General features: G+C 32.3%; 104 protein-coding genes, 4 tRNA genes and 1 pseudogene. 29 read left to right on the top strand and 80 right to left on the bottom strand.

What is annotated here, in order from left to right:
- Positions 1-34: 34 nt before the first annotated feature.
- Together modF and H3S74_RS06590 are read right to left on the bottom strand one after the other, a co-directional pair.
- Complete coding sequence (modF, locus tag H3S74_RS06595; RefSeq protein WP_198220601.1) at positions 35-1495, bottom strand: molybdate ABC transporter ATP-binding protein ModF; 1461 nt, start codon at positions 1493-1495, stop codon at positions 35-37.
- A gap of 15 nt (positions 1496-1510) precedes the next feature.
- Complete coding sequence (locus H3S74_RS06590; protein ID WP_198247525.1) at positions 1511-2326, bottom strand: TOBE domain-containing protein; 816 nt, start codon at positions 2324-2326, stop codon at positions 1511-1513.
- Positions 2327-2483: 157 nt separating this feature from the next.
- Here H3S74_RS06590 and modA point away from each other — a divergent pair, with 157 nt between their 5' ends.
- The 3 genes from modA to modC are packed head-to-tail and all read left to right on the top strand — an operon-like array spanning position 2484 to position 4637.
- Complete coding sequence (gene modA, locus H3S74_RS06585) at positions 2484-3248, top strand: molybdate ABC transporter substrate-binding protein (RefSeq protein ID WP_370527330.1); 765 nt, start codon at positions 2484-2486, stop codon at positions 3246-3248.
- 12 nt (positions 3249-3260) lie between these two features.
- The gene (gene modB / locus H3S74_RS06580) at positions 3261-3950 is read left to right on the top strand and encodes a molybdate ABC transporter permease subunit (RefSeq protein WP_198247524.1); all 690 of its coding nucleotides are present in this window, start codon (positions 3261-3263) and stop codon (positions 3948-3950) included.
- 6 nt (positions 3951-3956) lie between these two features.
- Positions 3957-4637, top strand: a complete 681-nt coding sequence (gene modC, locus H3S74_RS06575; protein ID WP_198247523.1) for a molybdenum ABC transporter ATP-binding protein — start codon at positions 3957-3959, stop codon at positions 4635-4637.
- On the opposite strand, the gene H3S74_RS06570 is transcribed toward modC, so the two are convergent.
- From H3S74_RS06570 to H3S74_RS06555, 4 genes are all read right to left on the bottom strand, one after another.
- On the bottom strand, positions 4616-5368 hold the full coding sequence (locus tag H3S74_RS06570; protein ID WP_086364030.1) for a UDP-2,3-diacylglucosamine diphosphatase: 753 nt from the start codon (positions 5366-5368) through the stop codon (positions 4616-4618). The genes modC and H3S74_RS06570 overlap by 22 nt on opposite strands.
- A complete protein-coding gene (ppiB, locus tag H3S74_RS06565) occupies positions 5361-5852 on the bottom strand; it encodes a peptidylprolyl isomerase B (protein ID WP_110447507.1) in 492 nt (163 codons plus the stop codon). The genes H3S74_RS06570 and ppiB overlap by 8 nt, the downstream gene beginning before the upstream one ends.
- Positions 5853-5921: 69 nt before the next feature.
- Positions 5922-6773 carry a bifunctional methylenetetrahydrofolate dehydrogenase/methenyltetrahydrofolate cyclohydrolase FolD gene (folD, locus tag H3S74_RS06560; RefSeq protein ID WP_198247522.1) on the bottom strand — a complete coding sequence of 284 codons (852 nt, stop codon included), beginning with the start codon at positions 6771-6773 and terminating at the stop codon, positions 5922-5924.
- Positions 6774-6844: 71 nt separating this feature from the next.
- Complete coding sequence (locus H3S74_RS06555) at positions 6845-7537, bottom strand: DUF2884 family protein (RefSeq protein ID WP_198247521.1); 693 nt, start codon at positions 7535-7537, stop codon at positions 6845-6847.
- Between the two features lie 281 nt (positions 7538-7818).
- On the opposite strand from H3S74_RS06555, the gene H3S74_RS06550 reads away from it, so the two are divergent.
- Positions 7819-8085, top strand: a complete 267-nt coding sequence (locus tag H3S74_RS06550) for a GrxA family glutaredoxin (protein ID WP_065579308.1) — start codon at positions 7819-7821, stop codon at positions 8083-8085.
- A gap of 52 nt (positions 8086-8137) precedes the next feature.
- Here the strand turns inward: H3S74_RS06550 and tsaB are convergent, their stop codons facing one another.
- The 4 genes from tsaB to H3S74_RS06530 form a co-directional block, all read right to left on the bottom strand.
- Complete coding sequence (gene tsaB / locus H3S74_RS06545) at positions 8138-8818, bottom strand: tRNA (adenosine(37)-N6)-threonylcarbamoyltransferase complex dimerization subunit type 1 TsaB (RefSeq protein ID WP_198247520.1); 681 nt, start codon at positions 8816-8818, stop codon at positions 8138-8140.
- Positions 8815-10749 (bottom strand): ATP-dependent DNA helicase, encoded by a 1935-nt coding sequence (locus H3S74_RS12695; protein ID WP_198247519.1) that lies wholly within the window; start codon positions 10747-10749, stop codon positions 8815-8817. Before H3S74_RS12695 ends, tsaB begins: the two co-directional genes overlap by 4 nt.
- A gap of 291 nt (positions 10750-11040) precedes the next feature.
- A complete protein-coding gene (locus tag H3S74_RS06535) occupies positions 11041-12027 on the bottom strand; it encodes a glycosyltransferase family 8 protein (RefSeq protein ID WP_110447502.1) in 987 nt (328 codons plus the stop codon).
- A 35-nt stretch (positions 12028-12062) separates the two neighbouring features.
- Positions 12063-13040: a glycosyltransferase family 8 protein gene (locus tag H3S74_RS06530; RefSeq protein WP_181414639.1), complete on the bottom strand. Its 978-nt coding sequence runs from the start codon at positions 13038-13040 to the stop codon at positions 12063-12065.
- Between the two features lie 153 nt (positions 13041-13193).
- Between H3S74_RS06530 and H3S74_RS06525 the strand changes: the two genes are divergently transcribed.
- Both H3S74_RS06525 and H3S74_RS06520 read left to right on the top strand, forming a co-directional pair.
- Positions 13194-14144 (top strand): glycosyltransferase family 8 protein, encoded by a 951-nt coding sequence (locus H3S74_RS06525; protein WP_110447500.1) that lies wholly within the window; start codon positions 13194-13196, stop codon positions 14142-14144.
- Between the two features lie 346 nt (positions 14145-14490).
- Positions 14491-15771, top strand: a complete 1281-nt coding sequence (locus tag H3S74_RS06520; protein WP_110447499.1) for a phosphoethanolamine transferase — start codon at positions 14491-14493, stop codon at positions 15769-15771.
- 105 nt (positions 15772-15876) lie between these two features.
- Here H3S74_RS06520 and msbA (H3S74_RS06515) read toward each other — a convergent pair whose 3' ends face one another.
- The gene (gene msbA / locus H3S74_RS06515; RefSeq protein WP_220000040.1) at positions 15877-17643 is read right to left on the bottom strand and encodes a lipid A ABC transporter ATP-binding protein/permease MsbA; all 1767 of its coding nucleotides are present in this window, start codon (positions 17641-17643) and stop codon (positions 15877-15879) included.
- 13 nt (positions 17644-17656) lie between these two features.
- The gene (msbA, locus tag H3S74_RS06510) at positions 17657-19393 is read right to left on the bottom strand and encodes a lipid A export permease/ATP-binding protein MsbA (RefSeq protein ID WP_198247518.1); all 1737 of its coding nucleotides are present in this window, start codon (positions 19391-19393) and stop codon (positions 17657-17659) included.
- A gap of 249 nt (positions 19394-19642) precedes the next feature.
- Here msbA (H3S74_RS06510) and H3S74_RS06505 point away from each other — a divergent pair, with 249 nt between their 5' ends.
- Positions 19643-20665, top strand: coding sequence for a glycosyltransferase (locus H3S74_RS06505; RefSeq protein ID WP_198247517.1), 1023 nt, complete (start codon positions 19643-19645; stop codon positions 20663-20665).
- A gap of 9 nt (positions 20666-20674) precedes the next feature.
- Here the strand turns inward: H3S74_RS06505 and H3S74_RS06500 are convergent, their stop codons facing one another.
- The 23 genes and pseudogenes from H3S74_RS06500 to H3S74_RS06390 form a co-directional block, all read right to left on the bottom strand.
- A complete protein-coding gene (locus H3S74_RS06500) occupies positions 20675-21682 on the bottom strand; it encodes a hypothetical protein (protein ID WP_110447496.1) in 1008 nt (335 codons plus the stop codon).
- 18 nt (positions 21683-21700) lie between these two features.
- Positions 21701-22558: a dTDP-4-dehydrorhamnose reductase gene (gene rfbD / locus H3S74_RS06495; protein WP_110447495.1), complete on the bottom strand. Its 858-nt coding sequence runs from the start codon at positions 22556-22558 to the stop codon at positions 21701-21703.
- Between the two features lie 4 nt (positions 22559-22562).
- Positions 22563-23096 (bottom strand): dTDP-4-dehydrorhamnose 3,5-epimerase, encoded by a 534-nt coding sequence (gene rfbC, locus H3S74_RS06490; RefSeq protein ID WP_110447494.1) that lies wholly within the window; start codon positions 23094-23096, stop codon positions 22563-22565.
- 2 nt (positions 23097-23098) lie between these two features.
- Positions 23099-23968, bottom strand: coding sequence for a glucose-1-phosphate thymidylyltransferase RfbA (gene rfbA, locus H3S74_RS06485; protein WP_110447493.1), 870 nt, complete (start codon positions 23966-23968; stop codon positions 23099-23101).
- An 8-nt stretch (positions 23969-23976) separates the two neighbouring features.
- Complete coding sequence (gene rfbB / locus H3S74_RS06480) at positions 23977-25044, bottom strand: dTDP-glucose 4,6-dehydratase (RefSeq protein WP_198247516.1); 1068 nt, start codon at positions 25042-25044, stop codon at positions 23977-23979.
- A gap of 40 nt (positions 25045-25084) precedes the next feature.
- The gene (locus H3S74_RS06475; protein WP_110447491.1) at positions 25085-25441 is read right to left on the bottom strand and encodes a holo-ACP synthase; all 357 of its coding nucleotides are present in this window, start codon (positions 25439-25441) and stop codon (positions 25085-25087) included.
- Between the two features lie 4 nt (positions 25442-25445).
- Positions 25446-26420: a glycosyltransferase gene (locus tag H3S74_RS06470; RefSeq protein ID WP_198247515.1), complete on the bottom strand. Its 975-nt coding sequence runs from the start codon at positions 26418-26420 to the stop codon at positions 25446-25448.
- Positions 26407-27495 (bottom strand): DegT/DnrJ/EryC1/StrS aminotransferase family protein, encoded by a 1089-nt coding sequence (locus H3S74_RS06465; protein ID WP_110447489.1) that lies wholly within the window; start codon positions 27493-27495, stop codon positions 26407-26409. Before H3S74_RS06465 ends, H3S74_RS06470 begins: the two co-directional genes overlap by 14 nt.
- Before the next feature lie 11 nt (positions 27496-27506).
- Positions 27507-28922, bottom strand: coding sequence for a glycosyltransferase family 2 protein (locus tag H3S74_RS06460; RefSeq protein ID WP_110447488.1), 1416 nt, complete (start codon positions 28920-28922; stop codon positions 27507-27509).
- Between the two features lie 66 nt (positions 28923-28988).
- Entirely contained in the window at positions 28989-29519 is a 531-nt protein-coding gene (locus H3S74_RS06455; protein ID WP_181414638.1) for a GNAT family N-acetyltransferase, read from the bottom strand.
- Positions 29512-30255 carry an SDR family NAD(P)-dependent oxidoreductase gene (locus H3S74_RS06450; RefSeq protein WP_110447486.1) on the bottom strand — a complete coding sequence of 248 codons (744 nt, stop codon included), beginning with the start codon at positions 30253-30255 and terminating at the stop codon, positions 29512-29514. Before H3S74_RS06450 ends, H3S74_RS06455 begins: the two co-directional genes overlap by 8 nt.
- 3 nt (positions 30256-30258) lie before the next feature.
- Positions 30259-30477, bottom strand: a complete 219-nt coding sequence (locus H3S74_RS06445) for an acyl carrier protein (RefSeq protein ID WP_110447485.1) — start codon at positions 30475-30477, stop codon at positions 30259-30261.
- 5 nt (positions 30478-30482) lie between these two features.
- Positions 30483-31613 carry a 3-oxoacyl-[acyl-carrier-protein] synthase III C-terminal domain-containing protein gene (locus H3S74_RS06440; protein WP_110447484.1) on the bottom strand — a complete coding sequence of 377 codons (1131 nt, stop codon included), beginning with the start codon at positions 31611-31613 and terminating at the stop codon, positions 30483-30485.
- Entirely contained in the window at positions 31606-32682 is a 1077-nt protein-coding gene (locus tag H3S74_RS06435) for a 3-oxoacyl-[acyl-carrier-protein] synthase III C-terminal domain-containing protein (protein ID WP_110447483.1), read from the bottom strand. The genes H3S74_RS06440 and H3S74_RS06435 overlap by 8 nt, the downstream gene beginning before the upstream one ends.
- A 7-nt stretch (positions 32683-32689) precedes the next feature.
- Entirely contained in the window at positions 32690-33112 is a 423-nt protein-coding gene (locus tag H3S74_RS06430; protein ID WP_181414637.1) for a VOC family protein, read from the bottom strand.
- Positions 33105-34706 carry an HAD-IIIC family phosphatase gene (locus H3S74_RS06425; protein ID WP_198247514.1) on the bottom strand — a complete coding sequence of 534 codons (1602 nt, stop codon included), beginning with the start codon at positions 34704-34706 and terminating at the stop codon, positions 33105-33107. The genes H3S74_RS06430 and H3S74_RS06425 overlap by 8 nt, the downstream gene beginning before the upstream one ends.
- Positions 34707-34710: 4 nt before the next feature.
- Positions 34711-34947: an acyl carrier protein gene (locus H3S74_RS06420; RefSeq protein ID WP_110447480.1), complete on the bottom strand. Its 237-nt coding sequence runs from the start codon at positions 34945-34947 to the stop codon at positions 34711-34713.
- Entirely contained in the window at positions 34940-35362 is a 423-nt protein-coding gene (locus H3S74_RS06415) for an FdtA/QdtA family cupin domain-containing protein (protein ID WP_110447479.1), read from the bottom strand. The genes H3S74_RS06420 and H3S74_RS06415 overlap by 8 nt, the downstream gene beginning before the upstream one ends.
- A 200-nt stretch (positions 35363-35562) precedes the next feature.
- Entirely contained in the window at positions 35563-36642 is a 1080-nt protein-coding gene (locus H3S74_RS06410; protein WP_181414636.1) for an acyltransferase, read from the bottom strand.
- A 154-nt stretch (positions 36643-36796) separates the two neighbouring features.
- Positions 36797-37666, bottom strand: a pseudogene (locus tag H3S74_RS06405) (sigma 54-interacting transcriptional regulator); the annotation flags it as partial.
- 352 nt (positions 37667-38018) lie between these two features.
- Positions 38019-39065, bottom strand: a complete 1047-nt coding sequence (nagZ, locus tag H3S74_RS06400; protein WP_198247512.1) for a beta-N-acetylhexosaminidase — start codon at positions 39063-39065, stop codon at positions 38019-38021.
- Positions 39065-39682: a penicillin-binding protein activator LpoB gene (locus H3S74_RS06395; RefSeq protein WP_198247511.1), complete on the bottom strand. Its 618-nt coding sequence runs from the start codon at positions 39680-39682 to the stop codon at positions 39065-39067. The genes nagZ and H3S74_RS06395 overlap by 1 nt, the downstream gene beginning before the upstream one ends.
- 5 nt (positions 39683-39687) lie before the next feature.
- Positions 39688-40035 (bottom strand): HIT domain-containing protein, encoded by a 348-nt coding sequence (locus tag H3S74_RS06390; protein ID WP_198247510.1) that lies wholly within the window; start codon positions 40033-40035, stop codon positions 39688-39690.
- A 332-nt stretch (positions 40036-40367) separates the two neighbouring features.
- Here H3S74_RS06390 and rpsF point away from each other — a divergent pair, with 332 nt between their 5' ends.
- The 4 genes from rpsF to rplI are packed head-to-tail and all read left to right on the top strand — an operon-like array spanning position 40368 to position 41750.
- Positions 40368-40751, top strand: coding sequence for a 30S ribosomal protein S6 (gene rpsF / locus H3S74_RS06385; protein ID WP_065579333.1), 384 nt, complete (start codon positions 40368-40370; stop codon positions 40749-40751).
- Positions 40720-41046 (top strand): primosomal replication protein N, encoded by a 327-nt coding sequence (priB, locus tag H3S74_RS06380; protein WP_367275177.1) that lies wholly within the window; start codon positions 40720-40722, stop codon positions 41044-41046. Before rpsF ends, priB begins: the two co-directional genes overlap by 32 nt.
- A 4-nt stretch (positions 41047-41050) precedes the next feature.
- Entirely contained in the window at positions 41051-41278 is a 228-nt protein-coding gene (gene rpsR / locus H3S74_RS06375) for a 30S ribosomal protein S18 (RefSeq protein ID WP_025314965.1), read from the top strand.
- A gap of 22 nt (positions 41279-41300) precedes the next feature.
- Complete coding sequence (gene rplI / locus H3S74_RS06370; RefSeq protein ID WP_065579335.1) at positions 41301-41750, top strand: 50S ribosomal protein L9; 450 nt, start codon at positions 41301-41303, stop codon at positions 41748-41750.
- Positions 41751-41875: 125 nt separating this feature from the next.
- On the opposite strand, the gene ggt is transcribed toward rplI, so the two are convergent.
- The 13 genes from ggt to H3S74_RS06305 form a co-directional block, all read right to left on the bottom strand.
- The gene (gene ggt / locus H3S74_RS06365) at positions 41876-43579 is read right to left on the bottom strand and encodes a gamma-glutamyltransferase (RefSeq protein WP_198247509.1); all 1704 of its coding nucleotides are present in this window, start codon (positions 43577-43579) and stop codon (positions 41876-41878) included.
- Positions 43580-43830: 251 nt separating this feature from the next.
- Positions 43831-45168 carry a PTS cellobiose transporter subunit IIC gene (gene celB, locus H3S74_RS06360; RefSeq protein ID WP_110447472.1) on the bottom strand — a complete coding sequence of 446 codons (1338 nt, stop codon included), beginning with the start codon at positions 45166-45168 and terminating at the stop codon, positions 43831-43833.
- A gap of 14 nt (positions 45169-45182) precedes the next feature.
- A complete protein-coding gene (locus H3S74_RS06355; RefSeq protein WP_086364132.1) occupies positions 45183-45680 on the bottom strand; it encodes a hypothetical protein in 498 nt (165 codons plus the stop codon).
- Positions 45681-45691: 11 nt separating this feature from the next.
- A complete protein-coding gene (locus H3S74_RS06350) occupies positions 45692-46033 on the bottom strand; it encodes a PTS cellobiose transporter subunit IIA (protein WP_086364133.1) in 342 nt (113 codons plus the stop codon).
- A 2-nt stretch (positions 46034-46035) separates the two neighbouring features.
- Positions 46036-48045, bottom strand: a complete 2010-nt coding sequence (locus H3S74_RS06345) for a transcription antiterminator (protein ID WP_198247508.1) — start codon at positions 48043-48045, stop codon at positions 46036-46038.
- 148 nt (positions 48046-48193) lie between these two features.
- A complete protein-coding gene (locus H3S74_RS06340) occupies positions 48194-48511 on the bottom strand; it encodes a PTS cellobiose transporter subunit IIB (RefSeq protein WP_065613497.1) in 318 nt (105 codons plus the stop codon).
- Between the two features lie 25 nt (positions 48512-48536).
- Positions 48537-49973: a 6-phospho-beta-glucosidase gene (locus tag H3S74_RS06335; protein ID WP_198247507.1), complete on the bottom strand. Its 1437-nt coding sequence runs from the start codon at positions 49971-49973 to the stop codon at positions 48537-48539.
- A 255-nt stretch (positions 49974-50228) separates the two neighbouring features.
- Complete coding sequence (locus tag H3S74_RS06330; RefSeq protein WP_198247506.1) at positions 50229-50558, bottom strand: carboxymuconolactone decarboxylase family protein; 330 nt, start codon at positions 50556-50558, stop codon at positions 50229-50231.
- On the bottom strand, positions 50551-50760 hold the full coding sequence (locus H3S74_RS06325; protein WP_198247505.1) for a hypothetical protein: 210 nt from the start codon (positions 50758-50760) through the stop codon (positions 50551-50553). Before H3S74_RS06325 ends, H3S74_RS06330 begins: the two co-directional genes overlap by 8 nt.
- A gap of 20 nt (positions 50761-50780) precedes the next feature.
- Positions 50781-50972: a sigma factor-like helix-turn-helix DNA-binding protein gene (locus H3S74_RS12690; protein WP_370547565.1), complete on the bottom strand. Its 192-nt coding sequence runs from the start codon at positions 50970-50972 to the stop codon at positions 50781-50783.
- A gap of 102 nt (positions 50973-51074) precedes the next feature.
- Positions 51075-51314 (bottom strand): RNA polymerase sigma factor, encoded by a 240-nt coding sequence (locus tag H3S74_RS06315; RefSeq protein WP_198247503.1) that lies wholly within the window; start codon positions 51312-51314, stop codon positions 51075-51077.
- Positions 51315-51575: 261 nt separating this feature from the next.
- Complete coding sequence (locus H3S74_RS06310; RefSeq protein WP_198247502.1) at positions 51576-51860, bottom strand: YciI family protein; 285 nt, start codon at positions 51858-51860, stop codon at positions 51576-51578.
- Positions 51861-51973: 113 nt separating this feature from the next.
- On the bottom strand, positions 51974-52201 hold the full coding sequence (locus H3S74_RS06305; RefSeq protein WP_110447465.1) for a ChaB family protein: 228 nt from the start codon (positions 52199-52201) through the stop codon (positions 51974-51976).
- Between the two features lie 293 nt (positions 52202-52494).
- Between H3S74_RS06305 and H3S74_RS06300 the strand changes: the two genes are divergently transcribed.
- Entirely contained in the window at positions 52495-53631 is a 1137-nt protein-coding gene (locus tag H3S74_RS06300) for a DUF3829 domain-containing protein (protein WP_198247501.1), read from the top strand.
- Positions 53632-53695: 64 nt separating this feature from the next.
- Here H3S74_RS06300 and H3S74_RS06295 read toward each other — a convergent pair whose 3' ends face one another.
- From H3S74_RS06295 to H3S74_RS06270, 6 genes are all read right to left on the bottom strand, one after another.
- A complete protein-coding gene (locus H3S74_RS06295) occupies positions 53696-54688 on the bottom strand; it encodes an MDR family oxidoreductase (protein WP_198220652.1) in 993 nt (330 codons plus the stop codon).
- A 156-nt stretch (positions 54689-54844) separates the two neighbouring features.
- Entirely contained in the window at positions 54845-56077 is a 1233-nt protein-coding gene (gene sstT / locus H3S74_RS06290; protein WP_110447462.1) for a serine/threonine transporter SstT, read from the bottom strand.
- A 483-nt stretch (positions 56078-56560) separates the two neighbouring features.
- Positions 56561-58309 (bottom strand): biotin carboxylase N-terminal domain-containing protein, encoded by a 1749-nt coding sequence (locus tag H3S74_RS06285; protein ID WP_198247500.1) that lies wholly within the window; start codon positions 58307-58309, stop codon positions 56561-56563.
- Complete coding sequence (locus H3S74_RS06280; protein ID WP_198247499.1) at positions 58302-59909, bottom strand: 5-oxoprolinase/urea amidolyase family protein; 1608 nt, start codon at positions 59907-59909, stop codon at positions 58302-58304. Before H3S74_RS06280 ends, H3S74_RS06285 begins: the two co-directional genes overlap by 8 nt.
- 102 nt (positions 59910-60011) lie before the next feature.
- On the bottom strand, positions 60012-60794 hold the full coding sequence (locus tag H3S74_RS06275) for a LamB/YcsF family protein (protein WP_198247498.1): 783 nt from the start codon (positions 60792-60794) through the stop codon (positions 60012-60014).
- An 8-nt stretch (positions 60795-60802) separates the two neighbouring features.
- Entirely contained in the window at positions 60803-62038 is a 1236-nt protein-coding gene (locus H3S74_RS06270) for an NRAMP family divalent metal transporter (protein ID WP_198247497.1), read from the bottom strand.
- 669 nt (positions 62039-62707) lie between these two features.
- On the opposite strand from H3S74_RS06270, the gene H3S74_RS06265 reads away from it, so the two are divergent.
- On the top strand, positions 62708-63556 hold the full coding sequence (locus H3S74_RS06265; protein WP_198247496.1) for an aldo/keto reductase: 849 nt from the start codon (positions 62708-62710) through the stop codon (positions 63554-63556).
- A 105-nt stretch (positions 63557-63661) separates the two neighbouring features.
- On the opposite strand, the gene H3S74_RS06260 is transcribed toward H3S74_RS06265, so the two are convergent.
- Entirely contained in the window at positions 63662-68761 is a 5100-nt protein-coding gene (locus H3S74_RS06260; protein WP_198247495.1) for an autotransporter outer membrane beta-barrel domain-containing protein, read from the bottom strand.
- Positions 68762-69485: 724 nt separating this feature from the next.
- Here H3S74_RS06260 and H3S74_RS06255 point away from each other — a divergent pair.
- From H3S74_RS06255 to H3S74_RS06245, 3 genes are read left to right on the top strand one after another with little or no spacing between them, the layout of a single operon-like run.
- Positions 69486-70637, top strand: a complete 1152-nt coding sequence (locus H3S74_RS06255) for a hypothetical protein (protein WP_198247494.1) — start codon at positions 69486-69488, stop codon at positions 70635-70637.
- Positions 70637-72007, top strand: a complete 1371-nt coding sequence (locus H3S74_RS06250; RefSeq protein WP_198200485.1) for a DUF6384 family protein — start codon at positions 70637-70639, stop codon at positions 72005-72007. The genes H3S74_RS06255 and H3S74_RS06250 overlap by 1 nt, the downstream gene beginning before the upstream one ends.
- Before the next feature lie 3 nt (positions 72008-72010).
- A complete protein-coding gene (locus tag H3S74_RS06245; protein ID WP_198247493.1) occupies positions 72011-73438 on the top strand; it encodes a hypothetical protein in 1428 nt (475 codons plus the stop codon).
- A 114-nt stretch (positions 73439-73552) separates the two neighbouring features.
- Here H3S74_RS06245 and H3S74_RS06240 read toward each other — a convergent pair whose 3' ends face one another.
- The 3 genes from H3S74_RS06240 to H3S74_RS06230 form a co-directional block, all read right to left on the bottom strand.
- Entirely contained in the window at positions 73553-73834 is a 282-nt protein-coding gene (locus H3S74_RS06240) for a YciI family protein (protein WP_110447454.1), read from the bottom strand.
- Positions 73835-73993: 159 nt separating this feature from the next.
- Complete coding sequence (locus H3S74_RS06235; RefSeq protein ID WP_198220670.1) at positions 73994-74515, bottom strand: DUF2867 domain-containing protein; 522 nt, start codon at positions 74513-74515, stop codon at positions 73994-73996.
- Between the two features lie 189 nt (positions 74516-74704).
- Positions 74705-75451, bottom strand: a complete 747-nt coding sequence (locus tag H3S74_RS06230) for an SDR family NAD(P)-dependent oxidoreductase (protein ID WP_198247492.1) — start codon at positions 75449-75451, stop codon at positions 74705-74707.
- Positions 75452-75562: 111 nt separating this feature from the next.
- Here H3S74_RS06230 and H3S74_RS06225 point away from each other — a divergent pair, with 111 nt between their 5' ends.
- Positions 75563-76492, top strand: a complete 930-nt coding sequence (locus tag H3S74_RS06225; protein WP_198247491.1) for a LysR family transcriptional regulator — start codon at positions 75563-75565, stop codon at positions 76490-76492.
- Positions 76493-77289: 797 nt separating this feature from the next.
- Here the strand turns inward: H3S74_RS06225 and H3S74_RS06220 are convergent.
- The 5 genes from H3S74_RS06220 to H3S74_RS06200 form a co-directional block, all read right to left on the bottom strand.
- On the bottom strand, positions 77290-77565 hold the full coding sequence (locus tag H3S74_RS06220; RefSeq protein WP_110447450.1) for a hypothetical protein: 276 nt from the start codon (positions 77563-77565) through the stop codon (positions 77290-77292).
- A gap of 717 nt (positions 77566-78282) precedes the next feature.
- Positions 78283-78358 (bottom strand) — tRNA-Gly (locus H3S74_RS06215).
- Positions 78359-78429: 71 nt separating this feature from the next.
- A complete protein-coding gene (locus H3S74_RS06210; RefSeq protein WP_086359615.1) occupies positions 78430-78687 on the bottom strand; it encodes a DUF1145 domain-containing protein in 258 nt (85 codons plus the stop codon).
- Positions 78687-79250 (bottom strand): 16S rRNA (guanine(966)-N(2))-methyltransferase RsmD, encoded by a 564-nt coding sequence (gene rsmD / locus H3S74_RS06205; RefSeq protein WP_198220677.1) that lies wholly within the window; start codon positions 79248-79250, stop codon positions 78687-78689. The genes H3S74_RS06210 and rsmD overlap by 1 nt, the downstream gene beginning before the upstream one ends.
- Positions 79251-79263: 13 nt before the next feature.
- Positions 79264-81804: a penicillin-binding protein 1A gene (locus H3S74_RS06200; RefSeq protein WP_220000037.1), complete on the bottom strand. Its 2541-nt coding sequence runs from the start codon at positions 81802-81804 to the stop codon at positions 79264-79266.
- Between the two features lie 434 nt (positions 81805-82238).
- Here H3S74_RS06200 and H3S74_RS06195 point away from each other — a divergent pair, with 434 nt between their 5' ends.
- The gene (locus tag H3S74_RS06195) at positions 82239-82643 is read left to right on the top strand and encodes a protein YgfX (protein ID WP_110447448.1); all 405 of its coding nucleotides are present in this window, start codon (positions 82239-82241) and stop codon (positions 82641-82643) included.
- Positions 82644-82682: 39 nt separating this feature from the next.
- On the opposite strand, the gene tusA is transcribed toward H3S74_RS06195, so the two are convergent.
- The 6 genes from tusA to H3S74_RS06165 all read right to left on the bottom strand — a co-directional run bounded on the left by tusA (position 82683) and on the right by H3S74_RS06165 (position 86966).
- A complete protein-coding gene (gene tusA / locus H3S74_RS06190; RefSeq protein ID WP_110447447.1) occupies positions 82683-82913 on the bottom strand; it encodes a sulfurtransferase TusA in 231 nt (76 codons plus the stop codon).
- A 26-nt stretch (positions 82914-82939) separates the two neighbouring features.
- Positions 82940-83746, bottom strand: coding sequence for a Cof-type HAD-IIB family hydrolase (locus H3S74_RS06185; RefSeq protein ID WP_110447446.1), 807 nt, complete (start codon positions 83744-83746; stop codon positions 82940-82942).
- A 116-nt stretch (positions 83747-83862) separates the two neighbouring features.
- On the bottom strand, positions 83863-85155 hold the full coding sequence (locus tag H3S74_RS06180; protein WP_110447445.1) for a secretin N-terminal domain-containing protein: 1293 nt from the start codon (positions 85153-85155) through the stop codon (positions 83863-83865).
- A 29-nt stretch (positions 85156-85184) separates the two neighbouring features.
- Positions 85185-85556, bottom strand: coding sequence for a hypothetical protein (locus tag H3S74_RS06175; protein ID WP_110447444.1), 372 nt, complete (start codon positions 85554-85556; stop codon positions 85185-85187).
- Positions 85553-86026 (bottom strand): hypothetical protein, encoded by a 474-nt coding sequence (locus tag H3S74_RS06170; RefSeq protein WP_110447443.1) that lies wholly within the window; start codon positions 86024-86026, stop codon positions 85553-85555. The genes H3S74_RS06175 and H3S74_RS06170 overlap by 4 nt, the downstream gene beginning before the upstream one ends.
- Positions 86019-86966 (bottom strand): PilN domain-containing protein, encoded by a 948-nt coding sequence (locus tag H3S74_RS06165; RefSeq protein ID WP_198247490.1) that lies wholly within the window; start codon positions 86964-86966, stop codon positions 86019-86021. Before H3S74_RS06165 ends, H3S74_RS06170 begins: the two co-directional genes overlap by 8 nt.
- Before the next feature lie 200 nt (positions 86967-87166).
- On the opposite strand from H3S74_RS06165, the gene H3S74_RS06160 reads away from it, so the two are divergent.
- The 4 genes from H3S74_RS06160 (at position 87167) to H3S74_RS06145 (ending at position 88844) form a co-directional block, all read left to right on the top strand.
- A tRNA-Val gene (locus tag H3S74_RS06160) sits at positions 87167-87242 on the top strand.
- Between the two features lie 35 nt (positions 87243-87277).
- Positions 87278-87353: transfer RNA gene (locus tag H3S74_RS06155), tRNA-Val, on the top strand.
- Positions 87354-87369: 16 nt separating this feature from the next.
- Positions 87370-87445 (top strand) — tRNA-Lys (locus tag H3S74_RS06150).
- A gap of 781 nt (positions 87446-88226) precedes the next feature.
- Positions 88227-88844 (top strand): tetratricopeptide repeat protein, encoded by a 618-nt coding sequence (locus H3S74_RS06145; protein WP_198247489.1) that lies wholly within the window; start codon positions 88227-88229, stop codon positions 88842-88844.
- Between the two features lie 115 nt (positions 88845-88959).
- Here H3S74_RS06145 and H3S74_RS06140 read toward each other — a convergent pair whose 3' ends face one another.
- Positions 88960-90921, bottom strand: coding sequence for a glycoside hydrolase family 3 protein (locus tag H3S74_RS06140; protein ID WP_110447440.1), 1962 nt, complete (start codon positions 90919-90921; stop codon positions 88960-88962).
- A 395-nt stretch (positions 90922-91316) separates the two neighbouring features.
- On the opposite strand from H3S74_RS06140, the gene H3S74_RS06135 reads away from it, so the two are divergent.
- On the top strand, positions 91317-92273 hold the full coding sequence (locus tag H3S74_RS06135) for a tetratricopeptide repeat protein (RefSeq protein WP_146208311.1): 957 nt from the start codon (positions 91317-91319) through the stop codon (positions 92271-92273).
- Positions 92274-92309: 36 nt separating this feature from the next.
- Here H3S74_RS06135 and H3S74_RS06130 read toward each other — a convergent pair whose 3' ends face one another.
- The 3 genes from H3S74_RS06130 to H3S74_RS06120 form a co-directional block, all read right to left on the bottom strand.
- Positions 92310-92936, bottom strand: coding sequence for a LysE/ArgO family amino acid transporter (locus H3S74_RS06130; RefSeq protein WP_173795321.1), 627 nt, complete (start codon positions 92934-92936; stop codon positions 92310-92312).
- A 688-nt stretch (positions 92937-93624) separates the two neighbouring features.
- Complete coding sequence (locus tag H3S74_RS06125; protein WP_110447438.1) at positions 93625-94971, bottom strand: APC family permease; 1347 nt, start codon at positions 94969-94971, stop codon at positions 93625-93627.
- Positions 94972-95083: 112 nt separating this feature from the next.
- The gene (locus H3S74_RS06120) at positions 95084-95503 is read right to left on the bottom strand and encodes an OsmC family protein (RefSeq protein ID WP_110447437.1); all 420 of its coding nucleotides are present in this window, start codon (positions 95501-95503) and stop codon (positions 95084-95086) included.
- Between the two features lie 276 nt (positions 95504-95779).
- Between H3S74_RS06120 and H3S74_RS06115 the strand changes: the two genes are divergently transcribed.
- Entirely contained in the window at positions 95780-96586 is an 807-nt protein-coding gene (locus H3S74_RS06115) for a sulfite exporter TauE/SafE family protein (RefSeq protein ID WP_198247488.1), read from the top strand.
- 141 nt (positions 96587-96727) lie between these two features.
- Here H3S74_RS06115 and H3S74_RS06110 read toward each other — a convergent pair whose 3' ends face one another.
- From H3S74_RS06110 to H3S74_RS06085, 6 genes are all read right to left on the bottom strand, one after another.
- A complete protein-coding gene (locus H3S74_RS06110; RefSeq protein ID WP_198247487.1) occupies positions 96728-98071 on the bottom strand; it encodes a hypothetical protein in 1344 nt (447 codons plus the stop codon).
- A 694-nt stretch (positions 98072-98765) separates the two neighbouring features.
- Positions 98766-100094, bottom strand: a complete 1329-nt coding sequence (locus H3S74_RS06105) for a hypothetical protein (RefSeq protein WP_198247486.1) — start codon at positions 100092-100094, stop codon at positions 98766-98768.
- Positions 100095-100591: 497 nt separating this feature from the next.
- Positions 100592-101974, bottom strand: a complete 1383-nt coding sequence (locus H3S74_RS06100) for a hypothetical protein (RefSeq protein ID WP_198247485.1) — start codon at positions 101972-101974, stop codon at positions 100592-100594.
- Positions 101975-102581: 607 nt separating this feature from the next.
- The gene (locus H3S74_RS06095; RefSeq protein WP_198247484.1) at positions 102582-103916 is read right to left on the bottom strand and encodes a hypothetical protein; all 1335 of its coding nucleotides are present in this window, start codon (positions 103914-103916) and stop codon (positions 102582-102584) included.
- Between the two features lie 767 nt (positions 103917-104683).
- A complete protein-coding gene (gene mltB, locus H3S74_RS06090; protein WP_198200523.1) occupies positions 104684-105757 on the bottom strand; it encodes a lytic murein transglycosylase B in 1074 nt (357 codons plus the stop codon).
- 55 nt (positions 105758-105812) lie between these two features.
- The gene (locus H3S74_RS06085) at positions 105813-106802 is read right to left on the bottom strand and encodes a 2-hydroxyacid dehydrogenase (RefSeq protein ID WP_110448032.1); all 990 of its coding nucleotides are present in this window, start codon (positions 106800-106802) and stop codon (positions 105813-105815) included.
- A 264-nt stretch (positions 106803-107066) separates the two neighbouring features.
- Between H3S74_RS06085 and H3S74_RS06080 the strand changes: the two genes are divergently transcribed.
- From H3S74_RS06080 to cydC, 5 genes are all read left to right on the top strand, one after another.
- Entirely contained in the window at positions 107067-108329 is a 1263-nt protein-coding gene (locus H3S74_RS06080) for an AmpG family muropeptide MFS transporter (RefSeq protein WP_198247483.1), read from the top strand.
- Between the two features lie 8 nt (positions 108330-108337).
- Positions 108338-108991, top strand: a complete 654-nt coding sequence (locus H3S74_RS06075) for an NAD(P)H-dependent oxidoreductase (protein WP_181414634.1) — start codon at positions 108338-108340, stop codon at positions 108989-108991.
- Positions 108992-109514: 523 nt separating this feature from the next.
- On the top strand, positions 109515-110468 hold the full coding sequence (trxB, locus tag H3S74_RS06070) for a thioredoxin-disulfide reductase (RefSeq protein ID WP_198247482.1): 954 nt from the start codon (positions 109515-109517) through the stop codon (positions 110466-110468).
- 15 nt (positions 110469-110483) lie between these two features.
- A complete protein-coding gene (gene cydD, locus H3S74_RS06065) occupies positions 110484-112223 on the top strand; it encodes a cysteine/glutathione ABC transporter permease/ATP-binding protein CydD (protein ID WP_198200528.1) in 1740 nt (579 codons plus the stop codon).
- On the top strand, positions 112217-113848 hold the full coding sequence (gene cydC, locus H3S74_RS06060; RefSeq protein ID WP_198247481.1) for a cysteine/glutathione ABC transporter ATP-binding protein/permease CydC: 1632 nt from the start codon (positions 112217-112219) through the stop codon (positions 113846-113848). The genes cydD and cydC overlap by 7 nt, the downstream gene beginning before the upstream one ends.
- Positions 113849-114016: 168 nt before the next feature.
- On the opposite strand, the gene H3S74_RS06055 is transcribed toward cydC, so the two are convergent.
- Positions 114017-115261 (bottom strand): hypothetical protein, encoded by a 1245-nt coding sequence (locus H3S74_RS06055; RefSeq protein ID WP_198247480.1) that lies wholly within the window; start codon positions 115259-115261, stop codon positions 114017-114019.
- Positions 115262-115343: the final 82 nt, after the last annotated feature.

The following is a 115343-nucleotide window of genomic DNA, read 5'->3' as shown; positions in this document are numbered from 1 at the left end:
TTAAAACTTAGTTTAATAGTTTTTGCCTAAGAAATTATTTCATACTTTCTATTTTGTATTGATAGCCAACAGGCTCATTAGGCACAAAAGTTAATCGATGAGTGATGCATTTTGGCGCATCTTCTGTATGATGGGAAACAAACAATAATTGTGTATTACCTCTATCAATTAAATTATCAATCCAACTTTTGACCAGTTCACGATTCAAATAATCTAGTCCCTGTAATGGTTCATCTAAAATAAGTAGCGTTGGGTGTTTAACTAAAGCCCTAGCAATTAGGACTAAACGTTGCAAACCCCATGAAAGTGATTGAAATGGTTTCTCTGCTAACTCCGTTAAATCCAATAATTGCAACCACTGTTTAACTAATTTTAATTGTTTATCACTGGGGGCTTGATATAAGCCAATTGAATCAAAATAACCCGATGCCAATACATTTTCTACACTTAAACTAATTCGGTAATCAAGATGAAAACTACTACTTACATAGCCAATATGACGCTTGATATCCCATATGGTTTCACCTGAGCCTCGTTTACGTCCAAATAGTGTTAAGTCATTACTATAACCTTGAGGATGATCACCTGTTATTAAACTGAGTAATGTGGATTTACCTGCTCCATTTGGGCCAATAATTTGCCAATTTTCATTAGCTCTAACTTGCCAACTTAATCCATTAATAATTGCTTTACCATCATATTGAACAAAACCATTATTTAAAATAATCCGATCTAAATCGTTAGGTAATGGCACAGAAATTTCATCTGGATCTGGTAAAGTAAAATTAGATAAATGTTCTAAATTAGCAAGTTGTTTGACGGCTACGTCATCTAATATGGTGTCTTTTGTGCCATATTTCAATAGCTGACAATTAGCCAGTAATCCAATATATTTAACAAATAGCGGAATTTCATTAAAACGATTTAATACCATTACAATAGTAATATTTTGTTTTGATAGTTGGCTAAGTATTTCAGCTAAATTAGCTCGAGAGGCAACATCTAAACCATCAAATGGCTCATCTAAAATTAATAGTTCAGGTTTACTCATTAATGTGCGACAAATTAAGGTTTTACGTGTTTCTCCAGTGGAAAGATATTTAAAACGACGATTTAAAAGATGTGCTATACCAAATTGTAATGCTAAATTTTCACAAAGCGTTTGATCTTGATTATATTCTTGAATAATCTCAGACGTAGTTAATCCAGTATCATCTTCTTTATCACTTAGCATGTCAGTATTATTTCGTTTCCATTCATCATCGATTATTTTTTGTAAGTACTCAAAGGAGATGTGGGCAATTGATTTAAAACGATTAATTACTTTCCCAGATAATATTGTTTGATCACCAGCTAACGCTTTGGCTAATATTGATTTACCCGATCCATTTCGGCCGACAAAAGCAACAATATCGCCAGCATTAATCATCAAAGATTCGATAGTAAAAACGCGGAAATCACTAATTTTATATATTGTATTTTCAATTTGTAACATAAATACCTCAAATGACTAAACTAATGTGGCAATGATAATATGCTGAGGATCGATAGATATGGTTGTTTGCTGACCTTCAATTAACTTTACACGATTAACCTCGCTGGTTAATTTGCTTGCGTAAAGTATCATTCCTGATGGTAATGAAAATGAAATTTCAGATAACTGACCATCAGTGACTATTTTTTCTACTTGAACCGTTAATTGATTTTCATTTAAATCATTCAATTCAATCAAAGGTGATTTGATAAGTAATAGCACAGTTTTATTAATATCTATTTTTAGGCGTTCAACACTTTGCTGAGTAATATAAGCTTTTAGTTCTGTTTGATTATCATTCAATTTAACCTTTACAAATCCGGCAATATTATTGGTTTCAATACTTACAACACTGCCATAAATTTGATTACGAGCACTGGTTTGCAATGATAATTTAGCAGTAATTTTTAAAATATCATCCAACGGAATATTGTCATTATTTAAAATATTAAATGCATTATACTGTAGCTGAGTTAATAGATCATAAAGCTGTATAAATCTAACTGCGTAAGCACTAAGCTTGGTTCCTCCACCATTTTTTCCTCCTGTGGCAGTAATCAAAAAGGGGATTGGTGCTAAACTATTGATTTCATTAACCGCATCCCATGCTGTTTTATAACTTATACCGATTTGTTTGGCTGCTTGACTTAATGAGCCAGTTTGCTCTATCGCTTTTAGTAAGGCTATTCGCCGTGGGTCAGTAAATAGTTGCTGATTTAAATTTAAAGTTAATAAAATTTCTGGTGACAACATTACTTCGTGCCTTATTAGATTAAATGAACCATTATTCATGATAATGTTGTTCTATTGTAGACGTTTTTTTATTTTTCACCAAAAATTGTCCTCATATCGTTTTATGATCAATAAAATTTCGCTAACGAGTAAAGATTAATTGTACATTATAGGTAAAGTTTGATAGCATCGTTATGTATTATATTATATAACGAGTATGAAAAATAACATGGAAAGAATCATTGCATTACTACTATCATTAACAACTTTGCTTGTTAGCTTATCAGCAACAGCCAGTCAAAAAATTACAGTATTTGCTGCAGCCTCATTGACGAATGCAATGCAAGATATCGCAACTAGTTATAAAAAAGAGCATAAAGATACCGAAATCGTATTTTCATTTGCTTCTTCTTCAGTATTAGCTAAACAAATTGAACAAGGTGCTCCTGCAGATATTTTTATGTCAGCAGATCAAAAATGGATGAATTATCTTATTGAACATAAAATTACAACAGAAAAACAAAATTTGTTAAAAAACGGCTTAGTTTTAATAGCGCCAAAACAATCTAAATTAGACAAAGTAGATATCAATGCAGAGACTAACTGGCAAACAATTTTACCCAAAGGCGAAAGATTAGCTGTCGGTGATCCTGACCATGTCCCTGCGGGACTTTATGCTAAAGAGTCTTTAACTAATTTAGGCGTATTTGATAAATTGTTACCACAAATGGCTCCAGCAAGTAATGTTCGTGATGCGTTAATGTTAGTTGAACGCAATGAAGCTACATTAGGGATTGTGTATAGCACTGATGCAAAAGTAAGTGATAAAGTGAAGATCGTTGGTAATTTTCCTGCCGATACATTTAAAGCTATTGAATATCCAATAACATTATTGAAACCTGAAGCAAAAGAGTTTTATCAATATTTAAATTCACAAACAGCACAAAATATTTTCCAAAAATATGGTTTTTTAACTAAATAGTATTTTGAAAAGATGATATTAACTGAATTTGAATGGCAAACATTGCTGCTAAGCTTAAAAATAGCTGGAGCAGCAATAATCTTTAGCCTACCATTAGGGATCTTAACTGCTTGGATTTTAGCAAGATGTCAATTCATAGGTAAATCATTGTTTGATAGTATTGTTCATCTTCCATTAGTTTTACCGCCTGTTGTTTTAGGCTATCTACTACTTTTGACGATGGGACGTCATGGTATTATTGGTGAATGGCTAAATAACTATTTCCATCTCAGTTTCAGTTTTAATTGGCAAGGTGCTGCCTTAGCCTCTGCTGTGGTGGCATTCCCTCTTATGGTCAGATCGATTCGATTAGCGATTGAATCAATTGATTCAAGATTAGAAAAAGTCGCAAGAACCCTTGGCGCTAAACCATTTCGTGTTTTTATAACCATTACTTTACCATTAGCATTTCCGGGTATTTTAATGGGAACCGTACTTGGTTTCGCGCGTTGTCTAGGTGAATTTGGCGCAACAATTACCTTCGTTTCAAATATTCAAGGTGAAACTCGTACAATTCCTTTGGCTATGTATACCTTATTACAGATCCCTGATGGCGAGTCCGGTGCATTACGGCTTTGCATTGTTTCGGTAGTATTATCATTAATTGCCTTATTTTTATCAGAAATGCTTAATCGTTGGCATAAAAAGAAGTTAACAGGATAGTTCGTCATGTTAAATATAAATGTGAGCAAAAAACTCGCCTCGTATGCTTTCCAGTTTAAACATGGAATTCACTGTCATGGCGTGACGGCAATTTTAGGTGTCTCCGGTTCAGGGAAATCAACACTGATTAACCTTATTAATGGTTTGATTAAACCAGATATCGGTTATATTAAACTAAATCAAACTACTTTGGTTGATACTGAAAAAGGAATTTTTACAACCCCAGAAAAAAGACAAATTGGTACTGTCTTTCAAGATGCATTGCTTTTTCCCCATTATAAAGTATTAAAAAACTTAATTTATGGTGCAAAATCATTGAATACAGAAAGATTTGACGAAATAGTTTCGGTACTCAACATTGGTTCACTTCTTAATCGTTATCCAGCAATGTTATCGGGTGGTGAGAAACAACGTGTTGCCATTGGTCGAGCGCTATTAGCTGAACCAAAATTATTACTAATGGATGAACCACTCTCAGCTTTAGATATGCCTCGTAAAAAAGAGCTATTAAGTTATATTGATAAACTAGTAAATGATCTCAATATCCCTATTGTTTATGTAACGCACAATATTAATGAAGTTAAACGCATTGCACAACACGTGGCGGTTTTAGAGCAAGGGAAATTACAAACCTATGGTGATACTGAACAAATTCTACAAAGTGATTATTTGAAAGAGTGGTTATAAAGTTCTAAAGTAGCGCTATTTTTTTCTTGTTTTATATACGAAATGCCATCATGCCAAGCTCCTAACACAATTCTAGTTGCTGGCTCGTCATTAATATAAAGATGATGTGTAGCAGGTTTATGTGTATGTCCATGAACCATAATACTAGCGTTATTGGCAATCATCATATCAATGACAGCTTTTGGATTTACATCCATAATAGTTTCAGATTTGATTTGATTATGCTGGCTGCTCTCTTTGCGTAATTTAGTAGCAATTTTTAAACGTATTTTTAATGGTAGTAATAGAAATAATTTTTGTAGCCATTTTTTATGCATGATTTTGCGAAATTTTTGATATTGAGGATCATCAATGCAAAGCAAATCACCATGCAGAAATACAATATTTTTATTCTGATTAACTAAACAATTAATATCGCTTAATAAATTCATATCACAGCGTTTAGCGTAATGCTTACCAATCAAAAAATCACGGTTCCCATGTACAAAGAATTTTTTAATATGGCGTAAGGTGAGTTCTTTTAAAGCATCAGCAATTTGATTATGTAATATTGACTGTACATCATCACCTACCCAATAATCGAACAAATCACCAAGTATATAAAGCTCACATTGATTAGGTAATTGCTTAAGAAAAGACAAAAAACCTGCTGTTATATCAAAATGATCTACAGCAGGCTGATTGTCTGCAAGATGAATATCAGCAATAAAAAAACGAACCGGATTATTCAACCGTTACACTCTTAATTATGACATCTTCTACAGGAACATCAGAATGCATGCCACTACGACCAGTTTTAACCGCTTTAATCTTATCAACCACATCCATACCATCGACAACTTCAGCGAAAACACAATAACCATAGCCATTGATATCCGATGAGCGATAATTTAAATAATCATTATCAACGACATTGATAAAAAATTGTGCTGTAGCAGAATGAGGATCACTAGTACGAGCCATGGCTAATGTACCACGATTATTTTTTAAACCATTATCAGCTTCATTCTTAATTGGAGCTTTAGTTTTTTTCTGTTTCATACCAGGTTCAAAACCACCACCTTGAATCATAAAATTATTAATGACACGATGGAAAATGGTATTGTTATAAAAACCTTCTTGGCAATATTCAACAAAATTTTTTACCGTTTCTGGAGCTTTATCTTCAAAAGTATTAATCTTAATATCGCCTAATGAAGTATGAAATATAATCATAAAATGTTCCTTAATTTCATTTTATTACGTAAAAATTGTTAAAAAGGTGAGCAATATCTTTTAATATGCTTACTCACTAAATCTTTCACATGCTTCTAATGTATTACTCATTAACATTGCTACCGTCATCGGCCCAACACCGCCAGGAACTGGCGTGATCCAGCCGGCTCGCTGGCTAGCAACATCAAATTCCACATCACCAACTAATTTACCATCAGATAAACGATTAATACCAACATCAATCACAATAGCACCCGGTTTTATCCATTCGCCCTTGACATAATTAGGTATACCGACACCTGCCACAACAATATCAGCATTACCGACATGCTTTGCTACATCCACTGTTCGACTATGGGTGATTGTGGTTGTGCATCCTAAAAGTAATAGCTCTAATGCCATAGGGCGACCAACAATACTCGATGCACCAACAACTGTTGCATTTAAACCCGATAAATTAATACCGGTTGATTCTAACATCTTAACAACCCCATATGGTGTACATGGCCGTAGTATTGGATCACGTTGTAATAAATGGCCAATATTATAAGGATGAAAACCATCGACATCTTTACGAGGATCGATACGCTCTAGCACTTTAGTTTTATCAATATTATCCGGTAAAGGTAATTGAACTAAGATACCGTGAACATCGGAGCGTTGGTTCAATTCATCAATTAATGCTAATAATTCATCAGTGGTTGACGATGGAAAATCATAAGCAAAAGAAGCAAAACCAACATCATCACAAGCTTTTTGTTTATTTTTTACATAAATTTTCGAGGCAGGATCCGAACCAACTTGTATAACAGCCAAGCCGGGAACAGATAAACCTTGTTCAGTACGTTTTTTTACTTTTTGAGCAATTTCATTGCGTATTTGCAATGCTAACGCTTTGCCATCAATTATATTTGCAGTCATAAGCCGATTACTTCTTTTACCTGATGATTGTAGATTAAGATATTCTCGCAAAAGTTTTGATTATTGTCTATTCACTTGTCGGCCGATTGACTAAGTTCTGTTAAAATCTGTTGATATTGTTGGTCCACATCCGTAATAACCGAGCAAATATGTGCATCAAAGGCTTTAAGTTTTGGTTTTTGAGCCTTCCATTCATTTTTCGAAATATCTTTAATAGCGGCGATGTTTTTAAATAAATTAAACTCTAAAATACTGCCGCCGATAACATTATAAAAAATACGTTCACCAATATCGTGCCCATCTTTTTTTAACTTATTAAAATTTTGATAATAAAATTTTGTGCTGCCATTCTCGCTAATAAGGGAACCATGTAATAGTTTCACTAATCTTTTATATAATTTATTTAATTCGCTATGCAGTTCACGATCATCACTCAACTTTTTGGTGATTGCCTGATCAAAAGCAACTTTTACTTCAGACAATAAGCTTAATGATTGCTGCTCTAGTTGAGGTAATTGTGAGCGTAAACCTTTTTGAAACTGATCAAGTTTTTTTCGCAATGATGGATTTAGTGATATTATTTTTTTATTCAATATCACCTGACCATCATTCATAATAGATAAATCATTAGATTTATTATATATATGGATATTGTCTTTATTTATTACAATGTCGTAACTTGGTTTTACAGGGCACTCTTTTTGTGCTGCAAACGTGGTTATCGATAAAGTTAATGACAAAATAAATATTAATTTTTTTAACATACTGACATCCATTTAATGGTTGAAATTAAAATTATAGCGAGTAATATCAAATTAGCACTATTTTTGAGGCTTAAAAAACCCCTTTCCTCAATATTTTTTTGTTATAACAGGTAAAATATTCAATAAAGTATCTAAATGATTAAAACGTATACCTTGCTAACTTTGCAAGCGTAATATCAATAGGTATAATCTATTATATCAACTAGATTTAACTACTTTTTTTTATTTAAAACTGAAGTATAGTTGATCCAACAATTAAATTTAACTATTAGAGGTGAACTATGTATGCTGTAATTTTCGGACGTCAAGGATGTCCATATTGTGTGCGAGCTAAAGAGTTAGCAGAAAAATTATCACAAGAACGAGATGATTTTTCATATCGTTACGTTGATATCAATGCTGAAGGTATTACCAAAGAAGATCTTTCAAAAAGTGTTGGTAAACCAGTTGAAACCGTACCCCAAATTTTTATTGACGAAAAACCAATTGGTGGTTGTACTGATTTTGAAGCATATGCCAAAGCGAATTTGGGATTATTTCAAGAATAAGCAGTAAACCTAATTTCACAGCAGATAACGCATTTCGAGCGCTTATCTGCTGTTATCGACCTGGTAATTTTTGCCATGTAACTTCATTGCGCAAATATGTTGGCTCAACATCTTCAACTTTAACCACTTCCTTTCTTAACCATTTTTGCTGAGCGATAACCACCAAATCTTGTGCTTCAGGTAACAACACTTCACTTGGTTTAATCATTGCTAACATATTAGGATAAGTTTGCCAACCAGTGCCAGCCGAATAATCTTCATTATCAATACTTTTGATTTTAGTTACCACATCTTCAGGTTTAATTACACATTCAGGAGTGATCGCTTGCCATTGTTGATCTTGATAATGGTATTGTCCTAAATAGACTTCTCCCATTCTAGCATCTATTGCTGGAATAACTTTAGTTGCATATTTAGTTCTATAAGCACCTTGTGCTAAAGTTTGCAATGTCGATACAGCTATCATTGGTACATCAATACCGAGAGCTAAGCCTTGAGCTACTCCAATCCCTATTCGCACTCCAGTAAAGCTACCCGGACCTTGAGCAAAAGCAATGGCATCTAATTGTGAAAGACTACACCCAGCTTGATGCAAAATATTATCAACCATAGGCAAGATTTTCTTGGTGTGATCTCGCTCTGAAATAATGAAATCATGAGTGATTTCATTTTGATAAAATAATGCGACTGAACAAGCTTCTGTTGAAGTATCAATGGCTAAAATAGTACTCATTTGTTTTCCAAATTATCGATTATCGATTCACTGTTAGATAATAAAAAATTGATGACCTTATTTATATCTCGCGTTCTTGGCGAAGGTGGTAAGCTATTAATAAATGTTGCGCCATATGGTCGCATGACTAATCGATTATCGCAAATAATAATTGCTCCACGATCATTGTGATGGCGAATTAATCGCCCTACTCCTTGTTTTAAGGTAATAACAGCTTCAGGTAATTGGACCTCATTAAATGCATCACCACCTTGCATTTGGCAATCTTCCATTCGAGCTTTAATTAAAGGCTCATCAGGTGAAGTAAAAGGTAATTTATCAATAATAACACAAGAAAGAATGTCACCTCTAACATCTATTCCTTCCCAAAAACTGCTAGTTGCAATTAATAGAGCGTTACCACTATGAATAAACTGTTCCAATAATTTTACTTTACTGGTATCACCTTGAACTAAAACAGGTAGTTTGGTTAATTCTCGAAACTGTGTCGCTAAGGCATTCATCATAGCATATGAAGTACAGAGGAAAAAACAGCGACCTTTGTTAGCTTCAATAACGGGTAATAAAATATCAACCAGTTTTTCAGCATTACCTTGTTCATTTGGTGATGGAATATAACGCGGCACACACATTATTGTCTGGTTGTTATAGTCGAAAGGACTTTCTAAAATCAATGAGTCAGAATTGGCTAACCCCAAACGTTTGGTGAAATAATCTAATTGATTATCAACGGATAAGGTTGCTGATGTAAAGATCCAGCTCCCTTTGCGCTCGATTAATAACTCTGCAAATTTTTCAGCAACCGACAATGGTGTTAATGCGAATAAAAAAGAACTATATGAGCTTTCATACCAATAACTAAAACCAGATACATGTGTTTCTGTTAGACGCTTTAGCAATAGTTGATACTGGTTAACGCGATCAAAACAATTATCTAAGGTAGTAGAGCGCCCTATTGCTAATAAAAGAACTTCTTTGCAAAAATCAAGAGCATCAAATAAATAAGATAATTCTTGTTTAATTTTAGCTTGATTAAATAAATAACGTAGATTGCCTTTATTATTTTGCTGATTTATTAATAATCGTAAATCTTGGGTACATTTTTGTAGTTTATCAGCACATTGCTGTAACTGAGACATATCTTTGACTTCGGTTCGATAAGCTAAATTTATCTCTTTGGCTAAATCAAAAAGTTGTCGGCTGGTTAACTGTTCCCCAAAATAATGGCATGCTAAGTCTGGAAGTTGATGAGCTTCATCGAATATCATCACATCAGCTTTAGGAATCAATTCACCAAACCCTGTATCTTTTACCACTACATCCGCTAAAAACAGATGATGATTGACCACAACAATATCAGCATTTAACGCTCGCTTACGAGCTTTAACCACATAACAATCATTATAGTGCTCGCATTCACTTCCTAAACAATTATCATTAGTACTAGTTAAAATTGGCCAAATTGGATTATCTTCGGTTACCGTTGTACATTTACTAATATCACCGTCTTTGGTTTTAATTGACCAATTTTTGACACGGACAAGGTCTGTACGTAAATTCTTATCTAAATCACCGGCAGCTGCGTATTGATGATACATACGTTCTAAACAGAGATAGTTGGCTCGACCTTTAAGAAGTGAAATTTTACCGGTATAGTCCAAAGCTTTTTTGATAATCGGCAAATCTTTACTATACAACTGTTCTTGCAAATTTTTTGAGCCAGTTGAAATAATGACTTTCTTTTCACTTCGTAATGCAGGAACTAAATAAGCAAAGGTCTTACCTGTACCGGTTCCCGCTTCAACTACCAGTGATTGTTGCGCTTGTATTGCTTTAGTGACTTTATTTGCCATCTGTCTTTGTGGCGATCTTGCAACAAAACCATCAATAGCTGTCGCAAGTAAACCATTTTCTGCAAAATCATCAATCACTTAAAATACACCTAATCAAAAGATAAGCCCTATTTATATCTTCTAGAAAATTTGTTAAAGAAATAATTAACGTTAGTAAAATATAACGTCCTCTTAAAATAGACATGAAACAATAGTCATGAAATTGGATAATTAACCATCAAGACAACGAGGTATACTATACCAATAACCAAGGCAAAAATATATACATGAACTTTAACTATAAATAAAAAGCTTAATTAGAAATAGATTGAAATTTTTCTAATCTATTAACTAAATAAGCTTGAAAGAAACAAAATTATTAACCTAATATTATTTTTTAAATTTAGTTTTCAAATAAATAATATAATGTTTTATTCCTGCTAGATATTTCTTTTGCCTAAACATTAATTTTGCATAAGCACGGATTGAAGAAGTTTTGTTATCGTTATATAAAGGTAATAACATACTTTTCCAAGGAGAGTTAGTAAAATAATGATTAAATAAATTAGTTTTATAAGGTTGATGCCATGGTTTATTTTTAGTTATATAGTGAATTATTTTAGTATTTTTTTCAACTTTAGCATCTTCATTTCCATTAACAGATAAAGCTGTTAAATTATTAAAATCAGAAGATAATAATAATGTTTTCTCTTTTAAAACAATATTTAAAACATCTTGATCTGCAAATGTATATACATTACCGTCATTAATCAACTTAAATGTTTTTTCTGTTAATTTATTTTTATTCCACAATAATGTATTAAAATATATAACGCCTGCATTAAAATACTCACCATAAGGAATATCATACATTTTACCTTGGCTATCTTGCATATACTCCATATCTGCAACTACTGCTGCTAATTTATTATTTAAATCTTTATTGAAAAGCTCTTCTAAATTACCCACACATAAGGTATCACAATCTAAATATAAAACTTTGCTTGTTATTTTTTCTAAAACTTCAGGAACAATAAATCTTAAACATGTTGCAATTGATATTCCTAAAACTAATGTATCGGAATTTACTGAGAAATTACTATCAATTTCATAACAAGTTATGGTGCAATTAAGTTGTTTCGCTAATGTTTCAAATTTAGATAAATTTTGTTTAGAAAGATTATTAGTAAATAAATGAAAATTAATGGCAATATTCGGATTATTTTCAATAACAGACATCAAAGATAAACCAGCAGGCATTGCATAATTATCATCGAAACAATAAGCAATATGATATCCTTCAGTAATCTGTGCTTTTTTATTTAAAACTAATGTATTTTTTAAAAATTTATCACTATAGTGCATATTATTTTCCATACAACTAAAACCATTATTCTATTTGTTATAATAAATTACTTTTTAAATACTTTGTGTTTTAAATATAAAAAATAATATTTAAAAGCTTTGAAATATTGATGCTTGCTAGCTAACAACTTTGCATAACGTCTAGTAGTTGAGGGCGCATTCTCGTTAGCTAATAATAATTTTCGGTTAGCCCATGGTGAAGCAGCAATATAGCGTTGATAAAGGGGGGTTAAATATAATTGGTACCATGGTTTATTGCCAGTTACGTAATGAATTATAACCGTATCATCACTTAAAACGCTATCTTCCTTTCCACCAACTGTAAGCGATGTAAGTTGATTAAATATCTTAGGTAGAAACTGAGTTTTACCTTGCATTAATATATTCAGAACATCCTGATCGGCAAATTTGTAAACTTTACCACTATTTATCATTGCAAAAGCTTTTTCGGTAAGATTATTATCTACCCACATATCAGTATTGATATAAATCATACCCGCATTAAAATATTCGCCATATGGAATATCACAGGCTGAACATTGTTTTTCTTGAGTTTTCTCTACATCAGGCACTACAGCGGCATATTTATCGGATAAGTCGGTATTGATTAAATGATTCAGATTGTTAGTACAAAGAATATCACAATCTAAATATAACACTCTGGATGTTATTTTATTTAACATTTGTGGCACTACAAAACGTAAGCACGTTGACGCAGAAACATGTAACACTAAAGTATCTGGATTTATAGAAAACTCATCGCTAACTTCATAACAGATTATTGTGGTGTTTTTTTCACTTAATTGATGAAATTTTTGTATTTTCTCATCAGATACGCTGTTGGCAAATAAATGAAAAACCAAATTTTTATCGGAATTATTAATCATAACTGATGACATAGCAATACCTGCTGGCATTGCATAATTATCATCAAAACAAAAAGCAATATGCACTGTTTCTTGTGATTCAATTGTATGACTAAATAAAGTAGTGACCTTACTAATAAAAAGATTTTCTGCTAACATGAAAGCTTGATGTCCAAAATTTGAAATTTGGTTTATTGTAACATAATCAATTTTTATGAAAAAATTAAATATGAACATAATTTTATATAACTATTTTGTAATAACAAAATAGCTATGTTATATTTTAGAATAATGTATTAATGAGTATTTGAAATGAATAATAGTATTATTAATGTTGTATATTGTACTGACCCGAATTATTTAGAACATGTTGGTGTATCTATTACTTCAATCATACTTAATAATAAAAATCATAATATTCATTTTCATGTTTTTTTATATGATGTTTCAGAAGAAGATAAAAACAAGCTGAAGGAAATTAGTCCTTTAATTAATCTTTATTCTATCCCGACAGATGAGTTAGATAAATATTCTGAAATTCAGAATGATAAGATAAAGCATATAAATCGCTCAATGTATATCCGCTTATCTGTACCAAGATTATTACCTGATTATGTTGATAAGTTTATTTATTTAGATGCAGATATACTATGCTTCAGTGATATATCTTCTATTTTGAATATCGATATTGATTCGGTAGTTTGTGCTGTAACGGCCGACTCTTTAGACGTAAATAATATGTTACAAAATACAAACCGTTTAGGTTTAGCTGCTGAAAAATATTTTAACTCTGGTTTTTTATACATAAATACTCAAAATTGGAAAAAATTTGATACAGAAAATAAAGCTAACCAAATATTATTATCTCCGCAAAATTATAATTTTATATACCCAGATCAAGATGCATTAAACATTGTTTTGCAAAAACAAATTAATTTTATTGATGTAAAATGGAATTATTTATTTACTTGGATGGATGACCAAGAAAAAGAATCTTTTTTCCATAATAAACAATCATTACCTTATTTTGTGCATTTTACTGGTGCAAGAAAAATATGGTATCAAGAACATACTGGGATAGCCCAAAATATTTATTGTTTTTATAAACATTTTACTCCTTGGTCCACTCAATCATTAAAATCCTATAAAAATAAAATGCGTTCTGTAGATTATAGGATATACGCAAAGCAATTCTTAAAAAGAGGAAAAATAATTCAATCAATTAAATATTACATAACTTATTTAATAAAATTATGTAAATAAAATAACTTTTTAAAAATTTGTAAGGGATTTAATGTTCAATCACTTAAAAAAAATAGATTTTTTTAATCATAAAAATCAAAAACTGCTCATCATTTTTTATTTTTTAGTTATTTTGATAAGTTTTTACATCATAAACATTCAAAATCTAAAAAATTTTAACTATACTTTTCTTATATATTTGTTTTTTCTACTCATTCCCCAAAAATATAGTTGGATAAGAAATTCTATATTTCTTGTGTTCAACTTTATTTTAGGTATTGAATTATTTTTCAGTATTAAATATGGATACATTTCGGAATCGCTTCTAAAATCAGCCTTGGAAAATGACTCCGAGCAAAGTGTTACAATGCTTCAACAAGAAATCTTTCCGATCATAATTCCAGCGATACTATTTTCAATAATATTTACTTTTAATATCTATAATAAAATTCAATTAAATTTAAATAATAAATTTTTATATTGGACTTCGATTTTTATTTGTTGCTTCTTCTTATTCAAAAATACGTTCTACTATTATATATCAGATAAACGTCATGTAAGAGATTTTCAAATAGATCCTTTCTTTTCGATGAATAAATCAATTCGGATGAAATATCCTATCGTAATTGGAAACACTTCTATATTATTAGCTTCCTATTTTGGTTTTAAAGAAAAATACACAAATGTAATTGAACACGAAAAATATAATCAATCAATAATAGATAATAATTCAATTAGTTATGGAAAATATAAAAATATTATTCTCATTCTTGGTGAGTCCGCATACAGAGGTCGACATAGTATTTATGGATACGAAAAAAATACAACACCAAATATGAGCAAAATTTTTTCACAAAAAAACAGTTGTGTTATAGAAAAAGCACATTCACCAGCTTCAATAACAAGAGATTCGATTCCAATGTTATTGTCATTTGCTAAACCCAATAATGAATTGCCTTTATTAGAAGAAAAAAATATTATTGAAATGGCAAATACACAAAAATATCATACATCTTGGATTTCAAAAACTCGAGAATCAGGCCCTCATAGCAGTAAATATTCAATAATTGCTAAACTTAGCAATACATTTATCGAAAATTTAGAAGATGATCTTGAACTACCAGAGAAGTTAATTGAAACTAACTTTCAAAAAAATGAAAATAATTTCATTGTTCTTCATTTAGCTGGAAGCCATAAACCTTATAATCTTGGTTACGATCAGTTAGATTTACAAGATCTACCTAATGTAGATAATTACGATTTAACGATACATCATACAGATAGAGTGATAGAAAAAATTTATAATACTTTAAAAGTGAATCTGGATAATTTCATTTTAATTTATACACCTGATCATGGTGAAATTGTTGATTTAGGGCATGGGTTATTAAGAAAATCAGAAAGTTTTAGTAACCAATTTGAAGTACCGCTAATGATATATTCAACATACGATGATTTTCCTTGTAATGAGATAGAAAATTACAGAAATAATGAAAAAATGGTAAATACCTCAAATATTGTCTATTTATTTAGTAAACTACTGGGTTATTCAGTAAATATTGATCATTCATTAATAATGAATGATTTAATATTATCTGTAGATGGACAACCTTATGAATATCAGAGTTTTATTAAAAAGTATCAATAAGTTCCAAACTAAATAGACTTTTGGTGAAACCATTTATAAAAGTCTATTTAAATTTTAATTGTTATCATTTATATATATATAAATTAAATTGAGCAAATTAATCACCTAATTTAATTTACTTTCGTAAAGTTTTGCATATAAACCATTTTGCGATAATAATTCTTGATGGTTTCCTTGTTCAATAATTTCACCGCTATCGATAACTATAATTTTATCAGCTTTTTCAATTGTAGATAATCTATGTGCAATAACAATTGATGTGCGACCTTTTTGTAATTCATCCAATGCTTTCTGTATCGCATTTTCTGATTCCGAATCCAATGCTGATGTAGCTTCATCTAAAATTAAAATTGGAGTATTGCGTAATAAAGCCCTAGCAATGGCAATACGTTGACGTTGGCCTCCAGATAATCGTGTACCATTTTCTCCGACTATAGTATCAAAACCTTTTTCAAGTCCTGTTATAAAATCATAGGCATAAGCTTTTTTTGCTGCTTCTTCAATCTGACTTTGTGAATATTCCCCCATTCGTCCGTAAATAATATTATTTGCTATGGTATCATTAAATAAATGAACATTTTGAGAAACTAAACCAATTTGGTTTCGTAAACTATATAATGTGAAATCTTGGATATTTAAATTATCAATTAGAATTTGGCCATCTTCAATATCATAAAAGCGAGTAATTAAACTTGCTATTGTGGTCTTCCCGGAGCCTGAACGCCCAACTAAAGCAACAGTTTTACCATGCTCTACTTTAAAATTAATATTTTTTAATGCTGGCTCTTGTCTTGTTTCATATGTAAAAGAAACATTTTTAAATTCAACATTACCTTTCACACGTTCAATAGTAATATCACCACTGTCTTTTTCAATGGGTTGTTCAAATATTGAAAATAAAGTCTGACATGCAGCCATCCCTTTTTGAAATTCAGCGTTAACATTGGTTAAACTTTTGATCGGTTGCATTAAAGCAACAAGTGAAGAAAACACAACAATAAATTGTCCCGGTGTAATATTCAATTCCGGGTCACTAGCCATTAACAAAACAAAAGCAATCGCAAATGAAATAATAAGCTGAATAATTGGTGTAGATAGAGCGGAAATAGATACTAGGCGCATAGTATCTCTACGAAATTTATTACTAACCTTTTCGAAGTTATTTGATTCCTCATCTTGAGCACCAAAAAGAAGAATTTCTCTATGACCTTTTAACATTTGTTCAACAGACATAGTGACATTACCCATTGAGTTTTGCATGTTTTTTGCCATTTTTCGAAACTTTATTGACACAAAGGTAATTAGACCAATTACAATAGGGGTAATAAAAATCAGAGATAATGATAGTTGCCAACTATTGCTAAACATTGTATAAAATAATCCAAAAATGAATGCAGATTCTCGAACAATAGTAATCAAAGCATCTGAAGACGAGGATGCTACTTGCTCTGTATCATATGTTATACGGGATAATAATCGTCCAGCTGAATTTTTATCATAAAAACTTACAGGAGAATCAACAAAATGGTTAAAAAGTCTTTGGCGTATTTTAAGTACAACCTTAGTTGAAATTAGGGAAAGAAAAAAAGAATACGCGTAATTAGCGACGCCACGAAGTAAAACTAAGCCGAAAATATATATTGGCGCCATAAATAAAAAATTCTGATCATTTTCGACAAAGCCTTTATCAAGCAAAGGTTGTAATATCGCTATAAGTGAAGTATCAGCAAATGCACTAGTAATTAATAATATTATTGCAAAAAAAAGCAACAATTTATTTTTAGCTATATATGGCCATAACTTAGAAAATGTATATAACGTAGAAAAATCTCGATCGATATCGTTATTAATAGTTGTGCTATTTTTTTTCATAATATAATTTTGATTAAGAGTTAAATTGTAAATGATACATTGAGGCATAAATACCATTTTTGGATAATAAAGTTTGGTGAGTCCCTTCCTCTACAAGTCCTCCGTGATCAATAACCAAAATTCGGTCAGCTTGTTCAATGGTAGATAGTCTATGGGCAATAATAATAGAGGTACGATTCTTCCTTAAATTTTCAATTGCTTGTTGCACAAATCTTTCTGACTCATTATCCAGAGCAGAGGTGGCTTCATCCAAAATTAAAATTGAGTTATTACGGAGTAATACCCTTGCAATTGCTATTCGTTGGCGCTGTCCTCCAGACAATAAAATTCCATTATCACCAATTTCAGTATCAATTCCATTTTCTAATTTATTTATAAATTCCATGGCATTAGCCTGCTTAGCTGCCTCTATAATATCTTCTCTGGTATACCTATTTTTAGCACCATATGCAATATTATCAGCAATTGTTCCACTAAATAAATGAACCTGTTGAGATACATATCCAATTTGATTACGTAATGATCTTAGCGTATATTCTTTTATATTAATTGAATCGATTAATATCTCACCGTCAACAATATCATAAAATCGTGGTATTAGATTTGCTATAGTTGTTTTTCCAGCACCAGAGCGACCGACTAAAGCTATAGTTTCTCCCCTTTTAACCTTGAAACTAATATTTTTTAATGATGGTACCGTATTTTCTGGATATGTATATGTAACTTTTTTAAAATCAATGCCTTCTTCAACGCTTGTTAATTCAATTATTCCTCTATCCTCTTCGATCTTTGATTCTAAAAGATTAAATAATGATTCACAAGCAACAGCCCCCTTTTGTAATTCAAGATGAACACTAGTTAATTCTTTTAATGGACGCATAAAAGCAACCATTGCAGAAAAAACAACTGTAAACGAGCCTGGGGTAATATCTAAGGCTTGATTTGCAACTAAATATAATATAAAACCTAAAGCTATAGTTGTAACTAATTGAATAATTGGAGATGATAAACCTGATACTAAAACAATCTTTAAAATACTTCTTCTAAAAGATTTATTAATCGAGTAAAAGTTATTTTTTTCATAATTTTGGGCATTAAAAATTAATATTTCTTTATGTCCCTTGATCATTTCATCAGCAGCAATACCAATGTCTCCAACTCCTTTCTGCATAAAGATAAGAGTCTGTCTAAACTTTTTCGCTATAAACTGGGCAATAAAGATAACCAACGGTACAAGAAAAAGTAAAACTAGCGCTAATTTCCAATTTCCATAAAACATTACAATACTTAAACCAATAGCATATGTAATTTCTCTCACCAATATAATGAGGGCATCAGATGATGCTTTAGATAACAATTGAGTATTATAGGTTATAATAGTTACCAGTTCTCCTATAGTATTTTTATTAAGAAAACTTATAGAACTTTTTAATAAGTGATTAAAAATTAATTGTCGAAATTTATTTACAACTTTACCAGAAAGCCATGAAAGGCAATAAGTTGAACAATAATTAGATAATCCGCGTAAAGTCATCAAACCAATAATACCAATTGAAAAAAGAATTAAAAGTTCATAGTTCTTATCCATCAAACCGTTATCTAACAATGGTTTTGTTAATGAAATTAAAGTTGCATCAGTCGCAGCATTTACCAAAAGTGCTATAATAGCAACAATTAGAGCTTTTTTATGTGGATAAATAAATGGCCACAATTGTTTAATAGTATTTAATGAGTTATATTTATTTAGCATAAGGATTAAAAAAATTTATTTTGTTTCCATTATACTATACATTATGACACTTTAGTTTAAATATTATTACAATTCTTTTTCAACTAGTAGTAGCACTAATTTGTATTACCTATATAATAATTAGAAATAAACTCCATTTTTGCTTATAGTCTATCTAATTATTAGTTTATATTGAAATTTTACATCAATTGTAAGTATATTCTAAATCAATTACTTTATTTGTAGATTTTTAAGGATAGGAAATAATCAATGTATTTTAATGCTAACAAGATTATTAAAAAAAAAATAGAATTTTTTTCAAACAGCAATAATAATACTGATACATTAAATATAGCATATGGAATTGATCGTAATTTTTTTCTAGGCTGTGCAGTTTCCATTTCCTCGATTTTATTATTTAACTCTAAATTTAATTTTTCATTTCATGTATTCACTAACAGTTTATCATCTGAATTCGAAAGGATCATGAAATTATTAAATAAACAATTTAACGTGAACATAACAATTTATTTAGTAGATGATGATACTTTTGCTGAACTACCAACTACAAAAATTTGGACTATAGCGACTTATTTTCGATTTATAGTAGCTAATTATTTTTATCAAAAAATTGATAAAATTCTATATATTGATGCAGATATTATATGTAAAGGCTCCTTAGAAGAATTATTTTCATTGCAATTTGATGACAATATTGCTTATGTAGTAAAAGACAAAGATGCTATATGGTGGAATAAATGTGCAATTCGGCTAAATGAACCCAATTTATCTAAAGGTTATTTTAATGCAGGATTTTTACTAATTAATTTAAATAAATGGAATGAATTAAATATAAATAGCCAAGCATTGAAAATGCTATCTGATATTAATAAATCAAAAAAACTGACTCACCTTGATCAGGATGTTTTAAATTTACTATTATTAAAAAAAGTTAAATATCTTGATAGTAAATATAATCAACAAGTTAGTATTAATTATGAACTAAAATATAAGACTAAAAATAAAATTTATTCTCCCATTTTAGATCAAACAATATTAATCCATTATATCGGACCAACTAAACCTTGGCATACATGGGCGAAAGATTATAAATGCTCACAATATTTTATAACCGTTAAAGAACGATCTCCCTTAAAATCAATACCATTACTATCAGCTACGAATGCTAATCAAATGAGATATTGCTCAAAACATAAAATGCATCAGAAAAAATATTTTTCTGGAATAATTTGCAATATCCTATATTATCTAAAAAAAATAACTAAAAGCTGATAATTTTTTCTATATTATATGAATATCATTAATAATTTTAGTTAACATTGCATCAGCACTGTATTGATATAAAATGTCTAAGGAAATAGGTGAAAACGTTGTCTGTAAAAATACTGAAATATTCATATAATTTTCATCTTCAAGAATAAAAATCTGTTCTGGATTGTAAAAATTATATTCTCTAATAGATTTGTTAGTAGTTATTAATTTTTTATTAAATAAGATCGCTTCTATAGCTCTTAATGTTATTCCTGTTTGACCTATTTGTCCTATTTCCAGAATAACATCACTTTCTTTTACTTTTTCTATATTTTCAAAATAACTAATTTTTTTCCCTAACTTATAAAAGTTTGATTCTTTCAAAGTCGATGATATATCTTTAACTATGTCATAATTAATCAAATTAAAATCAATTTTATAATTATCATCTTGCAATCTAGGTGCTAATTTATTAATTATTTCAACTCGATGTTCCAAATATTCGCCAATAAAAAAACAGTTTTTTGAAAGATTTTTATTATCTAATTCGATTCTAATCTTTTTCATTTCAGAAAAAGTAAAAGGCAAAAACTGGTTCAAATAGGTAAAATTATATTTTCTACAATCATCGAAATCAAAACTATATATTTTATCGAAATGAGGAGTAATTTTAGTTATATAATCTTCATCTTGACGTAGCCATTTTTTTTTGTTTTTCATACTATTGTTTAAAACATCTATAGTATCTCTTAAAACTAAAACTCGATGACAATTCACATCTTTAATTAAATCTATAAATCCTGATATAGCAAAGCCACTACACAATAAAATATCTTCAGCTTTTAGGTTTTTTAATTTTATATATCGATTAAGATTAATAAACCATTGACGAGGAAAATTTCTTTTTTCTAATGAAAAATTAATATTCCTAAAATGTTTCATTAATTTATTAAAAAGTACTACATCATATTCAGATTTTAGGGAGTTAACCATATATTTTTCATAGTCAGCATTCCATTCCGAAAAGTAAACAGTCATTATCATGACACCTTATAATTATTTAATTTTGGAAATACATATTGCTAATTCTTTTTTCCAATCAGAATCTTTGATACCATATTGAATTATTTTTTTAGTAGATAAAACTGAATATAAAGGTCTTAATGCTTTAGTACCAAAATCTTTAGTATGAATAGGTAGAATTTTAGGCATTTCAGTTATAGTACCCTGTTTTAAAGCGATATCAAATATTTGTTTAGCAAATAAATACCATGTTGTGGGTTCATTTCCACAATAGTGATATATTCCACCATCAATGTTTTTTCGCAATAACTTGACAATTGTTTTTGCTAAGTCACCAGCATAGGTAGGTTTACCAAATTGATCATCTACTATCGATAATTTTTTTTTTGAGGAAGCTGACTTTAGCATAGTTTTAACAAAATTATTGTTATATTCACTAAATAGCCATGAAGTCCTAATTATTATTGCTGAAGGATCAGTTTCAAGGATTGCTAATTCGCCATTACGTTTAGTTTGACCATATACATTAATGGGATTAGTTAAATCAGTTTCTAAATAAGGTGAATTTTTAGTACCATCAAAAACATAATCGGTTGAAAGGTGAATAAGCCTTAGGTGATATTTATTTGATGCGATTGCTAAATTTTTGGAGCCTAATACATTAACATTATAAGCTAATTCTTGTTCAACTTCTGCATTATCTACCGCCGTATATGCGGCGGTGTTTACAATAAACTCAGGTTGATATAATGATAATAAATCATCAACAGCTGAATAATTACTGATATCCAATTGTTGGTGATTAACTGCTATTAATCGCCAGCTTGAAGGAAATATATTTCTCAAACATTGACCTACTTGACCTTCTGAACCAGTTAGTAAAACTTTCATTTATTTAAAATAGTTCCTCAAAAGATTTACCTAACTTATCTTTAGCGGATAATATTGGATTAGATATTGGCCAACTAATGTTTATTGTAGGATCATTCCATAACAAACATCTTTCTGATTTTGAGTCATAATAATTTGTACATTTATATTCAAAATCAGCAATATCCGATAAAACTAAAAAACCATGAGCAAATCCAGGTGGAACCCATAATTGCTTATTATTCTCTGCAGATAAAATCATCCCCACCCATTGACCGAAGGTTGGAGAATCCTTACGAATATCAATAGCCACATCAAAAACTTTACCTTGAACAACTCGTAATAATTTACCTTGCGGGTAATCTACTTGGAAGTGCATTCCCCTAAGTACATTTTTAAAAGAACGAGAAAAGTTATCTTGAACAAATTCATAATTTATACCTAACAATTTTTGATAGCGTTCTTTTTGAAAGGTTTCAAAAAAATAACCTCTATTATCATTTATTACTTTAGGATGAATAACTTTGATTCCGTTAATTTTAGTTTCAAAAATCTGCATAATTAAATCTTTTCAACAAGTTGATATAGATATTGGCCATATAATGTTTTTTTCGAATCTATTGCTTCTTTTCTTATCTGTTCTACACTCAACCAACCATTTCTAAAGGCAATTTCTTCTAAGCAAGCAACTTTTAATCCTTGCCTTTTTTCAATAATTTGAACAAACGATGATGCTTCAAGCAAACTATCGTGTGTTCCAGTATCTAGCCAAGCAAATCCTCTACCAAGTATCTCTACATTCAATAAACCAGAATCTAAATACATTTGATTAAGTGTTGTTATTTCTAATTCTCCACGGCTTGAAGGATTAACTTGTTTTGCCATCTCAACTACGTTTTCATCATAAAAATAGAGTCCAGTTACAGCCCAATTCGATTTTGGTTTGATTGGTTTTTCTTCAATTGATAATGCTTTAAAATTTTCATCGAAATCTACAACACCAAAACGTTCTGGATCAACTACCTGATAGCCAAAAATTGTAGCACCGTCTTTATGAGATACAACTTTTCCTAACTTCCTACCAAAGCTTTCGCCAAAAAAAAGATTATCACCTAAAATTAGAGCAGATCGCTGATTTTGAATAAATTCTTCACCAATGATAAAAGCTTGTGCCAATCCTTCTGGTTTTGACTGTTGGGCATAACTAAGTTTAATACCAAATCTACTACCATCACCTAATAACCGTTTAAACATTGGTAGATCATCTGGTGTAGTAATGACCAAAATATCACGAATTCCAGCTAACATAAGCACAGATAAAGGATAATATATCATAGGTTTATCATATATTGGTAATAATTGCTTTGATATCCCCCTTGTTATAGGATAAAGACGAGTCCCTGAGCCACCTGCTAATACAATACCTTTCATAATTTACCCTATTTTTTAAAAATACCATGCCTTGGTCTAGCGTATGAACCATCTTTTATATGATTGCACCACTCACTATTTTTTAAATACCATTCTACTGTTTTACGCATACCACTCTCAAATGTTTCCTGTGGTTTCCAACCTAAATCATGGTATAATTTTGAAGAATCAATAGCATAACGTTGATCATGCCCTGGTCTATCAGTAACAAAACAAATTAAATCTTTATAATTAATAACACCATTCGGTTTATTAGGAACCAATTCTTCAAGTAGATCACATATTAGATTTACAACATCAATATTTTTTTGCTCATTGTAACCACCGATATTATAATTTCCTCCAACTTTGGCTTGAGTCGCAACTAAATAAAGAGCTCTAGCATGATCCTCGACATATAGCCAATCTCTGATTTGTTGACCATTACCATAAACAGGCAAAGGTTTCCCTTCTAATGCATTTAAGATCATTAATGGAATTAATTTTTCTGGGAAGTGATAAGGTCCATAATTATTTGAACAATTAGTAATAACTATTGGTAGCTCAAAAGTCCTATGCCAAGCTCGAACAAGGTGATCACTTGATGCTTTTGAAGCAGAATAAGGACTACTTGGTGAATAAGGCGTTTTTTCAGTAAATAAATCTGTTGTCCCATGTAAATCACCATAGACTTCATCAGTTGAAATATGATGAAAACGGAAGCTTTCTTTTTTAACTATATCCAATGATTTCCAATACGCTAATGCTGCTTCTAAAAGTGTATAGGTACCAATTATATTAGTTTCAATAAAAGTTGAAGGATTATCAATTGAACGATCTACATGACTTTCTGCTGCTAGATGCATAATAATATCAGGACGGAAATCATTAATTATCATATCGATAGATTTTCGATCGCAAATATCAATTTGTTTAAAATGAAATCTTCCTTTGTCAGAAACTTCGGATAATGATTCTAAATTACCAGCATATGTTAATTTATCTATAACCAAAACTTCGTCATCAGTATTATTGATAATCAGTCTAACGACCGCGGAACCAATAAAACCTGCACCTCCAGTAACAATAAATTTCATGTGTTATTTTCCTAATGTATACAATAAATTTATTCAAAAATTAATTGGTATAAATGATAGCAACAGCCATAGCAGTATCTCTATCATGAGACAAACTAATTCGAATATTTAGATAATCATATTTATTATTTAATATTCTTGCTATAGGATGATTTTTTGCTTTATCGTTTTCAATTTCAATTTCATTAACCAATACATCAATAATATTTAAATTATAAAGTGCTTTAATAATTGATTCTTTTGCACAAAATCTTACTGCAAGATGCTGTGCGGGATAAGATTTAGATAAACAATAATTTAACTCTATTTTTGTAAAAATTTTGTTCAAAAAAGAGAAATTTGAAACTTTATCATTAAACCTATCAATTTTTTCAACATCGCAACCAACTGCAAACATATGTTTATCCAATTTGAAGAAACTTTTTATTAAGAATAAAATCAATACCCCAAAAATGTAAAACTGACATTTTCACACTGTTTTTTCTGTATCTACGTAATTCAAAAATATTAGGAATAATAATAAATCTTTTAGTTAATTTACCAAACATAAAACAATTGAATAGATCTTTATCATAATCTTTAAAATCAATATTACTGAGCAAAATATTTTCATATTGTAAGGTCAGCTTAAACATATCATTAATTTTTTTATTTTGTTTTATAGTATTTTGGGGATGCCATCTGTAAGAAAAAAGAACTTTATCTAAATATTTAAACTTACTATATTTAGAAATTTGAAGATTCATGAACCAATCTTCCAATGGCGCATTCACATTATATAGGCCAGCCTTATCATATATAGACTTTCTTACTAAATAACCATTTGGTATATGATTTCCTCTATATAAGTATAAATATCTTCCAAAATTATTGCCTAATTTTTTAATTTTCAGAAAATCCGCAAATGTTTGGTAATTGGCAAGGTTCTTATCATAAATTATATTTCTTTCTTTATCCCAATAACAAACTATATTATTTTGATCAATAATTTCATTATCCCCAACTACCAATGCATAGTCACTATGTTTTTCTAAAAATGACACTTCTTCATATATCGCTTCAGATTTAGCTAAATCATCCGAAGCTATACAAAATATATATTTACCTTGGGACAAATTGATTAACTTATTAGAAGTCGCCCCAATACCTTGGTTCTGTTGTTTTTGAAAGATGATATTTGTAAAACGTTCCTTACAAATATTTTCCATCTCAAGAATTTTTTCAAAAGTTGAATCAATAGAACCGTCATCAATAATTATTAGTTCAATTTTTTCATATGTTTGGCTAATAATCGATTTAATAGTATCTTGGATATAATTTTCGTGATTATATGCTGATATAATCACAGAAACTAACGGTAATTTATTTGTATTCATTTATAACATCAACAACTCTAAGTACTTCTACCTCCGTCATTACTGGACTAATAGGTAAAGATAAAACTTCTTTATGTATTTTCTCAGTAATTGGATAATTTAAATGATTCCATTCTTTATATGCTTCTTGCTTATGTATTGGAATTGGATAATGAATAATTGTTTGTATTCCATTTGATTTTAAATAGTTTTGTAGCTCATCCCTGTTTTCAGTTCTTATGACAAACAGATGCCATACATGCATATCCTCATGCAACAATTTTGGTAAAATAATTAATGGGTTATTTATGTTTTCAATATAATAATTAGCAATTTTACGACGCTTATTGTTATCTTCGTCTAAATGAGGTAATTTAACATTGATGACTGCTGCTTGTAGCTCATCTAATCTAGAATTAACTCCTTTATAAAGATTGACATATTTTTTATTAGACCCATAATTAGCAATAGCCTTAATCTTCAAATATAATTCTTCATCATTTGTAGTTACTGCGCCACCATCACCTAAGCAACCTAGATTCTTTCCAGGATAAAAAGAAAAACCACTAGCATCACCTAAATTACCAACCCTACGTCCTTTATACATAGCACCATGAGCTTGAGCAGAGTCTTCAATTATTTTTAAATTATATTTTTCAGCTAATTTCCAGATTTTTTCCATTTCAACAGCTTGACCATACAAATGAACAACCATAATAGCTTTTGTTTTAGGTGTTATTGCTTGTTCAATTAAATCTGGATTAATATTATATGTATTAAGATCGGGTTCAACCAACACAGGTTTACAGCCATTTGCTGAGATGGCTAGTGTTGATGCTATATAAGTATTAGCAGGAACAATAATTTCATCATCTGAACCAAAACCGTATGCTTTAATTATTAAATTAAGTGCATCTAAACCATTTGCTACACCAACAGCATATTTCACTCCACAATAAGTAGCAAATGCTTCATTAAAAATATGATTTTCATCGCCTTGTAAATACCAACCTTTTTCAAAAATAGTATTTATCCGTTTTAAAATTTCTTCATTGTAAAAATTATTTATCTTTTGTAAATTTAGAAAATGTATCATAATAAAAACCTTTATAAATTATTATTTTCATATACCTTTGAGATATATTTATTCTTTCTATTTTTATTAATAACCATATCAAAAAATGGTAATTGTCCAATTATAATCATTATACAGTAGAAAATATTTTTCATGCGTTCCTTAATACCAAATAATGATTTACTTTTTGGAATTGGAGTATGACTTTTTCTTAATTTATATGAAACAATTTTATAAACTTTATTAGCCCAAAGTTCCAAATAAGAACTTTTTTGTTTACTTTCAATATTACTATATCTTACATCCAAAAATTTCCATAACCTGTAATAGATTTTTAATTTTAATCTCCGGCCTTTTGATAAATTAAAATGGGTTAATTCAAAATTTAGAAAATTTGGAAATTTTTCGAAAAAAGCTGATGGGTAATAATTTTCATGAGAACCAAAGCTTACATAATGAACCAACGGTATCCACCCCTCCTCAATGATTTCCGGATATTTTCTGCAATAGTATTTTTCATCCCATAATTTAGATTTTTTAACTATATTCCATCTTTCCAACCAGTAACAATACATTGGGCTTTGTGTTAGATTATATTTATTATTTATCTCAGGATAGTATTCCTCAATTAGATACAATTCATACATTCGAGTTGCAATACAACCAATATCGTGTTTTATTGATCCTACAGTATTTTTCTGATGCCACCGATATGATGCTAAAATATCTGGAAATACTTTTTCTTTTGAATATTTCGTAATTTGAAAATGAAGGAAAATATCTTCAATCGGAACATTTACAGTATGAGGTTTTATTAAGTTAAGAACACTTTTACGAACTAAATATCCATTGGCAACAACATTGTTATACCAAAACCACTCATATGAAACATCTCCTGATGATTCTAATTCAGGTGGCATTTTTCCTATTAAATGGGGCCATACTCGGTATATTTCATCAACCCAAAATGTTTGAAGCGTAGAATAAATAGCTTGTTCTTTATCATAAATAATATTTCTATTATAGTCCCAGTAAATTTTGTTTGAATTCGAATCAATAAGTTCATTATCACCCGATGCTAAACCATAATCTTTATTTTTAGATAAGAATTCATATAAAAAACTAATTGCATGTGGTTTTGCAACATCATCAGAACCTATCATATAAACATATTCGCCATTAGCGATCGATATTAGTTGTTTAGAATTATATGCAACGCCCTTATTTTCTTGAGTTTTAAAAACAGTTCTGAGGAATCGTTTATCACATGTTTTTTTTAGTTTTAATAAGTTATTATAAGTTTGATCTGTAGAACCATCATCTATCACAATTAATTCTAAATTAGGATAAGTTTGATTAATTATTGAGTCAATTGTTTCTTTGATATATTTTTCATGATTATAAGCTGATATAATTACAGAAATTAAGGGATACTCTTTTTTTTTCATATAAACTAATCCTAAAGATATAGATATAAATATATATTAATAATAAGAGAATTTTAATGTTTTAATTTATAGAAGATTAGAGAAAAAGTCTTTAGATTTTTCAAAATCCCTTTTATTTAATACAAAGTAAAAATTCTTTTCATCTTGATTTATTTCTTTGGCACCTTTCATTTTATGAAATTTGATAACTTTATTGTTACCTTTTCTAACATCAAAATAGTTATTTTCTAAATTAAGAATATTAAAAACAAAATGTTGTAACAATAAATCACCTTCTATTACTTCTTGAACTGTAGAACCGCTTTTCATTATCCAACTGCCGCCGGTACATTGATTTTCTTTTAAATTATAAAGTCTAACCGTTCCTAATGGATTTCCTTTCTTATTTTCTATAATAAAATAATACTCATTATCCAATGTTTTATAATTTTTAAGATATTCTATTTGTTTTTGTAAATCATTTTCTGTTTTATGCAAAAATTTTGATTTCAATTCATCTGTTCTCAAAGACAAAATAAATTCGGCATCTGAAAGCTCAACTTCACGTAGATCTACATGTTTTCCTATAATAAGTTCTACTTTTTTGTGCTTAGCCAAAACATCCCCCATCTAAAATATAGTTTTGTCCTGTAATCCAACGCGCTTTGTTCGATAATAAAAAAACGGTCATATCAGCTAAATCAGATGGTTTTCCAATACCTAATGCATAATTTGATAAATTAGTCCCTATTGACTCCTTGTTTTTCTGATACATAGGTGTGTCAACAAAAGCTGGGGATATACAATTACAACGTAAACCTCGATGTGAAATTTCTTTGCTGATTGATTTTGCACCTGCAATTAATGCTGCTTTCGAAGCTGCATAATATGTTTGTCCTTTCTCTGGGTAAACTCCAGCCGTAGAAGCGATAAATACGATACTGGCGCCTAATCCAATATTGACTCTTTTATCAACAAATCCTTTTGCTAGAAAAATAGGAGCAAAATAATTAATATTAAATAATGATTTACCATTGTTAAGATCTAATGCAACTAATGGTGAAGGCATATCCATCCCTGCACTACAAACAAGACCAGTAAACTTACCATATTTATCTTTAAGAGTTCTAATATAGTTCGGTAGCTCACTAATATTCTCGGTTAAATCTTTTTGTTCTAAAAATAAAGAATCTGGATTTTTTGATTTAGACTTCAATGATAATAATCTTTCTTGATTTCTTCCTATAGCTATAACTGTAGCGCCTAATGAATTAATTAGAAGAGCAATACCTTCTCCAATACCAGAACTAGCACCAGTCACAATAAATATTTGTTCTTTTGAGAAAGAAATCATAGACTAAATACCTGCCTTTTTAGCTACATCATCTATTGTTTTCAAATTTTGAAAATCATCAAAAACAACTTTCACATTAAAATTTTGATCAAGAAAAGCTACCGTTGCTAATTTAGCTAGAGAATCCCACTCTTCTATATCATCTAAACTCATACCAAAGGATAATTCATCTTCTGTTTGTAAAATGTCTTGAAATTTCTCTAAAAATTCTTCTCTAGTCATAACTTTTATCCCTCTTGAAATTGTTTAGCCCAATATAAAATTTGTTCCACACGTGTATGACTTTCAGTTGGATTTTTCATTAAAGAAATACCTCCATTATGAATATTTTTAATATTTACAATAGAAGCTCCCCATGATAATCCTACTCCAAAAGCCGAAATTAGTATTTTATCTACATTTTTATTATACAATTGATCACAAATAACTGTTGCAACAGAATTAGTCGAATTATTACCGTATTTAGAAAAAGTTTCTGAAGATGTTTTATCTAATGGTATTTTAGCAATTCTTGCAACATTTTCAACGATCTGTTTATTGGCTTGATGAATTACAAAATAATCTATTTCTGATGAATTGGTATCAGAAAACTCTAATACTTGATTTATATTTTTAGGTGCAACATCCATGGTAAAATTGAATACGTCCATACCATGTAATATTTCATCACCAACAAACCATATATTACCAGCCGAATCTTTTGCCGTTATATTTACTATATCTTCTTTTATCGGCAGTTTTCTTCCTCCAGCTGGAACAATAATTCTATCCCACCCTTTTCCATCGGTACCAATTGAGAAATATGCAGGATTGTCTTCAGGCGTATAAGTAATGTAAGTTGCCGAAGCTGCATCACCAAATAAAGGATTACATTTTCGATTTGCGATATTGGAATGAACACTTGGGGCATCTCCTGCCAATAATAATACTTTTTCAGCCGACCCACTAGCAATTAAAGAATGAGCCATCCATAATCCATAAACATATCCTGAACACCCTAATCCGACATCAAAAGTTGCACAATTTGAATTTAACCCAAGTCTACCGTGTAAGATACATGATGAAGCAGGTAATAAATAATCAGGACTTTGACAAACCAATATTAATGCGTCGATATCATCCCTAGCAATATTCATATCTCGTATTAAATTATTAGCAGCTACTTCACATAAATCAATTACTGTAGTACCGTCCCTAACAACATGACGAGTTCCAAAACCTATCATTTTTTTTGCTCGTTGAAGTTTTTTAGGATTATTATCAAAATAATTTATTTCATCTTCAATATTAATAATATTTTCTGGTACAACAGTAGTAATACCTTTGATACAGCTATGTTTTAAACAAACATTACTCATCGTTATCTCCGCAATATACTTGAGGGGGTAAAATAGTTATATCATCAAGTATTAACTGACAGGCACCCCATGATAAACCAATACCAAAACCTTGAATTACAACATTAATTGGAGAACGGATCTTATCTGACAAAGTTGCGCAAATTGTTCCGGGGATAGCTGCACTATTTTGATTACCGAAATCAGGGAAAATTACTGGTACTTTTTCTTTAGGTAATAAAGCTGATTTAGAGATTGTATCAACAATATATTTATTTCCTTGATGGAATAAGAAATAGTCGATTTCATCTTTATTCTTATTAGATAATTTTAATATATCTTGTAATAATGGGGGTTGTTCAGTTAAAGTAAAATTAAATATCTCAAACCCATTCATATAAATATTTTCTTGGCTTCTTATATTTCCATCTTTGTCAGCAACCTCTTTTCTTGTTTCTTCTGAAGATGGTTGTCTATAAGCGCCAGCTGGTTGTAGCATATGATTAACACCAGAACCGTCAGACTTGAGGATAAAATAGGATGGTGAACTATTTTTGGATTTTTCTATGATTGTAGCAGCCCCAGCATCACAAAATAGAGGGTACTCCGTTCTATCTTTTGGATTTGCTGATTTACTTAGCGTATCACCAGTTAATAGTAATACTTTATTTAGACCAGCTGAAACCATCATATAAGATAACCAAAGACCATATACAAATCCAGAGCAACCTAATTCAACATCTAATGCGGAAGTTTCTTTAGGAAAATTTAATTTTTCATGAATTATATGAGCATTACCGGGCATATAATAATCTGGAGTTTGGGTAATAAAAATGATGGCATCAATATCATTCACAGATGTATTAGTTTCATTAAGCAACCTTTTAGCTGCATCCAAACACAAATCACAGGTAGTTGTTCCTTTCGAAGCCACATAACGGGTTCCAAAACCTACTGTTTTTTTTAGTCGCCCTAGAAACGCTTCATCATTGTTATAATAAAATGGTTCGTCCTCAATATTACATTTATTTTCACCTAATGTTATTGACATTCCTTTTATTTTAGCATTAAAAAAACTGGATTTAGCCATATTAAATTTACCTTTCTTTGTTAACCTGCACTAATTCAACCATCATCATATTTTTTAACATTAAAAAACAAATTTTATCAAAATAGGTCGCATTGGTTATTGGAACTACAACCATAGCCTTATTTGTAGTCAACAAAGAATTAACTGCTTCTTCAATATTGTTTGTCTCATAAGCAAAATGGTAAAACTTAATACCTTTTTCCAAACATGATGTTAATGGACCTTTATCAGTTAAATTTTCTAATAACTCCAGCGGTGGCTGCCCTTCAGCTTCAATGAATATCCCTTTAATCCCTTGTATAGGATCGCTAAAGTAATCTGATGATTCCTTGTAGCCTAGCATTTTATAATAGCTCATTTCTTTCTCAATATTTCGAGTTGCAACTCCAATATGATGAAATTTTAAATTTAACTCGGCTAAATCAACCATTATCACTAACCTCAATAGAAATTCCTTCAGTAACGATTTCATTTGGAATAGAACAAATAATATTGCCATATTGTTCTATTTCCTTTTGAGAAAATTCTTTTAACCAATTTAATGCAGGAATATTACGTTCACCTTGTCGATAATTAATTCTAATTTTATCAATTGAATTTAATTTATTCATACCTAATTTAAACATAAAAGGAATCATTATCGACTCTAAATGACGGCCTAAAGCTCTACAACTAACTGTTAACTCATTTAAATTTAACACTGATTCTTTAGAATCTTTCGATAAAACCAATACAGCAATAATACCACTATCTGATAAATTATCAGACATAGCTGCAGTTATTAAACATCCCTTATTTTTAATAATATTTATTAAATCCAACTCGCTATATCTTTTATAATTCAAAATAAATTGATTAGTCTTTCCTAAAAGCTCAGAACATCGTACTATTTGATTAAGATCGTTTATAGAAAAATGAAGTTTTATTCCTAATTTTTTAAAATACTCTTTTGGTGACAAAGTATTTGCCATGATACTTCTTTCTTTATTGGCCCGAATATCTTTATCCCTAATATTATCTTCCTTTGATTTTTTCAATTTTAATAAACCAGGAAAATATTTCAGTGTTTGAACTGTACGATTTGGATCATTAGCTAATATTGTTTTGAGACCTAATCCTCTAGTATTTTCTATTTCAGCAGGATTATCATCAATAAAAAGCATGGCATCACAACCAATATTAAGCTCATCTGCTAAACTTTTTATATTGTCATATTTTGAATTCCAATTTACTCTTATTGCGGTAAAATCATCTATTCTAAGGGCAAAATCAGTCCGTTGCTTGAATAATTCAACAACATCAGCTTCTTCATTTTTAGAAGCTATACAGAGAAATATACCGTTTTGATGTAATTGTTTGACTGCTTTTTGTAATTCTATATTGGGTTCCAAAGCGCTAATACCGTCTTCACCCAAAATTCCACGATATAATGTATTATCTAAATCTAAAACAACCGCTTTTATATTTGGTTTAAAAATTGCTGGTATATACTGCAATCCAATTACGCGAGCACAACGTAAACTTGCCTTGTTAGAGAGGCGAGTTCCTGAGTAGGGTTCTTTTGCTAAATCGTATGCCGAATCACCAATCCTTTCTAATTCATCATTTAAGGAAAATAGGTAACAGTCTGGTATATTATCAAATAATTTAACTTCTAAATTATTACCGATACAGATAAAAATAATCGGTGAATTTGATAATTCTCTTAATGCAAGCGCTCGTTCATTAACAAAACTGGATATATCTTCAAGCTTGTAACGAGTTACATCTAACCAAATTAAGTTCAAATCTGCATCTATATTTTGGAAATTTAAACTATCATCATAGCTACTATATATAAAATCTGCAGATAATTCAGAAAAAGTTAAAAATGAATTCAAAACACTAGCGATCATTTCAAAAGAATGATTTCGATAAACAGCAATTTTTAAATTGCAGCATTTTAAGTTAGGTTTTATTGATAATAAATCTAACCTTTTCAATTCATTATCAAAAAGCGCATTAAAGCAGATATCTATATTCAATTAATTAACCTTTAATTTTTTTAATTTCATCAATAATTTTAGACATTGAAGTTAAAGCTGGAATTGATTCTGGCCTAAAAGAGATACCTAATTCCTCTTCTAAAACCATGATTATTTCAATATGTTTCATAGAATCCCATTTAGGTTCAGATTCCATAGATATATCATCATTACTATTAATTTCTTTTTTAAATAATGTTGAAAAAATTTTAGCAACCATATCTTCGTATAAGTTAGGCATTTTTATATCCTTTTTGTGTTTCACATAAAAAATGGTCATATTCTCTTATATAATCATTTTCGTCATAAAAACCATCGGCTAAAACAATAAGAACAGAATCCTCTGAAAAATTTTGCATAATACGCCAAACCGGTCCTTCAATGATTAAACCAATACTTGGAGAATTTAATGAGAATGTCTGTTTTACATTTTGATACTCACAATAAATATCAACTGTTCCTGATACAGCTATCAACAATTGCTTTAATTTTTTGTGCGCATGAAAACCTCGAGAAATATTTTTTTGAGTACCATAAATATAATACATACGCTTAATATCAAAACCGATATTGTGGCTATTTTCAAGTGAAATCAAAGAGCCTCTCTCATCGCCAATAATATTAAAATTTACAAACTCAACTCTAGGTTCAATCATTTAAAAATCCTGATAAAAAAGAATATAACTAATATATTAGTTGATAAATAATGTGATAAATTAAATAAAAATGTCATGCTATAAGTATTTACGAATCATTTTAACAAATTTTTCAATTTATCAGCAATGCTAAGATTTTTGAATATAAAAAGAAAATAATCCGTAATTGTAATAAAAAATCAATTTTTCTTCAATAAATATTAACATCCAATAAAATAACGCGATTTATTTTTTGTCATTTTTTTCACTACTTCAATTACTATTATTGATAAGAATAACGTTATTAAAGCCATAGTTATGCCAATTATTAATTCTAAAAAACCAGAACAATTTTGGGTTACTTGCTGAAAATAATTATTATTTTTTAAAAATAAATAGAATATACTCTCTAATATAGCATAGTGAATAAAGAAAATAGGGAAACTTATATTAGCTATATATGATAATATAGAGTTGAATTTATTTTTAGTAAAATTCGAGTTGGTATAATCCCAAAAATATAATAACAACATAAATATCATTATTTTAAATGGCGTGTACATCACACCTCTTAAACTAAAATTAGGAATAGTTTCATACATTGTCGCAATCAGTAATAAAACTACACTAAAGAACATTATAATAATAAAAAAATTTCTTTTTATTATCTTCATGATATTAAGATGATTTTGTCTTATTCCCATACCTATTATATATACAGGCAGAAAATGCAAAGAAATTGATAATAACTTATAGCCGTCATGAGGTCTAGGGTATAAACTAACAAAAATAAAAGATATTATTGATAAAGTTGTCAAATTTTTACCAGATAAAAATTTTAAAATTGGTGCTAATAAATAGATAACAGTTATCATAGGGATAAACCAAAAAGGTATAGATAAACTACCCCGTTTCCATTCAATGAAAAACTTTTTAAAACTTTGATATATTGAATTGTCATTAATGTAGTCCCAATAACAAAACACAAAAATTACAAAAGAAACTACAGTATATGGGATAATCACATTTTTAATTTTTGATAAATAATATCTTTTTAATTTAAATTTATAAGAAAGATGTTGAAATAAATATCCTGCTATCAAGACAAAGCCAACAGTCCAATTAAGAGTAAGAGAGGAAAAAAAATAAAAATAACTTTGATTTGAACCCATTTTTTTACAGATCCCTGAAGACCATAATATTCCATAGCAGTGACATATCACAATCAGAATTATAATAATGCCTCTTAAAAGATGAATCGAATTAACCTTTCTTAAATTATCAAATGTTGCAGAATCCATATATTTCATTACCGTACTATCAATTGTATTTTTCCAACTTTACTAATCTTCTTAAATAAAAAATTAATAACAACCCATTATATTATTAATAATAATCATTTATGATAGCATTCTAATTATCATTATTGTAGATATTTAAAATATTATTAGATATTTACCGCCCTATCCCATAATCCCGAAGTTTATTTGCAATTGCGGTGTGGGATACTCCTAATCTTTTGGCAAGTTTTCTTGAGCTTGGATATTTGACATAAAGACTTTTTAGGACTTCTTTTTCATAGTTTTTCGTCATTTCATCTAGCGTTTTATTGTCAATATCCCTAATCAATGAGATCTGAGTTGAAGTTATTGCTGGTAAAACAATGTCTTTTACCGTCAATTGTGAAGATGTTAACTGAGCCAATGCTGAATAAAGTACATTTTTAAGCTGTCTTACATTACCTGGCCATGAGTATTGAGCTAAATAAGGAATAACATCTTGATTAACTGTTGGCGGTGTAATTCCCTGCTTATTAGCAAATTCATCAATAAAAATTTGTGTGAGCGGTGCAATATCTTCCTGACGTTCTTGTAGTGAAGGTAAATTTAAGGACAACACATTCAAGCGATAATAAAGATCTTTCCTAAACTTTCCTTGTTCCACCAATTCAGCTAAATCAACTTTAGTGGCACAGATGATTCTAACATCTACATAAACTTCGTTATCATCGCCGACTCGTCTAAAAAAGCCATCGTTAATAAAACGCAATAATTTGGTTTGCATTTGGAATGACATTTCATCGATGCCATCAAGTAATACAGAACCACCATTAGCCTGTTCAAAAAAACCTTTTTTGCTTTCAAGTGCTCCTGGATAAGCCCCTGCGGCATGGCCATAAAGCTCACTTTCAACAACATCATCAGGCATAGCGGCACAATTGAGACCTAAAAAAGTTTGATCCCCCCTAGGGCTATATTGATGACATGCACTAGCCAACAAATCTTTACCTGTGCCAGTTTCACCGGTAATCAATAGTGGCTCCCTTTGCATTGAAAAAGCTTTAGCTTGAGCAATTAATTTTTGCATTGATTGGCTTTTAACAGCAAAAATATCAAAAGCATGACGTCCAACAACATTAATTTTTGATAACCGTTTTTTTAGATATTCAACTGGTTGCAAAACAAAGGTAATAAGGGATGATTCATTAATTTTCTGCAATAAAAAATACTGCGAGTTTAATACAATAATCGTATCGTCATGTTCGGATAAATCAAATGTTGCATCCAAACTAAATGCATTTCGATAATCAAATGGCTGATCTAAACTTAATAAATTACTAGAAAATAATGCTTTTGCTGCATCATTATAAGCAACTAAATGTGTATTATTGTCGATTTTAATGATGGCTGCTTGCATTATAATGCTCCCACTTTTCATTCAACTTCATTAAATTTTGATGACGATTCTGCCAATCATGACTCTTTATCAAATCGGCATAATTTACTTTGGTATTAGTTAATAGTAGTTTTGCTTTATCGGTTAATAATGGCTGTTTTTCATTTAAACGAGTTAATGTATCTAAAATAGCTAATGTGCCATTTCGATTATTACAAGCCAATAATAAATCACAACCAGCATTAAGCGCTGCTTTAGCTCGTTCAGCGTGATCCCCCAAAACAGAAGCTCCTTCCATCGATAAATCATCAGAAAATATAACACCATCAAAATGTAACTTTTCACGTAACACTGTTTTTAGCCAAAACACTGACCCGCTAGCTGGTTTATCATTAAATTCAGGATAAATAACATGAGCAGGCATAATTGCATCGAGTTTCTTTTCAGCGATTAATTTGGCAAAAATCTGCATATCATTTTCAATGAGTTCTTTCGAACGATAATCGATTGGTGTTTCTTTATGAGAATCAGCAATAACATGGCCATGGCCAGGAAAATGTTTACCAGTTGTTTTCATGCCTGCCGAATGCATACCATCAATCATTGACGATGCAATTTGATAAGCAATATAACTATCATGATGAAATGATCGACTTCCAATGGCTAAACAATCATGACCTAAATCAAGTACAGGTGCATAACTTAAATCAATGTCGTAGGCAATCAATTCCATCGCTAGTAACCAACCCGCGTCAAATGCTAATGATTTCGCTTTTTCTAAATCATTAAGCAAAGCAAAAGATTGCGCAGGAGGAATTAGAGTAAAGCCTTGCTTGAAACGTTGAACTCGACCACCTTCATGATCAACAGAAATTAATAAACGTTCTGATGTTACTGAACGAATTTGCTTTATCAAATCAGTCAATTGCTCAGGAGACTGATAATTACGACTAAATAAAATAATCCCTGCTACCATTGGATTTTTTAAAAGCGATATATCATCATTGGTTAATGATGTACTCGGCACATCGATCAATAAAGGCCCCATTATTCAGCAGCTCCTTGAGCATGATTAACAGAATTTTGGGATTGGATATCCTTTGTTGTCACACGTTGTAAAATTTCACCCGTTTGGGTTGAAAGTAATTCCATAGAAAGGTTGGCATCTTCATTTTCGGCTGGTAACTTATAAAGTGTGGTAAAAAGCACATACCCAGCATTTATTGACTTTGCCAAACCGATCATTTTACTGCGAGAAACAAGTTTATCATCAACAGAAATACCTAACGCTTGTTTAGCTTGACTGATCGATTGTCTATCAGCCACAGAGAAAATACTTTGCTTATTCAGTATATTATGTAATGTTGTATCAATCTGATTTGTTGCTAAATAATCACCACTACGATTTTGGATATCACTAATTAACAACACTTTATTACCTTCAATTGCTGATGAAGATTGCAATATTTTATTTACAACTGGAGATAATATATCATTCCAATCAGTTGTTTTAACTATCTGTGGCGGAGTATCTACCACCCCAGTGTTATCGGGGATTTCTACTGGCGGATTGACTTCAGTTTTTTGATTATAACCAAGAAGTTGACATCCAGCTATACTAAAAGCAAGCATGCCCATTCCAATGATACGTTTAAACTGTTTCATATAAGCTAACCTATTAATCGCCCTAAATTTTTACCACCTAATAAATGCATGTGAATATGAAAGACTTCTTGTCCTGCATCTTTATTACAATTCATTATTAAACGATAACCACTTTCATCAATCTCTTCTTGCTTAGCAATTTTAGCCGCAACAACCATCATATGACCAAGCAGAGCTTCATCAGACTCTGCAATATGATTTACGGTTGGGATCAATTTATTGGGAATAATTAAAATATGTGTAGGGGCTTGAGGAGAAATATCCCGAAAAGCAGTGACCTGATCATCTTGAAAAACAATATCAGCAGGAATTTCACGGCGAATTATTTTACTAAAAATGGTTTCTTCAGCCATATAAGCACTCCTTTAAAAATAGCTATTAACATTAAACTTTTATTTTATAAAGAATAACATATTTTGATAACAAAGATGTATAGATATCGTTACATTTTTACACCTAATTCACTTGTTCAAGTAAAAACTTTGTCGAAAAGTTTTTTTTATTCTATTTATAATCGATTTTTAGTTATGATTAACGGATTATTTTTATTATTTATTCATTTGTTAAAGTAATTATTTTGATATATAATGCCCCGTCGATTTCAACCGCTTAATTTTCATGTTCCTTGCTTTCAATGGGTTGCGGTTGCCCCGACAGAAAGCTGATTAATCCGTAGGGAGCGATAATGCGTCATTACGAAATTGTATTTATGGTTCACCCAGATCAAAGTGAACAAGTACCTGGTATGATCGAACGTTATACTGGTACGTTAACCACTGATGGTGGCAAAATCCATCGTTTAGAAGATTGGGGTCGTCGTCAATTAGCATATCCTATCGAAAAATTGCATAAAGCACATTATGTGTTAATGAATGTTGAAGCTACTCAAGAAGCAGTAAATGAACTTGAAGATAACTTCCGTTTCAATGATGCAGTAATTCGCAGTTTAATTATGCGTACCAAACATTCTGTAACTGAAACATCACCAATGCTAAAAGCTAAAGATGAACGTCGTAGTTCTGAAGAAGATTTTAGCGATGCAAACATGGACGATGATTCGGAAGAATAATCGTTTAGTTTTATCGGGATTGGTTACCAAAACCCCGATTAAAAAAATGAGTCCAAGTGGGATATCACACTGTCAGTTTTATTTAGAACATGTTTCTGAACAAATCGAAGCAGGACTCTCAAGACAAGCATGGTGCATAATGCCCGTTATTGTCAGTGGACAACAAGAGTTAAGTTACAGTATTAAAAAAGGCAGCAAAGTTTTGGTAAGTGGCTTTATTAGTACACATACTAAACGAGATAAAACCAGTCAAATAGTTTTACATGCTGACCAAATTAAACTATTAGGAGAATAGCCAAATGGCACGTTACTTCCGTCGTCGCAAATTCTGCCGTTTTACAGCAGAAGGCGTTAAAGAAATTGATTATAAAGATGTTTCTTTATTAAAAAGCTATATCACAGAAAGTGGTAAAATCGTACCAAGCCGTATTACTGGTACTAGCGCAAAATATCAACGTCAACTAGCTCGCGCTATCAAACGCGCTCGTTACTTGGCATTATTACCATATACTGACAATCATCAGTAATTAGCAACAGAGGGAACATATAATGCAAATTATTCTACTCGATAAAGTTGCTAATTTAGGCAGCTTAGGTGATCAAGTTAATGTTAAAGCGGGTTACGCTCGTAACTTTTTGATTCCACAAGGTAAAGCAGTACCAGCAACTAAAAAGAATATTGAATTCTTCGAAGCTCGTCGTGCTGAATTAGAAGCAAAATTAGCTGAAACATTAAAAGCAGCTGAACAACGCGTTGCTGAAATCAATGCTTTAGGTAAAGTAACTATTACTTCTAAAGCAGGTGATGAAGGTCGTTTATTTGGTTCAATTGGTACTCGTGATATCGCTGATGCAGTTAAAGCTCGTGGTATTCAAGTATCAAAAAGCGAAGTTCGTTTACCAAATGGTGTATTGCGTACTACTGGTGAACACGAAGTGTTATTCCAAGTACACAGCGAAGCTTTTGCAAAAGTTATTGTTGATATTATTCCTGAATAATCATCAAATAACAGTATAAAAAACCCGTTTAATTAAACGGGTTTTTTTATACTATTTAGTTATTAGCTAAAAATAAAGTTAAAATTGGATATTCTATATTTCTTTGTTAAGGAATATTCACTCGATTATTTAACAATAATTGACGTTCCTCTGCCACGTGGATCAGATACCGGTTGAGGTTTATTATTAATAATTCTAATTGCTTGAATATCACCACTGAAATCCTGTTTTTCAAATTGATATCCCATTTTCTCAAGTTGATTTTTTAGATCAATTGGTACTTCAGCCTGAAAAGCCTCGATAAAAATCACATTATTTGGTAATAATTGATGGTGATAACGTGGTGCATCCATAGCCGATTTTAATGTCATGTTATTATCAAAAATATTTGTTACAACTTGAAAAATAGAAGTGAATATTCTCGAACCACCAGGGGTACCAATAACCATAACCACTTCATTATCTTTAACTAAAATACTTGGTGACATAGATGATAGTGGACGTTTATTTGGCTCTATCGCATTAGCATCTTTACCTACAACACCAAATTGATTGGCAATACCAGGCTTACTACTAAAATCATCCATTTCGTTGTTTAAAACAATACCGGTTCCTTCTACCACAACAGCAGATCCAAACCAACCATTTAAAGTATATGTATTAGAAACAGCATTTCCCCATTTGTCTACAACTGAAAAATGAGTAGTTTGTAATTTTTCATGATTATTATCTAGTCCAGGTTTTACTTGCTCAGTAATTGAAACCGCATTGGCATTAATAGATTTAGCCCGATTAGCTAAATAACTATCATCAATTAATTTAGCAACTGGTACATTAACAAAATCAGGATCACCCATGTATTCAGCGCGGTCAGCAAAAACACGTTTTTCGATCTCTGCTAATAAGTGGACATACTGAGCAGAGTTTACTTTAACATCTTTGAAATCATCAGCTAATTTTTGTTTCATTAATAATAATTGAATCAACCCAACGCCACCTGAACTTGGCGGTGGTGCCGTTACTACTTGCATATCATGCCAATTGGCTAGGATCGGATCTCGCCATTTAGCTTGATAGTTAGCTAAATCATTTTGTGTGATTAAAGCACCATTTTTTGCCATTTCTTGCACAATTAATTGGGCTGTTTTACCTCGGTAAAATTCATCAGCACCGTCCTTTGCGATACGCGTTAAAACAGCACCTAATTCAGGTTGCTTGAAAATTTTTCCTTCCTGCATAGCACCAAAGTACTGTTTAAAATGTCCATTGGTCGGTGCCAGATCCTGTACTTCCTGATAACGTGTAATCAGCTGTTTATCAACCGTAAAACCTTGGTTTGCAAACCGAATAGCTGGTGCTATCACTTCTTGCCAACTAAGTTTGCCAAATCGCTGATGAACCGCCCACATTCCTGCTACAGTTCCTGGAACACCTGATGCTTTATGCGAATATAAGCTTAAATCAGCCACTACATTTTTCTGTTTATCAAGAAACATATCTTTAGAGGCTTGATTAGGTGCTGTCTCTCGATAATCGATAAAATAAGGTTTTCCTTCCATCCAAATGGTCATAAATCCGCCACCACCGATATTGCCCGCTTCTGGATAGGTTACAGCTAAAGCAAATGCAGTAGCGACACCGGCATCAACTGCATTACCACCCTTTTTTAAGATTTCTTCTGCGGCGATGGCGCCATAATAATCGGGAGAAGCCACTGCACCAGCGTCAAACTTATGTTTTACATTTTCTATGGCCGCTACATATTGGCTTATTGATAGAAGAAAGATAATGCAACAATACTTTCTTAACTTGTGTTTGATATAGTACATTTCACATCTCCTTATTAAAAAATAATTATTCCCTTCTATTTTAATATTGATAAAAAAATTAAGATTTTTATTCATTATTTGATCAAGAAGGAATTTTAAATATAGCATAGAAAATGGCTGTATCGATCAGAGATTGACCATTAAAAAAACTAATACTAGTTTAGCGATGATTATAATTGAGTATATTACAAAGCAAAAAAGCACGAAATTGAGTTAATTCCGTGCGTTAATCTGTGAAGTAATAAATTAAGCTATTGATTGTCTGATTTAGCTTGTTCTTCTTTATAAAGCTTGTTGTCGTACATTTTGACAAAAGGTAGGTAGATTACTAACGCTAAAATTGCTGAAAGTATCGCAACAAACATAGCTCGATAGTCCCCACCAGTACCAATAAACGCCCCTAATCCCATTGGTGATGGCCATGGTATTAATGCAATAATTGGATTCATAAACCCACTACTAATCGCAAAATAACCTAAAGTACCACATGCCATTGGTGCTAATAAAAACGGTAAGGCAAGATATGGGTTATATACTATCGGCATACCGAAAATAATTGGCTCATTGATATTAAAAATTGCCGGGACAGCTGAAGCTCGACCCAAAATTTTTAATTGACTCGATTTAGCACAAAAAGCAATAAAGAAAGTCATAAGTAACGTTGAACCTGAACCACCTAAAATTACCAATGAATTATTGAACTCACCAGCAAATGGAATATGTGCGCCGCCAACGTTTTCATTCATATTACTAAGCATTATAGGCGTAATGAATGCCCCAATTATACTAGCACCGTGAATACCAACAACCCAAAGCGCATGGATTAAAAATAGAATCACCATTATACCAAGCCAACTTTTAGTTAAATTGGTTACAAAGGTAAATGGAACACCGATAATATCAAATATATCCGTACCAAAATACACCAAAATTCCGTTTAGAATAAGAATTGTGAAAGCAATAACAAAAGTTGGAATTAATGCAGTGAATGATCGAGATACGCCTAATGGAACGGTTTCCGGCATTTTAACCACCCAATTACGACGTACACAAAGGAAATACAACTGTGTTGCAATAATCGCCATAACAATGGCAATAAAGATACCAGATGTACCTAAGCGATAAACAAATGGTTTTAAACGTAACCCATTAAAAACTAATTCACTTTGGTCATTAAGTAAAACCATTGCACCGCTTTGCATCACCAATTCAGGTAGAGTCATAACAAAAGCAAATACCGATAACATAGCACCATTAAGTGCATTTACTTTTAAACCAGTTTCTTCTTCTTCAATTTTAGTTAATTCATAACCAACAACAATATTAAAATAGAGTGCTAATATCCCCATTGTTGCTGTATTTGCTATCATATAAAGATCACTTACTTTGAAAATAGTATTTTCAAATACTGTTTCTAAGCCAGTAAATGTCATCGGCAAAGTATTAAACACCAAAAACATCGATCCAACTATACAAAAAGGTACTGACGCCATTCCAGCTGCCATTACTGCTCGAACAATCTTAAACTGCGATATTTTTGCCATCGGAGTCATTAGATACTTTTGTAACAACACAAATCCGGTATTCATTTTGTTTTCCTCATTCAATTGATGATTTCTTGATAAGCTTGGATTCTTTTAAAATGTTTATCCTCATTACGCTCAATTTTTTTTAGTTTTATTAATATAAAAATAGTAAAAACTAAACTTGCTGCCAAAATGCCTAATATAATGTTTACCGCCTCCGGTGAATTTTTTAGAAATGGAAAGAAAAAGTGAAACAATGGGGTATAAATCAAAACCATTAACACGATAATGGATATTAATAATGTTCGGTACAATAAACGAGCATAACGTAAATGATTTTTATGATTACGATAAAGCTTAATTTGCTCAAAACTGGTTAATGTAGCCATCACGATAAGCAACAGTGGTAGTGCTATAGCAATTGATAAGCTACCCAACAGAAAGACAGCCCAATACAGGTTAATAAATAGAAAGAAGGCTGTCGCATAACGAACCGCTAAAAAGCGATTAAAATAAAGATTAGTCAAACTGACTTTTTTATGCATTTTAAGTTGGCTTTCTAGTGGAGTATTCATCGCTAACCTCTTTATTGATTTGATAACTTATAGGTTTTTTGATAGAGATTACACATCTCAATGGCAACTTCGCGCAACGTCATTGTAGTCATTAGATGATCCTGAGCATGCACCATGATAATTTCCATCTCAATTTTACAACCATTAGCATAAGATTGTAGAAGATCGGTTTGCGATTTATGTGCTTCTAATATTTCCTCATTGGCCTCTTCTAACAGCTGATTTGCTGTATCAAATTCGGCGTTTCTCATTGCTTTGAAAGCAGCATGAATTTTGGTTTTGGCATTACCACTGTGTAAAATAATATTAAATGCGGTAATTTGAATATCCTCTGAGCTCATTTGGTCATTCATTGTTATGCTCCTTTTTCAATAAGTTGGATAAAAAGTGATTTAAACTGGTTAAAATTTGCAATTTTTAACATGGCTTGTTGCATGACCGAATCATCGATTAAATTGACAATTGCTTTAGTCATCATTGCTAAATGAGAATTTTGATAAATTGACGGTGAAATCATAAAAACGAACTTTACATCTGGGTAGTTTTCATCCCAACAAAGTCCTTCTGGAATAATGGCAGTCGCTATTTTAGCTATTTTACCTACTGGAATGGCTGGATGAGGAACCACAATGGTTGGACTAAAAAGTATCTCACCAATAACCATCCGTTTTTCCATTTGCTTTTGCATTTCTCGTTTAAAGCTTTTTGCCTCATTAATAGATAAGAGATCAAGCAAATGATCCAATACAGCTTGTTTAGATGGTTTGTTTGAGCACAAATAAAAATAATCTGCGGCAATATCATCAAAGATTTGGCTAATATAATGTGAATGATTTTGCTGTTTATCATCAAATGTTGTCACAAATGAATTTTTTGGCAATGAATTAGTTTTTTGTCTATGGGAAAGATAACGACGAATCGCTTGAACATCTTCTTCACAAAAAAATACTGAAACATGAAATACCGGTACTTTAAATATTTTTGACGATAAATCGACCGAAGAAATAATAAAATCGATGTCATTTAACATTTCTGGATCAATTTCATAATAACCTCGCGTTGCCACAATTTTCACTCTTTCATCAAATTCATTTTCCACTCGATTTTTAAGTAATTGAGCACTACCGAGACCGGTTGCACAGATAATTAACACTTTGGCTTTCTGTTCATTTTTTAGTTTTTCAAGTGATGCTAAAAAGTGCAGTGCTAAATATCCCCATTCATCATCATTCACTTCATATTGTTGTAAATTGGGTAATTGATTGAAATAACGCTTAACTAACCCAAAAACCTCACAGTATTGGTGTTTAATTTCATCTATTAATGGATTATCTAATTTAATATTCTGTTGTAAACGTACTAACATTGGTTTTAAATGTTGGATTAATCCATTTTTTAATTGTTCATCATGCAAAAAAGGATAGCCTGTTTCTTGTTGGATCTTTAATAGCAAATTTGTTAGTGACGAACCTAAATCATCATCCAGATCATCTTGAATTAAATTAGATTTACTCATCAAATGTAAAGTAAGGTACATCTGTTCTTCTTTAGGAAAATGAAAACCAATAATCGATTCAATGCGAGCGATAATTCGCTCGGCAACTTGATATTCAAGTGATGAATTGGTTGAAACAGGCAAATCAAGATTTTGAATCGAAAGTCCCGATTGTAAACGCTTAATACTTAATGATAAATGCAAGACAATATTTTGTATCATCACATCTGATAATTTAATATTTGCCTCACGACATTCATCTAAAATAATAATAGTTAATGAATCAAAACTAATGGTTTCACAAGCTTGATTAAAATAGGACAAATGGTGTAGAAAATTAATTGAATCCTCATGAAAAAAATAGCTCATTATAAAATGACGTTTAGCTTTTTCTTCACCATCAACAAAAACTAGTGAATGATTTTTTTTAATCGTTAGTTCATAAGGAAGTAATTGAGATTTAATTTCGGTAATATCTTTATTTAATTGAGATGAGCTGATAAATAGTTGTTCTGATAATGCTTCAACATCAATTTTTTGACTCTCTAATAACAATAAATTCAAAATATAATGTTTTCGTTCACTCGCTTCTCGACATTGAAATTGTTCAACATTTTTATCTAATAAATGGTGTTCAATTAAAAATAAATTAAATGCATTTCGATCTTCAATTTGTAATTGAAAACCGTAACCTTGTTTACTTATTATATTACCGCCATTACTTTCAACTATAGTTTTTAAATCTTTAAGGTAGGTACGTACGGTACGATCAGATAACGATAATTGCGTAGCTAGTTCTTGACTACTTTTATATTCATTTTTAGAACGAACAAGTAAACTAATTAGTTCTCGTTGTTTTTGTTTTATCATTATCTACTACACCTTAACTATTAATGAAATTTATCCAAAGGGTTAAGTTACTAAAATGGCAATGTTAAACTTAAGCCATTTTATGATGCGATCATTCATAAAAAATCGCATCATATTAAGATCGGTAGAACAAAGATTTTCTTGAATATTAGTTAATATTATCCTCGACTAATTTAGCTAATTGTTCAATACCAGACGGTATTGGGATATATGCTTGAAAAGGAATACTCACCACTGGTTTTCCTACTTCATCGCCTAATGCTTTTAATTTATCAAACATCATCATGGTTTGAGGGCTAATTAAGAACAGTGAAAAATCACTATTTTTTATTTTATTACTACCTTCAGTTGCTGATACCGCATCAAGTTCAATGGCTTTATTTTGGCTAGCAAAAAATTCAGTAACTTTTTTAGCCATAAGTGATGATGACATACCTGCTGCACAAATAATTAACGCTTTTTTCATAATTTCTCCTAATGAAGTTAAATCGTTATAAAATTTCACCATTTGACTCAATGACTTTTTTATACCAAGCAAAAGAATCTTTACGACTACGTTTTAAGGTACCATTGCCTTTATTATCTTTATCTACATAGATAAAACCGTAACGTTTTTCCATTTCACCAGTACCAGCAGAAACGAGATCAATACAACCCCATGGTGTATACCCCATCAAGTCAACGCCATCTTCAATAACGGCTAACTTCATTTGTTTTATATGTTCACGTAGATATTCAATTCGATAATTATCATGAACGCTACCATCAGACTCAACTTTGTCATAAGCACCAAAACCATTTTCCACAATGAATAGCGGTAATTGATAGGTGTCAGTTAGCCAATTTAAGGTATAACGTAAGCCTTCTGGATCAATTTGCCAACCCCAATCTGATTTTTTAACATATTGATTACCAACTAAATCAGTTTTTTCATTATAATCATAATGATCATTGCCTTGATTGTGCCTAACAACATTGGACATGTAATAACTAAAGCCAATATAGTCTACGGTTCCTTTCTTTAACTCTTCTAAATCTTGCGAAGTAATATCTAACTTGATATTTTTACGTTGCCAATATTTTTTAATGTAATTTGGGTATTTGCCATGCACATGAACATCAGTAAAGAAGTATTTACGTTCCATAACTTTTTGTGCCATTAGGATGTCGCTTGGTTTGCAAGTTTCAGGATAGATTGGCACTAGTGCAATCATGCATCCAATTTGAAAATCAGGGTTAATCGCATGACCAATTTGAACTGCTTTTGCACTGGCAACTAATTCATAATGAGCGGCTTGATACATGATCTCTTCACGATTATCACCTTCTTTATAATAGATACCAGAATTAGTGAAAGGAGCAAAATCTTCGTCAAAATTAGCTTGGTTATTAATTTCATTAAAGGTCATCCAATATTTGACTTTATTTTTATAACGATCAAAACAGACTTCGGCAAAGCGAACAAAGAAATCGATTAATTTACGATTACGAAAACCACCATATTCGGTTACTAAATAATAAGGTAATTCGAAATGAGAAAGAGTGACCACAGGTTCAATGTTATATTTTAAACATTCATCAAACAAATCATCGTAAAACTTTAAACCTTCTTCATTTGGTTCAAGCTCATCACCTTTTGGAAAAATTCGCGTCCAAGCAATTGAAGTTCGAAAACACTTAAACCCCATTTCAGCAAATAACTTGATATCATCTTTATAATGATGATAAAAATCGATAGCTTCGTGATTAGGATAATACTCACCAGGAATAATACCTTCAGTGATTTTGCGATAGCTTTTCGGCGATCCAACTGTCATCACATCAGCAACACTCATACCTTTGCCGCCAACTTGCCAAGCACCTTCCAATTGGTGAGCAGCAACAGCACCGCCCCATAGAAAATCTTTTGGTAAACCTTTATTATTCATAATCAATTACCTATGTTTATTGATGATTCAAATTTAGTATAAAAGGAAAAATAAATAATTACTAACCAACTTTTTCCGTATTGATAAGGAAAATTGTAAATAGAATAAGGAAAATTTATCTTAAATTTGGATAACAAAGAGATTCAGGAAGAAAACAGGGAGTTGTAAATTTAAATTTAAGAGAATAAAAATTTGGCAGCTAATTTTTGACTAAATAGCTGCCATTTGAACAATAATGCTAATCTGTTAACAATTTTATTGTTCAAATAATCGCATTGCTAACAAACCATGCGCCATAGTTGCACCTACTCTTACCGATGCGGAAATGGAAATTAATTCAGCCAACTCTTCTAAACTAGCTCCTGCTCGTTTTGCACCTTTGACATGAACATCAATGCAATAAGCACATTGCGTTGTTAGTGCGATAGCTAAAGCTATTAACTCTCGAGTTTTTATTGGAATATTTCCATCATTTCGCTTAATCGTTTGCTGATCAAAATCAATAAATGCTTGTGTTTCATTTGGAGCTGATTTCAATAAACATGCTAAATATTTAAAATCTTCTCTCGATTGATAATCACTCATATTGTTTTCCTTTTTGAGTTTGTAATTTATTTATTAAACTTAACAACCAACAGGCAGGACAACCTTGTAACAGCAAAAAGGCACCCACAACCAAAAACAATTTAAGCAAAAGCGGAAGTTGAAATAAAAATACAGCAAATATCAACGAAATTGCAACTATACCTCTTATTAAATGTAAAATGATTGAGTTACGACAATACATTGAGTTCTCCTACATGTTATTTAAAATCTTGAAAGTTTTCGTGAATTAATTTTTTCTTTTATTAGCATTCTAGCTCGGTGCAATCGGCTTTTTACCGCCTCAACATTAATACCTAGTTGGTCAGCGACTTCTGGGGATGAATATTCCCTAATATCTCTTAAAATTAGAACTTCTCGATAGATTATTGGCAAAACAAGAATTGCATTGATCAAATCAATTTTGAGATCAATATCTGTATATGCTGTTTTGAGGCTATCGAAATCAAAACCTGAATCAATATTCTCCGAATTCCTAATTCTGAATAATCGATAACATTAACGTTCGACAATTCGAAATAACCAACTACTGAAGGTAGCCACCGTTTTCAACATGCTTATTTTTCGATATAACTGCCATAGTGCAATTTGCACCGCATCATCAATATCTTCCGAGCTTGAACAGGTTCGTCTTGCAAATGTTTTTATATCTGGTTGACAAATGACTAGCAAATTTTCCAGTGCTTGCTTATCGCCCTTACAAGCTAATTCGATGAGTTGTTGTTTATTTTTACTCATTAGTTTTTAATCTCTAGCTAATAAAATCGTAATGAAATATTAAGTTTAAATGAGTTTAATATAATTTCATTGATAAAATGACCATACTTATATAGAGGTTAAAAAATATAAAAAAGGTTCAAATTTTTTATTAATTTTGTTGAAATGAGGATTTAAGAATAGGAATAATTAAATAAGCTAATATGAATTTAGCTGCTTTGCGATAATTAACAATATGTTTATCAATTTCACTAACAGCATTGTTAATGTTTTAGATAATCATTAGATAAAATTATCAAACCCTTTGGCATATTTGCTAGGAACAAATTCAATTAATTCATATTGAGCAATTTGGTGAATATAAAATGGATCTTGTTGTATGATAGACATGGCTTTTTCATGACTCTCAGCACGACAAATAATGATACCACCAGTGCGAGGAATTTTGCGACCTGAAGCGATAAAATGCCCAGATTGATAATAACACTCTAGATAATCAATATGTGCTTGTAAATATTTTTCAACTTGACTAATAGGTTTGAGATAAGAAAGAGAAAAAATGAACATCATAACTCCTTAATTTAAATATGAATAAGCCAACTATCCATGTCAGCTTAGCATTTATTCTTATTTATAGCATTATTAAATAATAAAACAAGCTATCTATAATGTTTTAAGTTTTATTTAGCTACCCATTTGCCATGCTCATCCTTATGATAGACCTTTTCAACCGCTGACCAAGCAACACGAAAAGCAACTTGTTCAGCATCACTTTTATCGCGTCTTTTTTTCGGATCTTGATACTCTTTTATGGCACTATTAAAAGCTTCTTTAAAAATATCTTGAGCATGGGTAGGTAAAACATGTCGGACTGATTCAGGTAAATCATCTCTTGTTTGATATGGCATATCACATTCCCCCCTCGAATTAATCACAGATTATTGATAACTTTGATTGGTAACTGCGAACATCACTGCAAAATAGTTAAGTTAGATTGAATCTAATCTGATTTTACTGAAAAAAAATTTTTCGAAATATATTGTTATTAATATAAACCTTAATTTGATACAAAAGAGCCTAAATAGGTTTACTTATTGATTAAAAAATAACTAATTGAGTTAATATCGATTATTTAATAAACTATTACATACAAAAATCTTAACTAGTTGATGTTATTATTTATATTAAATGGAAGAATTAAATGACAACAAAAATATTCACTTTAATTTTAGCTAGTTTATTAATAATTAGTTGCGATGATAAAACAAAACAACAACCAGCTGACCAACAACCAGTAGAATCTACCAATATATCAGCGATAGAACAAGCTCCTACTCCTGCTTCAGAATCAGAGCCAGAATCAGAACCTTCTCAATCAATAGAACAAACAATGGATGAAAATACGCGTCAAGCATATGCTCAATCCGAGAAAATGAACCTTTGGCTATCCGTATTTAATTATGATTATGGTTATTTTGGACGAAAGTTAAATAAAAACGTAAAAAATACTTCTACTTTAATTAATTTAGATCAAAAGGCAAAAAAAGTTCTTCAAAATTGTGGCGAAAAAAATAATGCCTGTACATTGAAAGCAATCAAAAAGGATCCTTTAAAAATTTTTTCTCTTGTTTTGAATTTATCTCTACCTTCTGAAAAATTACTACATAACTACAAACTATTAATTGATGAATTAGAAAAAAGTGAACCACGATTACTCGAATTAGATATAGAAGGTAAAAAATTTGCTGAAAATTATGTCAAATTAGCATTAGTTTTGCATGAACTACAAAAATACGCTCTTAATGGTGAATATCAATCAGATAATTACCAAAAAGCACCGAAACTTTTTAATCAACTAGCTAATTCATATAATGAGTTTATGCAAACACAAAACTCAGCTAAACTTATTTATAATAAATTATACAATGAAATACATGATATTCAAAAATTGGATTTCAAAAAAAGAGGATTAACTCTTCAATATGATTGTATGGAAATAATGGATATAACAAAAGAAATTGTCGGATTAATTAATAATACGTTTGATGAAAAAAACAATTTCAAAAATTTAGATACACAAGCTATTGAACTGAAAATTCAACAAATTGTAGATATTTCTGATAATTTAAAAAAATATAAAGGTAATGACTCTGTAATAAAAACACAAGGCTTAAATCGCATTTACTATGATGGATTTGTTGATTATTTACCGAAAATGATTACGCAAATCAAGCTTGTTTTAAATAAGTTAGATGATAAAGATGTTAACCAAGAAATTAAATCATTAAATACAACTGAAAACTCTTTAATTCAACTATACAATAATTCAACCAACTAGTTAATAAATATGCAGCATTAATCTATGCTGCATATTTATTCTGCTTATTTAAGTATAAAGTTCACTAATTCACATCAACCACAAAGCGTCCTTTAATTCCACCAGCGATCATCTTATGTGCTATCTCAGAACATTGATCTAAAGTAATGATTTTAGCTATATGAGTATACAGTTTCTCGTCCATGTTTTCTGCTATTAATTGCCAAGCTGCAACCCGTTTATCATAACTTGCCATCACACTATCCACTCCCGATAGTGTTACGCCGCGTAAAATAAATGGTGCCACGGTTGCAGGTAAGTCCATACCTTGCGCCAAACCACAACATGCGACTATGCCACCATATTGAGTTTGAGCACAAATATTAGCTAATGTGTTTGAACCAACGACATCTATTGCAGCTGACCATAACTCTTTTTGTAACGGTTTATTCGGCTTTTTCAATGATTGACTATCAATAATATCAACCGCACCTAGTTTTGATAAATACTCTTTATCAGAAGTTTTACTTGTTGATGCTGTAACGTTAAAACCCAATTTAGACAATAATGCAATGGCCACAGAACCAACACCACCTGTTGCACCAGTAACTAAAACTTTGCCATCTTCTGGTTTAACGCCATAATCAATAATGCGTTTTACACAAAGTGCAGCGGTATAACCGGCTGTGCCCATAGCCATTGACTGATAACTAGTAAGGTTATTAGGTAGAGGGATTAACCAATCTGATTTTAGATAGGCATATTGTGCTAAACATCCCCAATGAGTTTCTCCACATCCCCAGCCATTTAAAATAACTAAGTCACCTGCTTGATAACGGCCACTATGGCACTCAATGACGGTACCCACACCATCAATACCCGGTACCATTGGCCATTGTCGAACTATAGGACTTTTATTCGTCAAGGCTAAAGCATCTTTATAATTGATGCTTGAATAATGAATTTGGACTAAAGTATCTCCCTGCTGCTGCAATAACAGCTGTTTAGTAATAGTCTTTAAGGAATTCGAAAATCCAGTAACCTCATCTTTTCCTAACATAATTGCATTGAATGACATGATAATTCCTTAATACATTTAATATGTAAATCATGATAAATATTCATCAGAGTAAATGCAATCATTGAGCTACTGATTGTGTTTTCAATTCATAAAAAAGCCTGATATCTATCAGGCTTAATAGTCATTATAAATTGGCTAACGAATAAATTGATTCTATTTTGCTTTATTACGCTGTACTTTCTCTGAAACAGCACCAATAAATACCACATCACTTGATGAATTAAGTGCTGTTTCAACTGAATCTTGAATTACGCCAATTGCAATACCAATACCAATGACTTTTGCTGAAATTTCATTAGGTATGCCAAACATACTACAAGCAACAGGAATCAACAGTAATGAACCACCAGCGATACCCGATGCTCCACAAGCGCAAACACTCGTTACAATACAAAGCAATACGGCAGAAAGGACATCAACTTCTATATGTAATGAATTAACAGTTGCTAAGGTTAAAATAGTAATAGTGATAGCTGCTCCTGACATATTAATGGCTGCCCCTAACGGTACAGCGACAGAATAGGTATCTTCATCCATTTTTAGTTTTCGACAAATTTCCATATTAACCGGTATATTTGCTGCCGAACTACGAGTAAAGAAGGCTGGAATAGCACTCTCTTTTAATGAAGTTAAAACTAATGGATACGGGTTCTTACGCATGACCATATACGCCAATAAAGGATTAATGATCAATGCCACAATTAACATACTAGACACCAATACAAGAATTAAATGGGCATATTTAAGTAATTCACCAAAGCCTGTTTCAGCAAGAGTTGAAGCGACTAAACCAAATACACCTAATGGCGCAAAACGAATAATAATTCTAACGATAAATGAAATAGCTACAGAAAGATCATTCATCATTGTTTTCGTGGTTTCACTTGAATGTCTTAATGCAATCCCAATACCAACACCCCAAATAATAAGACCGATATAGTTAGCGTTAACCAGCGCATTAATTGGATTGTCGATCATCTTGTTAAATAAAGTTTTTAGTACTTCAATAACGCTACCAGGCGGTGTCAATTTAGTTTGATTAGCGGTATCACCTAAAGAGATATCAGAAGGAAAGATAAAACTAGCAACAGTTGCTAATAAAGCCGCTAACATCATCCCTGCAAAATAAAGAGCCAATAGTTCTCCCATATTGGCCCGTTTACCATGTTGGTGATTAGATATTGAAGCAATAACTAAAATAAGTACCAAGATTGGGGCTACTGATTTCAAAGCATTAATAAAAAGTGATCCAATAAAGGACATATCTAATGCGACATCTTTTGAAATTGCCGCTAATGCAATACCTAAGATTAACCCCAAAATAATTTGTGGTATTAATCCTACTTTGAAATAAAAACGAACCAATTTATTGGTTGAATGTGTCATAGTGCTTCCCTATGTATAAAATACAAAACGGCAACCTTATCATAAATTAAAACTAAAACTATAAAAAAATTATCATGATAACTATTTTTTATATTACTTTGTTCAATTATTAAGTTTAATTATTATCCTGAATCTATATAAGGATTAGAGAGAGTCACCAATAACTATTATTATTCAATAAAAAATTTTGAGGAAAGGGGTTTTTGATAATGATAAAACGAGAATAGCAATAGGTAACTAATTCAAATTAGAGATGAATACTAGATATTATATCGTTTAATTTATCAGTTAAGATCCCAAACAATAAGATTAGAGAGATTTATATTAAAACCAGCAGGAAATTTAAATTACATATTAATCGCTGATATAACTGATTCGAAAAGACAAGACTAATAATCTTAATATAAAAAACAATATGTTTTACCAACGGCAAGAATCTAATAAAACATATTGTTATTATTAATTTATAAATTATTTTTAATACTAAATAATTTCAGCAATAGGATCATCAGCATTAACATACGTACCTTCGGTATGAGAATGTTTCAAAATACCTTCACGATGAGCTATTACTTGAATTTCCATTTTCATTGCCTCGATAATTGCAATCATATCACCTTGTTCAACCTTTTGATTATCCTCAACCAACCATTTAAACAAATTACCAGACACTGGAGCTGGAACAATTAAATCAAGATTTGTGTTAGTGGTTACAACTGATTGGGCTTCGCTATTGGTCTGGCTGATAGATAATCCAGAAAATAGTTTCGCAGGTAAACCAAGCTTACAACGTTTACCATCAATTTCAATAAAGGTATGGGTCAATATATCTTCTTGCTGCGGAAGTTGCCTTTTGGCTGGTTCAAGTTCTGCATTAAAGTCCGTTTCAATCCAACGAGTATGCACATTAAACTGCTGGCAAAAATCAGGATGGTCTAGCACTTTTCGATCAAATGGTAGCACACTAGCAACTCCCTTAATGGTAAACTCAGCTAACGCGCGACGAGCTCTTGCCAAAGCCTGTTGACGATTATTACCAACAATAATAAGTTTAGCCATGAGTGAATCAAATGTAGCAGGAATTACTGATCCTGCATGAACGCCACTATCTAAGCGAACACCTGGGCCTGTCGGTATATCAAAATGAGTTATCGTTCCAGCCACAGGTAAAAAACCATTAGCAGCATCTTCTGCATTTATGCGAAATTCAATAGCATGCCCTCGCGGTTGAGGCATTTGTTTAATACTAACGGGTAATCCTTGCGCTATCCGTAACTGTTCTATAACGAGGTCAATTCCTGTTGTTTCTTCGGTGACAGGATGTTCAACTTGTAATCGAGTATTTACTTCTAGAAAAGACAGTTTACCATCCTGACTCAGTAAAAATTCAACGGTACCAACGCCAATATAATTTGCTTTAACACAGATATCGATTGATGCTTTAACTATTTGTTTTTCTATTTTTTCATCTAAAAAAGGTGCTGGTGATTCTTCTATCAACTTTTGATTACGACGCTGTAAAGAACAATCGCGAGTACCAACTACAACAACATTACCATGTGCATCAGCGATAACCTGTGCTTCAATATGTCGAGGATGATGTAAAAATTGTTCTAAGAAACATTCACCACGACCAAATGCTACCGTTGCTTCACGCACAGCTGAATCATAGAGCTCTTCAACTTCATCCATTTGCCAAGCAACTTTAAGTCCTCGGCCTCCACCGCCAAATGCTGCTTTAATTGCAATTGGTAATCCATGTTTATGTGCAAATTCAACAACTTCTTTGGCATTTTGTACAGGTTTATCCGTACCAGTAACTAGTGGTGCCCCTACTTCGATAGCAAGTTGTCGCGCTTTTACTTTATCGCCCAAAACAGCTATTGTTTCAGGGTTAGGACCAATCCAAATTAAACCAGCATCTTGTACCGCTTTGGCGAATTCAACTCGCTCAGACAAAAAGCCATAACCGGGATGAACCATTGTGGCTCCAGATTTTTGCGCAATCGCAATAATCTTATCAATATTTAGATAGGTATCACTCGGTGTATTACCTGATAATCCATAAGCCTCATCAGCCATTTGCACATGCAGTGCATCCATATCAACATCGGCATAAATCGCTATCGATGCAAAATTCATATCTCGACAAGCACGAATAATCCGAACGGCAATTTCACCACGATTAGCAATCAATACTTTGTGTGCAACTTGTTTATTAATTTCAGACATGATTAACATGGCTCCCTTCAAATTCTTTAAAAACTCCAATCGGATTAAATTTTATTTTGGCATTAACTGGAATTTGACCAGCCAAATCCAAATGATAATTACATACTGCTGCAATAACCGGATAACCGCCTGTTAGAGGATGATCATTTAAAAATAGTACTGGTTGACCATTAGCAGGAATTTGTATTGCCCCCATACAAGTGCCTTCACTTGGTAATTCTTGTTGTTTTTCGCGCTCTAAAGGAATTTCCCCCAAAAGACGTAAACCAATACGATTTGATGCAGGGGTCACTTGCCACAATTGTGAAGTTAATTGTTGTATAGCTTGTTGTGTAAACCAATCGGTACGAGGGCCAAACATTATATCCAATTCGACAACATCATCTTTACACGGATAAGAGATAACGGGAGTTTCATTTAATGAAAGCGCATTAAAAGTCTGACTATTCTTAATCGCCAATGTTTGACCAACTTTTAGCGGATTAGGGCCAACTTGCGCCAATGTATCAAAAGAACAACTCGCTAAAATTGGTTGAATTTGCAAACCACCACGTACAGCAACATAACTGCGTACGCCATACTGCGCGTTACCTAAATGAACAATATCACCTTGTTCTAATTGGATCGGTTGATACATATGAGCGAAATAGCTTTCACCGCTAACTGTAGTAACTTTAATCTCACATGACGCCCCTGTCACAGCAATTATCATAGCGCTATTAATACGAGCTTTAAAACCACCTTGAGTTATTTCTAAAACAGCCTCATTAGTCGGATTACCTAGTATACGATTGGCACTATGCAAAGCTGCTTTATCCATTGCACCTGATTCTGAAATACCTAATTCAGCTTGTCCTATGCGGCCATTATCTTGTAATAAAGTTTGAATTCCAGTGGCTAATATCTCAATATCTTGCGGTTGCTCTTGTTGTTCAACCGGTAGGGTCACTTTTTTCGATTGTGGTAAGCTATATTTAGTAGCAGTCTTACTTGCATCAATAAAATTTACTCGTGTACCTGGTTTAAAAAGTGCTGGCTCGTCACGATAAATATCCCAGACTTTAACGTTGGTAACACCAATCAGTTGCCAACCGCCGGGGCTTGCTTGTGGATAAACACTACTAAATTCTCCAGCTAGGGCTACAGAGCCAGCAGGAATACGAACCCGGGGAGATTGACGGCGAGGAACATTAAGCTGAATATCCTTCGCTACCATATAAGCAAAACCAGGTGCAAATCCGCAAAAAGCAACCTGATATTCATTGCTTGTATGTCTAGAAATAACATCAGCAACGCTAATGCCTAAATATTCTGCTACAAAACCTAAATCCTCGCCATTATAACTAACTGGAATGGTAACTAATTCACCTGATCTTAATTGCCCTGAGGATACATCTAATTGAGCGATATATTGGGCAAGTTTATTTCCATCCAAAATAATGGAATTATATCGAACTAAAACAGTCCGAGCTGCTGGTATTATTTCATTTATATTCCATACATCTTTTTTATATTGTAATGCATCAGTTAATGCCATCACTTGTTCTAGAGTCTCTAACTCGACAAGCAGAGCATCAATATTAACTGGTAAAAAACGCATTATGCACCTCTAAAAGCCGCAAAGAAGATTGATTATAAGTAAATCTTTATTTGATAATTACGGCAAATAATTGAATTATATTGTTGCAATATCTACTGCAAATTACTCATTAATAACATCGGTAAATGAAGCAATTTTAACGCCATTATTTTGTAATTGTTGGCTAACTTTTTGCGCCATCGCTAAAGCGCCCATACTATCACCATGAACACAAATTGATCCAGCATCAACCTCAACAAACTCGCCTTCAATTGATATCAAACCACCGTCATTAACAAGTTGTAACATACGATTAGCAACAACATCTGGATCATGTAAGACTGCACCAACCTCCTTACGAGAGACTAATGTACCATCGGTATGATACGCTCTATCAGCAAATGCCTCAGCAACAACTTTCAAGCCACTTTCTTTAGCCCAACTGATTAATGGTGATCCAGCCAAAGCGACTAAAACAAGATGAGGATTAATCAGTCGAATAGCATCAATCGTTGCCATTGCTTGGCGCTTATCATGCGCTATCGTGTTATATAAAGCACCATGCGGTTTAACATAACTAACTTTAGCACCAATAGATTTTGCTAATCCAGTTAATGCGCCAATCTGATAAATAACATCAGCAATTAATTCTTCAGAGCCAATATCCATATTTCGTCGGCCAAAACCAACTAAATCAGGATATCCAACATGAGCACCAATACTTACATTATTTAACTTGGCTGCTTTTAATGTTTTTAAAATTCCTTCTGGCGAACCGGCATGAAAGCCACAGGCAATATTGGCACTGCTAACAACTTTCAGCATTGCCTCATCATTACCCATTTGCCATTGACCAAAACTTTCGCCAAGATCACTGTTTAAATCAATAATCTTATTAGTAATCATGATGCCCTTCATTTTAAATAATTAAAAATAGTGAAAACAGACATTGCTCCCATATACCACGTGATAGCACAAACCAAAAGTCCTGACCACAATAGCCATCTAGGATAATGATAACCAGACATTAAATCAGCCCGTTTCCATCCTATGTAAACAAAGATAGTTAAACCAAGCGGTAATACTAAACCATTAAACCCACCAGCAAAAACCAGCAATGATACAGGCGCGGTACCCATAATTAAATAAATCGCCAATGAGGCTGCAATAAAAACAATAGTAGCAAATTGGCGTTGTTTTTCACCGATATTACGTTTAAAAGGTGTAATAAAAGTCATTGAGGTATAAGCGGCACCTATAATACTCGTGATGGCAGCTGCCCATAGTATCAAACCAAAAATACGCAAACCTAATTCGCCTAAAGCCGCTTGGAATGCTTGTGATGCCGGATTAGCGGCATAACTCGAAATATCGATTGTTACGCCACTAGCTACTACACCTAGAATGGCTAAAAACAAAATATAACGCATTAAACCAACTACCATGATCCCTTTTGTTGCTGCACCAGATACATAGTCTATATGTTCTACGCCAACCATACCTTTATCAAGTAAGCGATGAGCACCAGCATAGGAGATATAACCACCAACAGTACCACCAACAATGGTTGTAATTGAAGCAAAATCAATATTTGATGGTATAACTGTCTCTTTTAAAGCCTCTCCAACAGGAGGATGAGAAGCAAAGACCACAAACATTGTCAAAATGATCATCAATAAACCTAAACCAATCATTAGGCGATCAATAAAATTACTCGCTTTACGTGATGAAAATATATAAACCGCCATTAGAGCACTAATTGCCCCACCCCACTTAGGATCAAGGCCAACTAATGCATTTAATCCTAAACCGGCTCCAGCTATATTACCTATATTAAAAACTAAACCACCAAATATAATTAGTATTGCTAATATATAACCACTAAAAGGTATAGTACTATTAGCGATATCTGATGAGTTCATTTTTGTTAATGCAACTACTCGCCAAATATTTTGCTGAACCACAAAATCTATAATGATAGAGGCCAAAATACCAAAACCAAAAGCAGTGCCAAGTGTCACGGTAAAAGTAGCTGTTTGAGTGATAAAACCGGGGCCAATTGCCGAAGTTGCCATCAAAAAGATTGCACTAATCAGCGATGCTCGCCTATTTTTTACAAAAGCAACGGTACTGCTGCTATGATTTTCCATACGCATGTTCCTCTTTACTAAACTTCTCTGTAATTATGATTAATCTGATATTAATGTATGCAATTACTATGCCAATATTTCTAACACATTTCAAAAAACAATAGCAAATATAATTACTATTTTTTTAACAACAAACTAATTAAAAAAAATTATAATGATTAATGATGTGCAAAGAATAAACTTATAGCGATATCTAAAATCATTTAATAATCATGATATAACTTAATGAAGTTAACAAAAAACTAAATAATAATTACTAATATTTTAAAAATAAATATCATATTTTTTTCAAAAATAATTTTTTTATAATAATTTGTAAACCAAACAAAATAACCATTGCACGATAACTGATCCATTAACTCAGCTAGTTTTTTATCCATCAACAATCCTTTTTTTTTATTTAATACACTTTTTAAATAAATAATTTTTATTTAAGTAATAATCACTTTACTAACTAAATAATAATTTACTTAAAACTAAAAATTTTGAGGAGAGGAGTTTTTGAAGATAAACATAAAGATAGATAGCTAGAAAAATACCATAAAACAAGTTATTTGTTGGCTAATGAGATAACATTTCCGCTTTACTTAATAGTGAGATTAATAAATAATCATTCGAAAAGACAACCGTTAATATTTTCAGTTAATTTTAATATTAGAGGTGTGCATTATGAAAAGCACAAAATTAAATAACGGCATTGAAATGCCTATTTTAGGCTTTGGTGTTTATCAAATTGATGAAAAACAGTGTGAGCGAGCGGTATTAGATGCAATTGATGTTGGTTATCGCCTAATTGATACCTCTACAGCTTATCAAAATGAACGCCAAGTCGGAAATGCGATTAAAGTGAGTGGAATTAACCGAAAAGATCTTTTTATTACTTCCAAACTTTGGTTAAATCGTGCAAGCTATGAAGGTGCTAAAATTCAATTTGAACAATCGCTAAATTTACTACAATCAGATTACATTGATCTATATTTAATCCACCAACCTTTTGGTGATATACATGGCGCTTGGCGAGCAATGGAAGAGTTGTATCAACAAGGAAAAATTAAAGCCATTGGTGTAAGTAATTTTCATTCAGACCGTGTTGCTGACTTGATAGCTTTTAATAAAATTAAGCCAGCCATCAATCAAATCGAAATTAATCCATTTAATCAACAATTGCAGACAGTACCTTGGATGCAAAGTAGAACTATTCAGCCAGAAGCGTGGGCGCCATTCGCTGAGGGAAAAAACGATATTTTTAATCACCCTGTATTAACTGTTATTGCCAATAAACATAATAAATCAGTTGGCCAAATTATTTTACGCTGGTTAATACAAAGACAAATTGTTTGCTTAGCAAAATCAACTAGAAAAGAACGAATGGCTGAAAATTTTAATGTTTTTGATTTTGAACTTTCAAATCAAGATCTCATCAATATTACCGCAATTGATACTGCAACTAGTGCATTCTTCTCACATCGTGATCCAGCAATTGTCGAGTGGCTAACTAAACGTAACCCTAATATTTAATTTTCAATTAAAAGAAAGTTTGAAAAAGAACTAAAAATAATTAAATAAGCCGATATTTACTAAGTAATATCGGCTTAGCTAAGTTAACGAAATTTTATTTAACAATTACCAATTAGCACGGATACCTACAGAAGCACTAATTGGAGCTTTAACTCTGGCATCGCCACCATGAGTCCATGTGTGCCCTATTTCACTATATGCATTAATTTGATTATTAACTTCATAACTACCACCAATGGCTAATTCAGAACTAAATGATTTAACCCCATTACTAAATTCAGTAGCCGCATTTTTACTAGCAAAAGTGACATGATCAGCACCACTTGGTGAATAGAAAAGGTTTACCCGTGCATAAGGGCGCCATAATTCATTATCAGCTTTATAGTCACCTTCAAATCTAGCCCCAATACGGAATAGCCAAGCATTATTATCACTATGTTTTACTTTAGTTTTACCATTGATATGGCTATCTTTTAAATCTAACCATTGGTGAATTACTTGCGCTTGAGGTTCGATTTTCCAATTACTATCAAATAAATCAAATGGTTTACCTGTTTCCATGGAGGCATTCAAACTATTTGCTTTTTGTTTGCTATTTTTATTACTATTTGGATTTACATCAACTCGGTGACGAGCAGCTTGTAAAACCATATCGAAATACCCGCCATCGTTTTGCATATAGGTACCATAAGCAGCCATAAAGTATGAATTAATACCATTACTACCTACACGCCCATATCTACCACTAGCAAAGCCATCAACACTTAAATTACCATGTAGATAACCGAAATATCCCCCTATTCGCCAATCGTTATTTTGCCAAATATCACTGCCCAATTGGAAACCTGAGTAGTTGCCTTTACTGTGTGCATTTGCAGTACCATTCTGTTTTACATTAATACGTTTAGTGATAATTCTTCCCCACCCTATTGATGAATCCTGCAATGGCGCATTACCAATACGTTGATGTAAATTACTTTGCATAAGGTTATCTGCTAAACGAAGTTGTTCAGCTATTGCACCAAACATTGATACTTCTTTACGATAAGTTTTTATTCTGGCTGGTTTTTCTGGTTCAGGATCTATTGACCCAGTAGGCTCATTTGGGTCGATTGGTTTAATTGGAGTTGAAGGATCTACTGGATCAACTGGATGTGTCGGTTCATTAGGATCTATTGGTCTCGTTGGTTCAGTTGGATCGATTGGTTTAATTGGAGTTGAAGGATCGACTGGATCGACTGGATGTGTTGGTTCATTAGGATCTGTAGGGTCAGTTGGGTTATTAGGTAAGTAAGAACGTAAATACCAGTTATTATTTTGATTATTAAGATCACCTTTATGTAAATAATATTCATATGCACCCACATCTAGATGCTCTTGTTGCATTTTGAAAGCATCATTACTACTCGCTCCATCAACATGCACTAATTCAATACCATTAGTATTACTAGTATCAGCACCTAAACCATCAATATTATTAATCTCTATAAAAGTATTACCCGAAACATTACCTTGTACAAATAATCGATCGGTTGGACTATCACTATCTTGCACAACCGTGTCAAAGATTAACTTACCATTATCTCCAATATAATCACCTGCAATCGTTAAACGGTCACCTGCAAATTGATTACCGAGGGTAATCACACCACTATTATAAACACTACCACTAATATTAGATTGGTGCAGACCAGTTTTAAGATCCACCATAGCTCCTGAATTAATGGTTAATTTATCAGTATTTAAATCGCCAGTGAGTGTTAGTCTAGCAATACTGCTAAGATTAATATTTTCCCAACCAATAATAGCCACATCACCTATCGTACCATTAGAGGTTGATGAACCAATAAGATGTGTATTAAGGTTAAGGCTATCAACATCAGACGATCCATCTACGCGAAGTAATTTATTGCCCCCATCAACAACAGTCAATTGCGATATATCTGCACCCTCATTGATAAATAAGGTATCATTGCCAGTACCCAATCTAATTTGACCACTAACTTTAGAACCATTATTGAGGGAAATAATTGAATCAGTTGTTTCATTTTTAATCGCAATACCACTAGCAGAAGATATATCAGCGCCCTGATTTAAATTAATATAAGTTTTAAGACCTTCTTTACCAGAAGTATTAATGCCTATTCCAGTAATATTATTTTGGCCAACTACCTTTCCTGATATATCAAGTACAGTCATACCTGTGCCATTATTGGTCACCATAATACCATTATCAAAACCATTGATAATGCCATTAGATTGTTTAACAAATAGATCTGTTGCGGTATCACCATTAACGGCTAATATGCTTGAACCTTGATTAGCACTAATATCACCTTCAGCTATAATATTCGTTAAACCTCGTCCATTATTGGTAAGATTAACGCCATTCATCTCGCCCTGAATATTACTATCCGCTTCTTGTCTAAAGGATAGACTACTCGTATTGGCATCATTAGCTACAATAATGGCATCTAAAGTTTGACTAACAATTTGACCAGCAACTTTAATATTCGTTGAACCTTGCCCATTGTTGGTAAGATTGACACTATTGAGCTTGCCATTAATCTCACTACCTTTATTTTGACTAAAAAGTAAATTGTTTGTAGCTGACTCAGCAACAGCAAAAATGGCGTCACTATTATTACCAATCACTTTACCTGCAATACTAATTACCGTAGAGCTTTGACCACTATTGACCGCATATATTCCATAGCGATGACCATTAATTTCACCAGCTGATTGGATAACATTAAGACTTTTAGAGCTAGTACCATTTTTCGCTGCAATACCATCACGTTGTTTACCGATGACGTTATCTGAAGTAGTAATATTGGTTAATCCTTGGCCATCATTTTCTATATTTATACCATCTTGATTACCGGTAATAGAGCCTTTTAATTGATTGATTTTTAAATCCGTAGCACTATTATTGTTAAACACACGGATTGCATCATTCTCAGTACCAGTTACATTACCTGAAGTAGTGATCGCTGTAGTACTTTTGCCATTATTAGTGATATACATGCCGTATGACTCCCCTTGCATATTACCATCCAATTGTGACACGGTGATATCTTGGCTATTTTGATCATTGAGTAATGTAATGGCATTATATTGACTACCAATAATGTCACCAGATGAAGTTACTGTTGTTTTACCACCACCTTTATTATTAATATTAATCCCATTAGTATTACCTTTAATTAGGCCTGATGTCTGCATCACATTGACATCTTGGCTATGACTGTCATTATTAATTAAGATCCCTTCATTCTCTTCACCAGTGACATCACCAAAAGTATTCACATATGTAGATCCATTACCATTATTATTAAAATTAATACCACTTTTTTTGCCATAGATACGGCCAGATGATTGTTTTGCAGTTAAATTTTGGCTGTTTGTTTGAGTTACAGCATAAATACCATTACCTTGATGGCCTAATACTTGTCCTGCAGTTGAAATCGTGGTTGACCCAGTCCCTTTATGTTCAATATTAATACCATCTTGGTTACCATTGATATTACCTAACGATTGGATAATCGTAAGATCTTTGGTATTGGTCTCATTAACAGCAACAATACCATAATTAGTCTCACCGGTTATATCACCAGAGCTACCAATAATAGAAGATCCATTACCACCATGACGAATATTAATACCATTAGATTGGCCTGAAATAGCACCTGCAGATTGATTAACCGTCATGTCGTGGGTATTAGCTTGATTAACGGCATAAAGGCCATCATTTTGTTGACCAATCACTTCGCCATTAGTGGTAATTAAAGTTGAACCCGTACCTTGATTAGTGAGATTCATTCCATTAAGTGCACCTTTTATACTACCACTGGTTTGATTAACGTTTAAATCAGTTGTGTTGGCACTACCTGTAGCCAATATACCGTCTCTTTGTTGTCCTTCGATCGCACCATGACTTGAAATCGAAGTTATACCATTACCATTATTAACTATATTTATGCCGTATTCTTTACCTGTAATTTCACCTTTTAACTGATTAAAAGTTAATTTATTCGTATTGGCTTGATTAGTAATATTTACCCCATCGTTTTCATTACCAGTAACTGTACCTGAAGTTGTGACAATAGTTGATCCATTGCCATTATTAACAGCATTAATACCGTTTAATTTACCATTAATAACGCCTGAATTTTGAGTCACCGATAAATCATGAGTGTTGCTGCTATTATTGGCATAGATCCCATCATTTTGTTGACCAAGAATATTAGCTGAAACCGCAATTGTAGTAGAACCATTGCCCAGATTATTAGCTTTGATACCATTAAGTCCACCAGTAATAGAGCCACCATTTTGTGAAATCAGTAAATCACCTGCATTTTGTTCATTAACGGCATTAATACCGTCATTTTCATCACCAACCACCTCTCCATTGGAAGTAATATTGGTTCTACCTTTACCTTTATTATCAGCATTAATACCATTTTTTTTCCCATGAACATCACCTGCTGATTGGATTATTTTTAAACCTTGAGTATCACCATCGTTTACAGCCAAAATACCATCAAGCTCATCACCGATAACCGAGTCCGCAGTTGAAATTATTGTTATACCGTGTCCATTATTTGAGGCGTTAATTCCATTGCCTTGACCATGAACATTGGCGCCAACAAGTTCGGTAATATTTAGATCTTGAGTCGAGGCGCTATTTATAGTTCTTATTCCATCACCCTGTTTACCCGTGACATCACCTGAAATCGTAATACCGCTTGAACCATTACCATTATGGTTAAGATTAATACCATTTTTACCACCAATAATATCTCCTGCAGATTGATGTAAAGTTATGTCACTAACACTATTATCACTAATATAGTTATAGCCATCATCAACAGATTCAATATGCTTAGATAATAATATTTCTACTGAGTTGTTGAAGTTAGTAGCACCAAAAAGTGAATTAACATCAACACTAATTTGTTTACTAATAAATTGATTATTATATAAATTTTTATTAACAATCTCATTAGTAACGTTTCGGGCACCATTTTTTTTTAGTAACGAACTATCACATTGAGCATAACTCATTGGTGTCATGACTAATGTTACACTGATAGCTGAAACTAAATTAAGTAAAAACAATCGACCTTTAGATTGTGCTTTTTCTGATGTAACGACGTACGCCTGACGCTGTGCATTCCAAACTAACTTAAATACTTTATTCATTATTTCCTCTCCAAAATAAATCTATATTGGTAAAACAACATTTTTATTTGAAAAATCTAATAGAGAATTTTTAAGTAGTGCTATTAAGTGCATGACAATTTGCTTTTTACAGTTAAAAAATCAAGACAATTGTGGAGCGTGGCAAAAATTTCGAACAAATAAAAAAGACTTTATTTATCAAATGATAAGACTAAATTAGTAAATAATTTAAAATAGAAAAAGAAAAACTATGTTATAGATAATTTGATTATCACAAAAAGAAAACTGACTGGAACAACGCTCATTTTTACCACATAGTAGGTAAATTGGCAATTAAAAGAATAAAATATATTAATGTGTGTAAAAAGAAAATGAGTTTTATATCGGTGGCTTTATTAGTATTTCCTAAATTATTCAATCCATTATATGCAATCGTCTTTTAGCTAATTGGCTTAGATAATGTAAACTTAATTATTTAATAAGTTAAGCAAGATTATAGCCGATTGCAATAACTTAAATTCTAAAATAACAATTTTACTCAAAAATTAAAATAGAAAATCAAGCAAAAAAACTACCCATTAAATAAACTATTTTATAATTAATATCCTACTATGCTCAAAATTCTTAGTTTTAATAATTCTTTTTAGAATCATAAAGAATATTGAGATAAATTGTTGTAAACAATATATTAAGATATAATTTAGAAGATTTGTCGATGTAATAATAAAAATTAAAGGATTTATAAATGTCTAGCCAGGTCATACCTTATATTGATAGAGCAGTACAATTATTAAATAAAATCGGAATTATTATTAAACCACAAGCCGATGCACCAATTTTAAAGTTATTGGATAATGTTGCCGAAATTGATAAAAATCGAGTTATCGCAATAGCACGAACCTTACAACAACAAAGTGCTTTTAACCAAGTGGTTCGCGAACAAATAGATGGTGTTGAAGTTTCACAACGTTACACCAAAATTGTTAATCATTTTGATAGTATCCGAACGGATATGGAAAAAATGCTAGGTTGGCTTGATGATGGTCGATTAGATTTTTTTGAAAGAATAAAAATAGGTTGGATGAAACTTCAACGAGGCTCTATTCCCGACCGATTCAATCTGATAAAAAAGACCTATTTACAGGTATCGCAAGAAACCGGTAATCAAATTGAGCGTGAGCATATTATTCTAAATGCCTATCAAGATTTTCGATTTGGATTAAAACAAGCTCAGATCACTGCCGAAGAATTAGTTCAAATAGCAACCGCACGTCTTGAAGAATGTAAAGATAAATTATCTTTAGCCATTGCGGATGTGGATAATTTTAAAGAAGATGATCATGTGGCAAAAGCGCGTTTAGAGCTTATCCGAGATGAAGCATTACGTAATGTCCAACAAGAAGATAGCCGTTATCAAATAATATTGGATTTAGCCAATAATTTAACCGTTTCTTATAATTCAGCAGAGGCAGTCTTTGCCCGTATACAACAAACAACCTCAGTGAAAGAACGAGTTTATCAACAAAGTGTTAGTTTTTTTTCCACCAATGAAATTGTTTTTACTGCATTAAGTGCATCAATCACTTCTTTAACTGGTTTAAGCGAAAGCACTAAAACTTTAGAAGCGATGAAAGATGGCATGAATAAAGGTATTGAAAGCATTGCTTCTGCGGGTAATAAGCAATTAGAAGAAAGCTTACGTGCTGGGTATAGTTCAACCATTAAAGCGGATTCGTTACGAGCTTTGGTCGACGCAATTGTCAATTATCAAGAATCAAGCCAGCAATTAATAGCCGAATTACGTAATGAATCAATTGATAATGCGAAAGAAATAGATCGAATTGTCGAAGATGGTAAACAACGCTTTAATAATATTATTTTAAAGGTTAATAATTGATGTCAAATATTAAGCTTAGTGACCAACTAGGTGCAATGGCAATCATTGACGAACTTTATCAAAAGCAACAATTATTACTTGAGCACCTTGATCATAACGCTTTGCGTACAAACTTAGCAGAAAATATAAAAAATTATTATCAAGCTAAGGGGCAAATTGTTAATGACGAAATCATTGAGAAGGGAATTAATCTTTGGTTTAACCAAAGATTACAATTTATTGCACCTAAACGTAGTTGGTTAATTCGTTTTATTGCTTTTTGTTACATAAAAAGAAATATACTTTATCCTTTTATCGGTGTGATCTTAGTTATTTTATTGTTGCTCAACTTCAGCATATTAAAAAATACTCTAAAAATTAATGATAATATCGATACGACTTATAGTCATATTTTATCCCAAAAAAATACCTTAAATGATCTTAACAATAAATTTTTGCAAATTGATAAACTTCCTGTTTACTTTGCACAAGTTCCCGTAAAAAAATTAAAAGACTCAATTACTCATTTACTCAATCAAGAGATTAATCTTCCTGTTACTGAATCAACGGAGATTTCATCGCCAACGTTTGAGATGAATCAGAAAACACTTAATGATCTAAAAGAACTTGATAACTCAATCTCCTCTACTTTACCTAAGATCACAAAACAAATAACAGAATTAAGTGAATTACTTGAAAAGGATAAAAAATTGGCCAACTTAATTCAAAGTAAAGAGTTTATAGAGGCAACTAAAAAATATCCTATTTTACAAATTTCAGTTGATAAAATTCTTGATAATCTCAATCAAGGACAACAAGATATTGATGTTGAACCAATAGAAACACTTTTTCATTCCGTTGGACGTGCTGAAGCTCTTGAAAATAAAATTCTATCTGATACTAAACAACTACAAACATTAAACGTACCTAACTCTGATATGAGTGAAGTTATTACTTTACAAAATGCCTTAACTGCTGATTTAAAAAATTTGAATTTTGAGCATGTCGAACATTATCAAGAAATGATGGCTTACTATATAAAACTAGCTCAAACCAATTTAACGTTAACTATTGTTGATCATCCAGATTATAAATCGGGAGTGGAGCGTACTCATGACAATACTAATGGTAAATCGTGGTACTTGATTGTCAGACCGATGACAACCAATAACCATTCAGATTCATTATGGGTACAAAGTATTGAAACTGGAGAATCAAAATTGGTAAATACATTTGGCCAACAAGTCACTTTAGAACAATATAACAGTGTTAAAAGCGATAAAATGCAAGATGGGCATATTGATAACAATAAACTTTGTACCAAACCGAAAGGACGTTTAATCTTCAATTGTCCAAAATCAGTGAAATCTGGAAGGATTTTAGAGTGGTAAACCATGCAGACCAAAATAATTGAAAATAAAATTTATGAACAAGCACAGGGTATTAAAGCCACTTTAGATACGGCTTATAAAGAAAGACAAGATACCCTTGATAAAATTTTGAATTTGAAGAATGAACAGGCTAGTATTTATCAAAAAATTGCTACCATATATTTAAAAGAATCACCGGAAAATAGTGATTCTCAAGTCCAAAATATTATTAAGCAATTGCAGGGACTATATAGTGACTTAACTAGCAAGCTTAGTAAATTAGAAAAACAAACTGGTCAATATCAACAGCAATTAACAAATACTCTTGCAAAGTTAGATGAACTTACTACCCAAAAGGTGCTACAACTGGAAAGCGATCCTGATTACGTTTCATCGTTTAATCGTTTTACTATCGAACAAGAAAATTTAGAAAAAATAACCAAAGATTATGAAGTATGCCAAAAAGAATTCTCAAAAAAATTAGCCGAGTACAGTAAAAATAGCTATTACAATTATTTAATCAAAAGAAACTATGGCGAAGATAATTATAAAGGTCGTTGGATTTTTAGAAATCTGGATGAATCGCTAGCTGAATTTGTTCATTTCAATGAAAATTATAAAAACCAAAAAATACTCGAATCTTTAATGAAAGAATCGCAATTTAAATACGATAATCAGAAAAAATTATACGATTTGGCCTTAAAACAAAAAAATAACAAAGAACAACTGGTTGAAAACAGTTTGAAGCTACCGCAATTAAAAGCTGAATTAGCTAAAATTGAACAGGATTTAGATAAAGCTGAATGCCAGAAGCAAGAGGCTTATAATACATTAAATGACACACAATCAGGACAAAGCGTTCAGTTTAAAAATTTATCTTCAAAGCTAGCTAAGTTACTAGAAAATCAGTCAATTAAAAAACTTGAGCAGCTAACCTTACAAACTAAATCCAAAGAAGATGATATATTACTTAAAAAAATTCCTGAATTAGATAAACAGATAAAAAAACTTGAACAACGTATTCCACATTTTCAACAATCAATTGGAAACCTTGAAGATATTTTTATTCGCTTTAATCAAACGTTAAATTTATTTAGGCAAAATAATATACCTAGTTCTTTTTATGAATATAAAATTTCTTCAAACACACTTAATAACCTACTAAATAATTTAATAGAATATGGTGATTCTCCTGAAAAAATCGTTATGGAGCTTTTAGCTAGACGCGTGCTAAGAAATAATACAACTTCCTCAAGTACAAATAGTGGCTGGTCGATATTAAGTAGCTCTAGTTCATCTTCTTCTAAGCGCTCAAGTCGCTCATCATCAAGCTGGTCATCTAGTAGTAGTCGAACTTCATCAAGTTCTTCAAGTTCCTCATCCAGTAGGAATAGTTATTCATCGAGCTCTTCATCTGGTGGCGGTGGATATCGTACTACGGATAGTTTTTAGATAGACAAAATTAGTTTTATTGAAGTAAGTTTTTTAGTATTTACTAAATTATTCGATTAAGTAGGTGCATTGAATGCAACCTACTTTTAACCCATCAAACCAGGTAATGTAAATTTAATTACTTAATAAGTTAGGCGAAATTTTATTCGCTTGAAATAAGGTAAATTCTAAATCAACAAGATCATAAATACAAAATGGATCTAATTTCATAATATTTTTAACTTCTTCAAGTGAATCACTCATTGCTACAATAATCGCACCTGTTTTATTCTCTAAAGGACCAGACGCAATAAACTTATTGCTGGCAAAATACTCATCTAAAAATTTATTATGTTCTTCAAATTTAGCTAACAATTCTTCCAAAGGTTTTTTAAACTTAAAAGTTACAATTATCATTATACACTCCTTATATATTTCAAATTATTTGCATAAATCTTTAGCCAAATTTTTCAGAGCTAAAAACTTTTACTTATTCTGACTTGTTTTTTATAACACGAAATAAAGTTAAAAATGATTAATTATGCAATCAAATTCAACCAACATTTACTAATACATTTATTTTTTAGCTTTAAGATTAATCAATAGTCTATTAACAATAAATGGATGTAGAACAGACACAGGTGCCATATATATCTTGCCGATAAAATTATGATTTTTGACTGATGTAATTACATACAATTTATTTTGTTTATCATTATCATCAATTAAACGAAGGTGTAAACAAACATCTAGATGATGATCTCTAGTGATTAAAGTTAATTTATCTTTTTCTAACTCAATAACGTTAAAAAAATGCACTTTATCGCCAACATTAGGTATATTTTTACTTAACTGTTCAAAACCTTTTATTGTTCTAATTCCTACCATTCTGCCTAAAAAATCTCTCATCTTAAATAATATTTTAAGCCATTTAGGTTGAGATTGAGTCATCATTCTATAAGCGTCATAAGCAGAAATATCGCTAGGAATAGAGGCTGTTTGGTAACTTAAATAATCAATATCTTCCGCAATTAAAGCAACCTGACGGTTTAATAACCTATTTAATTTATTAATAATATTTGTTTTCTTAGCATCCATGACTAACTCAATTAAGTTGTAACTAACTTATTAGCTAGGTTAAAAGCATAAAAAATACACTTTTAACTAATAACTCAGTTTGCAAGTAAATAACATTATTAACTAATTTTGCAGTATGATTATACATTTATCAATCAATAATATATAAATAGTTATTACTTGCAGTTTTATTTAACTTTAATTATTTTTCTACCAAACACCCGTTGAGGCGCCACCATCTACTATCATTGTCGTTCCTGTAACAAATTCACTTTGCGTTAAATAAACAGCTGCATCAACGATATTTTGCGGATTGCCAATTTTTTCCATAGGAGACATTTTAGCTAAATTTACTCTATCTTTTGCATTATGAATTGCATTAAGGGGGGTATCAATTACACCTGGAGCAATGGCATTCACTTGTATATTTGATGAAGATAATTCTAAAGCTAATGCTCGCGTAGCTTGATTTATTCCCCCTTTGATCAATACAGGTAATAATGTAGGTAACTTAGCATTCGGCTGAATAGCAATTGATGCTGTTATATTAATGATATGACCAGTGCCGTTATTCATCATATGGTTAGCAGCTGTTTGTGATGGATAAAAAAAGCCTTTCAAATTGGTATTGATGATTGTATCAACATCTTCCTCAGTATAATTAATAATAGGTTTTGCAATAAAAATTCCTGCATTATTAATTAAAACATCAACTTTATTAAAACGCTCTATCGCTTTGGCAAATAATTTTTTCGAAGTTTCTGGTTTACCGATATCGCCAGAAATAAGAAGTAAACGCTCAGGGTTACCCAACTTAACAGCTATAGCCTCTAAATTAGCACTATTACGGCCATTAGCCACAACATTATAATTTAACTCTAGATATGCTTTGACAAGTGCTGAACCTATCCCCCCAGCAGCGCCAGTAATAATAGCTGTTTTATTTGAAATACTCATGAAACTCTCCAGTAATATATTTAACATTTAGCAATACTGTAATCTATGTTTTAAAATTGAAAAACAGGCTATAATTAATTACAGTTATTACATAATGTAATTAATGGAATTATGTCACGTCATTACAAAGATTTTCAGTTAAGTAGTATCGAACACTTTTGCCTTACTGTTGAAAAAGGCAGTTTTACAGCAGCTGCAAACATGCTAGGTATTACACCATCAGCGGTTAGCCGATCAATTGCTCGTTTAGAAGATAGATTAAATGTCCGATTGTTTGTCAGAACAACACGCCAATTGCGCGTTACATCTTTCGGGCAGGAATATTATGATCAATGCCGACAAGCGTTAAATCAGTTAAATGATGCAGAACTTACAATAAAGAACACACAAAGTTCATTGCACGGTTTGATAAGAATAAGTGCACCAACACCATTTACCCATTTTAGACTAATTCCCTTTTTGCTACTATTTCAGAAAAAGTATCCAAATATCCATATTGATATACATTCTAGTAATCGCAATATAATTTTTTCCGAAGATAATTTTGATATAGCAATAAGAGGACAAAAACCGAAAGACTGTAATCTAATCGCCAGAAAATTAGAGGATTCAGAATTAATTGTTGTGGCAACCCCAACATATTTACAAAATATGGGGATCCCAGTTATGTTAGAAGATTTAAAAAAACATAATTGTATTGAATTTGAATTACCGAGTACAGGACGTAAAATATTATGGCATTTCTGTAAAAAAGGAAAACCAATAGAGTTAGAAATAAAAGGCAACTTTACTATATTGGATGATTTTTTGGCAACTAATGAATTAGTCAAAAATCATGCTGGCCTTATGCAAGTTTATCGTTTTTCAATAGAAAAAGAATTAAAAAGTGGTGAACTCGTTGAGGTATTGAAGGAATTTAATGGCGCAACACGGCCATTCTTTTTATTATACCCACATGCCAAATACCTACCGCTGAATGTAAGGTTATTTGTTGATAGTTTAATAGAATATATGAGCATAACAAAACAAGATTATTTATAATTAAATAAAAAACTATTCTACTCTATAATAGAAATACAATCGATTCATAGTTGGGACTTACTTCTTTTAAATTCGTGTAGCCACTACCAAACTTCTGACCTCAATAAGAGTAGATAAGGCGATAAAATAGATAAGTATTAAGAAACAATAAAAATATTGTCATTAGTCTATGCTTTCAGAGTTTTTTAATTTATGAATAATAATTCAATTAGTGATATGGCGAGTATATCAATTCAAATTACAAAAAAGTAAAGAACAAACATCATTTTGATACGATTACTTATGCGATATTAGCTATCTTTTGGTTAAACACTCTATTTAACTTATGGGGTGTAGTATTATGGTGAGTTTCTGTATTTGGTTTGGTCTTTTAAATTATAAATAATAATCTACGCAGATCAATTTAAGTAATAGGATCAGGTTTATAAGCAAAGATTCTTCCTTTCTAATAAACCAATCGCGTCTTTCAATAGTAAATGCTTATCATAATACCTGAAGATATTGTAATGTAACTCAGTTTTTTATCAAAGTCATTGCATTGAGAACGCAGATTTTTCTCTATTTCATTAATGCAAAAACTATCTATCTCGCCTCATGCTTTGTAATTGACTTATCAAACGATTGTTCCCTATTCATTAATGAGGGATATGGATAAACCCATCCGCCATTATGGTTGTAATAGACTTGATCTATTTTATATTTTGGTATCAATAGATCTAACTGGGCGTAGCTACCTATTTTATAGAAGTAAGTTTCTCTATTTTGCTTATGCAGCATAGTCCTGTATACCATAATTATTAACTTATTATTTTAAGTTGCTTCTTTAATGACTCTATTTCCGCTAATAATTTTGGAATATCTTGTCGAGCATGAGCAATAAAATCTTGATCATCGATTGTTGCGCCGAATAACTCTATATCTTCACCTCTATTATCATCTAAACCAGTCATGATAAAATTTGAACCACTAACGTGATCCCTTCCTTCTACATAAGAAATCCAAGGACCATTTGTTGCTTTACTACAACGATCTGATATTTCTTTAAGTTCCTGATCTGTAAGTATACTTTTCATTAAACATTACCTTTCTTCTACAATAATTTTGAAATATCCATTAACTATGCCGCTTTTTAACGATTCATTCCTCATAAGCTTGCATGATTTGGATTAGAAGCATTTGGAGAGGATATCTCCCTCCTGTTGCTCGTATGTCACCAACATTATTACGTTATATTCCATTACCTAATTATCTAATGTTTTTGTAAATCTATAGTTAACAGAAACATTTTACGAATTTTCTTTGTGTCTATTTTATCGCCAATGAATCTGGAAAACAAACTCATCTTCTACAAACAATGACACTATCTGACATAGTATCTATTCCAAAAAGATCAAACCAAACTATTGGATTAGAAGTATACTAATATAAGTTAATCCCAACCAATAACATAATCGGATTTGGAGTGATAAATCTCCCTATTTACTTCTCATAAAACTTAAAAGTTTCGTAATATAATCTGGCTTCTTCACCAAAATATTAGCTTTGATATTTTAGGTTTTGTTCAATTTTATTGATACATAAGCTATCAACGTTACACCATGTCTTATAATTGGCTCACAAAACAATAGTACCTTGTTGATTAGTGAGTTCTATAATTGAGTCGGTATGTCTGTAGTAGAATTGATGCATTTCATTTATGTACTTATATAGACACAGAGATGGCAATTATTGACAGTTCCAAAAAGGGAAATAAGTTAACTGTTGATTGTAGGATACTATAAATCTTAAATTGGAGCGGGAAACGAGGTTCGAACTCGCGACCTCAACCTTGGCAAGGTTGCGCTCTACCAACTGAGCTATTCCCGCATATTGAATGCTTCGAAAGAAGTGGTGAGCATTATACAAAAATATTCGTGTATGGCAACCTTTTTTAACCGTTATTTTTTGTTCTTCCAGCTAAGTGTTTCAAAAACACCAAAAATAAAAAGTCTAAGTGCTTTATATTTATCCTGCTGCTTTTCTTGATTGGTCATCGTTGATTGTAATAACCAAGCTTGTAAGCCATGTGTTATAGCAAAAGCGGCCAATCCAACGTATGCAACAACATTGGCTGGCTTTGGAAATGGATGAACTAAGTTAAATAATAAAAATAACCATATAAATGAATAGATTAATTTACCCAAAAGTATAAACATTATTTGTCTTCTCGTATAAATAGATAGCTATGAACTTGTCCGGCTGTTTTCTCTCTATGTAAATACCAATTTGATGGAATATAGCTAGTTAAATCATGAGTGGTTTCAGTCTCGATGTAAATATAAGCGGATAAATTAAGCCAATGATTATTTTCAAGGAGTTTCACTGTCTTTTCAATCAATGATTGATGAAAAGGTGGATCGATAAAAACAATATCAAATTGTTTTTGCGCAGGTTTATTTAACCATTGAAAAGTATCAGTTGCATAAATGTCAATATTATCACTTGCAATGAGTTGTTTATTTTTTTTCAGCTGATTAGCCACCTGCTTGTCTTTCTCTAATAAAGTGACTGATTGAGCTCCACGTGATGCAGCTTCAAAACCTAATGAACCACTACCTGAAAAACAATCTAAACAATTGCTATTTTGTATAATTGGCATTAACCAATTATACAAAGTTTCTTTTACCCTATCTGTGGTTGGGCGCAGGCCTTGCTTATCAAGAACCGACAATTTTCTACCGCGCCATTTACCACCAATAATTCTTATTGAACCATTCATATAATAACCTTACTTAGAATAGTTCTTGAGTATTGCCTTGTGAATCCGTCACACTAGTACCAACTTCTTGTGATCCATATGTAGTTGGCTCAGTTCCTTTAATAAAATATTCTGACATTGTTCTTGCACCAGAACCTGGTAACATGCCTGTTCGTTGATCAATTGTCACTGAAATCACATTATCTGGTTTTACATCTTGTTTTTCTGGCACATCTTTAAGAGCTACTTTCATATAATCAACCCAGACTGGATTAGCTGTAACTGCACCAGCTTCGGCACGGAAAGTCCGCCCTAAAGCACGACGGTGATCATCAAAGCCCATCCAAACCGATGTTACAATGTTGCCACCAAACCCAGAAAACCAAACATCTTTCGATTGGTTAGTAGTACCAGTTTTACCACCAACGTCTCTTCGACCCAAGGCTTTTACACGCCACGCTGTACCTTGCCAATCAGAGCCACCAAACACGATGGTACGTAAACCATCTTTCATAATATAAGCAATACCACTATCAACCGTATGTGGCGCATATTTAGGTGTTACATCAGCGGTTTTGTTATCATTATTAATATCAGGTAAGATTAAATTATCTTCTGACTTAAGATTAGCCTCTTCAGGCTCTTCATTACCAAGTTCATTCGATTCGTTTTCAACATTATCTAACGATACTGAAACTGAATCAAATTTCACAACCTCATCTTTACAATTATGACAAGCAATCAATGGTTGGTGTTGATAAAACACTCCACTGCCATTATCGTGCTCGATTTTTTCAATTAAATATGGCGTGATTAAATAACCACCGTTCACGATTACTGAATATGCCCTAGCAACTTGTAATGGTGTAAATGATGCTGAACCTAAGGCTAATGATTCATTATGAGAAATATTTTCTTTCGGGAATCCGAAACGTTCTAAATAGGTTGCCGCATAGTCGATACCTATAGCACGTAGTGCCCTTACCATCATCACGTTTTTAGACATTCCTAAACCGATTCGCATTCTTAATGGCCCTGCGTAGGTTGGTGGTGAATTTTTAGGACGCCATGTCACACTACCAGTAGTCCGCACAATAGGTGCGTCATTAAGCAGAGTTGCCATAGTTAAGCCCTGTTCTAAAGTTGCTGTATAGATAAATGGTTTAATATTAGAGCCCAACTGACGTAATGCTTGTGTTGCACGATTAAATTTACTTAAATTGAAATCGTAACCACCAACAATAGCCTTAATAGCCCCATTATCCGAATCAAGAGAAACCAATGCAGCATTAACAGCAGGTATTTGCGCTAAAGCCCAGTTATCACCAGATTTTTTCACCCAAATTAATTGACCTGCTTTTAATGTATCGTTAACTTTTCTTGGTGAAGCACCTTGTTGATTATCATTAATAAATTTTCTTGCCCACTTCATATCTTGATAAGCAATGGTAATATTACTTTTATCAGATAATACAGCTTTTGCTTCTTTATCATTCGATTCTAATACCACTGCTGGACACATACCGCTGTAGCAGATATATTTATGTAAGGCTGCTTGGATTTGATCTTCATCTAAGGCTGGCTCATTATTTTCCCATAAGATTTTTTCAGGGCCACGATAGCCATGTCGCATATCATAATCAATAATATGTTTTTGAACTGCTTCAGTTGCTGCAACTTGATCTGTTTTAGAGATTGTCGTATAAACTTTGTAACCATCAGTATAAGCATTTTCACCAAATTTATCGTACATAAATTGTCTCGCCATTTCAGCAACATATGGCGCAGAAAATTCAATATTTGGTGTATGGTAACTTGCATTTAATGGTTGCTTAATTGCTTCATCATATTCAGCTTGAGTAATATAAGATTGGTCTAACATTCGTCCCAATACCCAGTTACGTCTAATTAACGCTTTATCTGGATGAGAAATCGGATTGAATGCTGAAGGTGCATTTGGTAAACCAGCAAGCAATGCGGCTTCATCTATGGTTAACTGGTCTGGAGTTTTACCAAAAAAAGTAAATGATGCGGCTGCTATACCATAAGCTCGTGATCCAAAATTGATCATATTAAGATATAATGCCATTATCTCGTCTTTAGATAATTCTTGCTCCATACGTATAGCAATAATCATCTCTTTTACTTTACGAGATATGCTTTTTTCAGGTGTTAAGAAAAAGTTCTTAGCAACTTGTTGGGTGATAGTACTACCACCTTGTGAAAAACCTTTTTGCTTTAATCCTACATACATTGCTCGCACAATACCAATTGGGTCAATGCCAAAATGTTCATGAAAACGAGCATCTTCAGTAGCGATAACAGCATTTACGACAACAGGTGGAATTTGATCGTATTTTAATGGTATTCGTCGACGTTCACCAAAAACAGCAATCAATTCACCATCTTTACTGAGAACTTGCATAGGTGTTTGCAATCTAACATCTTTTAATGTTGCAACATCCGGTAGATCTTTTGAATAATAGCTATAACCAGCTATGCCAATAATTAAACCACAAAGAAATAAACCTATAAAAAGTTTAAGGCAAAATTTTAATATTTTTAGTATTATCACAAATCATTCCTATCCAATTGATTTTTAATCAAAGAAAGATAATAAAACTGTTGTTATATTTATTAATATCATTTTTAACCGACGAGTATACTACTTACTCGATAAGACTCAAAATAAAAAGCAATAATTATCTATATTGCAAATAATACTTGAATCAAATTTTTAACCATTAATTCTTTTAATTTAAACAAGAAATTTAAATTAAAGTTAATTGCCATTTTTATATATCGTTACTAATACATTGATTAATAAATTACTACAACCAATACGTTATAAAACAACAACCAAATAGCTAATAAATTGACGATGTTAACCGTATTATTACTAAATTATTCAAGAATTTTGCGTATTATCTCACAATATTTTTATATTTTTAAATAAAACAGATAAAACAATTAAATAATTGTGCTTTACATCAATTTAAGAATATTAATATGTGGAGCACAAATCTTACTCGATCTTTTTTACAATTATTGGGTTCTAGTTGTTTTTATTTAATTTTAATTATGATAAGTTTTATTCAGTTAGCCGATACATTCTTGAATTGTTATATCTATATTTTAATTTTAGTTTTAATCGTTGAATGGTGGCGTAGTGTCAATTATTTCAGAACTATTAAAGGTGAATTGGCATTATTTGAATATATACACCAAATTTATTGGCATAAACAACGTTGGCATTTAATGCGAAAACCACTGCTTTTACGTTATATGGTAATTTTAAATTTAAAATCATGTCGTGATGGCAAAAGAAGAGTATTATTTTTAATGATCGATAATCTTGCACCTAATGATTGGCGCACACTACACTATCATTTAAAACAAATTGATTTATCGTAATAAAAATGAATTTAATTGAAAATTATTCAGATCAATTTATTAATGTGATTTTTTAATCCAATATTCAAATGGTATAGATTCAATCTGAGCATTAACTAATTGATGATCCATATGCCGACAAAAGCTAGGAATATCACGAGTTGTAGCCAAATCATCAGCTATAACATGTAAGATTTGACCAACAGCTAATTCTCTAATCGCTTTACGAACCAGCATAATGGGTTCTGGGCAACGCAAGCCCAGAGTATTAAGATCTTTATCAACAATCATATTTATGGTTAATATAACTATTCAAATTAAAGTAAAAGATTAGCTAAATAGTGAGGTACAGCATCATCAGCATTAGAGCCAATTACTTCAAGTTCAGGAAGTAATGACTTAAGTTCAGGACTTGCATCTTTCATGATACAACCCTTCCCTGCTATTTTTAACATTTCATAGTCATTCATTCCATCACCAAAGGCAATACTATCTTTAAGCTGATAACCTAAACTTTCAACCACTAATTTTAATGCACTACCTTTAGTTACATTTTCCGCCATCACTTCAAGACAGTTTGCTGTAGAAAAAGCGATACTAACTTTTTTGCCGAATTGTTGTTCAATTTTGTGTTTTAGTTCAACCAAATGATGGTTATGTGCAACATCAGAAGTGGTAAAATAAATTTTGGCAATATCATCAGCGACAAAATTACGCGGATCGAAAAATTGATATTTAAATTGCGTGTCAGTAAAAAAACTAAGCGAATATGCATCTGGTTTATTAATTAACCAATCATCACCACGATAAACATGTGTATAAATATATGAACTGTCTTGACAAATTTGTGCTAACTCACAGGCTAGATTAGGCTCAAAGCTACGACTAAAAACTAAATTACCTCGACTATCATGAACTCTAGCACCATTTGAGGTTATCATAAAAGCGTCGATTTCCATATTTTCACGCATTTGACCAACATCGATATGATGTCGACCAGTAGCAAAGGCAAAGTGAATCCCCATTTGACGTAAAGCTTGAAGAATTTTTTTAGTAAATGGCGATAAGCTATGCTCAGTATTTAGCAAAGTGCCATCTAAATCAGAAGCGACAAAATGAAACATGATATTCTCAACTTTTATAATAAATTGTAATTCTAGTGACTATATTTTGCATTGAGTTAATAGGCTCAAAACAAAGTAACAAAATAAGATTGAGTATGATACAACTCCATGGCTATTTACTCAACTAATTGCGGAGTAATAAAGATAACTAATTCTCGTTTTTGTTGTTTTTTTGTTTTATTTTTAAAAGCATTACCGATAATGGGTACATTGCTAATGCCTGGAACACTATTTTTACTAACATTATTAATTTGTTGGAAAATTCCACCTAATACAACAGTTTCGCCACTTTTAATTTTGACTTGCGTTCTAATTTCCTGTGTTTCAATAGCTAACGCTTCGCCCCCATCACGTCGCTTTATTGAACGACCAGCCGTATTTTGCGTAATATATAAATCTAATATCATTTGATCGTTAGCAATAATTTTTGGGGTAACCTCTAAACCTAATACAGCTTGTTTAAATTCAATAGATGTAGCTCCATTACCACCATTTGAAACTTCATAAGGAATTTCTGTACCTTGCTTTATTGAAGCCATATTTTGATTTGCCGTTAACAAATTCGGACTTGCTATAATTTCTAACTGGTTTTCTGATTCTAATGCCGAAAGTTCAAGATTTAACAAACTACCGGAAAGTTTTGCTAAATTGAAACCGACAGAAGATGCTGCATTGGTGACACCAAAGTCAACATCAAACTTACTTAATACTTGTGATGAGTGCCCAGTATATCCCCACTTTATACCTAACTCATCCATACTTTGCTTATTCATTGTGACAATATGAGCCGAAATATGCACTTGAGGAATTGGCTGATCCAAACTTTTAGCTAATTTTTTGATATTGGAAAATTGTGTAGACATATCGGTAATAATGATTGAGTTAGTTCTTTTATCGATAATCGCTTTTCCTCGTTCGGATAATAATCCTTGTGATTGAATAGTTTCAACTAGATTATTAAGGTCGGCATGATTAACTGGAATAGTCAGCAAATTTAATGGCTTATTTAATTGCAACTCTTTTTGTTCTAGTAATTTTTTTTGAAGCAACACCTCTGGATCAACAGCTTTTGATATAAATAAGATATTATCGTCAATTTCAGCGCGTAAATTTGCAGAATTTAAAACAACTGTTAATGCTTTTTGCCATTTAACATTTTGCAGTTTAATGGTTTGTTTGGTTGACAAATCATCGACCATAACTAAGTTCATCTGTTTATTGTCAGCAAGTGCTTGCAAAATTATAGCAATGTCTGTTTGATAAAAATTTATAGAAATTAGATCGTCCGATTCAGCGCTTGATAAAGTTTTAGGATTTGCCCAACATGACATAGAAAAAAGCATAACTAAAATAACAATATTTAAATATTTTTTTGCTAAACTTTTTAATATTTGGCTAATTTTAAACATTAATTATATCCTTAAACTATAATAGTCACTTATTTTGTCAAAGGCATTGTCCATAACACAGTATGATTGCAATAGTTAGGTAAACTTGCTTGCCATAAAAGTTTATCGTCTAATACAGCACTTACAGTCCATGGAAACAAAATATGCGGTACGGTATTATCAGTAATTGCTAACCAATTATTTTCAGAAAAAAGCCATAATTGTTGGTAATGGTTCTCTATGCGTTGGATATAACCTTTATATTGCCAAACTTGGATCTGTTTATTAAGGAGATCTGTCTGCTCCTGACAACTAAAATTAATAGTTTGTAAAAAAGGATCCCTTGTTAAATGAATATCTGCATTAACATTAAAACAATAAATCATTAATAAAAAATAACTGATAATAAGATAATAATTCATTTAATATCCCTTTTAATCAATATGTTAAATTTAATTTGCAAATAAGTATCTTGCTTATCAATAGTAAAATTCTGAAAATTTAAATAATAAAAATTGTCATTTAACTCACTAATAAATTGCATAAAATTAATAAACTGCCCTCGTAGCTCAATATGCCAATAACTTGACAATTCATTTTTCTCATATTTAAAGGAAGTTAAGTGCAATTGATTACGTTTGATTGCTTTAGCAAACTCAAGTTCTGTTAGTAAAGTTAACGAACTTTTTTTAGCAGATTGATAACGTTCAATTTTTGATTGAAGTAATTTAATTGCCGTTTTCTTTTCTTCATATATTGTAATTTGCATCTCTGTTTGTTGTTTTAGTTCTTGAATAAAAAACTGATAACAGATGAAAAACACAATTGAAGGTAGCAAAAAGCTGATTAAGTATTGTTGCCAAATAGGTCTATAAAAAAAATCATTATTCATTTAATTCAATATCCAGTTGAAACAACAAACTATCTCCACTATTTTCGATATTTTTAACCAAGCTACTATTTACCTCATGACTGGATAAAAGTTGCTGATTAAAATTAATAATATCGACATAATTAATACTTTGACCGATAATTTTTATATGCTGTGCTTCATATTCATACAATCTTAACCAGATTGTCTCTGGCAGCATTTCTGCAAACATTTGTAGCGATTGTTGAATCTGTTTTTGACTAGGTGAAGGATTAGGAATAAAACTTGCTAATTGAGCAGACAATTGCTGTTCTAGCACTTGTTGTGTTGATAGCTGTTTCGAATATTGAGTAAATGTAGTTTGGCCATCAAGTAAAAGATAAAAGAAGAAACAACTCAGTAAACCAATGAAGCTAACCATGAAAAGTAGTAATTGAAACTGATGCTGCCTTGCTTTTTGCTGGCGCCACGGTAAAAAATTAAATCTTATATTTTCCAACTTACTATTAATAGAAAGCAAAGTTAAACCATGCTTTTTGGATAAATCTATCCAATAATTGGCTGCATCACTATCACAAATAGCAATCATAATAGTTTTTTGAGGGCCTGCTAATGACACAAAATCGAAAAACATATTGTTTACCGGTAATTGAAATAGTTTATTGATTATTGCTTTTATATATAAAGTTAATTCTGCTGAATTTAATTTCACCTCAGGATAAGCCGTTTTCTGAAACTGAACGTAACTTTGGCCTAAATTCAGTGCTATTGCAGTTAATTTTGGCTGCTGTTTTTTTAAATTTTGTATCAGTTGCTCAATATCAGTCGAGTTTTGATAAGGAATATCAGCTAAATTTTCATTATTAGAATGTCCGTTAAGGGCTTTAACAGTTACCACTTGATAGCGTAATATTTCTGGTTCGATTGTAATAACAGCACATTTTTTATTAAAAACTATCATATGTATCTTAAATAATGTTGATTAGTGATATCAAAAATCATAATCATAATTAGCTGGATATAAGCCAACAATATGCATATTTGCGAAGTATCATCCAAAAAATGTCTAAAATTAAACCGAACAGGGTCAATTTTAAGAAAATTTAAAAAAAAAGGTTGACTGAAATAAGACGTGCCTTATAATGCACATCCACACGGTAAGGGTGATTAGCTCAGTTGGGAGAGCACCTCCCTTACAAGGAGGGGGTCACTGGTTCGAACCCGGTATCACCCACCAATTCTTACCGTGATGTTTTAGAAATAAAACACTTGGGGTGATTAGCTCAGTTGGGAGAGCACCTCCCTTACAAGGAGGGGGTCACTGGTTCGAACCCGGTATCACCCACCACTTTTACTATCTTAATGGGTTGTTAGCTCAGTCGGTAGAGCAGCGGACTTTTAATCCGTTTGTCGAGCGTTCGAATCGCTCACGACCCACCACTTTTTTCTCTTTCACCTATTCCGTTACAGATAAATTACTCAGCGATGAGAACGCTAGTGTTCGACAAATTCGTCTGGAACGAATTTGAACAACACAAAGTGTTGGCCCTGAAAGGGTTAGGCACACGATGTGCCGAATAATCTAGCTCACGACCCACCAATTTTTTTCTTTTTCACTTACTCCATTACGAATAAATTATTTAGCGATAAGAACGGCTAGCGTTCGACAAATTCGTCTGGAACGAATTTGAACAACACAAAGTGTTGGCCCTGAAAGGGTGAGGCACACGATGTGCCGAATAATCTAGCTCACGACCCACCACTTTTTTCTCTTTCACCTATTCCGTTACAGATAAATTACTCAGCGATGAGAACGCTAGCGTTCGACAAATTCTTCTGGAACGAATTTGAACAACACAAAGTGTTGGCCCTGAAAGGGTCAGGCACACGATGTGCCGAATAATCTAGCTCACGACCCACCACTTTTTTCTATATTACTTATTCCATCACAAATAAATTACTTAGCAATGAGAACGCTAGCGTTCGACTAATTCGTCTGGAACGAATTTGAACAACACTTGTGTTGGCCCTGAAAGGGTCAGGCACACGATGTGCCGAATAATCTAGCTCACGCATCACCATTTTACTGCCCAAAAGAAAACTATTGATACTTTTGTAAACTTGCTTATAAAATAGCTAAATTACATAACGACAATAGATTTATCCATAACGAATAAATTCGCTACAGTCCTTTTACAGTAATAAAATTACTGGGTATATAATGAAAAAATTAATTCTAATCCTATCATTAGGTTTGTTCACTTATAGTTCGGCTTTTGCTGATGAGCAACCTGAATTTAATTTTGAAAGTGAATATCAAAAAGCTACAGAACAAAATGATCCTGAGGCTCAATATCATGTTGGAATAATGTATTTTAATGGTTATACAGTTAAAAAACGTGTATTTAAAGGTATTGAACAAGGGGCAATTGATGAACCCGAACAAAAAACTGAACCAGATTATAGCAAAGCAAAAGAATGGTTTGAAAAAGCAGCTAAACAAGGGCATATTGGCGCTCAACATAGTTTAGCTATGTTGTATTATAACGGACAAGGTACTAAGCAAAATTATCTAAAGGGTATTGAATGGGATACTAAAGCAGCACAAAAAGGAGATCCTGTAGCACAATATACTTTAGCAACTATGTATTATAAAGGCACCGGTGTTAAACAGAATTATTTTAAAGCGAAACAATGGTTTGCTAAAGCCGCAGAACAAAACTATTTAGACTCTAAAGACCATTTATCAGTAGTTTCCAAAAAAGTTCAAGCAATTATCAAGAAAAATAATCAAGCAAAAAAACAAAAAACTAGCAGTGTTGATTGTGGATGTAGTTAATGTTGAAAAAATTATCATATTTTTTAATTTATTGCTTATTTATAGTTAAAAACTCCACTGAAAATAATAATTGTGCTATTGCCTTAACATAATTCAATAGCACAAAATAGACGACTTAAAGCGTTAAACCATAACCTAATGGATATAATGCCTGCATATCGTTTGCTAAATCAGAAGATTGTTTTATAACACTATCCATTGAGTCTGGTAATGCAAATGGTAATTTAGCGCTGAATGGTTTACTATCTAATAAACGTTTAAATAACACATCATCATTTACACCAAAATTTGCAACCACTGCATTTGCTATTTGTTTTACTGGAGTTAAAACTGCCGGTCTATCTAAATAAACAGTGACAACAACGGGATGTTTTTTACTTGCTTCATTAATAAATTTTATATCTTTATCATCAGCAGTATATTCTAATGAACCTTCATGATATCTTGCACCAAAGAAGTAATTTTTATGTTTTTGTTCATAAGGCGCATTAACTCTAGCAACAACCACATCAGCTTGATCCAACTTATCAACAATAGTAATTTTACCTTTTAAGGAGTTTTTAGCATCCTCAGTAAAACCATATAAATAGACTTTACTACTGGATTTCAATGGCAGAATCTTATCTTTATTTTCTAATAAAACCAATGAATCAAATTGCGCTTTATCAGCAACTTTTTGGAAATCTTGATTACCAACAAAACGGCTTGCTTCAGTAGGATCAACATAAGGATTTTCAAATTGTCCTAAAGCAAATTTTTGCGTCAAGATTGCTAAAACTGCACTATCAATAGTTTTTTCATCCAGTTTATTGTTTTTTACAGCTGACACAATAACAGAGCTATCACTCACTCCACCAAATTGTTGAACACCGGCTTGAATAGCTTTAATAAAACGTTGCTCAACAGTGAGATCTTCTACTCCCCATGGCATTCCTTCCGCTTTAGGCGCTATATCAGGTGGGTTACCGTTGATACAAACTTCATTACAATCTTTTGTAATATTCCAATCACTAATAATCACCCCTTTAAATTGATAAGTATCTCTTAATAGATCTTTCAATAAATAGCGATTAAAACCTCCGCCGACAGGTTCAATTTTATGATCATTTAATTGGGCATTTTTTAAAATAGAATAAGTCGGCATAATTGCAGCTACATTGACCTCAAATGCGCCAGTGAATGGTATGATATGTTGTTCTAAACTGTTTTTATGAGTATAGAGTGCATATTTACCATAAGAGTTATGACTATCTAACCCCTCTTCTGCAGCACCATAACCAACCCAATGTTTAACGACGGCAGCCACACTTTGTGAATTTAAGCCAAGTTTGCCATTTTGCATACCTGAAATATAACCTCGCACCATACTTTTACTTAGCATTGGATCTTCGCCAAATGTACCTTCAAAACGAGACCAACGTGGTTCGGTTCCCAAATCTGCCATGGGAGATAAAGCCTGAGTTACCCCTAGTGAACGATACTCTTGTCGAATAATGTTTCCGTACTCATTTATAATAGACTCGTTACCAATCGCAGCCATACCTAATGTTCCTGGCCATTGGCTAAATCCAGCGTTACTCGTTACTTTATTGCCATAATAGAAAGTGTTTCGCGGATCAACACTAATGGTCAGAGGAATAGCCAGACGAGAGGACTCTGCAATTTGTTGTAATTGATTATTTTGCTCAGCAAAATCTTTTGGATTCACTTCTAAACGAGTAATTAGACTATTTACCTTATCATCAAGCACTAACTGTTTAATTTCTTCTAAATTATACTTATCTCCATGACCAAGCTCATCGCCTAAACTTTTGGCATTACCATGCATCATCAGCCCTGCTTTTTCTTCTAACGACAATTTGCTAAGTAGATCTTTAGCACGAACTTCAGGCGACAAACGCCAATCTTCAAAAGGAGACAATTTGCCATCTTTATCAAAGTCTTTAAATTCTAGATTATCAATTACAATTTTCTTTAATTGATGACTTTTAATCTCAACCTGCTCAATAGCAACTGCTTGACCAACAGCCAAAGCTGCACTAACCAATAATGCTAATTTCACTCGTTTGTTTGTCATAAGAACTCCTTGTCTATTTACTCAGTATCCAATTAATTTTGCATACCCGCTAAAACTGATATTCCCTAGTTGTTAATATATTTGGCTTTCTTAAAGCAAAAAAACCTAAACACCTCATTGAGTAAGATGTTTAGGTTTTGCCCGAATAGTTATGTCAACTAAACAGTAACAATCCAAATTTATAAATTAGCATAATATTAAAAACTTACTTTTGTTATAAACAAAAAATATTATAATTGTGATAAATATCACGTTATTATTAGATAATTTCAGCATATTCTAGTTATACATGTAATGGTAATAATTTTTAATGCCAATTAGTTTATTAAAGATCCATATATAAATGTATTTAGTAACAATAAATATTAAATTTTAGGGACAAATAAGGTGAAACAGTGACCAGATTAATAGTAATGATTAGCTTATTTTTATTTGCAATAAATACCAGCTTTGCAGTTGAAAATATTGAGGCTTTTTTTGATGAGCAATATAAAAAAGCAACGCAGCAAAATGATGCTGAAGCTCAATTCTATTTAGGCCGCATGTATCTAAAGGGTGAAGGAGTTAAACAAGATTTTACCAAGGCAAAGGAATGGTTTGAAAAAGCAACAGAACAACATCATATGAGTGCACAAGCAGTTTTGGGTTCAATGTACTTTTTTGGTTATGGAATTGATAAAAATAAACAAAAAGGTAAAGAACTGATTGAAGAATCAGCATTAAGTGGAGATCCCATCGGTCAATTTTACTTTGGTGTTCTATATGAAGAAGCCGAACCCCAAAAGACATACAAAGGAATTGAAAAAAATATAGATGATAGTGGTTTTTATCAAGACTTTGTCAAAGCTAGAGAATGGTATGAAAAAGCCGCACAACAAGGAAATATGCAAGCAACTTATAATTTAGGCGTTCTTTATGCAAATGGTCGTGGTGTTGAAAAAGATGAATTTAAAGCAAGAAAATATTATGAAATAGCTGCAAAAGGTGGTGATCGTCATGCAAAGCATAATTTGGCTATAATGTACTACAATGGTTATGCTGGACTAACCAAAGATTTGGCTAAAGGTGTAAAATTGGATATCGAAGCTGCCAAACAAGGATCACCATTAGCACAATACAATTTAGGCTTATTTTTCTATGAAGGTACTTATTTTAAGCAAGACTATACCAAAGCCAGAAAATCATTTGAGTTTGCAGCCGCTCAAAACGAAGCAGGCTCCCAATACATGTTAGCAATTATCTATGAACAAGGGCTGGGAGTTGATAAAGATCCAGAACGAGCCAAACATTATTATTATCTAGCTTGCCAAAATGGCTATGAAGAAAGTTGTACTCAAGCTAATGCTAATTGATTTTCAAGTTGAATGTTGTGGGGAAATTAACAACATTCAACTGCCATAAATAACATAAAAAATAAGTCGGTAAGCAATATAGAACATTACGACGCCTACAATTGAGTCCAATATAACCCACATTCTTTTTTGTTTAAATAATGGTATAAGTAACCTAGCACCGTAACCAATACCAAAAAACCAAATAAAAGAAACACAAACAGCACCAATTAAAAATGCCCATTTTTGCTCAGTTGATAAAGTGCCAGCTATACCACCAACAATTACAATTGTATCTAAATAAACATGGGGATTAAGTAAAGTAACAGCCAAAGTAGACAATATAACCTTAGTTAACGCATTCTTTTGTTGCTGAGTAGAATCAATTTGCATAGTGCTGTTACCTTGTATTGCACTCTTGCAGGCATTAAATCCATACCAAATCAAAAATAAAGCGCCTAAAATGGCAAGCACGTCGGTTATGATAGGATTACGACTAATAAATGCTCCGACTCCCCAAATACCGATAGCCATCAAAGTAAAATCACAGATAAAACAAATACCAGCGACAAAAAAGATATGATTTTTTAATAACCCCTGTTTAAGTACAAACAAATTTTGTGCACCAATAGCTATAATCAAACTTGCCGAAATCATCGAGCCACGTAATATTTCTGTCAGCATTGAACTTAACATCGTAAATAAGAAGCATTATACAAAAAGGTTATGAGTATAACTATTAAAACAACAATGATTATGCATCCTTTATAAAAAAACAGTGATACAATTATTAATTATTAAAAATCTAGAAGTTAACTAATCAAAATATGATTAATTAAAAAAGTACACAAGAAAGTTTTATTATCTTTGAGTTTATTATCTTATTTAGCACAAATACAATTATCAGCTTATTTGTAGATTGGTAAAAGCGGTAGTATTCTCTATTAAGCTTATAGCAAACATTGTTAGATAAATTGCAAGGTAACTATCAATAAAGAAACAGATTAACTATTTTGCTATCTTCCTGTTATTCGTTACAGTAAAACTTATGATTACTTGAGGAAGAGGTTAAAAAAACCCTTTCCTCAAATTTTTTGGCTTAAAAATGCTTTTAAAACATTTTATCCGTTATAAATTCAGACAACTAACAGCTTGATTAAACATTAACACAGCAACAATAAAGCATTAAATAGAAGATGAATATCCATAATTATCATTTAGCTGTCATCAATACTCTTGCTCATCAATAAAAAATTACCATTAACCCCAAAAAATAGCAAAAAGTAAATTGCCGTGCTAAATAGATATAACAGACAATTTTTTCAGATTTTATAAAAAATTTTGCATCTAAAATGATTAAACAAAATCTTGATTATTTATTTGCTTCTAACCAACCGATTTGGCCTTGATTTTTACTTAAAATAAGAATAATCACTCCTATAATTAACCAAATACCACCAATAATTTTTGCATAATTATCAATATGTAACAACACAGGTAACAATACGACAATGCCAATAATAGGGATTAAAATATCAAATAAATTAGCTCGCCAACCATTCGAACGTTTTTTAAATTTAAAATAACCTATTACTGATACATGTAACATAATAAATGCACATAAAGCACCAACATCGACAAATGAAACTAACATTGGTAATCCCTTAGCATGATTGGCAGCAATAAATACCAACAATAGATTAAACAATGCAGAAAATAAAATTGCTCTCGAAGGCACACCACTTTTCTTACCAATCTTAGCAAAAAAAGCAGGTAATCTTTTATCTCGCCCCATACTAAATAATAGACGACTTGCCGCAGCTTGACCGACCATAGCGGCAAACGATGCCCCGACAGCTTTCATTAAACTAAGAGACCATCCTAACCATAAATTAATTTCATTATTAACTATATTATAATAAGCTTTGCCTTGTAGCTCAGGATGGTTACGTAAATATTCGCTATCATAAGGATTAAGTAAAGCTCCAATATAAATTTGTATTACAAATAAACAACCAGCAAGAATTAAACAGCTAATAATAGCTTTACTTACTAAGTTTCGCTTACCACTGTGTTCTTCTGAAAAAGTTGCTATAGCATCGAACCCTAAATAAGAAAGCACAGCAATAGAGACCGCATTAAAAAGGCTACTCCAATTAAATAACTCACCACCAATAAACGGAGTAAGCCAATCTTGTTTAGTTCCATGCGTGGTAATAATCCAAATACCAACTAAAAGCACAGCAAACATGACTGCAATCTCAACGACTAAGATAACTAATGTGATTCTAGCCGATTTTTTAACACCAATTAAATTAAGCATGGTAGTGATAACTACTGCAAAACAGGTCCATATCCAAACAGGAACTTCTGGAATTAAGGCATTTAATGAAATACCACTAAACAAATAGGCAACAGCAGGAATAAACAGATAGTCTAGTAGAAGTAACCAACCTACAAGAAATCCAGCATTAGGATGAATACCAATAGAACAATAAGCATATACAGCGCCTGCATGGGGCAAAGCATTTGACATTCTTGCATAAGAAAATGCCGTAAACGCCATCACAAAAGTCGCAACAATATAAACTAGTGCAATGGCACCATCGCTTATAACATCTAAAACTCCAAATAGCCCTACTGGAGCTGCGGGGCCAATAAAAAGCAATCCCAAAATAACTAAATCTCGAAACCGCATATTTTTACTTAATTGTTGCATAATCACTCTCGTTGTTTTCTTCCTGATAAAGGATGAAATCTTAAAGGATTAATGCAATTCAGACTAATATCAGCTGGTTATTTATTTATAACTATCAGTTATAAAAAAGTTATTAAACATGATCCCTTATTTCATAAGTGTAGGACATTTTGGCGGTCTTACCTAACATAATTGAAGCACTACAATATTTTTCAGAAGCAAGTTTAATCGCCTTTTCAACAGCCTCGTTATCGATATTATTACCAGTAATTACAATATGAAAATTAATTGAAGTATACACTTTTGGCGAAGAGGTGGCTTGAGTTTTATCAATGTCGATCCAAAGATCTCGAACATCCTTTTTATTATTTTTCAAAATAGCAATAATGTCGTAAGCCATACAACCTGCAGCACCATGTAACAAAAGCTCCATAGGTCTCGCACCACGGTTTCGACCACCATGTTCAATACCGCCATCCATTACTAAGGAGTGCCCACTTGCAGTTTCAGCTAAAAAACCAAACTCATCAATCCATTTCAAACGATCTTTCATTATTTTCCCCTTTCATCAAAAATTAACTAAACATATTTATTCATATTAATTGCTAAATAACATAAGTCTTTTTAAACGATATGTCATCTTTTGAATTATTTTTTCTGATATAAGTCATCAATAATTAACTAGCTACTAGTATTTTTAGCTAGCCTCAGTACAATATTGCCATAGTACATAACCAATACTATTTTAAATAAACTTGCCAAAAAACTTATTATAACTATTAAATAATCAAATAATTAGTTTTATGAATGCACAACTTAAGGATAGGGTATGATTGTTGAATTTATTATCTTGCTTTGTATAGGCGCATTGGCTGGGTTACTTGCGGGTATGTTCGGTATTGGTGGTGGAGCATTAATTGTGCCAGCATTACTTATGCTACTCGATTATTTTGGTCATGGTGGGCAATGGATAAACCATATCGCAGTGGCCTCATCTTTAGCAACGATCATTGGTACTAGCTTATCATCAAGTTGGGTTCAGAATAAAAATAATAATATTGTCTGGTCGATCTTAAAAAAGATGGTATTAGGTTGCATTATTGGCACTATTGGCGGATCCTACATGACACCTTATATTCCCGGTATTTGGCTCAAATGGATTTTTATTGTTTTCCTCATCTATACAGGCAGTAAATTTATTCTAAAAACTGGAAAAGTTGCGAAAAAACAAAATAGCCAAGCGACATTATTACCTAACACAATCTATATCTTCATCGGCGGATTAATTGGTGTATTCGCCGCATTAGTTGGTGTAGGTGGTGGTGTGTTAGTGGTACCTTTTTTAAAGAAATGCGGCGTGGATATGCGAAAAGCGATCGGTACTTCTGCGGCATTTACCTTACCTGTCGCCTTAGGTGGTACTATTGGTTATATCATTGCTGGATGGAATATCCAAGAACTGCCAGAATACAGTTTGGGTTTCGTCTATTTACCCGCAGTATTATCAATTATGTTAGCTAGCATACCCATGGCAAAAGTCGGAGTTCAAATTGCTCAAAAATTATCAATAAATAAACTAATTAGATATTTTGGTATCTTCTTATTATTAATTTCAGTCAAACTAATCGTTTCTTAATTTATACTTAAAATCCCTGTTCTCAAAAATATTAACCGCTCTTATTTAGAGCGGTTAATATGACTTCTCTATTTATCCTAAACAAGAATAATTTTACGTGACTCTATTTTAGTTATTCAATCTCGATTCAAGAAACAACAACTAAGATGAAGTACACAGAGCATAAAAACTGTAGGGTTCGTAAAAGTCAATAGCTGGATTGTACATATAAACATCACCGCCATAAGGATAAACGATAAACTGCTCACTTCCTGATTGATCTCTAGTCCAATACAAATAATAATGACCTGTACCCGCACCAATGTAGTTGGTTAGGTATCCCCATTCAGTAAAAAATCCAGCATTTATTCGACGCTGGTAGTAATTACCAGTAGATGAAGGTATGGCTCCGATAGCACCCTGACAGTTATCACCACTCCATGGCCCTGAACAAACCGCATTAGTTAAATCCTTAACTTGAGGTACACTGTAACCAATACTCCTACACCATGATAATGCTAAACTATAATTAGAACTTTTATTACCTCGATTGATGAACCATTTCTTTAATTGAAAACCATATTTAAGAATTTCATTATCTAAACTATCTCTACCAACCAACTCGAATGTCTGAGGTAAAGAAGGTCTATATATAATACCAGGAGAATCTGATTGCCATTGAGCTTCGTTAGCAACAGGACCGGTAAGTGTAACGCGAACAGTGGTACCGGAAGAGTTCGGCGTCATGGTAGCAGTTATTCCATCATGAGTAACCGGATCCCATCTCAATGCCCCTACACCACCAATATCTAAATCAAAATATAGATTATTAGCACCAGTTGTTGGGAAATTCAAACCATAAGATGAAGGATCCCTAGACTGCACAATAAAACCTTTATTCGGATCCCACATTGAAGCCGGACCACGAAAGTCTATACCACTAATCTCAGTATCTGAACCATATCTCAATGTAGGTTTCGCAAAACAGACCTTTGGACGATCTTTAGGATTAATATAATAAGTCGCACTACCACCACTAAAATCACTACTATTAGGTACACCATACTGGGTAGATAATGTACCACCATCACTACTCAATACCAGTTTATAAGGTGCATTACAAATATCTAATGCAGTATTACGCAGTACTTTTTGATTATTTTTATCAGTAATGGTGAGGGTTAAATTCCCTGTAACTGCAATACCATTACCACCTTGACCATCACCATCATCATCCCGCCAATAATTATAGGGCGCGCCAATAAGTGTATTTAATGCGATTGAATCTGCATTGGTTGGTACTAGCATATTCACATTAATTAATGTCTCATTTATATCCGGCAATACAATCGGATTGGTTGCTGAATTATTATTTGGCGAATAAGTCCTACCATCAGATAAGCTGATACCAAGTAAATTACTCATATCAGTAACGCGACTTTGACCATCATCAAAGGTTAAAAAAGGTGCATTACCATGAATAAAATTTGTTGTACTCGTCGTCAAAGCGTGGCTACTAAATGGAAGTGATAAAAAAAATAGTACTGAAACTAAATAGAGTGGACTCGATAAAAATAAACTTAATAATAAGGTTAGTTTTACAGGTTTGGTGTTTGGTGTTTGGTGTTAAAATTATAATGCATCGCGACAATCCTGTCAAGTAACTTAATGTTTAATTTGAACTTTCCTTGCTCAAATAGCGAAATAATAATCTATCTAATCACTTTTTGCAGTGAACGGAAAAAGTATAATTACTGGGAAAAACTATGCAACAATTTTTTTCTAAAAAATGTTAACTTTTGTAAATATACTTAATTAGTGTTTCAATGAAATTACTATTGGTACATGATATTTCATGTGATTTTAGATTTTAAAGATCCTAGTATCTAAAAACACCGTTCCTCAAAATTTAATCACCCTAAATCGAAATAGAAATATGCCAGTTCTATTGAATTTTAAGCAGCCATTATTTATTGGCTGCTCGGACTCTGAGGCTCCATATCATTAAGGATAGGTACACACTCCATCGTGACCATAATCCAAACTAAAACGATTAATATAACCACTACTAGCGAGAACGACAAAATTATCATTACCGGTACGATCATCTATCCATATGATAATTTTATTTATCTTAAACTCGAATAATTCTATTTGATTCTATTTTTACTATATTACTTATCAAACCTAGAATTGATAACTAAGGTAATAAGCAAATACCATAAACACTGTAAGATGAATAACCAGCCCAAAACACATGCCCACCATCAGAGCTAACATCTAACCGTTCGTTACCCCCAAGTTCACTCGTCCAATAGTAATCACTATGACCAAAATTAGCGTCCGTGTAATAATACATGAATCCCCATTCAGAAAAAAATCCTGCCCCTATTGTGCGTTGGTAATGATTACCGGAGGAAGGAGGCATCCCACCTTCCATATCCTTACAACGAGAGTGACTCCATATACCCTCACAAACTGAATTAGTTAAATCTTTTACTGTAGGAATACGATAACCTATATTACTACACCATGAAGAAGTACTTTCATAAATGTATTTGTTAACGCCTCGATTGATAAACCATTGCTTTAATTGAAAACCATATTTAAGAATTTCATTATCTAAACTATCTCTACCAACCAACTCGAATGTCTGAGGTAAAGAAGGTCTATATATAATACCAGGAGAATCTGATTGCCATTGAGCTTCGTTAGCAACAGGACCGGTGAGTGTAACACGAACAGTGGTACCGGAGGAGTTCGACGTCATGGTCGCGGTTATTCCATCGTGAGTAACCGGATCCCATCTCAATGGCCCTACACCACCAATATCTAAATCAAAATATAGATTATTAGCACCAGTTGTTGGGAAATTCAAACCATAAGATGATGGATCCGTAGACTGCACAATAAAACCTTTATTCGGATCCCACATTGAAGCCGGACCACGAAAGTCTATACCACTAATCTCAGTATCTGAACCATATCTCAATGTAGGTTTCGCAAAACAGACCTTTGGACGATCTTTAGGATTAATATAATAAGTCGCACTACCACCACTAAAATCACTACTATTAGGTACACCATACTGGGTAGATAATGTACCACCATCACTACTCAATACCACTTTATAAGGTGCATTACAAATATCTAATGCGGTATTACGCAGTACTTTTTGATTATTTTTATCAGTAATGGTGAGCGTTAAATTACCTGTTACTGCAATACCATTACTGCCTTGACCATCGCCATCATCATCCTCCCAATAATTATAGGGCGCTCCAATAAGCGTATTTAATGCGATTGAGTCCGCATTGGTTGGTACTAACATATTAACATTAATTAATGTCTCATTTATATCCGGCAATACAATCGGATTGGTCGCTGAATTATTATTTGGCGAATAAGTTCTACCGTCAGATAAGCTGATACCAAGTAAATTACTCATATCAGTAACGTGAGTTTGGCCATCATCGAAAGTTAAATAAGGTGCATTACCATGAATAAAATTCGTTGTACTCGTCGTCAAAGCGTGGCAACTAAATGGAAGTGATAAAAAAAATAGTACTGAAACTAAATAGAGTGGACTTGATAAAAATAAACTTGAAAATAAGGTTAGTTTTACAGGTTTGGTGTTTGGTGTTTGGTGTTAAAATTATAATCCATTGCGACAATCCTGTCAATTAAATTAATGTTTAATTTGAACTTTCCTTGCTCAAACAGCTAAATAATAATCTATCTAATCACTTTTTGTAGTGAACGGAAAGAGTATAATTACTGGGAAAAACTATGCAACAATTTTTTTCTAAAAAATGTTAACTTTTGTAAATATACTCAATTAGTGTTTCAATGAAATTACTATTGGTACATGATATTGTGGTGATTTTAGATTTTAAAGATCTTTGTATCTAAAAACACCGTTCCTCAAAATTTAATCACCCTAAATCGAAATAGAAATATGCCAGTTCTATTGAATTTTAAGCAGCCATTATTTATTGGCTGCTCGGGCTCTGAGGCTCCATATCATTAAGGATAGGTACACACTCCATCGTGACCATAATCCAAACTAAAACGATTGATATAACCACTACTAGAGGATACGACAAAATTATCATTACCGATAGGATCACTTGTCCAATAGGCATGGCCAATGCTTGAATTAGAACTATTCTGCTTACCTTGAGCATTACTATCATGATAGTCTGAGTCAAAGTTAGCTCCCGTGTAGTTATTCATGTAGCCCCACTCCGAAAACAATCCCCCACCAATTCTACGTTGGTAATTATTGTTAAGTGATGATGGTTTAACACCCACAGCACCTTGACAATGAGAACCAGAACCTTTGCCATTACAAGATGCGTTAGTTAAATCCTGAACCTTTACGATACGATAACCGATACTATTACACCATGACAATGTATTTGAATAGTTTTGATAAACAGTTCCACGATTAACGAACCATTTTTTTATTTGAAAGCCATACTTAACCACTACATTACCTTTACTATCTTTACCAGCTAATTCAAATGTCTGTGGTAATGTTGGTTTTGTAATACGAGCTGGTGAATCTAACCTCCATTGTGATTCATTCGCAAAAGGACCTGTCAATTTAACACGAACACTAGTACCAGATGAATTAGGTGTTATGGTAGCAGTAATACCACCTCGAGAAATAGGACTCGCCCATGATAAAGAGTTTTTACCAGCTAATTTTAAATAAAAATACAAATTGTTAGCACCAGTTGTAGGGAAATTTAAACCGTAAGATGAAGGATCCTTAGACTGCGGAATAAAACCTTCATTCGGATTCCACATTGAAGCTGGACCACCAAAGTCTGTACCTTTAATCACCTTATCCGATCCAAATTTCAATTCAGGACGAACAAAGCATAATTTTGGCAGCGCCTTAGGGTTAATGTAATAAGTCGCACGACTAGCATTAAAATTAGTACTATTAGGTACACCATACTGGGTAGATAATGTACCACCATCACTACTTAATACGACCTTATAAGGTGCATTACAGATATCTAATGCGGTATTACGCAGTACTTTTTTATTATTTTTATCAGTAATGGTAAGGGTTAAATTACCTGTTACTGCAATACCATTACTACCTTGACCATCGCCATCATCATCCCCCCAATAATTATAGGGTGCTCCAATAAGCGTATTTAATGCGATTGAGTTCACATTGGTTGGTACTAACATATTAACATTAATTAATGTCTCATTCATTTCGGGCAATACAATTGGGTTGGTTGCTGAATTATTATTTGGCGAATAAGTTCTACCATCAGATAAACTGATACCAAGTAAATTACTCATATCAGTAACGCGACTTTGACCATCATCGAAAGTTAAATAAGGTGCATTACCATGAATAAAATTCGTTGTACTCGTCGTCAAAGCATGGCTACTAAATGGAAGTGATAAAAAAAATAGTACTGGAACTAAATAGAGTGGACTTGATAAAAATAAACTTAAAAATAAGGTTGGTTTTACAGGTTTGGTGTTTGGTGTTTGGTGTTAAAATTATAATGCATTGCGACAACCCTGTCAAGTAACTTAATGTTTAATTTGAACTTTCCCTGCTCAAATAGCTAAATAATAATCTATCTAATCACTTTTTGTGAGTAAACGGGAAAAGTATAATTACTAGGAAAAACTATGCAACAATTTTTTTTCCTAAAAATTGTTAACTTTTGTAAATAATTGCTCATATACTTATCAAGTAAGTATTTATTTTATAAGATTTAAACGATTGAACCTATTATTATTTTTTTGATGTCATTCTCAAAGATTGTTGCTTTTTAATATGATTTCCAAATATTTCTAGGCATCTTAATTATGTAATTTGAAAAAAATAGACACTAATGACTAATACACAATAAAAATCACTATTAATATAATAACTGTTCATCTTTTTCTAATTGATTTCCTTGATCTTTAGCATTCTGTCCTAAAGTTAACCATTAAATATTCATATCGATTTATGATAGCTAATAATGCAATCTTAAGGCATAGAACACGTCCCCCTTAAGGTTGTCTCGCTAGAATGATTCCTATTTACATGACCATTGTTAGGATAAACTGAAAACTGGATACCATCCGAAGTAATATCGCTAGTCCAATAGTTGTATCGATAATCATCAACACTGGCATTAAAATAAAAATCCATGTACCCCCACTCGGAAAAAAAACCTGAACCGATTCTACGTTGGTAATTATTACCAGTTGATGGTGGTTTAGCCGCGACAGAACCTTGACAATGACTACCGCTCCATACGCCAGTACAAATAGCATTAGTTAAGTCTTTAACCTGTACCATCCGATAACCGATACTGTCACACCATGATAATGTATTAAAATAATTGTGATAAACAGTTCTACGATTAACGAACCATTGTTTTAACTGAAAACCATATTTAATAATTGCATTACCTAAACTATCTCTACCAACCAACTCGAATGTCTGAGGTAAAGAAGGTCTATATATAATACCGGGAGAATCCGATTCCGATTGAACTTCGTTTGCTGCAGGACCTGTTAGTGTAACACGAACATAGCTACCGGAAGAGTTCGGCGTCATGGTAGCGGTTATTCCATCATGAGTAACCGGATCCCATCTCAATGGCCCTACACCACCAATATCTAAATCAAAATATAGATTATTAGCACCAGTTGTTGGGAAATTCAAACCATAAGATGATGGATCCGTAGACTGCACAATAAAACCTCTACTTGGATCCCACATTGAAGCCGGACCGCGAAAGTCTATGTCACTAATCTCAGTATTTGAACCATATGTTAATATTGGCCTAGCAAAACAGGTCTTTGGACGATCTTTAGGATTAATGTAATAAGTCGCACTACCACCACTAAAATCACTACTATTAGGCATACCATACTGGGTAGATAATGTACCACCATCACTACTCAATACGACTTTATAAGGTGCATTACAAATATCTAATGCGGTATTACGCAGTACTTTTTTATTATTTTTATCAGTAATGGTGAGCGTTAAATTACCAGTCACTGCAATACCATTACTGCCTTGGCCATCGCCATCATCATCTCCCCAATAATTATAGGGCGCGCCAATAAGTGTATTTAATGCGATTGAATCTGCATTGGTTGGTACTAACATATTAACATTAATTAATGTCTCATTTATATCCGGCAATACAATCGGATTGGTCGCTGAATTATTATTTGGCGAATAAGTTCTACCGTCAGATAAGCTGATACCAAGTAAATTACTCATATCAGTAACGCGAGTTTGACCATCATCGAAAGTTAAATAAGGTGCATTACCATGAACAAAATTCGTTGTACTCGTCGTCAAAGCGTAGCTATTAAATGGAAGTGATAAAAAAAATAGTACTGGAACTAAATAGAGTGGACTTGATAAAAATAAACTTGAAAATAAAGTTAGTTTTACAGGTTTGGTGTTTGGTGTTTGGTGTTAAAATTATAATGCATCGCGACAATCCTGTCAATTAAATTAATGTTTAATTTGAACTTTCCTTGCTCAAATAGCTAAATCACAATCTATCTAATCACTTTTTGTAGTGAACGAGAAAAGTATAATTACTGGGAAAAACTATGCAACAATTTTTTAGGCTAAAAATTGTTAAGTTTTGTAAAAAACAATTGTTTCGATGCAGAATGAATCGATCTTAATTCTAAGCTATTAAGATAATCTTAAACCATTTTATCGTTCTAAGTTTGATTATTAAAAGAGTTTAAGTTTTAGCTAGATTATTTTATTTTCGTAGAATTTTATTAATATAGCTAAACAGAAAAATAATCATTATAAGATTAATTATTTTTTTATTAAGTTCTAATAAACCAGTCTTTGATATTTTCTATCCTAAATGCCATTGATTATCAGCACACGTAAAAACATAAACCTCAGAACATTATTTTTTTAGCAATAAAATATTGTGGGAATCGATAGTATTTTTGCAAGCATCTAGAATAGTTATTTACTTTGATTTAACTAATTTTCAGGTTATAAAAACCCCTCTCCTCAATTTTTGAGTGACGTTTACAGGAATTAATAAAAAAGGTCGCAAATTGCGACCTACAGTTTTTGGATTTTGCGTTATTTTATCTGGCTTGTTTAACCGCTAATCCTAATTGCCATACCGCCATCGCATAATGTGTACTATGATTATAACGAGTAATGACATAAAAATTAGGTAAACCATACCAAAATTGATAACTATCACCCATATCTAAACGTAACAAACTAACTTCTTTATGGCCTTCTAAGGAGCTTTTCGGTTTTAGTCCTGATTTAGCCAAATGCTCAATTGAATATTTGGTACTAAAACCTGTATCAAGAGAAAGCGCTTGTCCATCAGCAACTACAGCAACTTTTCTATTGCGTTGCCAACCATGTGATTTGAAATAATTAGCCACGCTACCGATCGCATCAACAGGATCCCATAAATCAATATGGCCATCATGATTAAAGTCAACCGCATGATTTCTAAATGCTGATGGCATAAACTGACCATATCCCATAGCGCCTGCAAATGATCCATTTAAATCAAAGGGATCCACACCTTCATCACGACACATAATTAAAAAATCTTCCAATTCTTTAGCAAAATATTGTGATCTTCTTGGATAGTGGAAAGCTAGCGTTGATAATGCATCGATTATCTTTGTTTTGCCCATTACTCGGCCCCAACCTGTCTCAACGCCAATAATACCGACGATAATTTCAGGTGGTACACCATATTCTTTATATGCTCGTTGTAAATCTTTGTCATATTTATTCCAAAAATCAACACCTTTAGGCAAATTATTTGGTGTAATGAATTTATTTTTATAGCGAATCCAAGCGCCATTCGGTACATTTGAAGAGCCTGATTTAGGTGCTTGTTTATCCATTAAACCAATTACCCAATCAAGTTTGTTTGTCTGTTCTAAAACTGTACGAAGTTGTTGACGATTAAAACCATGTTTTTTTACCATCATGGCAATAAACTTTTCTTTATCAACAGATAAAGGTGCACTATCAGGTTTCGGCTGTTCATGCTGTTTCTCTAAATAAACACCACCTTTTACATCTGAATGTCCTCGATGTTTCTGCATTGGAGTTTTAGAAGAACCGCCACTAGAACAAGCAGCAAGCCATAAAATCATCATGAGACAAATAACGATACGTTGCATAAATCATCCATATTTAATTAATTAAAATAACGGCGACATATTAAATTATTTATTGTTATTTAACAATATTTTGACATTCTTTGCCTTCTGAAATTTGGGCAATATTATTTAATGTTGTATCGGAAATATTTAACAATGCTTCTTGGGTTAAAAATGCTTGATGACCAGTGAATAGCACGTTATGACATGATGATAAACGACGGAATACATCATCTAAAATAACATCGTTGGATTTATCTTCGAAAAACAGATCACGTTCGTTTTCATACACATCCATCCCTAATGCACCAATTTTAGTTTGTTTTAACGCTTCAATGGCTGCTGTTGCATCTAATAAACCACCACGGCTGGTATTAATAATCATCACACCTTTTTTCATTTTGTTAAATGACTCTTTATTGAGCAAATGATAATTTTCTGGTGACATCGGACAGTGTAAAGTAATCACATCTGATTTAGCATACAGTTCATCTAACTGAACATACTGCGCACCTAATTCAACAACGATATCATTTGGATAAGGATCATAAGCTAAAATATTCATGCCAAATCCTTTTAGAATACGAATAACAGCTTGACCTATTTTACCTGTGCCAATAACGCCAGCGGTACGATTATGCATATTAAAACCAGTCAATCCTTCTAAAGAAAAGTTGGCATCACGTGTACGTTGATAAGCTTTATGAGTTCTACGGTTTAATGTCATCATTAATGCAACAGCATGTTCAGCCACAGCCTCTGGTGAATAAGCAGGAACACGAACTACTGTAATACCTAATTTTTTAGCTTCAGCTAGATCGACATTATCAAAACCAGCACAGCGCAAAGCTAAAATCTTAATCCCATAATGAGCTAATTTTTGTAATACTCGTTTATCCACTTCATCATTTACAAAAACACATACAGCATCATACCCTTCAGCAGTAACCACCGTTTTATGACTTAATTTATGCTCATAATATTCAATTTCAAATCCGAAATGTTTATTTGCAATTTCTAGATGTTCTCTGTCGTAATGTTTACTGCTAAAAACAGCAACTTTCACAGTTTTTTTCATAACGGCTACTCCCTTTTAAGGTAACTTTATATATTATTTTTATTTTAAATGATGATTGAAAAACATTGTCACATGCTAATTTTGACAACATTGAATACTGAAATTTGATTTAATTGTTTTTTAGCCTTAAAAAAACTGGGCATCAACAAATCTATATTATAGTAAAACGTTTTATGATGGCTTTAGCAATTACTTTTTATATTATTATGCTATGATAGCACCTCACTAAAAACTCACCAATAATATTAAATAATGAATAATCCGCAAGATTCTATTTTCAAAACTATTTTTAATACAAAAATGCTAATCTGCATTTTCACTGGTTTTGCATCCGGATTGCCCTTTTATTTATTAATTCAACTATTACCTGCATGGCTGGCTAGCGAAGATATCAACATAAAAACCATTGGCATTTTCTCTTTAACCCAGATGCCATATATTTTCAAATTTATCTGGGCGCCATTTATGGATAATATTTCTCTATTCAAACTTGGGCGACGTCGAGGTTGGATGTTTATTTCACAACTAGTTTTACTCTTTTCGATTGCGATTTTAGGTATTTTCTCTCCAACGTTAGATATTTGGTTAATCGCTAATATCTGTTTTATTATCGCACTCTTTTCAGCAACCCAAGACATTGCTTTAGACGCTTTTCGACGTGAATTATTACTCGATAAAGAACTTGGATTAGGTAACAGTATCCATACCAATGCTTATCGCATTGCCGGATTGGTACCAGGATCACTATCATTAATACTATCAAATTATTTACCTTGGAACAGTGTTTTTCTCATTACCGCATTATTTATGTTACCAGCGATTATTATGACATTACTGGTTAAAGAACCAATCAATCAAATTCCCAAAACTCATAGTTTTGATGAAATTATTATTAAACCTTTTAGTGAATTTATTACACGCCAAGGTGTTAAAAGTGCTGTATTGATTTTAGCTTTTATCTTTTTATATAAATTAGGGGACAGCATGGCAACGTCCTTAGCTACCCCATTTTACCTAAAAATGGGCTTTAGCCGTTTTGATGTGGGTTGGATTGCTAAAAATGCATCATTATGGCCAAGTGTTTTTGGTGCTCTAATTGGCGGTATATTAATGATAAAAATAGGAATTAATCGCGCTTTATGGTGTTTTGGTTTTGTCCAAGTTATCTCTATTTTAGGTTTTGCTTGGTTATCGATCGAAGGGCCTTTTGATGAGATCAATACACATCAAAAAATTTTATTAGCATTAGTCATTGGATTTGAAGCATTAGGTGTAGGCCTTGGCTCAGCAGCATTTGTTGCTTTTATCGCTAAGACCACAAATCCATTATATACTGCAACACAGTTTGCGTTATTTACCAGTATTGCCTCTATTCCTCGAACACTTATTAATTCGACAACAGGAATTATGGTCGATTATTTAGGCTGGACAAGCTTTTTCGGTTTATGTACGATGCTAGCCATACCTGGTATGGTGTTATTATTAAAAGTTGCGCCATGGAATTTAAAATCTTAGGAGACACTATGGATAAACTATCTCTAGCTTTCGAGTTTAGACACGCTTGTAAACGGTTTGATGAATCAAAAAAAATTAATCATGAAGATCTTGAAGCAATTTTAGAGGCTGGTCGTTTATCACCTTCATCATTTGGGATGGAGCCTTGGCATTTTGTCGTTGTCGATAATGCAGATATTAAAACTGAATTACGTGCTATTTGTTATAACCAAGAGCAAGTTACTAGTTGCTCACACTATGTGATTGTACTTTATCGGAAAGCCAGTAACTTTACTTCACAAAGTCATTATTTACGTCAAGCTGTAGCGAGAACGTTACCTGATCAAAATGATCAAACCGCAATTGATATTGCTTGCCAAGATTTTATTAATTTTACTAAATTTGGTTTAGCAAATGGTTTAACTGTAAATCATTGGTCAGAAATGCAAGATTATCTAGCTGCAGCAAATATGATGACAGCAGCGGCTTATCGAGGTATAGATTCTTGTGCTATTGGTGGATTTGAACATGATAAAGTCATACAGATTTTAGAAAAACATATTCCACAGTTTAGTGGTGAAACTTTTGGAGTTGGACTCTGTTTAGCATTTGGTTATCGAGTTAATGAGCAACAACCACATATCCGCTGGTCACTTCAAGATGTAACCACCTACTTATCATAATCAATAACAAATCTCCTTATGTCGCCAACCGGCGGCATGAAGGCCAATGTCTAAAAAATCAATTCATCAACGGATACAATATTGCAACATTAACGATAGCGACGGCAAAATAAATTTAATACCAAATAAAATATTACCAATTTGCAGATCACTAATATTTTTTGCTTGGAATTTGGAGTTTTTTACCCACTTTGTTTTAGATAACAGAGCTTCAACTGTTTATTGTGAGGATGTGATCATAGCATTTGCTTTTAAATGAAACTAGTTTAATCTCATTATTTAATAACAATAATCTTTAATATCTAATTGAAAACTTAAAAAATTAATATAAACAAAACGTTTAAAAGTAAAACTTAATTAAGAAATAAAAAATTCAACAGTGACTCAAATTATCACCGCCACCTATCGCTACGATAACCAATTTTTTTGCACGATAAAGCTTGATAATGTTAGACTTATCAACTATAAATTGCGCTAACCATATTCAAATTAGCCAGAATATTAGAATAAAGAAGGATATAACATGAAGACCAAACATGCCCGTTTATTGATACTAGGGTCAGGACCTGCTGGCTACACAGCGGCTGTTTATGCTGCACGAGCAAACTTATCACCAGTATTAATTACTGGTACGCAACAAGGTGGACAGCTTACTACAACCACCGAAATAGAAAACTGGCCTGCTGGCGATTCGGAACTTACTGGGCCAGAATTAATGATAAAAATGCAACAGCAAGCGGAACGATTTAATACAGAAATCATTTTAGATCATATTGACCGTGTTGACTTTAGCCAAAAACCATTCAAACTTTTTGGCAGTGATACAGAATATAGTTGTGATGCATTAATCATAGCAACAGGCGCATCAGCACAATATCTTGGTTTACCATCGGAAGAAGCATTTAAAAGTAAAGGAGTGTCAGCTTGTGCTACTTGTGACGGTTTCTTCTATCGTAACCAAAAAGTTGCTGTTGTCGGTGGAGGCAATACTGCTGTTGAAGAAACTCTCTATTTAGCCAATATCGCTAGTGAAGTTCATTTGATCCATCGTCGTGATGGTTTTAGGGCTGAAAAAATATTAATGGACCGCTTATCTGAAAAAGTACAAGAAGGTAAAGTTATATTGCATACCCATCAAATTATTGATGAAATTCTAGGTGATAATATGGGCGTAACAGGTGTTAGAATTCGTAGTAGCCAAGATCCCAATATTAGCGAAGAAATTAATGTAATGGGCGTTTTTATTGCTATAGGTCACAAACCTAATACCGCTATTTTTGACGGCCAACTTGAACTAAATAATGGTTATATAAAAGTGCAATCAGGCACTCAAGGTAATGCAACTCAAACTAGCATTGAGGGTATTTTTGCTGCCGGTGATGTTATGGATCATATTTATCGACAAGCAATTACATCGGCTGGAACGGGATGTATGGCAGCGTTAGATGCTGAACATTATTTAGATAATTTAAAATAGAATCAGCTAAATAAAATGTCTTTAGATAAACAACGCCAAACTTATTTACTTAACTGGTTAAAACAACACACCAAAATACACAAGTCAGATTTACGGGCTTCGGTTTTAACTGGATTTATGTTAAGTATTTTAATGATTGCTCAAGCAGCTTTTTTGGCGATTATTTTACAAAGATTAATTATTGAACAACAGTCTTTTTTGACGGTTATTCCTTACTTTTTATCTTTAATTTTCATTTTACTGGCTCGAGGATCGTTAATTTATTTTCGTGAAAAGATTAACTTTGCTTTAGGTCAAAAGATCCGTAAACAAATTAGAAAAAAATTAATCGATCAGTTTGAATTATTTGGTCCTGCTTATTTAAATCAAAGTACTACCGGAGCATGGAGTACGTTAGTTATTGAACAAGTCGATAATTTACATGATTTTTTTGCTCGTTATTTACCGCAAATGCGTTTAGCCAGCATGGTACCAATATTAATTTGTATTGCTATCTTCCCTTTCAACTGGGCTGCGGCCGTTATTTTACTTTGCACAGCCCCCCTGATCCCTATTTTTATGATTTTAGTGGGAATGGGAGCAGCTGACATTAATCGACGCCATTTTAAAGCGTTAGCTTATTTAAGTGGCCATTTCTTAGATCGATTAAAAGGACTTAACACCATTCGTTTATTCAATCAAGGAGAACAACAAACGGAAGAAATCGCTCAAGCATCTGAAGATTTCCGTGTTAAAACCATGCAAGTGTTAAAAATGGCCTTTTTATCCTCTGCTGTGTTAGAGTTTTTTACCTCAATTTCAATTGCTATAGTGGCAGTCTATTTTGGTTTTTCATATTTAGGCGAATTTGATTTTGGTGCCTATAATGGAACTGTTACTTTATTTGCTGGTTTTTTTGCATTAATTTTAGCACCTGAGTATTTTCAACCCTTACGAGATCTCGGAGTCTATTATCATGCTAAAGCCGAAGCTATTGCTGCTGCTGATAATATCGAAACTTTTTTAAATAAAAATTTACCGCAACAAGTTGATAACGCTCAGCCAAAAACTAACTTGAACCAATTGCAAGCAAACAATTATCTAGATATTGGAGTTTTAAAAACAATTGAAGCCAAAGATCTGATCGTACTATCCAATGAAGCTTTACCGATTGTTGGGCCACTTAGCTTTTCATTACATGCGCCCTTTAAACTAGCCTTAATTGGCACTAGTGGTGAAGGAAAAAGCTCGCTCATGCAAGTATTACTTGGATTTTTGCCTTATCAAGGTTCACTCAAAATTAATGGTATTGAATTTAATCATTTAGATTTAAAGAGTTGGCAACAACAAATAAGTTGGATTGGCCAAAATCCTTATCTCATTAACGGTTCAATTCGTGAAAATATTCTACTTGGTAAACCCACAGCAACCACTAGTGAGCTTGATGAAGTGATAGCCAAAGCACAATTATCTGATGTTATCGCTAAACTGCCTGAAGGAGTTGAGACACAGGTCGGTGAAGATGCGGTACGATTATCAGTAGGACAAGCCCAACGTGTAGCACTTGCCAGAGCAATGCTAAAACCTTGCCAATTACTAATCCTAGATGAACCAAACGCAAGTTTAGATAAACAGACAGTAGAATTGTTAGCACCATATGATATTGCCACTAACAGTATTACCATAACTCATCAACATGATGATATGCATGATTTTGAGCTAGTTTGGAAACTTTCAAAAGGACAAATTAACGCTATTAAGGAGAGTTCATGCTAACGCTATTACGCCCTTATATTGCTCTTTATAAGCACTACTTTTGGCAAATCGTTATTGGGCTTAGTTTATCTATTCTTACGCTATTTGCCAGTGTCTTTTTGCTCTCATTATCGGGATGGTTTTTAGCCTCTACAGCCGTTGTTGGTGTTGCCGGTTTATATACTTTTAATTACATGTTACCTGCAGCTGGTGTAAGAGCAGCAGCAATTACCCGAACAGCATCACGCTATGTTGAGCGCTTAGTTGATCATAACACTACCTTTAAAATTTTAGCTTATTTAAGAACGTTAGCATTTAGAAAGATTTTACCACTCAGTGCTAACCAATTAGCTCAATATCAAAAAGCTGATTTACTTAACCGTTTTATTGTCGATATTGATGCACTTGATCATCTCTACTTAAAACTATTTTCACCAATTGTTACAGCATTAGTCATGATTTTGTTGCTGTTTGTCGGGCTAAGTTATATCAATTTACCCATTGCCTTAATCATTACTATCGTGTTAACAATTACCTTACTTGCTATACCTGTCATTTTTTATCATGCAGGCAAACAGTTAGGAGAAACATTAGCTAAACAACAAAGTGAATATAGGGCGTTATTAATTAATTATTTACAAGGTCAAGCTGAACTAACGTTATTTAATGCGCAACATCGTTATCGTACAAAACTAGATAAACTTGAATCAGACTGGCTTTTTCATCAACAACGCCAATCAACATTAATGGCACTATCAAGTGCGCTCGTCGTATTGATTGCTGGTTTTTTAACTTTATTGGTACTGTGGTTGATCACTCAATACACATTATCACCTTTAGTTGCCTTATTTGTTTTTGTTTGCTTGGCTAGTAGTGAAATTCTAGCGCCCATACCAGGAGCATTTATCTTTTTAGGACAGGTATTAACATCCGCAACACGCACAACAACTTTATTTAACCAAACACCTGATATCAAATTTATTGAACAAGGCAAAACTATCGATTTATCTATTGCTAAACTACAATTCGATGACATTAGTTTTAGTTATCCCAATCAACCTTTTGCTATTTTAAGTCACTTTTCATTAACCATAAATTCCGGTCAACATGTTGGTTTAATAGGTAAAACTGGCTGTGGCAAATCAACACTGCTTAATTTAGTTACTCGCACATGGGAAGCAAATTCTGGCAAAGTTTTGATCAATGATATTCCGGTTGATCAACTTGATGAAACCACACTTCGCCAAATCATTGCGGTTGTACCACAGGTTATTACTATTTTTAGTGATACACTTAAACAAAATTTGCTAATCGGTAATCGACAGGCATCTGACCAACAGTTGATCGATGTATTACATCAAGTTGAACTATCAAAATTGTTAGCAACTGATCAAGGTTTGAATTTACCATTAGGACAAGGTGGGCGCGCTCTATCTGGCGGCGAAATTCGCCGTATCGGCATTGCTCGAGCATTATTACATAACTCACCACTAATCCTAATGGATGAACCAACTGAAAGCCTTGACCAACAAACCGAACAGCAGATCATCGAGCTGATTAAACAAATCTGTAAAAATAAAACATTACTAATGGTCACCCATAGATTAACCGATAGTCCATTGTTTGATCGAGTGGTTGAATTGTAAGTTTTAGATTTAGATAACCGATTCAGGACATATTAATTAATAGAGTAAAATTTATCTTCAAAATGACTCTCAATTAACTAACTGTGATTATTAAATACACCCCATACCATCTTTGGATGATATGGGGTGGTTTATTATGGCAATTAGCTAATCAATATATAATTAACACTAAGGCGTAACACAGACGGCCAAAGTTTTTGTAGTAATATCTCTACGATGAACATCTGCATCATCTGAATATACCACAAACCCAGTTCTTGAACGTTGTAAATCAATTGTCCAATAAAAAGTATTAGAAAAATTAGCGCCAACATAGTAATCCATAAATCCCCACTCCGAGAAAAAACCAGCATTGATTGTGCGTTGATAACGATTATTCGGTGATGATGGCGTTGCACCGACAGCGCCTACACAACGATCGTCAGATAAAGTGCCTTGACAAGAAGCATTGGTTAAATCTTTAACTTGTGCAAGACGATAACCAATATTTTTGCACCAGTACAACGCTTGAGAATAAGTACTATTAATACGACGCTGGACAAACCACTGTCGTAGCACAAAACCATATTTTACTACTTCTTTACCATTGCTATCTTTACCAACTAATTCAAAAGTTTGTGGTAAATCAGGTTGAGTTATCGGATCAGGAGAACTTGTGTTCCATTGAGAAGCGGAAGCTACAGGGCCGGTTAATGTAACACGAACACTAGTATTGTTTGAATTAGGTCTCATAGTTGCCGTAATGCCACTTCGCGTAACGGGTGTCCATGTCAAAGGCTCATTATAACCGCCAATGTCTAAATCAAAATATAGATGATCAGCACCAGTTGTAGGAAAATTTAGATGATAAGATGATGGTGTCGTTGACTGGGTTAAAAAACCTTTATAGGTATTCCACATCCATTCTGGACCTCGATAGTCTACAATATCACCATTAACCCAATCCTTTGCTCCACCATATTTTAAGTTAGGTTTTGCAAAACAAACGGATGGTGATGCTTTAGGATTAATATAATAGTTGACACTACCAGTACTAAAACTACTTCGATTAGGAATACCATAACGTGTAGTTAAATAACCAGCAGAACTACTCAATGATAGCTTATACGGAGAATTACAAATTGTTGGTATTTCATTACGGGGCACAGATTTATTATTTTTATCAACAATAGTTAAAGTTAAATCGCCAGTAGCTGAAATATTATTACTTCCTTGACCATCACCATCATCATCGCCCCAATAGTTATAAGGTGCACCAATAAGTGTATTCATTGCAATTTTATTAATATTGGTCGGAACTAACATACCTATATCAGCAAAACTATCACCAACATGGGGTAATTCAATTGGCGTTATCAATGAATCATTTGTATCAGGTGTAATTTTTCTACCATCAGATAAGGTTATTGCCAATAGATTATTTGTATCAGTAATACGAGTACGACCTTTATCAAAAGTTAAATATGGTGCACTACCATGAATAACGTTAGTTGTA

This window comes from Gilliamella sp. W8126, assembly GCF_016102185.1.
GTDB lineage: Bacteria > Pseudomonadota > Gammaproteobacteria > Enterobacterales > Orbaceae > Gilliamella > Gilliamella apis_A.
Note: the sequence above shows the minus strand (reverse complement) of the source record. Positions and strands in the feature narration are given on the sequence as shown.

What these genes read in the sequence shown, in the direction of transcription:
- modF (WP_198220601.1), bottom strand. Translation starts at nt 1,495, where the DNA reads ATGTTACAAATTGAAAATACAATATATAAAATTAGTGATTTCCGCGTT.
- H3S74_RS06590 (WP_198247525.1), bottom strand. Translation starts at nt 2,326, where the DNA reads ATGAATAATGGTTCATTTAATCTAATAAGGCACGAAGTAATGTTGTCA.
- modA (WP_370527330.1), top strand. Translation starts at nt 2,484, where the DNA reads ATGAAAAATAACATGGAAAGAATCATTGCATTACTACTATCATTAACA.
- modB (WP_198247524.1), top strand. Translation starts at nt 3,261, where the DNA reads ATGATATTAACTGAATTTGAATGGCAAACATTGCTGCTAAGCTTAAAA.
- modC (WP_198247523.1), top strand. Translation starts at nt 3,957, where the DNA reads ATGTTAAATATAAATGTGAGCAAAAAACTCGCCTCGTATGCTTTCCAG.
- ppiB (WP_110447507.1), bottom strand. Translation starts at nt 5,852, where the DNA reads ATGATTATATTTCATACTTCATTAGGCGATATTAAGATTAATACTTTT.
- folD (WP_198247522.1), bottom strand. Translation starts at nt 6,773, where the DNA reads ATGACTGCAAATATAATTGATGGCAAAGCGTTAGCATTGCAAATACGC.
- H3S74_RS06555 (WP_198247521.1), bottom strand. Translation starts at nt 7,537, where the DNA reads ATGTTAAAAAAATTAATATTTATTTTGTCATTAACTTTATCGATAACC.
- H3S74_RS06550 (WP_065579308.1), top strand. Translation starts at nt 7,819, where the DNA reads ATGTATGCTGTAATTTTCGGACGTCAAGGATGTCCATATTGTGTGCGA.
- tsaB (WP_198247520.1), bottom strand. Translation starts at nt 8,818, where the DNA reads ATGAGTACTATTTTAGCCATTGATACTTCAACAGAAGCTTGTTCAGTC.
- H3S74_RS06535 (WP_110447502.1), bottom strand. Translation starts at nt 12,027, where the DNA reads ATGGAAAATAATATGCACTATAGTGATAAATTTTTAAAAAATACATTA.
- H3S74_RS06530 (WP_181414639.1), bottom strand. Translation starts at nt 13,040, where the DNA reads ATGTTAGCAGAAAATCTTTTTATTAGTAAGGTCACTACTTTATTTAGT.
- H3S74_RS06525 (WP_110447500.1), top strand. Translation starts at nt 13,194, where the DNA reads ATGAATAATAGTATTATTAATGTTGTATATTGTACTGACCCGAATTAT.
- H3S74_RS06520 (WP_110447499.1), top strand. Translation starts at nt 14,491, where the DNA reads ATGCTTCAACAAGAAATCTTTCCGATCATAATTCCAGCGATACTATTT.
- msbA (WP_220000040.1), bottom strand. Translation starts at nt 17,643, where the DNA reads ATGAAAAAAAATAGCACAACTATTAATAACGATATCGATCGAGATTTT.
- msbA (WP_198247518.1), bottom strand. Translation starts at nt 19,393, where the DNA reads ATGCTAAATAAATATAACTCATTAAATACTATTAAACAATTGTGGCCA.
- H3S74_RS06505 (WP_198247517.1), top strand. Translation starts at nt 19,643, where the DNA reads ATGTATTTTAATGCTAACAAGATTATTAAAAAAAAAATAGAATTTTTT.
- H3S74_RS06500 (WP_110447496.1), bottom strand. Translation starts at nt 21,682, where the DNA reads ATGACTGTTTACTTTTCGGAATGGAATGCTGACTATGAAAAATATATG.
- rfbD (WP_110447495.1), bottom strand. Translation starts at nt 22,558, where the DNA reads ATGAAAGTTTTACTAACTGGTTCAGAAGGTCAAGTAGGTCAATGTTTG.
- rfbC (WP_110447494.1), bottom strand. Translation starts at nt 23,096, where the DNA reads ATGCAGATTTTTGAAACTAAAATTAACGGAATCAAAGTTATTCATCCT.
- rfbA (WP_110447493.1), bottom strand. Translation starts at nt 23,968, where the DNA reads ATGAAAGGTATTGTATTAGCAGGTGGCTCAGGGACTCGTCTTTATCCT.
- rfbB (WP_198247516.1), bottom strand. Translation starts at nt 25,044, where the DNA reads ATGAAATTTATTGTTACTGGAGGTGCAGGTTTTATTGGTTCCGCGGTC.
- H3S74_RS06475 (WP_110447491.1), bottom strand. Translation starts at nt 25,441, where the DNA reads ATGTTTGCAGTTGGTTGCGATGTTGAAAAAATTGATAGGTTTAATGAT.
- H3S74_RS06470 (WP_198247515.1), bottom strand. Translation starts at nt 26,420, where the DNA reads ATGAATACAAATAAATTACCGTTAGTTTCTGTGATTATATCAGCATAT.
- H3S74_RS06465 (WP_110447489.1), bottom strand. Translation starts at nt 27,495, where the DNA reads ATGATACATTTTCTAAATTTACAAAAGATAAATAATTTTTACAATGAA.
- H3S74_RS06460 (WP_110447488.1), bottom strand. Translation starts at nt 28,922, where the DNA reads ATGAAAAAAAAAGAGTATCCCTTAATTTCTGTAATTATATCAGCTTAT.
- H3S74_RS06450 (WP_110447486.1), bottom strand. Translation starts at nt 30,255, where the DNA reads ATGATTTCTTTCTCAAAAGAACAAATATTTATTGTGACTGGTGCTAGT.
- H3S74_RS06445 (WP_110447485.1), bottom strand. Translation starts at nt 30,477, where the DNA reads ATGACTAGAGAAGAATTTTTAGAGAAATTTCAAGACATTTTACAAACA.
- H3S74_RS06440 (WP_110447484.1), bottom strand. Translation starts at nt 31,613, where the DNA reads ATGAGTAATGTTTGTTTAAAACATAGCTGTATCAAAGGTATTACTACT.
- H3S74_RS06435 (WP_110447483.1), bottom strand. Translation starts at nt 32,682, where the DNA reads ATGGCTAAATCCAGTTTTTTTAATGCTAAAATAAAAGGAATGTCAATA.
- H3S74_RS06430 (WP_181414637.1), bottom strand. Translation starts at nt 33,112, where the DNA reads ATGGTTGATTTAGCCGAGTTAAATTTAAAATTTCATCATATTGGAGTT.
- H3S74_RS06420 (WP_110447480.1), bottom strand. Translation starts at nt 34,947, where the DNA reads ATGCCTAACTTATACGAAGATATGGTTGCTAAAATTTTTTCAACATTA.
- H3S74_RS06415 (WP_110447479.1), bottom strand. Translation starts at nt 35,362, where the DNA reads ATGATTGAACCTAGAGTTGAGTTTGTAAATTTTAATATTATTGGCGAT.
- H3S74_RS06410 (WP_181414636.1), bottom strand. Translation starts at nt 36,642, where the DNA reads ATGGATTCTGCAACATTTGATAATTTAAGAAAGGTTAATTCGATTCAT.
- nagZ (WP_198247512.1), bottom strand. Translation starts at nt 39,065, where the DNA reads ATGGGGCCTTTATTGATCGATGTGCCGAGTACATCATTAACCAATGAT.
- H3S74_RS06395 (WP_198247511.1), bottom strand. Translation starts at nt 39,682, where the DNA reads ATGAAACAGTTTAAACGTATCATTGGAATGGGCATGCTTGCTTTTAGT.
- H3S74_RS06390 (WP_198247510.1), bottom strand. Translation starts at nt 40,035, where the DNA reads ATGGCTGAAGAAACCATTTTTAGTAAAATAATTCGCCGTGAAATTCCT.
- rpsF (WP_065579333.1), top strand. Translation starts at nt 40,368, where the DNA reads ATGCGTCATTACGAAATTGTATTTATGGTTCACCCAGATCAAAGTGAA.
- priB (WP_367275177.1), top strand. Translation starts at nt 40,720, where the DNA reads ATGCAAACATGGACGATGATTCGGAAGAATAATCGTTTAGTTTTATCG.
- rpsR (WP_025314965.1), top strand. Translation starts at nt 41,051, where the DNA reads ATGGCACGTTACTTCCGTCGTCGCAAATTCTGCCGTTTTACAGCAGAA.
- rplI (WP_065579335.1), top strand. Translation starts at nt 41,301, where the DNA reads ATGCAAATTATTCTACTCGATAAAGTTGCTAATTTAGGCAGCTTAGGT.
- ggt (WP_198247509.1), bottom strand. Translation starts at nt 43,579, where the DNA reads ATGTACTATATCAAACACAAGTTAAGAAAGTATTGTTGCATTATCTTT.
- celB (WP_110447472.1), bottom strand. Translation starts at nt 45,168, where the DNA reads ATGAATACCGGATTTGTGTTGTTACAAAAGTATCTAATGACTCCGATG.
- H3S74_RS06355 (WP_086364132.1), bottom strand. Translation starts at nt 45,680, where the DNA reads ATGAATACTCCACTAGAAAGCCAACTTAAAATGCATAAAAAAGTCAGT.
- H3S74_RS06350 (WP_086364133.1), bottom strand. Translation starts at nt 46,033, where the DNA reads ATGAATGACCAAATGAGCTCAGAGGATATTCAAATTACCGCATTTAAT.
- H3S74_RS06345 (WP_198247508.1), bottom strand. Translation starts at nt 48,045, where the DNA reads ATGATAAAACAAAAACAACGAGAACTAATTAGTTTACTTGTTCGTTCT.
- H3S74_RS06340 (WP_065613497.1), bottom strand. Translation starts at nt 48,511, where the DNA reads ATGAAAAAAGCGTTAATTATTTGTGCAGCAGGTATGTCATCATCACTT.
- H3S74_RS06335 (WP_198247507.1), bottom strand. Translation starts at nt 49,973, where the DNA reads ATGAATAATAAAGGTTTACCAAAAGATTTTCTATGGGGCGGTGCTGTT.
- H3S74_RS06330 (WP_198247506.1), bottom strand. Translation starts at nt 50,558, where the DNA reads ATGAGTGATTATCAATCGAGAGAAGATTTTAAATATTTAGCATGTTTA.
- H3S74_RS06325 (WP_198247505.1), bottom strand. Translation starts at nt 50,760, where the DNA reads ATGTATTGTCGTAACTCAATCATTTTACATTTAATAAGAGGTATAGTT.
- H3S74_RS06315 (WP_198247503.1), bottom strand. Translation starts at nt 51,314, where the DNA reads ATGAGTAAAAATAAACAACAACTCATCGAATTAGCTTGTAAGGGCGAT.
- H3S74_RS06310 (WP_198247502.1), bottom strand. Translation starts at nt 51,860, where the DNA reads ATGTTCATTTTTTCTCTTTCTTATCTCAAACCTATTAGTCAAGTTGAA.
- H3S74_RS06305 (WP_110447465.1), bottom strand. Translation starts at nt 52,201, where the DNA reads ATGCCATATCAAACAAGAGATGATTTACCTGAATCAGTCCGACATGTT.
- H3S74_RS06300 (WP_198247501.1), top strand. Translation starts at nt 52,495, where the DNA reads ATGACAACAAAAATATTCACTTTAATTTTAGCTAGTTTATTAATAATT.
- H3S74_RS06295 (WP_198220652.1), bottom strand. Translation starts at nt 54,688, where the DNA reads ATGTCATTCAATGCAATTATGTTAGGAAAAGATGAGGTTACTGGATTT.
- sstT (WP_110447462.1), bottom strand. Translation starts at nt 56,077, where the DNA reads ATGACACATTCAACCAATAAATTGGTTCGTTTTTATTTCAAAGTAGGA.
- H3S74_RS06285 (WP_198247500.1), bottom strand. Translation starts at nt 58,309, where the DNA reads ATGTCTGAAATTAATAAACAAGTTGCACACAAAGTATTGATTGCTAAT.
- H3S74_RS06280 (WP_198247499.1), bottom strand. Translation starts at nt 59,909, where the DNA reads ATGCGTTTTTTACCAGTTAATATTGATGCTCTGCTTGTCGAGTTAGAG.
- H3S74_RS06275 (WP_198247498.1), bottom strand. Translation starts at nt 60,794, where the DNA reads ATGATTACTAATAAGATTATTGATTTAAACAGTGATCTTGGCGAAAGT.
- H3S74_RS06270 (WP_198247497.1), bottom strand. Translation starts at nt 62,038, where the DNA reads ATGGAAAATCATAGCAGCAGTACCGTTGCTTTTGTAAAAAATAGGCGA.
- H3S74_RS06265 (WP_198247496.1), top strand. Translation starts at nt 62,708, where the DNA reads ATGAAAAGCACAAAATTAAATAACGGCATTGAAATGCCTATTTTAGGC.
- H3S74_RS06260 (WP_198247495.1), bottom strand. Translation starts at nt 68,761, where the DNA reads ATGAATAAAGTATTTAAGTTAGTTTGGAATGCACAGCGTCAGGCGTAC.
- H3S74_RS06255 (WP_198247494.1), top strand. Translation starts at nt 69,486, where the DNA reads ATGTCTAGCCAGGTCATACCTTATATTGATAGAGCAGTACAATTATTA.
- H3S74_RS06250 (WP_198200485.1), top strand. Translation starts at nt 70,637, where the DNA reads ATGTCAAATATTAAGCTTAGTGACCAACTAGGTGCAATGGCAATCATT.
- H3S74_RS06245 (WP_198247493.1), top strand. Translation starts at nt 72,011, where the DNA reads ATGCAGACCAAAATAATTGAAAATAAAATTTATGAACAAGCACAGGGT.
- H3S74_RS06240 (WP_110447454.1), bottom strand. Translation starts at nt 73,834, where the DNA reads ATGATAATTGTAACTTTTAAGTTTAAAAAACCTTTGGAAGAATTGTTA.
- H3S74_RS06235 (WP_198220670.1), bottom strand. Translation starts at nt 74,515, where the DNA reads ATGGATGCTAAGAAAACAAATATTATTAATAAATTAAATAGGTTATTA.
- H3S74_RS06230 (WP_198247492.1), bottom strand. Translation starts at nt 75,451, where the DNA reads ATGAGTATTTCAAATAAAACAGCTATTATTACTGGCGCTGCTGGGGGG.
- H3S74_RS06225 (WP_198247491.1), top strand. Translation starts at nt 75,563, where the DNA reads ATGTCACGTCATTACAAAGATTTTCAGTTAAGTAGTATCGAACACTTT.
- H3S74_RS06220 (WP_110447450.1), bottom strand. Translation starts at nt 77,565, where the DNA reads ATGAAAAGTATACTTACAGATCAGGAACTTAAAGAAATATCAGATCGT.
- H3S74_RS06210 (WP_086359615.1), bottom strand. Translation starts at nt 78,687, where the DNA reads ATGTTTATACTTTTGGGTAAATTAATCTATTCATTTATATGGTTATTT.
- rsmD (WP_198220677.1), bottom strand. Translation starts at nt 79,250, where the DNA reads ATGAATGGTTCAATAAGAATTATTGGTGGTAAATGGCGCGGTAGAAAA.
- H3S74_RS06195 (WP_110447448.1), top strand. Translation starts at nt 82,239, where the DNA reads ATGTGGAGCACAAATCTTACTCGATCTTTTTTACAATTATTGGGTTCT.
- tusA (WP_110447447.1), bottom strand. Translation starts at nt 82,913, where the DNA reads ATGATTGTTGATAAAGATCTTAATACTCTGGGCTTGCGTTGCCCAGAA.
- H3S74_RS06185 (WP_110447446.1), bottom strand. Translation starts at nt 83,746, where the DNA reads ATGTTTCATTTTGTCGCTTCTGATTTAGATGGCACTTTGCTAAATACT.
- H3S74_RS06180 (WP_110447445.1), bottom strand. Translation starts at nt 85,155, where the DNA reads ATGTTTAAAATTAGCCAAATATTAAAAAGTTTAGCAAAAAAATATTTA.
- H3S74_RS06175 (WP_110447444.1), bottom strand. Translation starts at nt 85,556, where the DNA reads ATGAATTATTATCTTATTATCAGTTATTTTTTATTAATGATTTATTGT.
- H3S74_RS06170 (WP_110447443.1), bottom strand. Translation starts at nt 86,026, where the DNA reads ATGAATAATGATTTTTTTTATAGACCTATTTGGCAACAATACTTAATC.
- H3S74_RS06165 (WP_198247490.1), bottom strand. Translation starts at nt 86,966, where the DNA reads ATGATAGTTTTTAATAAAAAATGTGCTGTTATTACAATCGAACCAGAA.
- H3S74_RS06145 (WP_198247489.1), top strand. Translation starts at nt 88,227, where the DNA reads ATGAAAAAATTAATTCTAATCCTATCATTAGGTTTGTTCACTTATAGT.
- H3S74_RS06140 (WP_110447440.1), bottom strand. Translation starts at nt 90,921, where the DNA reads ATGACAAACAAACGAGTGAAATTAGCATTATTGGTTAGTGCAGCTTTG.
- H3S74_RS06130 (WP_173795321.1), bottom strand. Translation starts at nt 92,936, where the DNA reads ATGCTGACAGAAATATTACGTGGCTCGATGATTTCGGCAAGTTTGATT.
- H3S74_RS06125 (WP_110447438.1), bottom strand. Translation starts at nt 94,971, where the DNA reads ATGCAACAATTAAGTAAAAATATGCGGTTTCGAGATTTAGTTATTTTG.
- H3S74_RS06120 (WP_110447437.1), bottom strand. Translation starts at nt 95,503, where the DNA reads ATGAAAGATCGTTTGAAATGGATTGATGAGTTTGGTTTTTTAGCTGAA.
- H3S74_RS06115 (WP_198247488.1), top strand. Translation starts at nt 95,780, where the DNA reads ATGATTGTTGAATTTATTATCTTGCTTTGTATAGGCGCATTGGCTGGG.
- mltB (WP_198200523.1), bottom strand. Translation starts at nt 105,757, where the DNA reads ATGCAACGTATCGTTATTTGTCTCATGATGATTTTATGGCTTGCTGCT.
- H3S74_RS06080 (WP_198247483.1), top strand. Translation starts at nt 107,067, where the DNA reads ATGAATAATCCGCAAGATTCTATTTTCAAAACTATTTTTAATACAAAA.
- H3S74_RS06075 (WP_181414634.1), top strand. Translation starts at nt 108,338, where the DNA reads ATGGATAAACTATCTCTAGCTTTCGAGTTTAGACACGCTTGTAAACGG.
- trxB (WP_198247482.1), top strand. Translation starts at nt 109,515, where the DNA reads ATGAAGACCAAACATGCCCGTTTATTGATACTAGGGTCAGGACCTGCT.
- cydD (WP_198200528.1), top strand. Translation starts at nt 110,484, where the DNA reads ATGTCTTTAGATAAACAACGCCAAACTTATTTACTTAACTGGTTAAAA.
- cydC (WP_198247481.1), top strand. Translation starts at nt 112,217, where the DNA reads ATGCTAACGCTATTACGCCCTTATATTGCTCTTTATAAGCACTACTTT.